The organism is Stappia sp. TSB10P1A, assembly GCF_900185725.1.
Lineage (GTDB): Bacteria > Pseudomonadota > Alphaproteobacteria > Rhizobiales > Stappiaceae > Stappia.
The window spans coordinates 1-111,525 of sequence record NZ_FYAU01000005.1; the positions used below are offsets into that span (position 1 = coordinate 1).

A 111,525-nucleotide genomic window follows, 5' to 3' on the forward strand; every position below is an offset into this window, starting at 1 on the left:
TCTCGGCAAGGTCGGTCAGTTTCCGCTCGCCGAGGGTGAAGTGGTTGCCCGGCTCGTCGCGCACGGTGACCGGCTCCAGCGCGGCGGTGACCGTGTCGCCGGTCATCGCCAGCCGGTCCGGCGTGTAGTGGAAGAGCGCGTGGCCGCGCGCCTGCGCCTCCAGCATCATCGCGAAGGCGCTGTCGCCGGCGATGTTGATCGAGGAAATGTGGTCCATCTGGACCGCGACCTGGAGCGTCATGACCGCCTCCCGCGCGCGGATACGAGACCGGGTCGCGTGGCCGTGGCCGCGGCGCGCGCAGGCGTCGGATCGCCGGTGAAGACGAGGCCGAGAAACCGGTCGAACCAGTCGACAAAGGGCGGATCGTGGACGAAGCGGCCCGCGATATGCGCCCGGCCCGGCTGGGCGTCGGGCAGATCGAACCAGCGCGCGCCCTTGACCGCCCAGCGATGCATCATCGCCAGCGTCAGTTCCGGGTGGAATTGCAGGCCCCAGGCGTTCTCCCCATGCCGGAAGGCCTGGTTCGGGTAGACCTCGCCTTCGGCCAGGCGAAGCGATCCGCTCGGCAGGTCGCATCCCTCGCGGTGGAAATGATAGACGTGTCGCGGCCAGTCCGGCAGCAGGGCCTCGCCCTCCTGGGTGGGGGCGATCGGATACCAGCCGATCTCGACCCGGCCGTCCTCGCGGCCCGCGACCGTGCCGCCGAGCTGCTTCACCAGCAATTGCGCACCGAGGCAGATGCCGAGATAGGGCCGGTTCTCGGCCAGCGGCACCGCGAGCCAGTCGATCTCCCGGCGCACGAAGGGGTCGGTGTCGTTGGCGCTCATCGGACCGCCGAACACGATCGCTCCGGCATGCCGGTCGAGCGTATCGGGCAGCGGATCCCCGAGCGGCGGCCGGCGGATGTCGAGGCGAAAGCCCCGCGCCTCAAGAAGGTGGCCGGCGCGCCCGGCGGTCGAGCGCTCCTGGTGCAGGACGACAAGCACCGGCCTGTCGTCAGTGGGGGCGCCGGCGGCGGCCGCCCGGGGGCGACGCGGCCGCGTGTCGGATGTCTGCCTCATGTTCGATCCTGTCCGCTTGCGGGGTCGGGTCGCCGTCTCGATGCCGGCCGGGGCACCGGGCCGGCCCTACTGCTCCAGCCGCCCGTAGGCGCGCACCAGGCTCGAATAGGGCGGGACGAACACGATCCGCGTGGCGTCGCCGATCCGCACCGTGTCCTTCACATCGAAATGCAGATGGACCGGGAGCCAAGTCAGCCAGTCGTTCGAGACCTTGCCGATGCGGTCGCCCGCCTTGACCGTGTCGAGCTCGGCCACCGCCAGTTCGTCCATCGCCAGATGGACATAGCGGAACAGCGTCCCGTCCCGGCTCTGAAGCGTGATGCTGAAGCGGCCGACATGCGCGATCACGCCATCGGCCGCCGCAACCGCCCAATGAGTGTTGTCCTCGCAGGTCTTCGGACGCAGGTCCTGGCCGAAATGGCCTCCCGAGACGCACAGGGCGATATCGGAGCGGCGGAGCTCGCAGAAATTGTCGCGCCAGGGATAGGAATAGTTGACGGCGTCGCATTCCTCGCCGCCGCCGCCGCGCGCCCCGCCGGGGCCGAAGGTCGGGGAGTTGGCATAGGCGGGGCCTTCCTCCAGCGGGAAGCGCAGGTCCGGGTAGAGGATCGCGGTGACCGCAATGCCCTCGCCCGAGCCCGGCAGCAGATCGCCCGGCGGCAGGAAACGGTCGTCGGCACGCGCGGCGCCGGCCGCGAGCAGGAGGCCAAGGATCAGCAGCGGGATGGGACGGGACATCATTTCTCGGAGCCTCCGGCAGAAACGAGCGCCGCGGCGGCCCCGGACAGGAAGGCCGGCTCGATGCAGCGCGGATCGGTGAGCGGTTCGTCGCAGGTCAGGCGCAGCACATAGGACGCCCCGTGGCGGACGAGACTGTAGTCGGCGCCGTCGCCGATGGACTCGTAGCCCTGCACGTCATGGTGAAGGGTGAGCGCCCCGCTCGCCTCGATGGCCGAGCGCCAGCCCAGCACGCTGAGCTGCGCGCCCTCGAGCCGGTACGCCGCCGCATAGGCCTGTGTCTGGTGGACGAAGCGCGGCATGCCCCATTCCTCCACCGGCAGCAGCAGGACGGGAAGGCGGATGCCGTTCGCTCCCGCTGCCTGGGCGAACGCGTCGGCGGTGGCGCGGGCCTGCGGCGCGGCGGCGGCCGCTTCCGCCTGCGCAGAGGGCCAGTCGATGGCGACCTCGGTCCGCGACAGGACCTCGTTCGCCGCGGCGGGCAAGGGAAGGGCGGGGCCGGCAAGCGCCAGCAGCGCGGCGAGCAGTCGGTGCGGGGTCATTTCGGTCTCCTGGAGAGGATGCGGGCGGGGACGGGCGCCCGCTGGCGTCAGTCGCCGGCGGCGGCGAGGGGGGGCGGTGCGGCGCGCAGCAGAGGGGGAACCGCGGTGCGGGCGGCGGGCACTTCGGCGCGCCGGTGCAGCCGGGTCATCTGGTTCACGATGTTGCGGCGATGCATCTCGTCGGTGCCGCCGACGCTGCAAAAGGCGAGGGCGTCGCGCAGGAAGTCGGACACCTCGCCCGCCTGATATCCCTTGCTGCCATAGAGCCGCAGCAGGTGGAGCGCGCCGGCGACAGCGCTGTCGGCGCCGAGGATCTTGGCGACCGAGCACAGCATCACCGCCTCGTCCTCCCCGCGCAGCAGCCGGTCGAGCGCGGCATAGGACGTCCAGCGCGCGGCCTCCATGCCGATGCGGATGTCGACAAGGCGGCGCTGCACGTGTTGGTGATCGAGGATCGGCACGCCGAAGGTCTCGCGGTCCGTGGCATAGTCGACGGCGCGCGCGAGCATCGGCTCCAGGCACCACGCGGCAACGAGGCCGTAATAGATCCGCCCGAGCGAGACGATGTCGATCAGGTTGCGCAGCCCCCGGCCGGCCTCGCCGAGGAGGTGGCCGTAGTCGAGCCGGACATCGTCGAAGGTCATCCAACTCGTCGGCAGATCGTGATTGCCGAGCTTGGCGTCCGGCGCCCCGACGCGGATGCCGGGCAGGTCCGCATCGATCAGAACGAGGCTGATGCCCTCTCGCCCCTCGCCGGCCAGCTTGCACACCACCAGCATGAACCCGCATTCCGGCGCATGGGCGATGTTGTACTTGGCGCCATCGAGGCGGAAGGTCTCGTTCGCCTGCGCGGTGAGGAGGGTCGACGTCGAGCGGACATCGGTTCCCGTGTCCGGGTCGGCGATGCCGGTCGCGCCCAACTCACCGGCAAGCAGGCGCGGGAAGAACCGCGCCCGCTGGGCGCTGGTGCCGTGGCGCTCCAGCGCGCGGACGAGCCCGGCCTGGGCGATGACCGACAGCAGCAGTCCGGGCGCCCGGCCGCTGGCGGCGAGCCCTTCCAGGGCCGCCGTGAAAGCCCACCAGCCGGCGCCGTCGCCGCCATGTTCCTTCGGCACGATCAGGCGCCACAGGCCGGCCTCGCCCAACAGGTGCCAGGTCTCGGTGTCGAACGCGCCGGGTCGCGGCCGGTCGAGGGTGCTGCGGGCGCCGATATCGTGAAACAGCGCCCGCGTGGCGCGCTGCTCCGGGGTCCATTGCAGGTGCATGGCGGTCTCCGCTCGGGCTTAGACGGTCTTCTGGAAGTCGAGCACGCCGCGCCGGAAGTCTTCCGGGATCGGGTAGGTCTGCTGGCGCTCGTAGTCGAACATCACGTGGACCGACTCCCCGCGCGCGACCACCTCGGCATCCGCGTCGTTGAGATGCATGACATGCTCCATCTCGAAGCTCTTGGTGCCGAACTTCTTGATGTGACTGAGCACGATCAGCCGGTCGCCATATCTTGCCTGCGAGACGTAGTCGCAGGAGGTCTTGACCATGATATGCGGAAGCTTCTTGTCCTTGGGGATGCCCAGCAAGCTGTGCATGTATTCCAGATAGGCGGACTGGATGTATTCGTAATAGACGGGACTGCTGACATGGCCCATGGAATCGGTATCGCGATAGCGGATCGCCATCTCTGTCTGGAAGTACTGCTTCGTCATCTTCACCTCCGTTACAGGGGATGGATCGCGGCGGGTGCGGTCGCAACGTCCGACGCCGCCGCGGCAAAGGACGCGAACGGACGGACGCTGCGCGGTCCGTGGATCGTGAAAGCCATCGGGATGCAGCCGTAGTTGTGCAGGACCGAGAGGCCGTGGACGCGGGCGGCGCAGAGCGTCGTCACGCAGCCGTCGGCCTGTCCGCTGACGCAGTCCTGCGCGGCCAGGACATTGCTCGCCACATAGCGGCGCTCGATGCTTGGGGGCAGCAGGTGCTCGGGCGCGGGATGGGTGGCGCAGACCTTGGGCAAGGCGCCGCTGGAGGAGGCCAGCACCATCTCGTCGGTGTCCATGATGAAGGCTTCGAGGATCTGCAGCCGCTCGATCCGGCTGTAGATCAGTGTGTGAAGCTGCGGATAGGCCGCCACACCGACGAGAACGGCGTCATTCCGGCCGAGCACGGCGTCGGCGGCCGCCTCCAGCGTCGGATGCAGCTCGACCCAGGCATTCGGGCAGCGGTTGGTGCGCCACAGAAGGGCCGCGCGCTCGCAATTGGTTCCAGCCGGTCCGAGCGTGTGCAGGGACCGCACCCAGGCACAGTCCGATGTGGTGCGCGCCGGGGTCTCGAAGGCGGGGTCGGTTGGCCGTTCCGGCCTGTACAAGGGATCGCCCATGGTCACTCCGTCGTGGCGGGAACCCCTTCCCAGGGCATCGCCCCGGCGCCTATGTCGACCCCGTTGGGGATCGGGCGCGGGGAACGGGGTTCTCTACCTTGGTGATATGCGTGCAAAAAAATCCCTCTAAGGTTGCGAAAAAAGTAAACATCAGGGTGCGTTCGGCGATCAAATCGTTATTCGTGAAGTCTGCCCTCGGGTCCGGCGAGATCGCGATAAATCATGATGGAAATCACGACGGTGGAGGACCTCGGCCTTTTCGAGGGCAGACCACGGAACGAACGAATGGATTGGCTGACGTGCTTTCAGGCAAGTGTCGAGATCGGGCGAGGTCGGCCCGGCCGGAGGCGCGCTGCATGGGGAACGTCGAAGGAGCAGGATCAACCGGACGGGCGCTGGAGCTTGCGCGCCGGCTCGGAGGGACCGGTGCGACCCGTCGCGTGGGGGCCTGTCTCGCATCCGCCGGCCTCGTCGGCGTAGCCCTGTTCGCCCTGCTGCCGGCGCCGATGGCGCTCGTAGCGTGCCTCGCCGTTGCGGCCATGGCGGCGTGGGCGACCAATCTCGTGCCGCCGCACTGGCCGGCGCTTGCCGTGTTCACGCTGGCCGCCACGCTGATTCCGGGCGCGGCGCCGGTGGTCTTTTCCGGCTTCCAGTCCTCGACCTACTGGCTGCTGTTTGCCGGCTTCGTGCTCGGCAGCGCGATCCGCCATGTCGGGCTTGGCGCACGCATCGCGCAGCCGCTTGCACGATGCCTTGCCGGCAGCTATCGGCGATCGGCCTACGGGATTGCCGGGGCCTGTCTCCTGCTCGGCTTCGTCATGCCCTCGGGCATGGGGCGGATCGTATTGATGCTGCCGATCGTCATGGCCGTCGCGGAGGATCTCGGTTATCCGCAAGGATCGGACGGCTGGATCGGACTGGTCGCGATCGCCGCCTTCTCCTGCTTCCTGCCGGCCTTTGCCATTCTGCCGTCGAATGCGCCGAACATGATCCTCGCCGGGCTCGCCGAGACCGTCTATGGCCATCGGATCGGCTACTTCCGGTACCTCTGGATGCATTTTCCGGTGCTTGGTCTCCTCAAGACCGTCGTGCTGGTCGAACTGTCGCTGCGTCTCTTCCCGTCTGCGGCGCCGGCGCCGGCCTCGGCGCGCCGGAGCGCCGACACCCTGGTGGGCCCCTGGACCCTCGCGCAGACCGCGCTGGCACTGCTGCTGGCCCTGTGCCTCGTCCTGTGGATGACCGACGCGCTGCACGGCATCGCCGCCGGCTGGGTCGGGCTTGCCGCCGCGCTCGTCTGCCTGTTTCCGCCCGCCCGCCTGACCCCGGCGGACTGTGTCGCGCGCGAGGTTCAGCACGGGACGCTGCTGTTCGTCGCCGGGGTCATGGGCCTCGGTGCCCTCATTTCCGCAAGCGGATTGGGGGCGACGCTGGTCGATGGGCTTGCCGGTGCAACGGGCCTCGCTGCGCCGCCCGACGCCGGCGACGGGTGGCAGCCCGGCCCGGTCGGCACGCTGGCAATCCTTGCCATGATGTCCACGGCCGCCGCCGTTCTCGCCAATCTGGCCGGAGTGCCGGCGATCCTCACGCCGCTTGCAGGCGAAACCGCCCGGCTCACGGGTCTGGAGCTCGACCTGGTGTTGATGACCCAGGTGCCCGGCTTCTCGAATGTCCTGCTGCCCTACCAGGCGCCGCCGCTGATCTATGCGATCCAGGTGGCCGGCCTGCCGTTCGGCCGGATGACGCGCATGTGCCTGCTGCTGTTCGCGGCAAGCCTCGTCTTCCTGCTGCCGCTCGAGCTGCTTTGGTGGCGACTGATCGGCGCTGTCTGAGCGGTCCGCATGTGGCTTGTGCGATGCACAATATTTCAGTGTGCGCTTGCGAGTAATGCAATCTCTGGTATAGTCACCCCGTCGGACAGGTCCGACTGACCGGCGTCCCCACCAAGACGTGCCCTCTCCGTGGTTGGACCACGGCTGAGGTGCCCCAGGCCGGAACGCCGCCCGCAAGCGCTGTTGGCGGTCCCGTCCGCGACGGGGCCGTGCGAGTTTCCCAGCCAGTGGGCGCCAAGCGCCTGAGCAAGACTGTGCCGCGCCGACGGCGCCCTCTCCTGTGTTCAATAGGGGCGTGAAGCACGTTATGGAGTTCCATCAACTGAAGACATTCGTCGCCGTGGCCCGGGAAGGCAGCATTACCCGTGCCTCCGAGCGGCTCCATCTCAGCCAGCCGGCGGTCAGCGCCCATATCAAGTCGATCGAAGACCGCTACGACCTCTCGCTGTTCGAGCGGACGTCGCGAGGAATGACGCTGACCGGCGACGGCCTGCGCCTTCTCGCCAAGGCGGAAAGGGCGCTGGAGGCGCATGGCGAGGTCCTGTCCGAGGCGAGCCGGCTTCGCGGCACGTTGACCGGCCGCATCCGCATCGGTGTCGGCAGCAACGCCTGCAATCCGTTGCTTGAGACCCTGCTGATCCGCCTTGCCGACAGCTATCCGGATGTGGAGATCCGCACCCAGCATGCCTCCGGTCGCGAGACGGTTGCCGCCTTGCGCGGCGGCGCGATCGACGCCTGCTTCTTCAACAGCATCGACGATCCGGAACCGGACATCTCGGCTATCGACGTCGACCAGTTCAGCATCTTCCTCGCCGCCGCGCCCGGAACCGTACCCTGCACGCAGCCGCTCGACTGGGCGCGTGTCGCCGACCTGCCCTGGATCTATCCCCGATGCAGCAGTTGCTGCGGCCGGGCGACGGACACCCTGTTCCTGCGCCATCGGTTCCGCCCCAAGCGGGTGATCAGCGTCGACCGGGAAGGGATCACGCGCTCCCTCATCGTCGGCGGCATCGGCATCGGCCTGCTGCATGCGGAAACGGCACGCGAGGCGGAAGCCCGTGGCGAGGTCGAATTGCTGCATGAACTGTCGCAGCCCGTGCGGGTGTTCTTCGCCCATCTGGCGAGCCGCGACAACGACCCGATCCTCGCCCTGTTGCGGGGTTTGCTCTAGCGTCCTCCCGCTTCGGGCGGAGGGCGGAGGGCGGAGGGCGGAGGGCGGACGCCGGCCGGACCCTTGTCCGCCCGGTGCCCGTCGCAGTCTGTCGCAGTTCATCGCAGGGCGGGCCGTCGCACCGCCGCCGCCGGCTCCCTCACTGCCTGGCGAGGCAGCCGCTCGCGGAAAGGTCGGTGACCGGTGCCGCCTCGGCGCGCGGGGCGAGGGCCGCGACCACCTTCGCCGCCACCTGGGCGCCAAGCGCGCTGCCCGCCACGTTCGACCAGCGGAAATGAGCCCCGCCATAGATGCGCGACTGCGCCTCTTCCTCGGCAAAGGCCCGCAGGCTCGTATAGTCGCCTGCCAGCCCGCGGTCGCCGGCAAAGGTGAAGTGCACCGGTCCGGTTCCGAACACCGCCTCCAGCGCCCCTTGCGCCGCCGAGCCGTTCGCGCAGTGCTGGCAGGGATACTCCGGGTGGCGCGGCGTCTCCAGCACCGGTGCCCAACTCGTGTCCGGGGCGATGTCGGGCCGGCTGAATCCGGCGCCGCCCTCGTGGATGACGGTGATCGGCCGCCAGAAGTTGTAGCGGTACTTGGCCGTCATGCCGGATATCAGCGTGTCCGACATGGCCAGGGTGAGCAGCGCGAGCGCACGGGCCTCCTCGACCACGGGCAGATCGCAGCGGGAGAGCAGACCCTCGCCGATCTGGATCCATGCGGCGGCGCCGGAGCCGGCGTGAAGTCGGGCGATCATCACCTTTTCCGGATCGGTCTGGCTTTCGAGGCCGCCACTCTCACGGACTTCCGCGAGGTCGCGCTGGAACTGGGCGCTGTCGAGCGACGGCGGCGACGGCGGGAGCAGGGCGTCCGGTGCGGCGAGCACATAGGGACGCATGGCGGAGATGTTGGGCAGCACCATCGGCTTGTCGGAGGTCCGCCGATAGACGCCCGGAGCCTGCGGCGGCTCGGTATAGTCGCCGCCGAAGTCGGCGCCGTCCGCCGCGCGGGCCGCCAGCACCGCCTCCGCCGCGCGCTCGCCGAGTGCAAGGCTCGCCGACAAATCGCCGGAGCCCGCATGGCGGGCCAGCAGATCGTCGCGCCGGGCGGCCAGGGCCTGCACCTGGTCGGGCAGGAAGACGCTCAGGACGCGGAACGCCGCCTCGGACGCGGCCGCCGCCTCCGAACCGCCGGCAAGCGGCTCGCCGGTCAGCGCATAGGCGGAAAAGCGGCCGGCCACGCCATTGGCCGCATCGAACAGGGCTATGTTGAGGATGGTCAGTCCGCGCAACTGTTCGTGGGGCGACCAGTTGCTCTCGCGCATCGCCGTGCGGGCGATGTCCTGCCAGTCGAGCGCCACGCCGGCATCCGCCGGATCGGTGGTTGCGAGGGCCGCCGCGAAAGCGGCGGGCAGAAGGCCAGTCAGGATTGCCGTGGATCGCATCAAGGGTCCTCCGATGGGAATTCCGCAACCTTAGGAGGAAGTTCATCCTTGATGTAGAGCCCTGGATGTGATGGCGATCCTCAGGTTCGCCGAGGGCCGGCCGCCGCCGCGGGCGCCCGCGTCGCGGCCACGAGCGCCATGGCGGCGAGGCTCGCGGCGAGCGCAAAGGTCGCCTGCATCGCGCTGGCGATCTGGTCCGGGCCGGCGGCCTGGAGCGTGTCGACGCCGGTCGCCAGCGCAAAGATCGTCCCCATCACCGAGGCCCCGGTGACGAGGCCGAGATTGCGCGACAGGTTGAGCATCGCCGAGGTGACGCCGAGCGTGTCGGCCGGCGCGTCTTGCAGCACGGCGGTGTTGTTCGCCGCCTGGAACAGCGCGTAGCCCGAGGTCATCACGGCAAGCGGCAGCACATAGGCGGCAATGCCGAGGCTCGCCGGCAGCAGGGACAGCAGGAGCGCGCCGGCGCAGAGCGCGATGAGGCCGGCGACGCTCGTCGTTTGCGCCCCGACCCGATCAACGAGGCGTCCCGAGGGAACTCCGGCAATCGCGGCCACCGCCGGGCCGACGGACATCGCCAGGCCGATCGCGGTCGGGCCGAGCCCGAGCCCCCCGGCCAGATAGAACGGGCCGACAACGAGGGTGGCCATCATGATCGTCGAGACCAGCACGTTCATCACCAGCCCGCTTGCAAGTCGCCCCCTCGCAAGGAGGCCGATGCGGATGAGCGGGGCGGCAACCCGGCTCTCGACGGCGAGGAAGACGGCCGCGCCGGCAAGGGCTATGCCGAACAGGGCGGGCGAGACTGCTCCGCGGGTGCTCGTCATCGACAGCGCATAGGCGGCAAGGGTTGCGCCGAGCAGAAACGTGCCGGCAAGATCGAAGCGCGGCCGGCCGGCCGCAGCGTCCCGGGGCGGATCGGCGGGCAGCGCGACGGCGGTGAGCGCGACCGCACCAAGCCCGAGCGGTACCATGACCAGGAACACCGCGGGCCAGCCGGCCGCCTCGATCAGTGCCCCTCCGAACGAGGGGCCGAGCGCCGTGCCGACGGCCGACAGGCTGCCGAGCAGGCCCATCGCACCGCCCGTCCGCTCGCGAGGCACGACCTGTCCGACCATGGCCATGGCGAGCGCCATCATGGCGGCGGAGCCGGCGCCCTGTAGCGCCCGGGCGGCGATCAGGACCGGCAGCGACGGGGCCAGCGCGCAGAGCAGCGAGGCCGCCGAAAACAGTGTCAACCCGGCAAGAAGCAACCGGCGGCGCCCGAACAGGTCGCCGAGCCGGCCGATGCTGACGATCAGCGTGGTAACGGCCAGCAGATAGGCGATCACCACCCATTGCACCTGCGCGAAAGGAGCATCGAAGGCCTCCGCCAGCATCGGCAGGGCCACGTTGGCGATGCTGACGCCGATGGCGGAGAGCAGGGCCGACAGGCCAAGTGCCGCAACGGCAAAGCGCGGCGCGCCGATAGAACCTGTTTCGGAGAGGGTGGTACGGCCTTCGCTCACGATATCGGCCTCCTGCAGGTCACGCCCGCTGCGGGGGAAACAGTCGGTTGACGGCCCGCCGCGCCAGCGGGGCAACCACCAGCACGACCGGGAAGGCGACAACCCACGACGACAGCCAGCCGCCAAGCCAGATCGGCACGAAACCGTCGTCAAGGCCGATGGCACGGGCTGTGGCGATGCCGGAGACGATGAGCGACATCATCCCGGACAAGAGAAAACCGAAGGCAATCGGTGCAAGGCGGTGCTGGGTCATGAGGCTCGATCTTCGTGTGTTGAGGGGGATGCCGGAGTGATGGGAGCGGTCGCGGCGGCCAGGCCCCAATGGCTGCGGGCCTGGCAGACGAGCCAGCCGGCGGCGAACAGGCCGACGCCGAAAACGGCGTGTCCGGACAGGCTGCGCATGCGGCCGGCCAAGGGATCGGGCGTCAGGCTCGCGGCAATGCCCGAGCCCATGGCCGGCTGCATCAGCAGGAACGGCGCGACGACGGACGCCACGCCGAAGGCGAGGGCCGGCAGCAGGGTCGGCCGTGCCAGCCATCCCCGCCCGACGAGGGCCACGAACAGAACCCCGAAGACAGCGCCGACCAGGTAGTGGGCGCTCCAGCCGATCACCACCTCGCCGGCGACGGGCGCGCTGGTGCGGATCGAGTCATGGAGGAACTGCCCCTCGCTCATATGGCCGATCCAGCGACCGACCGGCGCCATGCTCGCCGGCCGCATGCCGAACAGGGTCGATCCGATCAGCGTCCACAGATCAAGGACGGCGGTCGCGGCAAGGCCGAGTCCGGCCGCGGCGGCGACATCCCGGGCATTCATGCCGCCGCCTCCGCGCTCGTGGCGCGCCTTGCGCGCACCACGCAATCGATCGCGGTGCCCCCGTGCGCGTGACGCTCGACCGTTCCGGCGGCCTCGATCAGGAGCCCGCCGTCCAGTGCGGCCGTGACATCATCGGCGGAGTAGAGCACGGCCGGGTCACGCGGGCCGCCGGAGCCATGCGTCAAGTTGCTCGTGTCGTGGCCGACGAGCAGCAGCGTACCGCCGGGCGCGGTGGCTGTGGCCGCCCGTTGCAGGATCGGGCCGAGCTCGAATTGCGGGATCTGCAGATAGGCGATCAGGACGAGATCATAGGCACCCGAGTGCGGCTCGAACTGGCGCAGGTCCGCGCTCTCGAACCGCACGTGCTCGCCGACGCCGTGGTGGGCTGCGGCCGCTTCGGCCTTGGCCAGTGCGACGTCCGAGAAGTCGACCGCGTGTACTTTCCAGCCGCGCCCGGCGAGCCAGAGGGCATTGCGCCCTTCGCCGGCGGCGAGATCGAGCGCACGACCTGGAAGAAGCCCGGCAGCCTCGCCCGCGACCCAGGCGTTCGGCTCCAGCGTCCAGATGAACTCGCTCGTGTCATAGCGTCTGTTCCAGTCCTCGCGTTCCATGCCGCGCGCCTCCGTGGTCTTGCTCAGCGGCGCCAGCCGCTATGGCTCGCCGGATCGGGGCTGGCCTTCGCGGCCGGCTTCCGTCATCAATAGAGCGCAGCGATGACTGGCGGAACGCGCAAGGATCTCAGGTCATCATTGCATCTGACGCCATGTTCTCGCAGAGCTCGCGGAGCGACGCCGTGTTCCGTCCGGACCTGAACCTGCTTGTTACGCTTGATGTCCTCCTGTCGGAGGGCAGCGTCGCGGCCGCGGCGAAGCGGCTGCGGCTCAGCCCCTCGGCGATGAGCCGGCAGCTCGCACGGCTGCGCGAGGTCACAGGGGATCCGCTTCTGGTGCGCGCTGGGCGCGGCCTGGTTCCGACACCGCGGGCGATCGAGCTCGCACCTCTTGCGGCCACTCTGGTGCGCGATGCCGAGGAGATGCTGCGCCCCGCGCAGCGCCTCGACCTCGCCGGGCTGGTGCGGCGGTTCACCTTGCGCGTGACGGATGGGTTCCTGGAGAATTTCGGGCCGGCCCTGATCGCGCGCGTCGAGGCGCAGGCGCCCGGCGTCCGGTTGCGCTTCGTGCAGAAGACGGACCGGGACAGCGCCCCTTTGCGCGACGGCTCCGTGGATCTGGAGACCGGCGTCGTCGGGCGTCACCATGGCCCCGAACTCATGACCCAGGCGCTGTTTCGTGACCGCTTCGTCGCGGTGGTGCGCCCGGGCCATCCTCTCGCGGACGGTATTGTGACACCGGAGTGCTATGCTGCGGCCCGTCATGTTCTGGTCTCGCGCAAGGGCGTGGAGCGCACCCATGTGGACGAGGTGCTCGCGACACTCGGCCTGACGCGGGCGATCGCGACGGTGGTGGGGAGCTTCTCGGCGGCGCTCGCCCTTGCTGGCGCGACCGACCTTGTCGCCACCGTGCCGGAGCGCCACACCGGCTCCCTGCGCGATCGGCTGATCACTTTCGCTGTTCCCGTTGCTCTGCCGGAGATCACCGTTTCGCTGCTTTGGCATCCGCGTCACGATGCCGATCTCGCCCACCGCTGGCTGCGTGGCTGCGTGCGGGAAATATGCTCCAGCGGTGCGGTCCCGGAGGCAGACCCCGCCCCCGAGGCGCCGGTTGGGGTATCCCCGGCGTAGACCGCCTCTCGCCAGAATTATCAGGCCACGACCTGGCTCTCTTGCCGGCAGGAGGCCTTCAGGAAGGTCAGGAATGCCTTCTGGACCGGCCCCGGCTGCCAATCGGCTCTCGTGGTCACACCGATCGACCGGCTGGTCTCGGGCAGCGGGAACGGAACCACCTTCAGCAGGTTCAAGCGCTCGTCGATCACGATCTGGCGCAGCGACAGCAATGTCAGCCGGTCGCTCTCGGCAAGGATGCCGCGCGTGGCCACCAGCGAGCTGGTTTCGATATTCGCGCGGGGACGGCAAGGTGTGTCGGCAAACAGCATGTCGAAGGCGCGCCGTACGGGCGTCCCCGCGCGGGGGATCACCCAGTCGTACTGCGAGAGCATCTCCCGGGTGACGTGCGGCGCGTTCAGCAATGGATGGCCGGCACGGGCGATGATCGCATAAGGGTCGGAAAAGAGGGGTTCTTCGACGACGTCCGTCGCCGGTGGCGGCTGGCGGAGGGCACCGAGAAGGAAATCCACGGTGCCATGACGAAGGTCGTTGAGGACGGTCTCATAGGGGCCGTCGATGACTTCCACCTTCGCTTCCGGGTGCTGTTTCAACAGGCTGTTGATCGCCCGCGGGAGAATGAGCGTGCGCGACAGCGGCAGGGATGCGACGGCAACGCGCCCGGCAACCTGTCCCTTGAGCGCATCGATCTCCTCCGCAGCGAGGTCCAGTTCACGCAACGCGACACGAAGCCGGCGCGCGAGTTCCTGTCCGACGCGGTTTGCGCTCACGCCCCATGACGAGCGCACGAAGAGCCGCCTGCCGACAATCTTCTCCAGATCGCGCGCCGACCGATTGAGGGACGGTTCGGCGATCTGCAGCCGGCGCGCGGCGACGCTGAACGATCCGGCTTCGGCAACTGCAATGAACGCCCGCATCTGGGGATAAGTGAGACGGTTCAGGACCGCGGCGGCAACCTCCGGGTTGCGCCCTCCGGCAGCGCCCATGCCCTGCGAGATTGCCGTCACGCTTTGCCGGAAGAAGCGGGTCACCCGGGCTTCGAGCGCTGTCCCCGCATCCGTTGCATAGGTCCCGTTCGCCCGCCTCGTCAGCAGCGACGCGTCGAAGTGCTTCTCCAACTGCTTCATCGCCTGGGTGACGGCAGGCTGGGTGAGGCTGACCGCCTGGGCGGCGAGATTGATGCTGTTGTGCCTGAACACGGCCTCGAAGGCGCGCAGGTGGCGCAAATTCGGGATCACCCTCGTTCTCCAGCGTTTTCTCGCAACCGCACTTCGCAATTTCTTATATCCCTTACCACGCCTTTGATTAGCGAGGCTCCCTTTTTCCTGTCAGGTCATGTGCAGATGACAGCAAGGGAAAATCGCGGTCTGATGAGCAAGAAAACGGCTTTGGTGGTGAGTGCCCATTCCGCAGACTTCGTGTGGCGCGCAGGCGGTGCGATCGCGCTTCATGCCCGAAAGGGTTATGAGGTGACGGTGGTCTGCCTGTCCTTCGGCGAGCGCGGTGAATCGGCCAAGCTCTGGAAGGTGCCGGGTTTCACGGTCGAGGCGGTGAAGGAGAACCGCAAGCGGGAGGCGGAGAGAGCCGCCGACGCGCTCGGCGTTGCGGATATTCAGTTCTACGATCTCGGCGACTATCCGCTGACCATTCCCGACGAAGCGTTCCACAGGCTCGTCGATCTCTACCGCGCCATCAGGCCGGAATTCGTCCTGACGCATTCGCGCAAGGACCCTTATAACTTCGACCATCCGCTGACGACGGAGTTTGCCCAGCATGCGCGCGTCATTGCCCAGGCGCATGGCCATAAGCCGGGTGAAAAGGTCCTGGGCGCGCCGCCGGTCTATCTCTTCGAGCCGCACCAGCCCGAGCAATGCGACTGGAAGCCCAACTTCCTGCTCGACATCACGCAGGTCTGGGACAGGAAGCGGGCCGCCATCGAATGTATGGAAGGCCAGGAACACTTGTGGGAATATTATACCCGCGTCGCGCTTCAGCGGGGTGTCCAGGCCTCCCGCAATTCCGACTACAAGATCGCATACGGGGAAGGCTACGAAGCGGTCTTCCCGCATGTGACGGGCGAACTCGGTCACGGGGCGGTGGCATGAGCGTCGTCGTCACCTCCGTGGAGCGCCCACCCCTTGCGGTGGTGGACGCGCTTGCCGAGCCAGGCGTTGCCACCGTGCACGAGGCGCAGGGACGCATCGGCCTCCTGCAGTCTCACATGCGCCCGATCTATCGCGGCGCGCGCGTGGCGGGAACCGCCGTCACGGTCTCGATCCCACCCGCCGACAACTGGATGCTGCATGTGGCGGTGGAGCAATGCAGCGAAGGCGACATTCTCGTGGTGTCGCCGACATCGCCCTGCGATGCCGGCTATTTCGGCGAACTGCTCGCCTGCTCGCTCAAGGTGCGCGGCGTGCGCGGGCTGATCATCGAGGCGGGCGTGCGGGACGTGCGCGAGCTCGAGGAGGCCGGGTTCCCCGTCTGGTCTAAGGCGATCTCCGCCCAGGGAACGGTCAAGGAAACGCTCGGGTCGATCAACATACCGATCGTGTGTGCCGGTCAGACGATCGAGCCGGGCGACGTGATCGTGGCCGACGATGACGGTGTCGTCGTCGTCCGTCGGCTCGACGCCGAGGACGTGCTGCGGAAGAGCAAGGCGCGCCTGGAGAAGGAAGCCGAAACCCGCAAGCGGCTGCTGGCCGGCGAGTTGGGGCTCGATATCTACGGCATGCGCCAACGGCTGAAGGAAAAGGGGCTGCAGTATCGCTGACGCTGGTGTGGTGGATTTGACAGACGCCTCGTTCCGGTGGCGACCGCCCGAACGTCTTTCAGATTCGAAAACCACATTGGAAACATAAACTTGCCAGTCATCTCCTGAATCTGAGTTCGTACAGGGCATGCCGCCAGGTGTGACGAACTTCAGCTTCGGGTGACTGGGTCGGCGCCTGCGGCCGGGAGGACAGACTGTCGTGACCATCATCGCGTTCATCGGTTTCGGCGAGGCCGCTCAAGCCATCGCCGCGGATCTCAACAAGGCTGACGGCGTCTCCCGCCTGCTCGCCTATGACCTTCGTTTCGCGAACGCAGCGGGGGATCTGCAAGAGGCAGCCCTGGCTCGCGGTGTCGAGCCGCTGGCGGATATCGCCGGCATCGGGGAGGCCGAGATCGTGCTGTCGCTCGTGGTCGGCGCGGCCGCGATACCCGTTGCCCGCAGCGCGGCTCCCCACCTGCGGGAGGGGCAGGTCTATGTCGATCTCAACTCGATCGGCCCGCAGGCCAAGGCGCAGGTCGGTGAGGCGCTGGCCAAGGCGGGAGGGGGCGCCTTCGTCGAGGGCGCGGTGATGGCGCGCGTCCCGCCCTTTGGCAGCCGCGTTCCGATCCTGACTGCGGGACGCTGCGCGGCGGATGTCGCGGAACGGCTCAATGCGATCGGCATGTGCTGCGAGGCCGTGGGCGAGCGGATCGGTCAGGCTTCGGCCGTCAAGATGATCCGCTCCGTCATGATCAAGGGGGTGGAGGCACTCCTGATCGAGAGCCTGACGGCCGCCGAGCGGGCCGGGGTCACCGAGCGCATCCTGGAGTCGATCACCGAGACCTTTCCGGGCATCGATTGGCGCGAGACCGCCACCTATTATATCGGCCGCACGCACCAGCATGGCGCCCGCCGCGTCACGGAAATGAACGAATCCGCCGAGACCCTGCGGGGCCTGGGTGTGGAGCCGGTCCTGTCGAACGCCATCGCAGCCACCATTGCGAACGCCCATGCGCGGCTTGCTTCGGCTGTGCTGCCGCCGAACACCCACTACGAGGCTTTGCTGCACGTTCTTGCGCAGGACAGCGTGGCGGCAATGGTCTCGGACGGGGGACGGTGACATGGGCGGCATGATCGAGGCCCTGGGCACCATCTTCAGTATGTGGGGGCTTGCCTGCCTCCTCGCGGGGACCGCGATCGGCATCGTCGTCGGCGCCCTGCCGGGGCTGGGTCCCTCCATCGGCATCAGCCTGCTGATCCCTTTCACATATACGCTCTCCCCGGAACTCAGCATGCTGCTGCTCGTTTCGCTCTACATGGGCGCCGAGTATGGCGGTTCGGTCAGTGCGATCCTTCTCTCCACCCCTGGGACCGCGGCCGCGGCATCGACCGCGCTCGACGGCTATGCGATGACGCGACAGGGGCGGGCGAACGAGGCCCTGGCGATTTCGCTCGGCTCGTCCGCCGTTGGCGGCGTGATCGGCGGACTTGCTTTGCTGGTCCTTGCCGGGCCGCTTGCCTCGCTGGCATTGAAGTTCGGTCCCGCGGGCTATTTCGCTGTCGGCCTCTTCGGCCTGACGTCGGTTGCCGCACTCTCCGGCGGCTCGCTGGTAAAAGGCCTTCTTGGCGCGGCATTCGGCCTTGCCATTGCCACGGTCGGCATCGATCCGATCGCCGGCGTCCCGCGCTTCACCTTCGGTTTCATCGAGCTTTATGAAGGTGTGCCTTTCCTCACCGCGCTGATCGGCTTGTTTGCCGTATCGGAAGCGCTCGTCCTTGCCGAAAATGGCATCCGGTCCTCGGCAGACGGTCAGGGTCCGGTGCGCAGTGTGCTGCTGCGCGCCAGGCAGTGGCGGGACCTGTTCCCGACGATGCTGTCCGGCTCCGTCATCGGCACGCTGCTCGGCATCCTGCCGGGCGTCGGCGGCAACATCGCCTGCTGGATCGCACGCGATTTCGCGCGCCGACGCGACAAGGATCCCGACAGCTTCGGGCACGGCGCGGAAAAGGGCGTCGCCGCTCCCGAAGCCGCGAACAATGCAACCGTCGGCGGCGCGCTGATCCCGCTCCTGTCGCTGGGTGTCCCGGGTTCGCCCACGACGGCCGTACTTGTCGGGGCGCTGATCCTGCATGGCCTGCGGCCGGGTCCGCAGCTCTTCTCGGAGGCGCCCGCGCTCGTCTATTCGATCCTGATCGGGGTGATCGTCAGCGCGCTTGCCATGTTCGCCGTCGGAACGCTGTGCCTGCCGATCTGGGCGAGGGCCATCAGACTGCCGCGTTCGGTCATCGCCACCGGCATCATGGCTTTTGCGGTTCTCGGCGCCTTCGCCCTGCGCAACCTCGTCTTCGACGTCTCGATGATGCTTCTGTTCGGTCTGCTGGGATATGTGCTGAAGAAGCTCCGCTTCTCCGTCGCGCCCATCGTGCTGGCGATGGTTCTTGGGTATCTCGTGGAATCCAATTACCGCACGGCGCTCGTCACATCGCAGGGCAGCTATTCCATCTTCGTGACGGACCCGATCAGCGTCACGTTCCTGATCCTGAGCGCAGTCAGCCTCATACTGCCGATCCTGCGCAGCCTTCGCAGCCGACGGAGATCGGCGCTCTAATCCTGACAACTGGGAGGAAAAACGATGTTCAGACTGATGCGACATGCGAAAAAGGTCGTGGCGACGATCGCCCTTGGCGCGGCCTTCGCCATTCCTGCGGCGCAAGCTGCGGACTTTCCCGAAAAGCCGGTGACGCTCGTGGTGTGGTCGGGTGCGGGCGGCGCGCTCGACGTCTATGGCCGCAAGCTTGCCGAACTCCTGGAGAAGGAGGCGGGATGGACCGTCAAGGTGGAGAACAGGCCGGGCGGAACCGGCGCCGTCGGCATGTCCGCCGTGCTCACGCAGCCGGCGGACGGCTACAACATCCTCGTCCACACCGGCGCGCTGACCTTCGGCATCGCGCAGGGCCTGATCCCCTTCAAGCTGGAGGATCTTCGCTTCCTGCGGGCGATGCAGTCCGAGCCGTCATCGCTTGCGGTGAGAGCCGATAGCCCGTTCCAGAGCGCGGAGGAGTTCATCGCCCACATGAAGGCCAACCCCAATGGGTTGAGAATAGGTGGCCACGCGCCGGGCGGCTTCCACCAGTACATGCTCTACCAGCTGATGCAGCAGGGCGAATTCGAGAGCGGCTGGATACCGCATGATGCGTCGGGCAAGGTGGCCCTGGCGCTGATGGGCGGTCATATCGATGCGGCGATGATGACCCCGTCCAGCGGACTGGCACAGGTCGAGGCCGGTCAGATCAGGCTCCTTGGCATCTCCACCGACGAGCGCTCGGACTATTTCCCCGATACGCCCACGTTCAAGGAACAGGGCTATGACCTCGTGGACGAGATCTGGCGCGGGATCGCCGTGAAGGCAGGCACGCCGGACGAGGCGGTGAACGCCATCCAGAAGGCCATCGACAAGGTCACCGCGTCTCCCGAATGGCAGACGTTCCAGGCGGACCAGAAACAGGAAAGCCCGGATTGGCAGGAGGACGAGTTCACCGCCAATGTCGGCAGGCAGCTTGACAGCCAGGCGGCATTCCTGAAGGCCGCAGGTATCACCCAGTAACGGATGCGGGCGGCGGCGTCCGCGCCGTCGCCCGTCATTCGACCCCGACCACGGAGAACGGTCATGACGCGCTGGTTTCATTTCCTTGCCGCCGTGGGCTTCCTCGGCTGGAACGGGTTCTTTCTCGTCAGCGCACTGTCGCTGCCGGCCAGCGCTTCGCGCGGGGATGTCGGGCCGGCGGAACTGCCCGTCGGCATCGCCGCAGTCGGCATGGCGCTTGCCGTTACCTATGCCGCCGCGGCGCTTCTCGGCCGCGAGGGCGGCATCGACGGCGCGCTGTCCATCAGGCCGCTGATCTTCGCCCTGCTGTTCGCCGGCGTGATCCTGGCCGCGCCCCATACAGGCCTTGCGGTGGCTCTGGCGGCGGCTGTCGCGCTGGGTGTCGTGCTCATCGATGGAACCGCCGCAATTCTGCGGGCGGGGGCCGCCGGTCTCGGGGCCTGGGCTCTTGCCGCTTTGGGTTTCGGCGGACTGCTCGGCCTGCCTCTGCCCTGACGCCTGTATGGAGATGAGTGATGGATGACGGTATTGCCTGTATGATGATGCGCGGCGGCACGTCGAAAGGCGCCTATTTTCTCGCCCGGGATCTGCCGGAGGATGGCGAGGAGCGTGACCGACTGCTCCTGTCGATCATGGGCTCGCCGGATGCGCGCCAGATCGACGGCATCGGCGGGGCGGACCCGCTCACCAGCAAGGTGGCCGTGATCCAGCCGTCCAAACGGCCGGGTATCGATGTCGACTACCTGTTCCTGCAGGTCTTCGTCGACCAGCCACTGGTCAGTTCCGGCCAGAATTGCGGCAACATCCTTGCCGGCGTGGCTGCCTTCGCCGTGGAGCGGGGGCTGGTCCGGGGCGCGGACGGGGAGACGACCGTCACCGTCTTCATGGAGAACACCGGTCAGACGGCGCGCGCCACCATCCCCACCCCTGGCGGGAGACCGACCTATCGGGGCGCGGCGGCGATCGACGGAGTTCCCGGCGGGGCCGCCCCGGTGCTCCTGAGCTTCGCCGATGCGGCCGGCTCCACCTGCGGCGCACTCCTGCCCACCGGCCGCGCCTGCGACGAGATCGAGGGCGTAGCCTGCACCTTGATCGACAACGGCATGCCCGTTGTCGTCCTCAGGGCCGAGCATCTGGGCATCAGCGGCTACGAGACGCGCGAAGAGCTGGAGGCGAACGCGGATCTGCGCGCCCGTCTGGAGCGTATCCGCCTTGCCGCCGGCCCGCTGATGAACCTCGGCGACGTTGCCGAGAAAAGCGTGCCGAAGATGACGATGGTCGCCCGGCCGAGCAACGGCGGTACGATCATGACGCGGACCTTCATCCCCCACCGCTGCCATGCCTCGATCGGCGTGTTCGGCGCGCTCAGCGTGGCGACCGCCTGCCTCCTGCCGGGTTCGCCGGCACACGCCCTGGCCTCGATCCCCGAAGGAGACCGCAAGGCATTGCGCGTGGAGCACCCGACCGGACAGTTGGAGATCGTCGCCGCCATGGACGAGACCAGCGGTGAGATCCGCGAGGCGGCCTTCGTGCGCACCGCGCGCAAGCTGTTCGACGGCCGGGTCTTTCCACGCTGACCTACTGGAGAGGGAGAGGACGGACGCGGCGGTGCTTTCCGTCTTCTCCCGCTTTTTGCCTCCTCGCGGGTCTTGCAGCCGTCAGGACCAGTACAGCCGCGTCGGATTGTCCACCAGAAGCGCCTGAAGCTGCGCGGGTTTTGGCGCGATGATCTGCAGAAGATCGACCAGCGCGCCGTCGTCCGGCATGTCCTTCTTGATGTTGGGATGCGGCCAGTCCGTGCCCCAGAGAACGCGGGCGGGAAAGCTCTCCACCAGAAGCTTCCCGTATCGTGCCGCGTCGTGAAAGGGCGGTCCGGTGCGCGAAACGCGCTCGGAGCCGCAAACCTTCACCCAGAAACGTTCGTCTTCCATCAGGTCAAGGAGAAGCCGGAAGGCAGGCTGGTCGACACCCGCGCTGGCGTCGATCCGTCCCATGTGATCCACCACCATCGGCAGGTCGAGCGTCTTCAGGAAAGGCGCCAGTTCTTCCAGCCTGTGCGCGTCGAAATGGACGACAGCATGCCAGCCGAGCGGGATGACCTTGGCGACGATCGCCCGGATCGCGGCAAGATCGGCGGGAGCGCCGAGATGAGCCACGAAGTTGAAGCGAACGCCCCTCACGCCGCCCTCGTGCAGCGCCTGCAGGTCTTCCTCCGTAACGTCACGCTCGACCATCGCGACGCCGCGATAGCGGCCGCCGGCCGCGGCGATGGCGTCCAGCATCGCGCGGTTGTCGGTGCCGTGGCAACTCGCTTGTACCAGCACAGAACGCTCGATCCCGAGATGCCGATGGAGGGCGAAAAGCGTCTCCTTCGGCGCGTCGATGGGGGTGTAGGTCCGCGACGGGGCAAACGGGAAGCGGGCCGCCGGGCCGAACACGTGGCAATGGGCGTCGCAGCTCCCGGCGGGCAGCACGATTTCGGGCTTCTTCGGATTTTGGTGAAACGGCAAAGCAGTCATTTATGGTCTCTGGTTGCGGGGAATCCGAGGGTCGGGCCTGGCCGCGGTGTTTGCGCTCCTGAAGACAGCGCCGACCAGCACCGCAAGCCCGACCGCGCGAGCGGCCAGGGTAAGCGCGTCGGTGGCGTCGACTGCCGTCGGCCATGCGACCAGAAGGGCACCTGCGGCGAAAGCGATCCTTTCGAGCCCGCTCAGGGGCCGCACGAGCCAGCCCGCGAACGCCACCGAGAGGCCGGCGATTGCGAGGGTGGCGAGCACGATCGAAATGGCGATCTGCATGCCGGTGCCGGTCATCAGGAGGCCGGGCATGGTCACGAAAGCAAAGGGCACCAGCAGCTTCACGAAGCCGAGGCGCATGGATTCGACCGCTGTGGCATTCGCGTCGGCGCCGGCGATGCTTGCCGCGGCGTAGGCCGCGAGCGCCACCGGCGGCGTGATCGCCGAGACCAGCCCGAAATAGAAGATGAACATATGTGCCACGATCGGCGACAGTCCGAGCCGCGTGAGCGCGGGTGCCACGAGGACAGCCAGAAGCAGATAGGCCGCCGATGTGGGCAGGCCCATGCCGAGCACGAAGGAGGCGAGTGCTGTCAGCAGCAGGATCGCCCACAGATTCGCCCCGCCCAACTCGACGATGAGGCTTGAAAGCATCAGGCCCATTCCGGTCAGGTTGAGCACCCCGATGACCACGCCTGCGGCGGCGACCGCCGCAACGATGGGGAGGGTTGCGGTCAGCGTGTTGCGGCAGACCAGGGCGAGGTCCAGCGGCCCCATCCGTGTCTCCTTGCGCCACGGGCTGATCAGAAGGGCGAAGGCAAGGCAGTGGACGGCCGCCTGGGTGGGCGTCATGCCGCGCATGAGCAACACGACGAGAGCGATCAGCGGCAGGAGGAGATATCCGCGCCGCGCCAGCGTCTCCCACAGAAACCGCCACCCGCCGGACGTGTCGCGCTCCAACCCCAGCCGGCCGGCTTCCAGCCGGACCGCGATCAGGAGAGCGAGAACGTAGAGCAGGCCCGGCACCAGCGCTGCAAGGGCGATCTGCTGGTAGGGCACGCCGATCATTTCGGCCATGAGGAAGGCCGCCGCTCCCATGATCGGCGGCAGGATCTGTCCCGCCGATGAGGCGGCCGCCTCGATGGCGCCGGCGAGCGTCGGCGAATAGCCGACGCGCTTCATGAGCGGGATGGTGAAGGTACCGGTGGTGACCACATTGGCCACCGCGCTGCCGTTGATGGTGCCGAGCATCGCGCTTGAGAGTGCGGCAGACAGACCGGGGCCGCCCTGCACGCGCCCGGTCAGGCCACGCGCAATGTCGACGAACACCTCGCCGGTGCCCATCTTCATCAACAGCGTGCCGAGCAGTGCGAACAGGAAGATGTATTCCACCGCCACACCCATGGGCACACCGAAGACGCCTTCGGTGGACAGGAACAGCGTGGAGGCGAGGCGCGAGATGTCATAGCCGCCATGGCCGTATTTGCCGGGAATGAGATACCCGAAATAGGCATAGGCAAGGGAGACGGCGGACAGCACCACCAGTGCCCGACCGAGGGTGAGGCGCACGAGGACGATCACGACGAGAAGCAGCGTGAGAAAGATGATCTCGTCCGTGCGGGTCGCGATCGCCCCGCGCATGATGACGTCCAGATAGGAATGCCAGAGATAAGGGCCCGGCACGAGGGCCCCGGCCGCCAGCAGATAGCAGGCGGCGCGGCGATAGCCGGGGCGCATGCGCAGCGCCGCCCCGGCAAGTCCCGCCGCCGCCACACCCGAAAAGAACAGGGAACGCAGGAGCAGTGCCGTTATGCCGCCGAAATAGGCGCCATAGACGACAAGGCCGGTGACCGCCAGCGCAAGCAGCGTGTAGACGATCGAGACCATTCCCGCTTCCCGCTTGCCGGTCAGATACCACGGCAGCCGGAGCTTGCTCATCATGTCGGCCATCGCAGGATAAAACCGGCCGGGACTAGCGGCGTTCATCGAAGTAGCGCTGCGCGCCCGGGTGAAGCGGGATCGGCGTGTTCGGCGCCGTTTCAAGCGCGATGGCGGCCGCCTGCGGGTGCACCTGCGCCAGGGTGTCGAGATGATCGAAGACCGCCTTCGTGATGCTGTAGATCGTCTCGTCCGGCGCGCTCTCGCTGGTGAAGAGGGTCGCGGGGTCGTTGATGGCGATCACCGGCGCGTCCTGGCCGCTATAGGTGCCGGCGGGGATCTCATAGGGCTGGTAGAAAGGGTAGCGGGCGACAAGATCTGCCAGCCGCTCGGTTTCCACGGGGATCAGCCGCATGTCCCGCTGGGCGGCGAGATCGATGAGAGCCGCGGTCGGGGCTCCGGCGAGCACCACCGTGGCATCGAGCGTGCCGTTCAGGAGGGCGCTGGTGCCTTCGGTGTAGGAAAGGAACTGTGCGGTGCCGGCGTCGAAGACGCCGTAGGCTTCCAGGATGCGCTGGGCGAGAACGGCGGCATTTGATCCGGGAGGCCCGAGATTGATCCGCTTGCCGGCAAGGCCTTCGATCGTTGCGATGCCGGACCCTGCGGTGGTCGCGATCTGCAGAACCGCCGGATAGAGATAAGCCATCGCAGAGACCGGCAGCGCCTGCTCGAAGGGACCTTCGCCGACGGAGGCTTCGTAGAGCGTGGAGGACGAAGAGAAGCCGAACGTCATCTGGCCGGCGGCGACCCGGCGGATGTTTTCCACCGATGCGCCGGTAACCTCGGCGCGCGCGGTGGTGCCTGCCATGTTCTGGTTGAGCAGATCCGCCACGCCGGCTCCGATCACGTAGAAGAGCCCGCCGGTGCCTCCGGTGCCGATGGAGATGCGCTCCTGCGCCACCGCCGGACCGGCAATTGCAGCGGCAAGTCCCGCCGCAAGCATTGTCTTGAGAAAATCCATGAAACCCTCCCTTGCTGTGTGATGTTCTTATTCGGTCGCCTGACGCGTCTCCTCCGCCAGGCCCCGGAAGCTCGCATAGCTTGCGCCGACGAGTTGATTGATCGCCGCCTCGTGGTCGCTGCCGTCGACCTCTCCGCCGGAAAGCCGCGTCACGCGCTCCGGATTGATGAGGGCGTAGTAGAGGCCGCCGAGCAGGAACTGGCTGCGCCAGACGAGCCCCTCGTGCGACGCACCCGGCACGCATTCGCCGATCGCCTCGAGAAAGGTCCGGCTCATCGCATCGAAGGCGTTGGCGATGATTGCGCGCGCATCCTCATTGCCTTCGGCGGACAGGACGGCGCGCATGCGGGTGAACTCGGCTCCTCCGCCGTCGTGATCGGAGGACGAGGAATAGGCCGGCACGATGTAGGCCCTGAGGATCGCCATCAGGCGTTCGTCCGGATTCTGGACGCGCCTTGCTTCTCCGAGCAGTTCCAGGCGGCGGCGGTTCATCGGCGCGGTGTGGCGATCGTAAATCTCGCGCAGGAGATTCGCCTTGGAGCCGAAATGATAGGTGAGGCTTCCCACGTTCACGCCGGCGGCCTTGGCAATCTCCCGCATGGAAACGGCGTTGTAGCCATTGCGGGAGAACAGCTTCACCGCAGCTTCCAGCAGCGCCTCTCGGATGTTTCCCTGTCGCATCTTCAATCTGACTGCTTGACCAAATTTCTTATACAAATGTACAAATAAGATGTTCGAGTCAACAGCCATTCCGATGGCGCATGGCTCCTGCTGACACAAACCCAATCCGCACGGGGCCTTTGCTCATGACCGAGACCGCTGCCACAGCCGCCATAGCCCGCGAAATCGCGCCAAAAGGTCGCCTGCGCGTCGCGCTCAACCATGGCAATGTCGTCCTGGTGCAGCGCGGCGGTGCGGATGGGGAGGCGCGCGGGATTACGGTTGACCTTGCGCGCGCATTGGCCGGTCGGCTCGGCCTCGACGTCGAATTCGTCCATTTTCCGCGCGCGGGCGACGTGACGGACAACGCTGGTGTCGATATCTGGGACGTGTGCTTTCTGGCCGTCGATCCCCAGCGGGCGGAGCAAATCGCCTTCAGCGCACCTTATGTCGTGATCGAAGGGTGCTACCTCGTTCCAGACGGGTCGACCGCGGCAACTGCGGCGGACGTGGACCGGCTGGGATTACGGATCGGCGCGGTGCGGGGCAGTGCCTATGCGCTGCACCTGGCGCGCACCGCCGAGGGCGCGCAGATCATAGCATTCCAGCACTTCACCGAGGCTGCCGAGGCGCTGGCGGATGGTTCGGTCGACGGCTTGGCCGGCGTGAGACAGGCCATGGAGCAGCACGCCTCGTCCACCCCCGGGTACCGGCTCCTCGAGCCCCCCTTCATGGAGATCAGGCAGGCGATGGGCGTTGTGGCGGGGCGCCCGAACGCGGCGGAATTCGTTCGCCAGTTCATTGACGAGATGCGCGCGAGCGGCCGCGTCGCCGAGGCGGCGAAGCGGCACGGCATCGAGGGCGTGACGTTGCCATGAGCCTGTGGCTTCAGCTTTTGCTCCGCGCGCCTGGAGCAGGCGCAGTCGCCGCGGGACCTTCACGACCAAGGGCTTGCGATGTGCGGCCGCGACCGACCGCCAAGGCACGACAGAGGGTCAGCCGTTCGACCCTTTTCCACTGACGAGAGCGAGCACGCGCAGCGGGCTGCCCGACCCGTTGAGGATCTTGAGTGGCGCGGTGATCAGGGTCGCGCCGGTTGCCGGCAACTGATCGAGGTTGCGCAGGCATTGCAAGCCGTATCGACCGGCACCGTGCAGGAAGTGGTGCGCCGGATGGGGCGGATTGAAATGCGCGGCCTGGCCGGCATCGGTGCCGATGGTCTCGGTGCCGAAGCCAAGGATGCCGCGCTCCTCCACCAGCCATTGCATGACCTGCGGATCGGGCCCTGGCGTATGCGCACCATCCGCTCTCAGGTTGGCATAATCTTTCGCGCTGCGCTTGGACCAGTCGGTGCGTAGCAGCACCCAGCTTCCGCTGGCGACCTGGCCGTGAACCCGCTCCCAGGCCTCCACGGCTGCTCGCGTCAGCAGGAAGTCCGGGTCGGCCGCCGCCTCGCGCGAGCAGTCGATGACGCAGGCCGGCGCGATCATGTGCTCCACGGGAAGCGTGTCGACGGCATTGTTTGGCAGGGTCCTGCCCGTGTGCCAGTGGATCGGCGCGTCGAAATGGGTCCCGGTGTGCTCGCTCAAGGTGATGTTGTTCCAGTACCATCCCGGCCCGTCCGCGTCGTAGCGGGATATCTGCTGGATGCGCAGGGGAGAGGCCTGTCCGAACTCGGGCGGCAGCACGATCACCGGAAACTCCGGCGACAGCGTGAAGGTGAGATCGACGAGGCGCAGCGATCCCGCTGCGATGGCGGCCGCAATGTCGTGTGGCGTGAAATCGGTCATTGTCCTGCCTGTCCGTTGCCCTGACGCGCCAGCTCGTGTTCCAGTGCCTTGGGGTTGGCCTGCAACCTGCGCCGGACATCCTCCGCAACGTCCCCGACGAACACATCCTCGATGCCCCTGTCCAGGGCCGACACGATCGCCTTGGCGAGGGTCTGCGGTGCGACCTTGGGCGGCGGCACGGTCTGGAACCATTCGGTGTCGAGCGGCCCCGTGAAGAAGTTGATGACGCGGATTCCGCCGGGTCGCATCTCCGCGCGCAGGCAGTGCGACAACGACAGGCAGGCGGCTTCCACCGCGCTGAAGGTGCCGTAGGCGGGCCAGTTGGCGAGAGCGTAGACGGAGAACAGGTTTACCCATGCGGCGGCACTGTCGATACCGTCCGCGCCCCTGCCGCGCATCGCCGGACCGAAGGTCTGCGCCAGATGCACGAGGCCCAGATAGTTGTGCTCGATCTCGCTGCGGATCGTTCCGGTGCCGCGCCGGTCGAGAAGACCGCCGGGGCGGGCATACTCGGCGGTGTTGACAAGGATGTCGACCTTGCCGCCGATATCGGCGGCGAGATCCCGCACGGATCGTTCGTCGGTCACGTCAAGCGGGACGATCTCGCAGGATTGCGGCAACGCCTCGCCGTCGAAGGGCTTCCATGGCTCCGCGATGCCGACATGCACCGTCGCTCCCGCGGCCGCCAGAGCCGCCGCGGTCGCCCGGCCAACCGCGGTGCGTCCGTCCGTCACCAGCGCGCGGCGAAATTTCGGGGAAGCCGTCATCTCCCGCCATTGCGGGTCGTCCGCCGCGTCGGGGGGGATGTTGGCCGGCCGTGCGAATGCGGCGGCAAGGCCCGCCTTGTCCAGTTGCAGGGACATCGTCACCCGGTCTCCTTCCCCGCAACCGGCATGAAGATGCGCCAACACGACGGGGCCGCAATCGAGCTTGACCAGGGCGACGCGCCAGGGCGCGCGTTCCTTGAAATAGACATCGGCGGGGACGCGCACCGTCGTCTCGGAGACGACGAGACCGCCTGTCGGGGCGTCCTCCAGCGCAAGCTCGACCGACAGGCAGACGGGACAGGCATCGTGGGCGGGGTAACAGAACGTGCCACAGTCCCGGCAGCGCTGCAGGGCGAAGCGTCCTTCGGCAGCCGCCTTGGTCAGCAGCATCCCGGACCGGCTGCGGATGACCGGGGGGAGTGCCTGGCGTCTCGTGCGCTGCAAAGGGGTCCTGCGCGCGGGTTTCTGCAACGGTTCCACCATCACGACTCTCCCGCAAGGATCACCGCCCCGGAGGAGAGGCCGCGATCGTAGTTTATCATGCCAAAACCGGATGCGAGGCCAACCCGCGCACCCGGCACCTGTGTCGGTCCGGCGGTGCCGAGCACCTGGCGCACCGCTTCGGTGACCCCGAGATAGGCGCCGGCCGCGCCGGCTTGCCCGGCCGAGAGCTGGCCGCCGGAGGTGTTGTGCGGAAACGTGCCGTCGATGGTCAGATCGTGTTGCTGCACGAAGGCGGCGCCCTCCCCCTTCCTGCAGAATCCGAGGTCTTCCAGTTGCATCATCACGATGACCGGATAGTCGTCATATGTCTGCACGAAATCCATGCGATCCGGCCCGACGCCGGCCATCGCATAGAGGTCGTCGATGTCGGCGACCCAGCCGCCATGGTTCTGCACCACGTCGTCGAGGCGGGCATTGTGCCGTTCGATGGAGCCGAGGATGCGCGCGCCCTTTATGCCGGCGGATGCTGCGGTTTCCTCGCGCATGACCAGAAAGGCTTCCGCGCCGGCACAGGGCATGACGCAGTCGTAGAGATGGATCGGATCGGCAATGGGCCGGGCCGCCATGTACTGCTCCAGGGTCAGCGGCGTCTTCATCAGGGCGTTCGGGTTGCGCAGGGCATTGGCGCGCTGCGCGACCGCGATGCGCCCGAGATCCTCGCGGCGGACACCGAAGCGGTTCATGTAATGGCGGGCGATCAGCGCGAAGCTCGCATTGGCCCCGCCGGCGCCATAGGGATAGACGGCGTCCTGCGAGAAGCGAGAGAAATTCTCCAGGGTGCGACGGAACGAGTCCACGTGGTTGGTATCGCCGCCGACACAGGCGACCACATCGCAGTCGCGCGCCTGCACCGCGCGGGCCGCTCGGCGCAGCGCCGCGATGGCGCTCGCCCCGCCAAGCGGTATGTGGTCGAGCCAGCGCACGCTGAGACCGAGATGCTGGGTCAGGCCGATGGCGGTGTCCGGGCCGACGGTGAAGCTCGACAGGCAGAAGCCGTCGAAGTCGCGCGCGGAAATGCCGGAGGTTTCAGCCAGGGCACGCAGGGCGCGGGCTATCCACCAATGCGCGCTTTCGATCGAATAGCGCTCATAGGGGATCGTCACCGGCGCGGCGATCACCACTCCGTCATAGGGCGTTCTGGGGGAAGCGGGTTTGGGCATTGCAGCAGGTTACCCGTTGGCGATCGTCAGGACGACGTCGATGTTTCCGCGCGTTGCTTTCGAGAAGGGGCAGCGCTCATGCGCGCCGGCCACCAGCCTTGCCGCGGTGTCATGGCCAACACCCGGCATCGCGACCACGAGTTCGACAGCGAACATGTAGCCGCCATCGACGGCGCCGACCCCCACCTTTGCCGTTACGGCCGCATCGGCCGGGACCGCGACCTTGTCGAGCCGTCCGACGAGCTTGATCGCGCTGAGGAAGCAGGCGGCATAGCCGGCGGCAAAGAGCTGTTCCGGATTGGTGCCGCCGCCGCCTGGTCCGCCGAACTCTACGGGTATGGAGAGGGAGACATCCAGACGCCCGTCGCTGCTGGCGGCACGACCATCGCGCCCTCCGCTGGCCGTGGCCTCGGTGGCATAAACGATCTTCTCGGGCGTCATTTCAGGAAATCCTCTCGAAGGGAACGGGCAGGCGTACCTTGCGCGACAAGTTGGCGGAAGTCGTGCCTGGCGCGGTCGCCGGCAAGGCGGAAGCTCGGTCCCCGGCTCGGCTCGATGCCGCTGAGCGCCCGGAGCTGCCCCCACATCTCCGCCGATTTGAGGGCCACCGCCGCGCAGTTGAGAACGGGTGCGTGGCCGATCTTGAAATTGTGTTCTCCCCCGATCAGCAGGCCAGGCAGCACTCCGGCGGGCACGATCACATCGGCGCCGCGCTCCACCATCGTCCGGGCGCAGGCGGAGAACTGCGCCAGCAGCCGCTCCCTGGCAAGGTCGTCGCCGGCGAAGCAACGGTCGAAATCCTCCGGTCGGCACCCGAGGCCCGCAACGTGCTGGACCCGGCCCGCAAGGCCGTATCGTTCCGCCTGTTCGAGATGCCAAACCTCGAATGCCGGATCCAGCGTCACCAGCCCCAGGCGCCGGCCGAGCTGCGAGGCGGCCAGGAGCGTGGCTTCGCCGACCCCGACCACCGGGATCCTCAGGGCCGACCGGAGCTCGTAGAGGCCGGGGTCCTGGAAATGTCCCATGACATAGGCATCGAAGCCGTCGGCTTCCGCGCCGAGGCCGGCGTCCACGGCCTGTATGGCGCAACGAAACTCCGCCAGCCGGCCGAAATCTCGGTCGGAAGGGGACATGCCGAAGACGTCGACCCGCGTGCCGGGCGCCGCGATGTCGTTGAGAAAGGTTCGAAGCGTGTCCAGGTAGGACGCACCGACCGCCTCGTCGACGAAGCTCTGCCAGAAAATGCGCATCTAGCCTCCGCTCGCCAGCGAGGCGCGCCTTTGCGGCCGTTCGCCGCTCGCGAGCCGGGGTGACGTCCCGTGCCGACCTCCCTCCAAACCGTGGTGCACGCCTACCCTCCCGCTGCGATCAGTAGCTATAAAATTATGCATCAACATAGATTGACATATAAATCATATTACGCCTTACTGTCAATGCGCGGCAAGGGAAAACAGATAGATGCCCGGCCGCGAAGCTCGAGGAACGAGGGGAGCTAGGTGATGAGGAACAGTCGGTTTTCCTGCATGCTGCTGGGAGTGACAGCACTTGCCGGTGTCTTTGGATCGGGGGCGCTGACAAGCGCGATGGCCGCCGACAAGATCCGGGCCATCGTCGCTCTTCCGCTACCGATTTCAGACAATGTCGATTTCTTCGAGTACATCAAGCTCATCAACGAGCGCGGCAAGGGCATCGTCGAGATCGAGGTCGTCGGCGGTCCCGAGGTCATCCCGCAGGACCAGCAGGCGGATGCTGTCCGAAGGGGCATCGTCGACATGCGATATGGCCCGGCCACCCACAATCTGGGGGCCATGCCCGAAGCCGATGCTTTCGTCGGCTCGACGATTACGGCGGCGGAGGCTCGCGACAATGGCGGCTTCGACGTCATGCGGGATGCGTTCAGGAAGCGACTCGGCGTGGAGTTCCTCGCGCTCCTGAAGAGCGGGGTCGAGTTCCGCATCTATGTCACCCAGGAGCCGGCGCGAACCGAGGACGGCGGTGTCGACCTTGCCGGCTATCGCCTCCGCTCGATGCCGGTTTACCGCGCCTTCTTCGAGTCCCTCGGCGCGGTCCCGATCTCCGTGCCGATCGCCGATGTCTATACCGGACTGGAGCGCAACACGTTCGAGGGGCTGGGCGCTGCGGCCACCGCCGTTCTCGATTTCTCCTGGGAAAACTACCTCAAGTACCAGATCGAGCCCGGTTTTCTGCAGACCGACCTCGTCGTTCTGATGAACCCCGACAAGTGGGAGAAGCTGTCTCCGGAAGCCCGGCAGATCATCGAGGAAACGTCGATCGAATACGAAAAGACGTCGAACGAGAACGTGGCGGCGGCCATCACCGACGTCGATCGGCGGGCGGCTGAACTCGGCATCCGGAAGGTGACCCTCGAGGGCGAGGCGCGGCAGAAGTTCCTGGATGCCGCATATGGCGCCACATGGGACCGTCTGAAGGCGTCGGGCTCGGAATTCCACGATGCGCTGCGGGCCACGTATTTCCGGCCAGAGAAGCTCCAATAGCCAGACCGGGTGACGCCCGCCACAGGCGGGCCGGCCATAGGGGGCGGCGGCCATAGGGCCGGCCGCATCACTCAGGTGCAAGCAGGAGGAACTCGAATGAAGACGTGTCTTGAAGCCATTCTCTCCCATCTCGGCTCAGGGTTCGGCAAGGCGCTTGCCGTCGTGCCTGCCACGATGATGGTCCTTTCCGGCGTGAATGCCCATGCCGAGCAGCAATTGCGAGCGATCGCGGTATTCCCGCCCTCGGAAAACACGACCGAGGCCTACCGGGAGTTCATCGATCTGGTGAACGAACGGGGCAAGGGCATCGTCCAGATCGAATTCGTCGGAGGTCCGGAAGTCATTCCGGCAATGCAGCAGTTCGATGCCGTACGCCGCGGCGCGGTCGACATGACCTATGCCCCTGCGAGCTACAGCATGGGCACCGTCCCGGAAGCCGGAGCGCTGGTCGGCGCCACGGTGTCGCCGCAGACCGCCCGTGACAACGGCGGCTTCGAGCTCCTGCAGGGCATCTTCCAGGAGCGGCTGGGCGTGGAGCTCCTCGGCAGGCTGGCCCCGGCAGCCAACTTCCACCTGTTCCTTGTCGATGAGCCGAAGCGCACCGACGACGGCGGCGTCGACTTGACCGGACTGCGGATCCGCTCCGGGCCGCTCTTCAACGCCTTCTTCGAGGATCGGGGCGCGGTCCCGATCGTCGTTCCCGTGCCGGACATCTACACCGGTCTGGAGCGCCGCACATTCGATGCTCTGGGATACTCGATGCCGGCCGTGAAAGGCTTCTCCTGGGAGCGGTTCCTCAAATACCGGATCGATCCCGGCTTCTTCCAGACCGATCTCGTGATCGTCATGAATCCGACCAAGTGGGCAGGTCTCAGCGAGGAGGCGCGGCAACTCCTCAGCGAGGTCGCTCTCGAATACGAGCAGAAGTCCCATCGCGATGTCCAGGCCCTTTCCGACCGGATCAAGCACGAGTTGGAAACCGCAGACGGGGTCAAGACCATCACCCTGGAAGGCGAGGGGGCGCGGCGGTATCTCGACTCGGCCTACGGCTCGATTTGGGCGCAGTTGGAAGCCTCGGGAAGCAAATATTACGAAGCGCTCCGCGCCAAGTTGTACGACCGCTGATGAGCCGGCGCGGCCGGGGGACGCGCCCCGGCCAGCGCCCGTGTCACCCTAGCTTCCATATCCTTTCCGGGTTTCTCAACGAGGACCAGATGCATATCCGTCACGTCTATGATTGGCTGATCGTCGGGCTGGCGACACTCGCCGGCATCACCCTGGTCTTCGTCACCGGCTCCATCATTGTCGACGTGATGCTGCGCAACCTCGGTTTCTCGCCGATGCGCTGGACCAGCGCGGTCGTGGAATATGCGCTGCTGTTCGTGACCATGGCCGGGGCCCCCTGGCTGGTGCGAACGAATGGCCATGTCGCAATCACGTCTTTCGTGGCGTTGCTGCCCGAGCGCCCGCGCCGGATCGTTGCCAGGGCAGGGCTGCTGTTGTCGATCGCCGTGCTGTCCATCCTGTCCTGGAGAGCGAGCCTGCTGACCATGGAGACGTTCGCCTCCGGGACGGTGGATGTCAGGTCGATCAATATTCCGAGCTGGGTCCTCTACGCGATGTTGGCCGGCGGCTTCTGCCTGATGGCACTGGAGTTTCTCCGTCTGCTGCTGCGCGGAGAGACGTTCACCGGCGCATCGGGGGCTCATTGACATGATGCCCTGGTACGAAGCTGCTTTTCTCCTGATGGGCGGGCTGGTCGCGCTGATGCTCTTGGGCGTGCCGGTGGCCGTGGCCTTCCTTGCGATCAACGTCGTCGGCGTCGTCGTCTTCATGGGCGGGCTGGTCGGAATCGACCAACTGATCGCCAACTCGACATCCGCCGTCACGAATTTCACCCTGGTTCCGGTGCCTCTGTTCGTGTTGATGGGCGAGTTGCTGTTCCATACCGGGCTGGCCCTGCGCGTCTTCGACGCTTTCGACAAGTGCTTCGGCGGCATCCGCGGGCGGCTGTGCTACCTCTCGGTGGGCGGCGGCACGGTTTTCGCCACCCTTTCCGGATCGTCTATGGCCAACGCGGCGATGCTCGGCACCTCGCTGATGCCGGAGATGATCAAGCGCGGCTACAAGCGGTACATCATCATCGGACCGATCATGGCCGTCGGCGGGCTGGCGATGATCATCCCTCCCTCCTCGCTGGCCGTCCTGCTGGGGTCCCTCGCCCGCATCGATGTCGGCGCGCTGCTCATCGCCGGCCTGATCCCGGGGTTGCTGCTGGCCATCATGATCGTCGCCATGATCCGGTTCCTGATCGCCATCGATCCGGAGGCGGCGCCGGGCTATGTCGCGGAACGTGCACCTGTCGGCGAAATCCTCAAGGCGCTGCTGCGCGACGTGGCGCCGATGGGGCTGGTCGTCTTCGCGGTGATCGGCATGATCCTGCTCGGGTGGGCCACCCCGACGGAGTCGGCCGCGTTCGGCACCTTGTCCGTTGTCGTGCTGGCGGCGCTCTACCGTCAACTGGCCTGGGACTCGGTCCTCAAGTCGTTGCGGGGCACGATAGCGGTCTCCGTCATGATGCTGGTGATCATTGTCGGCTCGACGACCTTCTCGCAGGTGCTGGCCTTCTCAGGCGCTTCGGCGGGGCTGATTGCCAATGCCACCAGCATGGATCTCGCCCCCTATGTGATGCTGGCGGCAATGTTCCTGGTTCTGATCGTGCTGGGGATGTTCATGGATCCGCTCTCGATCATGATGCTGACGCTGCCGATCTACATGCCGCTGGTGACGCTTTACGGCTTCGATCCGGTCTGGTTTGGGGTCGTGCTGCTCCTTGGCCTCGAACTCGGGTTGATCACGCCGCCCTTCGGTCTCCTTCTCTTCGTGATGGTCGGCGTCAGCCCTCCAGGCACCACCGTGGCGCAGGTATCTCTGGCGGCACTTCCCTTCATCGCATGCATCCTGCTGCTGGTTCTCCTGCTCATGTTCTTCCCGGAACTGGCGCTTTGGCTGCCAAACCTCATGCGGTCCTAGGGGAGAGACACGCGCCCGGCTCGCTTGGCGGACCGCAGCGCAGGCTTTGAAATCTGGAAACGGGAACCGACATGGACGAGACCCAAACGCCCTCCCGCGCCGCCAGTGCCGGGGACAGATACGCCCGGATCGCGGCGGCCTTCGCGCCGGCGGACCGGACGCTGCCGACAATCCTGCAACGTCAGGCCGAACGCTATGCGGACCGGGTCCTGTTCAAGTCGGGTTCGACGCAGTGGACCTATGCCGAGACGGCGGCGATGGCTGCGCGCTGGGCGCAGAGGCTTGCGAACGCCGGCGTCACCGCCGGCGACCGGGTGGCGATCATCTGCGGCAATCGGCCGGAGTTTCTGCAGATCTATCTGGGATGCGGATGGCTTGGTGCGGTGGCGACGCCGATCAACACGGCCTTTCGCGGCGCGCAGCTCGCGCATGTGCTCGGCAATGCCCTGCCGAAGCTTCTCGTGGTCGAGGCCGGGCACCGCCCCATTCTGGAGACGGTGTCCGACGAGGTGATCCCGGCGATGGTCTGGGACATCGGCGCCGAGGGTGTGCGGGACCAGGACGGCACTGTGCTGGTGGACGATCCCGGCGACCCGACGCTGCCTGCACCAGCCCTCGGTCCGGGCGACACCGTGGCGATCCTCTACACATCCGGCACCACCGGACCGTCGAAAGGGGTGTGCTGTCCGCAGGCCCAGATGTTCTGGTGGGGCATCTATTCGGCGCGCGCGCTCGGCATCCAGGAAGGGGACGTCCTGTTGACGACGCTTCCCATCTTTCACACCAACGCCCTCAATGCCTTCTACCAGGCCCTGCTCAACGGCTGCACCTATGTCCTGGAGCCGAAATTCTCCGCGTCCGGATTCTGGAGCAGCCTTCGCGACAACCAGGCGACGGTGACCTATCTGCTCGGTGCGATGGCAGCGATCCTGCTGTCCCGGCCCGAAGCGCCCGAGGATCGGCAGCACCAGGTCCGGGTCGCGCTGGGGGGTGGGGTTCCCGAGCGTTTCCACGCAACCTTTCTGGAGCGCTTCGGCGTGCCGCTGGTGGATGGCTACGGGTCGACGGAAACCAATTTCGTCTTTGCCAGCCCTGTTCCGTCCGATCATCCCGGCAGCATGGGCTATCTGATGGACGGGGCCGAGGCCCGTATCGTCGATGGCAACGACGCGCCTTTGCCTGACGGGGAGGCCGGCGAACTGCTGCTGCGCCCGGTCGAGCCCTTCTCCTTCGCGACCGGCTATTTCAACATGCCGGACAAGACCGTGGAGGCGTGGCGCAATTTCTGGTTCCACACCGGAGACCGGGTGGTGCGCGAGCCGGATGGCCCCTATCGCTTCATCGACAGGGTCAAGGACGCCATCCGCCGGCGCGGTGAGAATGTCTCCTCATGGGAGGTGGAACAGGTCCTGTCGGGTCACCCCCTGGTGGCGGCGAGTGCGGTTTTTGCGGTGCCGTCGGAGTTTGGGGAAGACGAGGTGGCGGCCGCGCTGCAGCCGAAACAGGGCGCTGTCATCGATCCGGTCGAGATCATGCGCTTTTGCGAAGACAGGCTGGCCTATTTCGCGGTGCCGCGCTTCCTGAGGTTCCTGTCCGAGATGCCGCTGACCGAAAACGGCAAGATCAGAAAGGTCGCCCTGCGGGAGCAGGGCGTAACCCCCGATATGTGGGACCGCGAGAAGGCGGGCTACCGGTTGCGGCGATAGCCCGGCCGGGCCTGAACGCACGCCAGCCCGCCAGCACGGAGCCAGCGATGCCTTCAGATCGCGGAGCGCCCCGTTGACAAAAAATTGTAAATGACTAAACATATGCTAACTCATATTTGCAGGGAGGCAAATGGCTACCATGAGCGCGCAGGGGCACGGCAGCGTCGAGGATCTGCATTCCGAACTGGCATGGGATGCGTCGGTCTTCTCGCGTTTCCAGGCGACCGCGCTTGCCAAGGGTGAGGCCGCCTTCCTGAAGGTTCTGGATGAGCCGGCGGGCGGGGATCGCGTCGCGGCGGGCGTCGTCAGCTATGCGGTCATGCTGCAACGGGTGGAAGCGTGGAAAGCCGCCTTCCGCCAGCAAGGCTACGGACGCGGGCACCGGGTGGGGCTGCTGCTGAAGAACCGGCCGGATTTTCTGGAAGCCTGGTTCGCGCTCAACGCGCTCGGCGTCTCGGTGGTGCCCATCAACTCCTATCTTCGCGGGAGCGAACTTGAGTATATCGTCGCCCATTCCGAGATGACGGCCGCGCTTGTCCTTCCGGAGCGCTCGGCGGAGGTCGTGTCTGCCTCGGTGGCAAGCGGGCGGCCGATCCCGGTGTTTTCGCCCGGTGAACAGGTCCCCGCCCCCTTCGACGGTCCGCGCGACCAGGGTGAGGGCGATGCCGCGAGCGAGTGCGCCCTGCTCTATACCTCCGGCACCACCGGTCGCCCCAAGGGCTGCGTGCTGACCAACGAGTACTTTCTCTATTCCGGAGACTGGTACCGCGATATCGGCGGGACGATGGCCCTGCGGGAGGGCGACCGCATGCTTACCCCGCTCCCCGTATACCACATGAACGCCATGGCGGTTTCGGTGATGGCCATGGTGACTGTCGGTGGCTGTCTGATCCTGCTCGATCGCTTTCGGCCCACCACCTGGTGGGATCATGTCCGCGAGACCCGGGCGACATGTCTGCATTATCTGGGGGTGATGCCGTCGATGCTGATGGGGGCGCCGGCCTCGCCGCGCGACCGGGATCACTGCGTTCGCTTCGGTTTCGGAGCCGGGGTCGACAAGCAGCTTCACGGTCCGTTCGAAGAACGGTTCGGCTTTCCGCTGGTCGAGGCCTGGGCCATGACCGAAACCGGAAGCGGCGGCGCCATCTGCGCCAATCGCGAGCCGCGCAAGATCGGAACGAGTTGCTTCGGCCGCCCCTCGCCTGACGTGGAGGTGCGCATCGTCGATGAGGCCGGAAACGACGTCGAATGCGATCTGCCCGGCGAACTGCTCGTGCGGCGGGCTGGCCCGAACCCCCGCTTCGGCTTTTTCCGCGACTACCTCAAGGACCCGCAGGCGACCGACGAGGCATGGGCAGGCGGATGGTTCCACACCGGAGATGTGGTGTCGCGCGACCGCGATGGCGACCTGCACTTCGTCGACCGCAAGAAGAACGTCATCCGCCGGTCGGGCGAGAACATCGCAGCGGTGGAAGTGGAGACCGTCCTCAATGAGCACCCGCTGATCCGCCAATCCGGAGTGACGGCGACGCCCGATCCGGTGCGCGGCGATGAGGTGGCGGCGCTGATCGTCCTGGAGCGGCCAGGCCTGGAGTCCGAGGACCTCGTCCGCTGGGGGCTGGAGCGGATGGCCTACTACAAGGTGCCCGGCTGGATCGCGTTCGTCGATGCGCTGCCGCTGACGGCAACCGAGAAGATCCAGCGCGCCGGATTGAAAGCCCAGGTCGAGGAACTGATGGCCAAGGGTGCCCTGCAGGACATGCGGCATCTCAAGAAGCAGCAGCTTTGACGCACAGGATGGCGACGAGCCGGGTCAGGCCGGCGGCCAGCATGCCACCTCGACGCGGAACGCGAAATTCAGGAGGAGATCCGATGAACAAACCCCTCGCAAAGGACAGGGCGCGACCCGTTGTCCTCTCGGAGGTTCTGGGTGAAATTCGTGCCCGGCGCGACGAGTTCGAGAGGCTGACCTATGTCCCGCGCGACATGGTCGAAAAGCTCCAGAAGCTTGGCGTCTACCGGGCCTTCGTTCCCAAGCAGCTTGGCGGCGACGAGCTGGATCCGGCGTCCTTCTGCCGGCTTATCGAGACGATCTCGGCCGCGGATGCCTCGGTCGGATGGGTTGCAAGCTTCGGCGTGTCGGCGGTCTATCTGGGAGCCTTGCCGCCTGCGACCTACGAGGCGATCTACGGCAAGGACCCCGACACCGTGTTCGCCGGCTCGATCTTTCCGCCGCAGGCGGCAGAAGAAGTCGAAGGCGGATTCGAGGTGCAGGGGCGCTGGCCCTACTGCTCCGGCTGCATGGGCGCATCGCTGATCGGCGCGGGCATTCGCGTCGAGGGAAGCAGTTCGTCAGGCCTCCCGCGTATGGCGGTCATGCCGCGCGAGAAGGTCTCGATCAAGCACACCTGGGACTCCATTGGCCTGACTGCGACCGGCAGCCACGACATCGTGGCGGACTGCGTGGTGGTGCCGGAGGAGTGGACCTTCGTCCGCGGCGGCAAGGCGCAGCGCGACGAGCCGATCTTCCGATATCCGTCGATGGCGCTGGCAGCGCAGGTGCTCGCGGTCGTCGGGCTTGGAACCGCGCGTGAAGCGCTCGACTGGATCCATCGCGAGGCAACCGAGAAGCCGGCGATCACGGGGGCGCCCCCGATCGGCGCCCGGCCCTATATCCAGAACGATCTCGGCAAGGCCGAGGCAAGGCTGGGTAGCGCGCGCAGCTTCTTCTACGACGCGATCGAAGAGGCGTGGGAAGACGTCGTCGCCGGTCGGGAGCTCGATCGCGGCACCCATGTCCGCCTGCGTCTGAGCGCCACCGAGGCGGCGCATGCGGGCGCGGAAGCGACCCGAATGGCGTTCGTGATGGCGGGAACCGAGGCCCTTCGCAAGGGACATCTCGTATCGCGTTGCATGATCGACGCGGCTGCCGTGGCGCAGCATGCCTTCCTCGGTGCCGGCACCTGGACCTCCGCCGGCGCGGCGTTGCTCAGCCAGTCGACACCCCCAGGCTATCCTTAAGGAGACCAATCAGGATGACCGACCAGAAACCCATCCGCGTGCTGTTCTGCATTGCCGTCCAGCAGACCTTTTTCGAGTTGCCGTTCTCCGAGATCGGTCCTGTCTGGAAGGCGTTCGGCTCGATGATGAAGGGGATCTCCGAACTGCCCGGGGTCACGATCCTCGGCATGCTCGACGATGACGAAACCATGGTCGGCACGTCGCCGGCCGGCTTCCCCTGGACCGCCTATATCATGGCCGACGTGCCGGACCGGGAGACCGTGCGACAGGCCTGCAACCTGTTCCGCACGACCCCGGTCGGCGACACCGACTATCGGCTCTGGAAATATTGTCGTGTCGAGGCCCGGATGGGCCGGGCCCTCGAAGTGCCCGCCAATCTGTGACCGGACGGCGCTGGAACCACGATCCACATCTTGCAGGGAGCGTCGCGGGGCGACGGGGTATCGCTATGGCAATGTCTTTTCCTGATCGGCCGCAGGTTGCCATCGTTACCGGAGCCGCTTCCGGGTTCGGAGCCGTGGTCGCGCGCACGTTCCATGCTGCGGGCAATCGCGTCGTAATCAGCGATGTCGATGCGGATGCCGCGTTTCGGCTGGCGAGCGAACTGGATCCTGACGGTGAAACCGCCGTTGCCATGCGGCTGGACATCCGCCGGCCGCAGGAGTTCCAGCAGGTGCTGGACGAGACGGTCGCGCGCTGGGGCACCGTCGAGGTTCTGGTCAACAATGCGGCCGTGACCAAAGCCCGGCCACTGCTGGAGATCGACCCGGCCGAGTTCAACGAGGTGATGGCGATCAATGCCGGCGGCGTCTTTGCCGGCAGCCAGGTTTTCGGTCGCTATTTCAAGTCGAGGGGCTACGGCCGCATCGTCAATCTGGCCTCGCTGGCGGGGCAGAATGGCGGCACGGCGACCGGTGCGCATTACGCCGCCTCCAAGGGCGCGATCCTGACATTGACCAAGGTCTTCGCGCGGGATCTCGCGCCCTTCGGTGTCACCGTCAATGCCGTCGCGCCGGGGCCGATGGATACACCGCTGGTGCATGCCCTCGTTCCGGACGAGAAGATGCCGAGCCTGCTTGCCGGCATTCCGGTCGGCCGGCTGGGCGATCCGGAGTTCGTCGCGCTGATGATACTGCTGCTCGCGTCCCCTCAGGCGGCCTCCGTGACCGGTGCCTGCTGGGACGTCAATGGCGGCCTTTTCATGCGGTGACATCAGGCAGGCGCACAGCCTCACCGAAAGGAAGAGACCATGGAAGCGGATGCCGATACCTTCCGACAGGGCATGAGCTGCCTCGGGGCGGCCGTCAACCTGATCACCTCCGATGGGCCCGAAGGGCGCCATGGCATGACGGCATCGGCTGTCTGTTCGATCACGGACAGCCCTCCGACGCTGCTCGTCTGCGTCAACCAGAAGAACCGCTCGCACGACGTTTTCAACGGCAACGGCAACTTGTGTGTGAACGTGCTCGCCAGCCGCCACATCGAACTGTCGAATGCCTTTGCCGGACGTACCGATCAGGACCGGTTCGCAACAGGAGCGTGGTCCACGCTGGCAACCGGCGCGCCGGTGCTGGAAGATGCCGTGGTCGCCTTCGACTGCAGGATCGTCGAACGGCGGGCCATCGGCAGCCATTCGGTGTTCTACGCCAGGGTGGTGGGAATGCTGATCTCGTCGGCGCCGGCCGAGACACTGATCTGGTTCGACCGCAAGTATCATTCCCTGACTGCGGAAGAGCCGGCTGCGCGGAAACCCGTGTAGGCGCCTCGCAGGCCGGCAAAGCCGACGCTCTCGGGCGTTGGTTGACACTGGAAGTGTATTCATAAGACTATGTATTGCCATGGAAACCATCGGGATCTGCCTTGGGGGCGGATCCGGTCCTGCACGGGCCGACCGATGATGGGGTGTCATCTGGCACTGTGGAGGACCGATCGCATGAGCGCAGCTTCGGGTGAGATTTTGCTGTCCCTCGTCGGGGCGATCGCCGGCGGGTCGATCAAGGTGGTGGACCTGACGAACACGCTCAGTCCGGACTTCCCCGTCATCGCGCTGCCACCGGAATTCGGCCAGTGCCAGCCGTTCCGTATGGAAACCGTGTCGCGCTATGACGAGAATGGGCCGGCCTGGTACTGGAACAATTTCTCGATGAACGAGCACACGGGCACCCACTTCGATGCGCCGGCGCATTGGATCTCGGGGAAGGGCGTGGCGAACGGTACCGTCGATACGGTCGCGCCGGAAAACTTCGTCGCCCCCGCGGTCGTCATCGACATTTCCCGTCAGGCGGCGGCCGATGCCGATTTCGTGCTGACGCGCGCCTTCCTGGAGGATTGGGAGCGCACACATGGTCCCATTCCCGCTCGCCACTGGATCCTGCTGCGCACGGATTGGCACAAGCGGGTGGGGACGCCCGACTATCTGAATCTCAAGGACGACGGCGCGCATTCTCCCGGGCCGGACGCGGAGGCGGTGACGTTTCTGGTGAAGGAGCGCGACTGCATCGGTCTCGGCGTCGAAACCGTGGGAACGGATGCCGGCCAGGGGTTCGGGTTCGAACCGCCCCTGCCGGCGCATACGATCCTGCACGGCAACGGCCGTTTCGGCCTGCAATGCCTGCGCAATCTCGACCAGCTCCCGACATTCGGGGCGGTGATCGTCGCCGCCCCGCTCAAGATCGAAGGAGGGTCGGGGAGTCCGCTCAGGGTGATCGCGCTGACCACCGGGCGGTGAGCCCGGTGGTGAAACCACGCGGCTTCGCCTCGCTGGCGACCGCGAACCGGCTCAGGACGCGGCTTCGCCGAGATTGCGGATCATCGTCTTCAGCGTGTTGACGCAGGTTTTCAGGTCTTTCTCCGGAATCCCGGCGATCAGGCGTTGATGGTTGCAAACCATGAGCGGCCAAAGCGTGTGGAGAAGGCTCCGCCCCTTGTCGGTCAGGACAATTTCGCGGCGGCGAAGGTCCTTCTCCGAAATCTGCCGCTGAACCAGCCCGTCCGCGACCATCAAATCGATTGTCCTGCTGGCATTCGACTGCTCGATAACGGCATAGGCGGCAATCTCGTTGACGGTCAGTGTCGGGTGCATGTTGAGAACGGAAAGGGTCCGCAGCACGGTACTGTTAATCCCGTGCTCGTTGAGATCCCGGTTCTGATCGAGATTCCAACGGTTCGTCACCAGGTTCAGCAAGTACGGAATGTAATTGCGCAACTCCTCTACAGTGCTGAAAGGCTCCGATGTGCTCGCGCCCGATATGTCTTTTCTGGCGCGTCCGGCCTTAGTCATTTCGGCGTCCCTGTATGCCTGAAGACAGCAATCTGAGTGTCGTAAGCGCCTTTTCCAACTCTGGCAACGGCACCTCGGCGAAACAGCGCGCCAGCGTCTCGGCGTGAAGGGCATTGGCCCTGTCGAAAAGCTCTTTGCCTTTCGGGGTGAAGTGCACGATGAAGGACCGTCGGTCTTCCTGCGACATGGTCTTGGTGATGAGCCCGTCCGCAAGCAGGCGCCGGACCAGCCCGGACACGTTGCCGCTCGTGACCTTGAGATTGGCTGAGATCTGCCCGAGGCTGATGCCGGCAGGATAGCGCTCGATCTGCGCCAGAAACTCGAATTTGGCGACGGAAATGCCGAATTGAGCGCTCAAGGCGCCATTCAATTTCGAGAAAATCTCGCTTTCCAGCGAAAGCACCGACAACCAGATCCGTGTTTCAACTCTGCTCCTGTCCAGCCCCTTGCCCTCGCTGATAGTCTTGCCCACTGCGACCCTCGCATCTGTCGGGAGGTTCCGGTTCAATGCCGCCCGAATTCGGCTCCGGCATCACGTGCGATTCCGGTCCCTTACTTCATGATTTTGCATAAATAAGCAAGGCGGCACGCAGGTCTTCCGGGATCGCGGTCGGGCGATGGTTGTCAAGGCTCGTCGTGACAACCGTAAAACGTCCTCTCAGGGCCTCTTTCTCTCCGTTGAAAGCATGAAGCAACAGGTTGAAAGAGGATGTCCCCACCCGCTCGACGTCGAGGGCCACGTCGAGCGTCGTGCCCATCCGGCAGGGCGCGAAGAAATCCGCATGCGCATTCACATATCCAAGACCGACGCGCCGCGCACCGATGATTTCGTAATAGTCGATGCCGAGCGCATGCTCATACCACTTCTCGATGACGACATTGAAGATGTCGAAGAAATTCGGCGTGTAGACGATGCCTGCCGGGTCGCAGTGTCCGAACCGGATTTTCGTTGCGGTCGACCAAAGTCCGTTTTTGAGATCTTTGAGAAGAAGCGGGATCGGCCGGGAGGCGACCGGAGTTTCGAGGGGCTTGTTCATAGGAATGACTTTATGGTTGCTATCGTGCCGTCCAGTTGCTTCTGGGACGCGTCCCGGATCGCGGCTTCTCGCAGGCGTCGCGCCCAGTCTGCAGCGTCCGCGCGTCCCTCCAGGAGGGCGATCGTGGCCACGACCTTGTCGAATTTCGACAGGCCGCGGGTATGGGTGTCGGAGTAGCCCTTGACGAGGCGCCGGCATTGGAGAACTTCCACGCCGAGCTGGTAATTGTTCGCCAGTGCGCGGGTGGCGGCTGCGAGCCAGGCATCCCGGTGCGCCGTCTCGACCTCATGGCGCAACGACCGGCGCCGGAGCCAGCGCAGGCTGCTCACGAGGTAGAGCATCAGGAACCAGCGCAAGGTGTAGGTCCTGACCCGTCGCCCCTTGCTGATCCGCCGGTCGAGCCAGGCGAAGAGGCGCGGTCGCGCTTCGATCCAGCGACCGAGCCGGGCGGGCAGGAGGCCGTTCACTTCCTCCATGCGCGGATGCATGAACTCGGTCGTCTGGAGCACCTGGCCCTCCCGCAGGCCCATCTCCCGTTCGATGCGCGCTCGCCGTTGCGCGCGTGTCTTCAGGTCCGCCACGCGAATGACGTCGTCATAGGCCATGGCATTTGCCAGATACTTGGCCGCGGTCACCGTGAAGAGATGTCCCTTGCCGGCCCCCCCCGCCTCCGCGTCGGCGGCGTGCAGCCGATCGAGCAGGTCGAGATACTCGCGCCCATAGTCGAGGTCCTGATAGTCGACGACCTTGCGCAGGCCAGCTTCGGCCATCGCATGCGCGGCGTCCGGCAGGGTCTCGCGCAGGCGGGTCAGCAAGGGGAGGAAACGCGGGTCGACGGTGGCGGCCTCCGCAGGCGGCCTCTCGGGTTGCTCACCCGTCTGCGCAGGCGCCGCGCCCGAGTTGGCGCGGGTATATGCTGCCTCGAAGGTGCGGATGCTCGCTTCCACGCCTCGGCCGCCTTCGCGGATGACGGTCAGGTAATCGTCCTGGCCGAAGGGCAGGATATCGGCACCGGCAAGCGCACCGAACATCGCCGCCGAGATGACGCTGCCGTTCCTGACGGCCAGGGCGTCCATGTCGAACACGATCTCGCGCCGTGCCGTCACGCCGATCGCTTGCGAGACAGCGGACTTGTCGGCAATCCCCTCGCCGGGGGCCATTTTCTCGGTGATGGCCAGCGAGCGATGGTTGGAGGCGATCAGCGTGGTCCGGTCGGGCGTGACGATTCCTCGCAGGATCGACCGGCCCGCTTCCATGAACTCCGACGCGAGCACCACATCGACATCCCCGGGCGTCGGCATCTGGGCAAGGATGGGCCTGCGTCCGTCGAGCGGCGGCATCATCTCGACATAGTAGATCGTGGCCCCGGTCCGCTGCGCCACACCCGGTACGGATGTCGACTGGGCAACCCAGCCCTGGTTCTCGGCCAGTTTCACAATCCAGTCTGTGAGCACGCCGCCGCCCTGCCCGCCCATCGCCACGATGGCGATGGAGATCGGACGCTCCGTCGCCGGGCCGGCCGCCGGAAGCGTCAGCTTGACTGTGTCGTCTTTCATGTGCTGGCCGCGCTGAACTGGATACGGCGCATGGCGCGCCTCCTTTGCAGGGCCCCGATGACTGCCATGGTCAGGCTCGCCTTGAACTTGTCCCAGCGGGTCGGGTTGTGGATCACGTCGGCGCGGAAGAAGGAGGGACAGAGCACGGCAGCCTCCGCCACCTCCCCGCAATTGCCACAGGCGACGCAGGAATTGTCGATCGAGGCGACGGGGTCGTCGCGCAGCGGGTCGTCCAACTGTTTGACCGACAGCGATGGGCAGCCCGAGAGCCGTATGCAAGCATGGTCTCCCGTGCACACATCCTCATCGACACCGAAACGCTCCTTGACCACGCGCTGGCCGCCCTTGATGGCCTTGGCGATCTGCGGCTTCACCCGGCGCTGCTTGTTGAGCATGCATTCCGACGAGGCGACGATGATCTTCGGACCTTCCTCCTTGGTGGTGAGCGCCTCCTTCAGCGTGTCGCGCATCTTGGTGACGTCATAGGTCCGGTCGATCTGGCGCACCCATTTGGCGCCGATGCCGTGCAGCGCCTCGACAATGGAGTTGTTGGTGCTCCGATTTGCGTTTTGGGCGCGCGAGGAGAGAATGTCCTGGCCGCCGGTCGCGGAGGAATAGTAGTTGTCGACGATGACGAAAACGCCGTCGTGCTTGTTGAAGACGGCGTTGCCGATGCCGCTGGTCAGCCCGTTATGCCAGAAGCCGCCGTCGCCCATTATCGCGATCGAGCGCTTGTCGGCCTTGACGTTGAAGGCCGAGGTCGAGGCCGGGCCAAGGCCGAATCCCATCGTGGTCGCGCCGAGGTCGAAGGGTGGCAGGATCGAGAACAGATGGCAGCCGATGTCGGCCGAGACATGGTGCGTTCCCAGTTCCTCTTCCACCAGCTTCATGGAGGCGAAGATCGGTCGCTCGGGACAGCCGGTGCACAAGCCGGGCGGGCGCGGTGGTACGACCGTCTGCAGGCGCTGCACTTCCGGCAGGGCCAGCACGGGCTTCGGGTCGGGCAGGGGCGGGCGGTTGCCGAGAAGATGCGGATCGTTGGTTGCCAAGAACGTCTCGATCCCCTGCATCAGCACCTGGGCGGTGTAGTCGCCGCCCATCGGCAGGACATCCTTGCCGGAAACCCGCGTGTTGATGTCGCGTCGGCGCAAAACGGTGTTGATGGCCTGCTCTAGGTATTCGGGCTGGCCTTCCTCGATCATCAGCACCGCATCTTTATCGCGGCAGAAATCGGCAACCTCCGTGTCGATGACCGGATAGGTGACGTTCATGACGTAGAGCGGAACCTTGGTGTTTCCATAGGCGTCCGAAAGTCCGAGATACTGAAGTGCGCGGATGACGCTGTTGTACATCCCGCCCTGTATCAGGATGCCGATCTTCCCTTCGCTCGGGCCCATCCACTCGTTCAGCTTGTTGTCGCGCACGAAGTCGATGGCGGCGGGCAGGCGCTTGTGGATCTTCTCCTGCTCGTGCTCGTAGGCCGCCGGCGGCAGAACGATGCGGCTGAGATCCCGCTTGGGATTGTTGAGGGCGTCTTTCAGCGTGAAGACCGGCTTGACGTTGTCCTTGGCGACGAAACTGCCATGCATGTGGCAGGTTCGCACCCGCACCTCCAGCATCACCGGCGTGTTGGAGGCTTCCGAGAGCTGGAAGCCCTTCTCGATCAGGTCGACGATACAGGTATGGTCGGGACGCGGGTCGAGCAGCCACATCTGCGACTTCATGGCGAAGGCGTGCGTACGCTCCTGCATGATCGACGATCCCTCGCCGTAGTCCTCGCCGATGATGATCATCGCGCCGCCGGTGACCCCGCCGGACGACAGATTGGCCAGCGCGTCGGAGGCGACATTGGTGCCGACGGTCGACTTCCATGCCACGGCGCCCCGCAAGGGATACATCACCGAGGCGGACAGCATCGCGGCGGCCGTCGCCTCGTTGGCGGAACTCTGGAAGATGACGTCGAGCTCGTCGAGCACGTCCTTGGCATCGGCCAGCACGTCCATCAGGTGCGAAATGGGCGAGCCCTGGTAGCCGCCGACATAGGACACGCCGGACTGCAGCAGGGCCTTGGTGATGGCAAGGATTCCTTCGCCGCTGAATATTTCCCCACCCGACAGGCGCAGATCCTCAACCTCGCGAGCAAATGAGCGTTCAGCCATAGCTGGAGTCTCCCTATAATAGTATGCAGCAGCATAGATTTATCAGTTAAGTATGTCAACGCGCCACACCGCCTGACCATCCGCCGCGGGACCGATGCTGCTGCCGGTGTCTCCGTCAATCGCCCTCTCGGGGCACCGTAGCTGAGCCCCGCTTGCAATCCAACTATAATATGATGTAGCATAATCTTATAAGTGAAATAAAAATCGCGGCGCTGAGGGGCGCCAATCATGGAGGGAGTGCGACATGCGCATCGCGCAGCCAGACAAGCCGGTTGAGGAAATTTCGCCCGCGGTTCGCTCGTTCATCGAGTCCGACATCCGCATGGTCATCGGCAGGCATCACGAGCGTGCGGCCTCGGGTGAGAGCATCACGGTCTACGAGCCGGCGACCGGACGCGAGCTTGCCTGCGTGCCCCGCGGCGGGGCCGAGGATGTCGACCGTGCGGTGCGGGCCGCGCGCGCCGCGCTTGAGGGGGAATGGTCGACCATGCTCGCCGCCCAACGCCAGCGCCTGATGCTGAAGCTCGCCGATCTGATCGAGGAAAACGGCGAGGAACTGGCGCAGCTCGAGACGCTCAACAACGGCAAGTCGGTGATGCTGTCGCGCCTCATAGAGGTGGGCGCGTCGGCGGAATATGTGCGCTACATGGCCGGCTGGGCCACCAAGATCACGGGCTCGACCATCGATGTGTCGATCGCCGTACCGCCCGGCGCGCGATACCAGGCGTATACCCGCAAGGAGCCGGTCGGTGTGGTCGCCGCGATCACCCCGTGGAATTTCCCGCTCAACATGGCCTGCTGGAAGATCGCACCGGCACTCGCCTGCGGCTGCACGGTGGTGCTGAAGCCGGCCGAGGAAACGCCGCTGACCGCCATTCGTCTTGCCGAACTGTGCCTTGAGGCCGGCTTTCCGGAAGGTGTCGTCAATGTGGTGACTGGCACGGGAGAGGAAGCGGGGGCTGCGCTCGTCGCCCATCCCGGTGTCAACAAGATCGCTTTCACCGGGTCCACCGAGACCGGCAAGCTGATCGGCGCCCGCGCCATGCAGGATGTGAAGCGCGTCACGCTCGAACTCGGCGGCAAGGCGCCGATGATCATGTTCGACGACATGGATCTCGATCAGCTTGGCATTGCGGCCGGGATCGGCGCCTTTTTCAATGTCGGGCAGACCTGCTGCGCCGGGTCTCGCATCTATGCGCAGAAAGGCATCTATGATCGGGTCGTGGAGACCTTCGCCGGCATTGCTGCCTCGCTGCCGATGGGCTCGGGTCTTGATCCGGCAAACCAGATCAACCCGCTGGTGTCGGCCCGGCACCGCGCGCATGTCAGCGCCTGCATCTCGCGTGCCCTCGAGCAAGGTGCAAGGCCCGTGGTCGCGGCCGAAGCGTATGACGGCGACGGCTATTTCGTCCGGCCCGAGATTTTCACGAATGTCGACCAGTCCATGGCGATCATGCAGGACGAAGTGTTCGGCCCCGTCGTCACCGTGACGCCGTTCGAGGAGCCGGAGGAGGCGATCCGTCTTGCCAACGACACCCGCTATGGGCTCGGCGCCTCGATCTGGACCACCAACCTCAACAAGGTTCTGCGCCACGTACCGAAGATCCAGGCCGGCACGGTCTGGGTGAACACCCATAATCTTCCCGACCAGAACATGCCGTTCGGCGGCGTCAAGCAGTCGGGCCTCGGCCGGGAGCACGGGAGTGCCGCGCTCGATGCCTATCTCGAAACCAAATCCGTCTGCATCGCAGTCGGCTGAAGCAGGAAGCCGGGCCGAGCCGGCGTTGAAGGAGGGCAACACCATGCTGGACAGGCGCGACAATTTCCTTCGTGAGCACAACACGAAGCACCAACTGCACCCGATGATCCACCCGCTGCTTTCGCGCGAGCACCCACCCCAGATCATCACCGATGGCGACGGGGTCCATGTCACCGATATCGATGGCAAGACCTATGTGGACGGCATTGGCGGTCTGTGGAACGTCAATGTCGGTCACAATCGCAAGGAGGTGAAGGACGCGATCATCGCCCAGATGGACCGCATCAGCTACTACTCCTCCTTCGCCGGTACCACGACCGGACCCTCGATCGAGCTGTCTGCGAAGATCATTGGGATGGGAGCCGAGGAGGAGGCAGACAAGGTTCTGTTCTCGGCGAACGGGTCTGACGCGGTCGAGACGGCGCTGAAACTGGCGCGGCAGTACTGGCGGCTTGTCGGTGAGCCGCTGCGCAGCAAGTTCATTTCGCTCAAGCAGGGGTATCACGGGGTCCATTTCGGCGGCGTTTCCGTCAACGGCAGCACCTATTACCGCTCGTCCTACGAACCGCTGCTGCCGGGGTGCTTCCAGATCGATACCCCCTGGCCCTACCGAAATGCCTGGACAGAGGATCCGGAGGAGCTTGCCGGCATCGTTGCCACGCTTCTCGAGCGCGAAATCCTGCATCAGGGACCGCACACGGTCGCCGCCTTCATTGCCGAGCCGGTGCAGGGTGCCGGTGGTGTCATTGTTCCGCCGGCGAGCTTCTGGCCGAAGGTGCGCGAGGTGCTCGACCGCTACGGCGTTCTGTTGATTTCCGACGAGGTGGTCACGGGGTTCGGGCGCAGCGGATCGATGTTCGGCGCGCGGGGCTGGGGTGTGAAGCCGGATATCATGTGCCTGGCCAAGGGTCTGTCCGCCGGCTACATCCCGCTCGGTGCCACCGTGCTCAACAAGCGCGTGGCCTCCGCTTGGTATCAGGGCGTCACGCCCGAAGGCTTCATCATGCACGGCTATACCGCGACGGGGCATCCGCTCGCCTGCGCCGCCGGCATCGCCGCGCTGGAGATCGTGGAGCGTGAGGACCTGCCGGCGAACGCGGCGGTGCAGGGCAAGCGCCTGCTCGACGGGCTCCAGCACCTGCCCGGTCTGTCATCGATCGTCGGCGAGGTGCGCGGCAAGGGCCTGATGGTCGGCATCGACCTTGTCGCCGACAAGAAGACCCGTCAGCCCCTGGATCCGGGAACGGGCTTCGGCGAGGCGGTGGCTGCCTTCGCGCGCGAGGAGGGCGTGATCGTGCGGCCTGCCGGCGCCACGATCATCATGTCGCCACCGCTCGTCATTGCTGCCGAGCACGTCGACAAGATCGTCGATGCGCTCACCACGGCCTTCACACGGTTTGAAAAGCTGAAATAGCCGGCGGTCGGGAGCGCCGGGGCGGGAACCCGGCCGGTCCATCGACGGTCCATCGGTATCGGCGCGGCCCAGGATTGGTGCCGGCACCTCGCCGTGCAGCGGGCGTGTGTCTTGCGGTCAGGGCGCCTGACTCACCACAGATCTCGAAAATCCAGGGAGGAATGTTGTCTATGCGGATTGCAGTACTGGGAGGCGGCAACGGGTCGCTCGCCGCCGCGGCGGATTTCGCGCTGGCCGGACACGATGTCGTCCTGTGGCGGCGCAATGCGGAGGACGTGGCGCGCCACCTTTCTCTAAACAACATTATCGCCTTGCGGGACGGCAAGGGACGGCGGGAGGCGGTCCTTGCCGAGGTGACCGACCGGATGGGCGACGCGCTCGCCGGGGCGGAACTGATCTTCTGTCCGGTCCCCGCCACGGCGCACGAAGCGCTCGCGCCTGTACTGGCTCCGCATCTGCGGCCGGGCCAGGTCGTCTACATGCCTCCCGGCACGCTCGGTTCGCTGATCTTCGCCGGTGCGGCGCAGGCGGCCGGCACGGCGGACGGGGTTGCCTTCGCCGAGTCGGGCACTTTGCCCTGGCTGGTGCGCAAGCATGGCTTTGCGGAGATCGTCGTCAGCGCGCGCGGCACGCGGCTCCCGACCGGTGTGTTTCCACGCTCCGGGATGGATCGGGCGCTGAGCGTGATCGGGCAGGCCTTTCCCGGTGCGATAGAGCCCTGCGGCGACGTTCTGTCGGCGGCACTGATGAATGCCGGCCCCGTCATCCACCCACCGGTGATCACCATGAATGCCGGACCGCTCGAACATTTCGACGCATGGGACATCCACAACGAGGGTACACAGCCCTCGATCCGCCGGGTGACGGACGCGCTCGACGCGGAGCGGATCGCGGTACGGGAGGCGCTCGGCTACCGGGCTCCGCATTTCCCGCTCGCCGACCACTACAGCGACGAGGGCGAGGAGTGGATGTATGGGCGGGAGTCTCATCACGAACTGAAGGAGTCGGGCGACTGGCGGGAGAAGATCGTGCTCACCGAGCATCGCTACATGATGGAGGATGTTCGCCTCGGTCTCTCTCTCCTGGTGTCGATCGCTGATCTGGCCGGTGTCGCCGTGCCGATCGCGGCAGGCCTGCTGGCGATCGGCTCGGCGGTGTGCGGCGAGGATTTCGCCCGCAACGGGCGTCCGCTCTCCAGCGTGGGGCTCGGCGGATACTCGCGCGAGGACATCGCGGCGTTTCTTGAGCGGGGGTTTTCGGCATGAGCGGCAATGTCACCGGCGCGAGCCCGCGCGAGAAGGTCGTCGCCCTTGGCGCCGGCCGCATGGGTAGGGGAATTGCCATCGTCTTCGCCTATGCGGGCCATCCGGTCACGCTGATCGACTTCAAGGAGCGGCCGGCGGAGGAATTCGCGGCTCTCGCCGAGGAGGCGCGCGGAGAAATTCTCGAGACGCTCCTGTTGCTGAAGGACCTCGGCCTGTTCGAAGGGAGCGGAGCGGCCGAGCGCATCGCCGGCCGCGTCACCGTGTTGCCGAAGTCGGCGGCGGGGGATGCGCTGGGCGAGGCGGACCTCGTCTTCGAAGGGTTTCCCGAAGTCCTGGAGCTCAAGCGGGAGGCGCTTCGCGAGGCCTCGCGCCTGTGTTCGCCCGAGACGATCATCGCCTCCACGACCTCGACCATCCTGGTCGACGATCTGTCGCCGGCGGTCGAGGGGCCGGCGCGTTTTCTCAACGCGCACTGGCTCAACCCCGCCTTCATCGTGCCCCTGGTCGAGCTGTCGCCCGGCAAGGCGACATCGGATGCGGTCACACAGCGCCTCGTGGCTCTGCTCGAACAGATCGGAAAGGTACCGGTGCTGTGTGCGCCGACCCCCGGCTATATCGTGCCGCGCATCCAGGGTATCGCGATGAACGAGGCGGCGCGCCTGGTGGAGCAGGGTGTTGCCTCTGTCGAGGATGTCGAGAAGGCGGTGAAATATGGCTTCGGGTTCCGCTTCTCGGTGCTGGGGCTGCTGGAGTTCATCGATTGGGGCGGCGGCGACATCCTTTATCACACCAGCCGCTACCTGTCGGGGGCGCTCAACGATGAGCGCTATGCGTCGCCTCCGATCATCGAACGCAACATGGCGACGGGCCGGATCGGTCTGAAGACCGAGGCAGGCTTCCTCGACTACCGGGCCATGGACGTTGCGAAGTACCGGGAGGAGCGCCTGGCCGCGTTCATCGATCGCCTCCGCCACCTGGAACTGGCCAAGCCGCCGGTGCTCTGAAAAGCCTGTGTGGCCGCGAGGATGCGCGCCGTTGGGGAGCGCATCCGGTCGCATCGTCACGGCGGGCTCAACGTCTCCGCGATCGGCAGCAACTGAACCTATGCTCGGTACGTCGGAACCGATCACACGGTATAAAGTTTGACAAATAAGAATATGTAAGATCATGTAATATAGTTGACAGAGGAGGGGAACCCATGACGTCCAAAACTGCTGCAGGTCAGGCAGAGGTGTTGGCCAGAAACTCGCTCGGACTGGCGCATATCGTCTTCTTCGTCGTTGCCGCCGCTGCACCGCTCACCGCGGTTGTGGGGGCGACTCCGGTGGCTTTCGCATTCGGCAACGGGCCCGGCGTCGCCGGCGCCTTCCTTCTTGCTGGTGTGATGTATCTGCTGTTCAGCGTTGGCTTCACGGCGATGAGCCGCCATGTGCGGGGGGCGGGAGCGTTCTACACCTACATCGTCCAAGGGTTGGGAAGGCCCGTCGGCGTCGGCGCGGCGATGATCATCCTGTTGGCCTATAACGCGGTACAGCTCGGCATCTATGCGCTTTTCGGCGTCTTTGTCGCGGCTGCGCTGGAGCCGCTCGGCATCGATCTGCCCTGGTGGGTCTACTCGATCGCCGGCATCGCCATCGTGACGGCTCTGGGACGGCGCAACATCGCCTTCAGCGGCCGCGTGCTGGGATTGTGCCTGGTTGCCGAGGTTCTGATCCTGCTGCTCCTGGGCGTGGGCATCCTGTTGCGTGGCGGCGGTCCGGAGGGGCTGAGCCTTGATGTCTTCGCGCCGTCGACGGTGTTCACGGCCGGGCTGGGAGCAACGCTCGTCTTCGTCATTGGCTCCTATATCGGCTTCGAGGCCACGGCGATCTTCGCGGAAGAGGCGAAGGAGCCGCGCCGCACGATCCCGCGCGCAACCTATGCGGCGGTCGGGCTGATCACGGTCTTCTATGCGTTCTCGACCTGGGCCATCGCGCAATATTACGGGCCTTCCCAAGTGGCGGCGGCGGCCCAGTCCGGCCTCGAGGAGTTCTATTTCACCGCCTCCGCCGACATTCTCGGGCCCTGGTCGGTGCCGACCATGAGCATCCTGCTGATCGTCAGCCTCTTTGCCTGCGTGCTGTCGTTCCACAACACGATCAGCCGTTATTTCTTTGCCCTCGGCAGGGAGGGAGTGCTCGCCTCGGCGCTGTCGCGGGTGCATCCCCTCCACCGGTCTCCTCATGTCGCGGGCCTTGCGCAGAGCGGTCTTGTCGGGTCGGTTCTGCTGATCATGGCGTTGGCGGGGCTCGACCCCTATGGGGTCATCTTCTCATGGATGTCGGTGATCACCGTGCTCGGGGTCCTGACCGTGCAGGCCCTTGTCAGCCTGGCGGTGATCCAGTTCTTCCGCACTCTGCCGGCGGGCGAGCGTCCGGGGGCGTTCGCCGCGCTCTTCGCCCCCGCCCTCAGCGTCCTGTGCCTGGGTGGCGCGGTGGGTCTGGTGATCAGCAACATCGAGTTCCTGTCGGGCACGGAAAGCCCCATCGTGCAGACGTTCCCCGTTCTCATAGCCGTGGTCGGCATCGGTGGCGCCCTCTTTGCCAACTGGCTCAGGAGCAACCGTCCCGTGCTCTATGCGAGATTGGGCAGGGCGCTCGAGCAGTAGTCCGGCAGGATCCTCCGCGTTCCCGCGGAGCGGCGCGGTCCACGGCCCTTCTCCCCTAGCCGGGCGTGGGCCTCCTCCCTGACGGCAGCCCGGCGTGACCCCTCACGCCGGGCTGTTCTTTTTGCCAATGGCGCTTGGCCGAAACGGCATAGTTCACGGTCGAAACCGAAATGGACCCGCCGTTGGGCGATGACCTAGTCTTCCTCGATAACAGGAAGGGGAACGAAGAGTGTCTGTGATTGCCTTGCCGGATGCGGCAGCCCTCGCCGAATGTCCGCCGATCCTGCGCGTTTCGCCGTGCGGCGACCTGTCCGGGAGCGCTGCTCGATGACTGCCGCCGCGCGCGCCGAGGGGCTCTTGGCGAAGATCCCTTGCGGGAAACTGTTCATCGGCGGACAGTGGCGCGAAGCCGGCGACCGGACACAGCTCCCCGTCATCGATCCGGCCAGCGAACGTGTCATCGCCCATATTCCGGCGGCCACCGCGCAGGACGTCGATGAGGCCGTCGAGGCCGCCCATGCCGTCTTCACCGATCGCAGATGGCGGCACATGCGACCGCTCGACAGAGGACGGCTGCTCGAGCGCCTTGCCATGCTGATCGAACGAGAGGCCGACGAACTCGCTGCCCTGGAGACGCTCGACAATGGCAAGCCGCTCTGGATCTCGCGCAACATTGACATGCGCTTTGCCGTCGACGCGCTTCGCTACTATGCGGGCTGGGCGTCGAAGATCACCGGCGAGGTCATCACGCCGTCGCCGTTGGTCGACGACGGCGGCATCTATCGCACCTATACCGAGCGCGTGCCGGTCGGCGTGGTGGCCGGGATCACGCCCTGGAACTTTCCGCTCGGCCAGGCCATCCAGAAGCTGGCCCCCGCGATCGCCTTCGGCTGCACGGTGGTGCTCAAGCCTTCGGAAATGACCTCGCTGACAAGCCTCCGCCTCGCACAGCTTATCGAGGAGGCGGAGTTTCCGGCCGGCTCGGTGAGCATCGTCACGGGCTTCGGTCACGAAGCGGGCGCCGCCCTGGTGCGTCATCCGAGGGTCCGCAAGATCGCCTTCACGGGGTCGACCACAACTGGTCAGGCCATTCTTCTGGAGGCGACACGCAGCCTCAAGCGGGTCACCCTGGAGCTTGGTGGCAAGTCGCCGACGATCGTCCTCGCCGACGCCGACCTTGAGGGCGCGATCGAGGGCGCGGCGAATGCGATCTTCGCCAATTCCGGCCAGGTCTGTACGGCCGGGTCCCGGCTGCTGATTGCGGCACCGGTGTTCGAAGAGGTGGTGAAAGGGGTGGCGGAGCGCGCCGGGCGGCTCCGGCTCGGCAGCGGGTTCGATGCCTCGACGGACCTCGGGCCGCTCGTCTCGGCAGCCCAATGCGAGAAGGTCTCGGCCATCGTTTCAGCCGCGATCGACGGCGGTGCCGAGGTCAGGGCCGGCGGTCACTGCCCTGCGGGCGCCGGCTATTTCTTTCGCCCGACCGTCCTGACCCGGCCGGATCCGGCTTGTGCAGCGGCGACCGAGGAGATTTTCGGGCCGGTCGTCGTCGCCATGCCGTTCTCCGACCGCGGCGAGGCCGTTGCTCTTGCCAATGCCACGCCATTCGGCCTCGGAGCATCGATCTGGACGCGCGACCTCGACGCCGCGCATCTGCTGGCCGAGGATATCGAAGCCGGCACGGTCTGGCTCAACACGCATAACGTGCTGGATGTCGCGGTTCCTTTTGGCGGCATGAAGATGTCGGGCCTCGGCCGGGAGTTCGGCAGCGAAGTCGTGCACGCCTACACCGAAGTCAAATCCGTATCGATGCGATTGCGGCCCTGACCGCCGGACACTGCCAGCCAGAGGAGAGCGACAATGAAGGACATCGACAGACGCTTGTTCATGAAACTGGCCGGGGTTGCCGGCGGCGCGTTGCTCGTGCGACCGGATTTCGCGCTTGCCGGCGACATCGATACGGTCTCCATCGCCTGGATGACCGATCCGGTGACCTGGGACCCGAACCAGCGGCTGGCGCCAGATCCGCAGACCGTTCTCAAGATGCTGTTCGACCAGCCGCTGAACCAGACGGCCGACCTTGAACTGGTACCCAACGTGGTCACGCAGTGGAAGCTTGCGGACGATGCGCGCAGCCTTCATGTCGTGCTTCGGGACGACGTCACCTTCTCGGACGGGACCCCGCTGACGGCCGAGGACTTCCGCTTCACCTTCTTCGAGCGCCTTCAGCGCGGCGACGGGATCGACCTTATTGTCGGCTTCGGTGTCGTGTCGGACATCGAAGTGGTCTCGCCGGTGGAGGCCATCATGCGGTTCAAGGATCCGTTTCCGACGGCGCCGCAATGGCTCGGTTTCAGCGCGAGCTACATCGTCTCCAAGGCATATGCCGAAAAGGTGGGGGTCGAGGGCATGCAGACGGCACCGATGGGATCGGGGCCCTATGTGCTCAAGGAATATCGGCGCGACAGCCGCATCGTGTTTGTCCGTCGGGATGATTACTGGGGAGACCTGCCCTCGGTCCGGCAGATCACCTTCGAGATCATCCCCGATCCCACCGCGCGCCTGGCGGCGCTGGAGTCCGGGACGGTCGACATGGCGCTGGAACTGTCGATCCGCGATGTGAAGCGGCTGCAGCAGGGCACCGCGTTCAACGCCATCGCGAACCCGATCGCGCGGATCATCTATGTCACCGTGCGGGCGGACGGCGCCTTCGCCGACCACAATGTCCGTCTGGCGGCGCATAAGGCGATCGACAAGGCGACGCTCAGCCGGGCCTTCTTCGGCGGCGACGCCGTGACCATCGACGTTCCGACGATCCCCGGCATGCCGGGCAACCCACAGGACTTCGCCTTCGCCTACGATCCGGAAGGGGCGGTGGAACTGCTGGCGACCTCCGGTCATGGCCCCGACAAGCCGGTCAAGCTCGGGTTTGCGACGACGAACGGCCAGTTTCCGGGCGACTACGATCTGGCTCGCGCCATCGTGACGATGTGGAGGAAGGTCGGTATCGAGGCCAGCCTGACCGTGATCACCGAGGCGCAATGGTACGAGCTCAACGCCACCGGCAAACTGCCCGACGCCTCGCTGTTCGTCTGGGAAAACGGGACCGGTGATCCGGAGCTGTTCGCCGGCCATATGTTCAATCAGGATCTGCCCTTCTCCACCTATCGGACCGAGGAGGTGACGGCCCGGGTCCAACCCCTGTTCTCGGAGCCGGACTACGAGACGCGCATCCGGGGCTATGAGGACCTGAACGCGTATCTGGTCGAGGAAGGAGCCATCATCCCGCTTCTTCAGGCCATTCAGACCATCGGCTTCCGGAAGGGCCTCAACTTCAAGCCATGGTCGAACGGCCTGGTGTTGCCGGGGGCCATCACGCCGGCCTAGGTCGCCATGCGTTTATCAAGACGCACAAAAGGCCATCCGGCTGTTTGACTCTCCGTATCGTGCTTTCCGAAAACCGAGTTCGGTTTTCGGGCCGATGCTGTGGCAGCTTCAGAGGGATCCGCGCAGGGAACGGTCCCGCGCATCACGCCGGAGGGGGGCGTCGAGGTGTTCAGGGCACTGCTATGGGTGGTCGCAAGGCGGTTGGCGGCGATCATGCCGGTATTCGCCGTCGTTTCGATGCTCGTCTTCCTGGCGCTCAGGGTGCTGCCGGTGGATCCGGCGCAGATGTCGCTGCCGCCATCGGCGACGATCGAACAGGTCGAGGCCAAGCGGATCGAGATGGGTCTGACCAAACCGGTCTGGGAGCAATACGCGGTCTGGCTCGGCAGCGCGGTACGCGGCGATTTCGGCGAGTCCGCCCAATATCGCATGCCGACCTCGACGCTCGTTCTCCAGCGCCTTCCGGCCACCATCGAGCTTGCGACATGTGCTCTGGCCTTCGCCATCGTCTTCGGCGTTGCCATGGGGCTGCTGATCTTCGCCGCGCGCGGGACGGTTCTTGCATCGGCCGGCATGGTCGTCACCTCGGTGATCATGGCCCTGCCGGACTTCCTGCTGGCACTGTTGTTCATCCTGTTGCTGGGCGTGTTGATGCCGCTGTTCCCGGTGAACGGCAGGCTCGCTCCGGGACTGTCGGTTCCCGACCTCACCGGCTTCCTGCTCGTCGACACTCTGGCCGCGGGGGAGCCGCGGCTGTTCCTCAACGCCCTGTCCCACATGGCGCTCCCCGTGCTGGCGCTGGGGCTGGCCTTTTCGCCGGCCATCATCCGCGTCCTGCATTCCAGCCTCGTCGCCACCTATCAGCAGAGCTACATCCGGCAGGCGCGGCTACGCGGACTCAGCGACCGCAGCATCCTGTTCGGGCAGGCGCTGAAGAATGCCATCCTGCCGGTCGTCGTGCTGGTCGGCACGCAGTTCGGCGGCCTGTTTGGCGGCACGTTGCTGGTCGAACTGATCTTCTCCTATCCCGGCCTCGGCAACCTGATGCTGAGAGCCATGCAGACGGTCGACCTCAACGTCATCATGGCGGTTGCCCTCATCTATTGCGCGACCACCCTGATCTTCAATTCGCTTGCCGATGCCGGCGTCTATCTCCTCAATCCCAGGCTGAGAAGCTGAGCGATGCATGGTTTCGCCCGATATGCGGACATCCGGCTGATCCTGAGCGGAGGGGCGGTCTCGGCCATCCTTCTGATGGCGCTGCTTGCGCCATGGATCGCACCCCATGAGCCGAACGACCAGGATCTGCTGAGCATCCTGATGCCGCCGGTTTTCGCCGGCGGGTCGGCGGAGCATCTGCTGGGGACCGACAGCCTCGGCCGCGATATCCTGTCGCGACTGATCCATGGCGCGCGCACCGCCATGACCGTCGCGATCTTCGCGTCCTGCGGCGCCATGCTCCTTGGCAGTGTCCTTGCCTGCATCGCAGGCTATTTCGGCGGCAGGATCGACTGGGCAATCTCGCGGATGGTCGAGATCTGGTTGTCCTTCCCGCCGGTCGTTCTGTCGATGCTGCTGATCGTCGGGCTCGGCATCGGCACGGACAAGGTCATCCTCGCGATCATCCTCGTCGACTGGACCCGCTTCTGCCGGGTCCTGCGCACCGAAGTTCAGGTGACGCGGCGACAGGACTATGTCGCCTATGCGCGCCTTGCCGGCTTCTCCCACGGACGCATCATCCTCCGGGAAGTGCTGCCCGGCGTGCTGCCGATGATCGTCACGCTGTTCAGCCTGCAGATGGGGATCTCGGTCGTCGTGGAAGCGATCCTGTCCTTCGTCAGCATGGGCGTTCCCGCCGACGTGCCCGCCTGGGGTCAGATGATCGCGGATGCACGCATCGATATCTACTCGGCGCCCTGGGGGCTCGCTTTGCCGATCCTGATGATCTTCGTCACGGTCCTGAGCTTCAACGCGCTGGGCGACAGCCTCAATCGTGTCCTTGATCCCCGCTCCTCAGCCAGACGGCCGGTTTAAGTGATGAAACAGCAGAATGTGCTTGAGATCAGCGGGCTCGACGTCTCGCTTCCCACCGGCGATCGGATCCTGAGCGGGGTCGACCTGGCGATCGGCGGGGGCAGGATCCTTGGTGTTATCGGCGAGTCCGGAGCGGGCAAGTCGATGATCGGCGCCTGCATTGCCGACACGCTGCCGGACGCACTCGCTGTGTCCGCCGGATCGATCGAGTTCGACGGCCTTCCGCTGGGCAGCATGACGCGGGCGACGCGGCGCGACCTGCTGGGACGCGACATCGGGTTCATTCCCCAGGAGCCCATGACGGCGCTCAATCCCGCTCTGACGATCGGGCAGCAGTTCGGCAGTCATCTTGCCCGGATCGGCTTCAGATGGCCGAAGGAGCGCAAGGAGCGGACCATCCAGCTTCTGGAGGACGTACATCTTCCCCGGTCGAGGGAGTTGCTTTCGCACTACCCGCACCAGCTCTCCGGCGGCATGCTGCAACGTGTCCTCATCGCCATGGCATTCGCGTCCAATCCGAAGCTGGTCGTGGCCGACGAGCCGACGACCGCGCTCGATGTCACGATCCAGGCGCGGGTGGCCGAGCTCATCGCGAGAATGGTCGAGACCCATGGGGCCTCGGTTCTCTTCATAACCCACGATCTGTGTTTGGCGGCCGATCTTTGCGACGAGGTCGCGGTGCTTTACGCCGGCCGTATCGTGGAAAGCGGTGCGGCGGAAACCATCATCGGCAGTCCTGCGCACCCCTATTCGCGCTGCCTCAGTCTCGCAACCCCCACCCTCTCGGGGCCGCCGAGGCCGTTGCTGACCCTGCCGGGAACCATGCCGAGCGCGTTGGAGCGAAGCGTCATGGCGGGCTGCGAACTCGCCCCGCGCTGCCCGGTCGCCGAGATGAGATGCCACACGGACAAGCCGTTGCTTGCCAGCACCACCACCGGCCATCGCAGCGCCTGTCACTTTCCCGAGCGCGTCTCCGCCATCCAGGCTCCGGCCGAAGAGCCTCAGGCCGCGGCACGGGAGCCCGGGCCCGACGTCGTACTGCGTGCCGAAGGATTGGCGAAAACCTATATTGCGCGCGACTGGATTGGGCGCATGCGCCGGGTCGAGGCGCTTCGGGGCCTCGACTTCGAGGTGCGCGAAGGCGAGTTCGTCGGCGTGGTCGGGGAGAGTGGATCGGGCAAGAGCACGCTGACCAAGCTGATCCTCGGTCTCGAGGACGTGACGACCGGGCGGCTCGATGCGGCCGGGTTTGCAGGATCGGACCGCTCTGCCGCCACCTTGCGGGCGCTGCGCGCCCAGGTGCAGCTCGTGTTCCAGGACCCGCAGTCGGCGCTCAATCCGCGGCGCAGCATCGGCAGCCTTGTCACGCAAAGCCTCGAGGTGCGCGCGGAGCGGCCGTCGCGGGCGGCCCGCAGCGCCATCGCCAGGGACCTGCTCGCCAAGGTGCTGTTGCCGCCGGACGTCATCGATCGCTTTCCCGACCAGCTTTCCGGTGGCCAGAAGCAGCGGGTCAATATCGCCCGAGCGCTGTGTTCCAACCCGCGGCTGCTGGTCGCCGACGAGATCGTGTCCGGCCTCGATGTGTCGGTTCAGGCGCAGATCCTCGAACTGCTGAAGGCGCTTCGCGAAGAGGCCGCGATTTCGTTGCTGCTGATTTCCCACGACCTTGCGGTCGTTCGGCACATCTGTGACCGGACGGTGGTGATGTTCAGGGGAGAGATCGTCGAGCAGGGGCCGGTCGAGGAGGTGTTCGGCAACCCAAGGCACGACTATACCCGTGCGCTTGTCGCCGCCGCGCAAGGGGGGACCTCCCTGCGCAAGACCATGTCCCAAAGCCAGTGAAGGCTGGTCGCGAGTGGCTTTCCGCGGCTCCGGCCCGATCCGCGCTCAGAACCGGTCGAACCGATAGGGGTCTGGGTCGACGATCGGCGATGCGCCGGTGACGAGGTCGGCGGCAAGCTGGCCGGCTGCCGGAGATGTGCCGAAGCCGTGGCCGGAGAAGCCGGAGGCTATGGTCAGGCCGGGAAGGGCGGCGACCGGCGAGATCACCGGCAGCGAGTCCGGAGTGACATCGATCATGCCGGCCCAGGCTTGGCGGATGACGACATCCTTGAAGACCGGCCAGGCCAGCGCAAGGTTGCGCAGCGCCTCGGCATTGAGCGCGTCGTTCACGGGCGGATCGAGTGTTCGCACCAACTCGAAGGGCGAGGCCCGGTCGCCACTCCAGCGGCGGGCGAGCGACAGATCGCGCAGCAGGTCTCGGCCGAACGATATCCGCACATTCTTCCATTGCGCTCGCAAGGTCGACAGGTAGCGATGGCCGATCAGCAGGTGGTCGAGCATCAGCGGGGCGACCAGCGCGCCGCGCTGGGTGATCGTGTAGCCGCCGTCATGGCGCTTGCGGAACGAGAAGTCCGGGGCGCCGACGGCGATCTCCGTCGGCCCGTCCATGGGGGCTGTGCGCGCGACCGAGGCGACCAGCGGCAGAGCCGGCAGCGACAGGCCGAGGTTGCCGAGAAAACGGCGCGACCACACCCCGCCCGCCAGCAGCACCTGGTCGCAGCCGATCTCTCCCCGTTCCGTGATGACGCCGCATACCCGCCCGGCCGCTGTGGAAAGCGTGCGCACGGCGCAGTCTTCGACGATGACGGCGCCCTTTGTCAGGGCCGCGCGGGCGACCGCGCTGGAGGCGAGCGTGGGTTCGGCGCGCCCGTCGGAGGGGGTATGAATGCCGCTGACCCAGCGACCCGCGCCACCGGGGACAAGCCGATCGATCTCCGCCGGGGCGAGCAGGCGGGAATCGAGGTCGAGGTCCCGGACTGACGCCAGCCAGTTGCGGTGCCCCGCCATTTCGGCTTCGGTTCGGGCGAGATACATGATGCCAGCCCGCCGGTAGCCGATATCGGCGCCGAGCCGCTCGGGCATCGTCGCCCAAAGCCGGTCCGATTCGAGAGAGAGCGGGATGTCGGCCCTGTCGCGGCCCATCTTCCGGATCCAGCCGAGGTTTCGCGAGGATTGCTCCCCGGCGATGCGGCCCTTTTCCAGCACCGTCACCGGCACCCCGCGCTCGGCGAGCGTCAAGGCGGCGGTCAGGCCGACAATGCCGCCGCCGATGATGGCGACGGTCGTTGCGGCAGGGAGTTCGGCAGAGGTGTGGACGGGGAGGATGACGGGAGCCACGGCTCTTTTCCTTGGTTTCGGGGCGCCGGGTCAGCGCGGGCAGGACGCGGTGCGGCAGCGGTCGGCAAGCCGGCTCACAGCGAGATCTTCATCATCCTGGCGTTGGCGGTGGCTGCGCCGCGATAGGCCGTTACCTCGATCTCGACCCGATATTCGGGCGCGCCGAGTGCCGGGCAGGTCATGGTGAGGGTCGGATCGATCCCGCGCATCTTCTCGCCATAGGCGGTCATGACGGTTTCGACATCCTGTGGAAACTGGACGAAGACGCGCGCCGCCACGACGTCGGCAAGGCTTGCGTCGACCGCCGCAAGGGCCGTCTCGATATTGGCCAGAACCTGGAGCGTCTGCGCGGTGAGGTCCTCCGGGATCGTCTTGGTGCGGGGATTGCGGCCGGCAGTGTTGGAAACGAAGATCAGATTGTCGACGGCAACGAGGCGCGAATAGCTGCCGTGTTCCTCGAACTTCGAGCCGGTTTTGACTTTGACGATGTCTGGCATGACGGGATCCCGGTGAGGGTGACGATGACGGCCAGTCCACGGGCCGGCGGGGAAGGGAGGCGGTGAAAGGGCAGCGCCGCGGGTTGCGACGGCGAGGGGTCAGCGCAGGGCCGGCTCGTCCCACAGGGTAAGCCGGGTGCCGATGCCCAGTTCCAGCGCCTTGCGGTAGACGACGGTGCCCCAGGCGACGTCCTCGACCGGCATGCCGCCGACCGACATGATGATGATCTCGTCGTCATCGCGCCGGCCGGGCGCCTCGCCGGCGACGATCTCGCCGAGGTCCTCGAGCTGGTCGCGGTCGATCCTGCCTTCGGCGGCAAGGTCGAGGAAGCGGATGCCGACCGCCGGGACCGAGGCATGGACGGGTTTCGGGTTTTCCTCGTACCAGGCGTCGTATAGGCCGGTATTGTCGAGGACCTTGCGGATCTCCGGGGCTTCCATGCCGGCATCGATGTTGCACAGTGCCGGCATGGACAGGAACGTGCCGGGGCGCACCCATTCGCGCCGCACCGTCGGATAGGTGGAGGGGTCGCCGGTGGCCCCCGAGCCGCAGAAGGTGACGATGTCGCAGTCCCGCACGACGTCTTCGATCTCGTCCACCACCTCGACATTGGCGATCTGGGGATAGGTTTTGTCCAGCCAGGCGAGGAAGGCCTCGAGATTGGCGCGGCCGCGGCCCTTGATCTTGACGGTGTCGATGCCGGGACAGACCGCCATGAAGGCCGACAAAGAAGTCTTTCCCATGACGCCGGGGCCGAGGAGCCCGACCACCCGGGACTCGGGGCGGGCCAGATGGCGGGCGCCGACGCCGGGAACGGCGCCGGTCCGATAGGCCGACAGAAGATTGGCGGACATGAAGGCGAGCGGCGCCCCCGTGTCCGGATCATTGAGCACGAAGGTCAGGATCGAGCGCGGCAATCCCCTCGCCCTGTTCTCGATGTTCGAGCCGTACCACTTCATGCCGGTGGTCCGGAACCGTCCGCCCAGATAGGCGGGCATGGCCATGAACCGGCGGTCGGCGGTCGCCTTGGGCATGTCCGGAAAGGGAGATGTCTCGGGAAACAGCACGATCGCGCCATGCGAGTTGTTGTTCGCGCCCGCCATGCGATAGTCGCCATGGTGAAGCAGGCGGAACATCTCCTCCATCGTGTCGACGCAGGCGGCCATGTCGGTGACGCCGGCGCGGATCATGTCGGGCTCGGACAGGTAAATGAAGTCAATCCTGGGGGAGGCGGTCATTTTGCTCGGCATCTTTCGTGACGGGTGAGCGAAAGGTGCCGCTGGTCCCGTCCAAGGTAAATTGCCGGGACGGTTGAAGCCTTTGCAAAACCGGCCAAGGCCGGGATCCGGGCCGGCCCTTGCGCCGTGCCGTCCGATCGGCGCTGAAGGGGCGATCGTTATTTTACAAAAACAGTCGAGTTTGCTAAAAAGAAAGACAATCCAGATCCGGGACTATCCCTATGGTTGACGTTTCTCCTCATCGCCCCACTTCGGCCAAGGATGAGAATGCGACGATCCGTTCTCTGTTTCTGGCAGCGCTGTTCAACGCCCTGCCCGACAGGACGGACGAACTCGGCCCTTTGCTCGACGCACATGGCGTCTTCGGATCGCAGGTCACTCACCCCTACCAGCAACTGCCGCTGCATCGTTATGTGTCGCTGCTCGAAAGCGCGGCGGCGACGTTCTCGCAGCCCTTTCTGGGGCTGGAGATGGGGGCTCGCTTCGGCCTGACGGAGTTGGGGCCGTTTCACGCCCTGCTCAGTGCCTCGCGGGATCTGCGTGATGCGCTGGCCACCTTTGCCCGGTTCCAGAGCCGCTGGCAGACACAGACGCTGCTGTCGGTGGACCGGTGGGCGGATGCGACGAGTTACGGCTACCGCATCGACAATCCGGCCATCTGGCCGCGCCGTCAGGACGCCGAGTTCACCATCGCGGGTCTGATGACGCTGGTGAAGCAACTCACGACGGCGACCTGGTCGCCGGTGGAAGTGCATTTCGAACATTCAGTGGCGAGCCGGGAGAAGCAGCTTCAAGCCTTCTTCCGGGCGCCGGTTCTGGGCAACCAGCCGTCCAATGGGCTCGTCATCCTCGACGAGGATCTGGACCGGCCGTTTCCCCGATCTGCGCGTTCTGCCGATGACGGGCTGAAGAGCATTCTGGAAACCCATCTGCTCGACCTGATCCGCCCAGAGGCAGCCGCGAGCAAGAGCGTCGCCCAGCGGGCGAAGGAGATCATCGCGCGGCGTCTTGGGCAGGCCTCGGTCGACTGCGACGTGATCGCCGCCGATCTCAACATGTCGGTGCGCTCCCTGCGCCGCCGGCTGGTGGAGGAGGGCACGTCGTTCCGGCGCGTGTTGCAGGAAACGCGGCAGGCGAGGGCCGAGGCGCTGCTGGAGGACAGCGGGATGCCGCTCGCTGCCGCGGCGCAGGTGCTCGGTTATGCGGACACGGCGACGTTCTCGCGAGCCTTCAAGCAGTGGACGGGGGCGGCGCCGCGGCGCTACGGCAAGAAGGCGCCGTGAGGCGGGCGTGCCGTCCAGGGTTCCGGACCGGGCCTTCGCTTCCGGCACCTGGAATACGCCCGCACCCCGCTCCCGTCCCCGCGCTCAGGCCCGTCCGGTTCTGGCGCCATGCCGTGCGACCATCGCGATTGCAATGGAAACGGCAAACATCAGCGCCATTGCGGCTCCCATTACGGCAAGGAAGGCGCTGTCGAAAGCCGCATGCGCCCGGCTGACGAGCAGGGTGGCGAGACCTTCCGGCAGCGCTTGCGCCGCGAGCAGCGCCCCGTCGATACCGTTCTGTGCCAGATCCGGAACGGCAACGCTGGCCGGCAGGCGGAACGAGGCCGCATAGACCGCCGACATCAGGCTGCCGAGAATGGCAATGCCGAAGGCGCCGCCAAGTTCGTAGGACACTTCCTCGACCGAGGCGACCATGCCCGCCCTGTCGGGGGGCGCGCTGAGCAGCATGGCGCTGGAGGCGGCGGTCATCGCTGCGCCGATGCCCAGGCCGATCATGATGAAGGCACCGATCCGGATCGAGAGCCCGGACTGGTAGCCGACGAGATAGGCGAGAACGCCGGCCGCCGCGAGGGCGAGGGACGACCACAGAACGCGTTCGGTGCCCACGCGCGGCAGCACCAGCCCGGCCAGCGGCCCGGCGACGAAGGCTGCGAGCGGGATCGGCAGGATGGCAAGTCCCGCCTGCAGGGGCGACAGGCCGACCACCAGTTGCAGCCGCTGGCTGACGACCAGCTCCGTCCCCATGAGCGCCGCCGAGGCGACGAAGGCGGCGGCGACGGCCGAGGCAAAGGTGCGGTTGCGAAACAGGGCAAAGTCGAGCATCGGCGTGCTGGAGGAGCCCTGACGGCGCACGAAGGCGACCGCGAACACCAGCCCGACAGCCACGGCGAGGATGGCCGTCGCAGGGGACGGCTCCGCCTTGCCGGCCTCCTTGATGGCGAGGGTCAACCCAACCAGGGCGATCATGATCTGGGCCGAGGCCAGAAGGTCGAACGGACGGTTCGGATTGCCGCGACTTGCCGGAAGCGCAACAAGGGCGAGTCCCAGCGCAAGCAGGACGATCGGCACGTTGATGAGAAACACCGAGCCCCACCAGAAATATTCCAGCAGCAGTCCGCCGACCACCGGCCCCAGGGCCGCGCCGCCCGAGGCAATGGCGGCCCAGACGCCGATGGCGACGGACCGCTCTTGCGGATCCTCGAAGGTGTGGCGGATGATGGCGAGCGTTGCCGGCATCATCATGGCGGCGCCGATGGCGAGGGCGACGCGCGCCGCGATCAGCATCGTCGGGGTGGAGGAAAACGCGGCGGCCAGGGAGGCGCTGCCGAACACGACGAGGCCCGTGACGAACAGTCTCTTGTAGCCGAACCGATCCCCCAGCGCGCCCATGCCGGGCAGCAGCCCCGCGACGGTCAGCGCGTAGGCGTTGACGATCCACAGCTTCTCGCTCGGCGATGCGTGCAGATCGTGGGTGAGGCTCGGCAGGGCGAGATAGAGCACCGTCATGTCGATGACGATGAGCAGAAGGGCACTGGACAGCACGCCAAGGACCAGCCAGCGGAGATGCGATTGCATGGAATTCACCATCGGGGTTTGCGCCCGGTCTTTCCAAGCGGCTGGACCGGGATCAGACGTCCTTATATAAATACATACGTATTGAATGAAAAGGGGTGACATGGGCCGAAAGAAGACAATCGACCGCGAGGCGCTGCTGGATGTGGCGGAGGAGATCGTGACGACGAAGGGCGCCGCGGCTTTGACCATTGATGCCGTCGCCAAGGCAGCCGGCATTACCAAGGGCGGTGTCCAGTACAGTTTCGGCACGAAGGACGCCCTGATCGACGCGATGCTGGACCGCTGGGCGAAGAGCTACGCCGAGGAGTTCGCCAGGATCGCCGGCTCAGATCCCGACGCGCTGACGGCGATGCGCGCCCATGTCGAGGCGACGCGGCGCTCCGATGCGGCGTCCAATGCCAAGGCGGCCAGCCTTCTGGCGGCGTTGCAGCAGACGCCGGAGCACCTTGCCTCGACCCGCCGCTGGTATCGCGAGCGGCTCGCCATGCTCGATCCCGCGACCGGTGAGGGCCGGCGCGCCAGGCTGGCCTTCCTCGCCACGGAAGGGGCGTTCGCATTGCGGTTCTTCGGCCTGATGGACATGGACGAGGGCGAGTGGGAGGACGTCATGAAGGACATTGCGGAAAGCCTCGGCCCCCAAGGCGAGCGGTCATAGGCCCGCAGTCGCCCGTTGCGCTTGCGCAGCTCATCTGAAGGCGGAGGTCAGGACAGGCGCCAGGATGGTGCACAGCGTGACGAAGAATGCGATCCCGAGAAAGGGCAGGATTTCACGTACCAGGGCACCGAGCTTCACATTCGCCGCGGCTGAGGCGATGAACAGTCCGGCCCCGACGGGAGGGGTCAACAGGCCGATCGACAAGGTGAGACACACCATGACGCCGAACTGGATCGGGTCGATGCCATAGACGGTGACCGCGATGGGCAACAGGATGGGCACCAGGACGATCAGCGCCGCCACACCGTCGAGGAAGAAGCCGATGATCGTCAGGAACAGGAACGTCAGCAACAGGAAGGCGATCGGATCCGAGGTGATCCCCTGAAGCAGCAGCGCGATGGTCTGCGGCACCATGTTGAAGGTCAGGACCCATCCAAACACCTTGGCGGCGGCGACCAGGAACAGCACCATGGCGGTGTTCCCGGCCGTTCGCACCAGGGCTTGCCGGAGGCTCGCGAAGGTCAGCTTGCGAAAGTAGAGCGAGCCGACCAGCAGCGTGAAGACCACCGCGATGGCGGCGGATTCCGTCGGCGTGAACACGCCGAAGGCGATGCCCCCGACGATGATGCCGGGAATCGAGAGGGTAACGAGCAGATCGAGGACGACGCGCCCGCGAGCGGGCTCCCCGGCTTGGTTCCCGATGGCCGTATCCGGCCTGGCCGGACTGCCACCGTCCCGGCGCGGCACGCGGATCGAGATCCACAGGCACAGCAGGAAGAACATCAGCAGGCCTGGCAGGATTCCGGCCATGAACATGTCGGCGACGGAAACCTGGGCCACCACGCCATAGATGATGAAGATCATCGAGGGGGGAATGAGAGGGGCGATCAGACCGGCCGAGGCCGTCAAGGCGGCGGCGAAACCGCGCTTGTATCCGTCATCCTCCATCGCCGGCACCATCACGCGGCTCATCACCGCGATCTGCGCCGTCGCCGAGCCCATGATCGAAGCGAGCATCAGGTTGGCGATGAGCGAGACATAGGCCAGGGAGTTGGGCAGTCGCCGCAGCGATGTCCGGGCGGCGGAAATCAGGCGCTGCGTCAGCCCGCCCTCGTTCATCACCTCTCCCAGCAGGATGAACAGCGGAATGGCGAGCAGGTCGAAGATCTCCAGCGAGGAGAACAGCACCTGGGGCAGGGCGTTCAGCAACCGCCAATTGCCTTCGGCGGCCATGAAGATGAACGCCGAGCCGATCAGCACGAAGGCGATCGGCAGTCCGATCAGCAGGAACAGGGCAAAGGAAATCGCGGTCATCTGGCGGTGCCCCTGGCGGTGTCGAGGACGAGAATCTCGACGATGTGGGACAGGGTGTGCAGCAGCGAGAGCCCGCAGAACAGCGGGATGATGGCGAGGAACGGCCGTTTCGGCATGTTCAGCGTCAGGGCCTGCTCGAAGGCGACAGCCGGTCCGTTGAACCATTTCCAGGCCGCGTAGAGCATCCCGGCCAGCATGGCGAAGACCAGGATCTCCACGACGAGGCGGATCGCGCGGACAAGTCGCGGCGGCAGCGCGTCGACCAGCGACACCCGGACCAGGTCGCCCCGGCCGATCGACGCCGCAGCCGCCAGAAAAGCCATCCAGATGAGGATGTAGACCGCCAGTTCCTCGGCGAAGAACAGCGGCGCGTTCAGGACATACCGTCCGAACACGTTGACCGACAGGATGAGCGTGAACGCCACGATCAGGACGCAGGCCGCGAAGGTTTCCACGGACTGCAGCAAAAGGCTTGTTCTTCGGAGCGTGATGGCGAAGCGATGCATCTTGCTGGCGCGGTCCTGCTCTTGGATCGGTAGGGGCTGGCCCGGCTCGGACCGCTCGATGGGCGCCTGTCTCGCGTCAGGCGCCCATGAGGCGCACGGTTACTGCGCCCGCAATCCCCGCACCTGCTCCTGGAACCGCTTGACCACGTCGATGTCGCCGAACTCCTTCTGGAAGGCGGCGTTGGCCTCGGAGAAGGTCTCTTCCAGGCCCTCCGGCTCCGACACGTCGATGGCGGCAAGCAGACGCTCGCGGTTCTGCACCTCGCGGGCGACCTGCTCCTGCTTGGCCCATTCGAGGACCTCGTCGAGGACGCGCGAAAAGGCTGCCTGGTGCTCCGCCGACAGATCTTCCCAGGCTTCCTGGCCCATCAGCACAGCCAGCGGCCACGCCATATGGTTGGTCAGGGTGAGCTGCTTGCCCACGTCCTGCAGGCTGAAGCCGGTGAGCGCGTCGAGATCGATGTCAACCCCGTCGAGAAGCCCGGACTGGAGCGACTGATAGACGTCGGTGAGGCTGACAGGGGTGGGGATCGCCCCGAGCGCCTGATACCAGATCTGCGTCGCCCGGAACGGCGTGATGCGGATCTTCTGGTTGCGCAGGTCGGAGACGGCGGTGATGGGCTGGCTGCGCATCAGGATATGCCGCTGGCCGGCAAAGACATAGCCCTTGCCGAGGATCCCCAGTTCGCCGAGGCTCTCCAACATCTCCTTCGCGGCCTCGGTGTCCGCCGCCTGTACGGCCATCTCCACGTTATCGATGAGGAACGGGGTGAACCAGGCGTTGAACGTTGGCTGCCGGGCGGTGACGGCCGCGACCGACGGCCAGGTCATGTCGAGCAGCCCGCTCTGCATCTGCTGCAGCATGTCCGCCTCGGAGCCGAGCTGGCCGCTGGGGAACACGCTGACCGTGAGCTGGCCGCCGGTTTCCTCGGCGATCTTCTCGGCAAAGCGATTGGCGGCCAGGGTCACCACGTGGCTCGGCGGCGTGATCAGCCCGAGACGCAGGTCCCGCGCTTCGGCGGCGCCATTGGAAAACGAGGCTACGGCAAGGGCGATGCCCGCCAGTGCCGACGACAAGACGCGACAGTTCATGATGCTTCCCCTCTGTGTGTGGACGCGGGCCTGCCGGATCTGGCTGCAGACGGCCGCGACGCCTTTCTTTCGAAAAAGAGAGCACCTTTACAATTATCGGTCAAGACGGAAGATGATGGACTGTGATCGAAATTTTTACAATCTTACGATCTGAATTTGCCGGGCGCGGCCCCGCGAAAAGGACGCAATTCGAGGCGCGTCGCGCCGTCAACGGTTTCGGCGTGGCGGGGGTCTCAATCCGGGAGAGAGGCGTCGGCCAGGGCGCCCCCGATGGTTCTCGAGCATCGGGGGCGTGCCTGCGTCTGCTGCCGGCCGGTCGGATGGTCAGGCGACGGCGGCGCCACTGCGGGACATGGACGCTTCGATCAGTTCCGATGTCTTGCGATAGTGCGCGGCCAGCAATCCGGCGGCCTCGTCGGCGCGCCGCGCCAGCGAGGCATCCATGATCTCACGATGTTCCCTGGGAATGTTGCGGCTGGTGGCTGGATTCTTGCCACTCAAGGCCGGAAGCCGGTAGCGCTGGGTTTCCGTGTAGAGCTGGTCGGCAAGGGCAATCAGCCGACGCGAGCGGCAGGAGGCGATGAGCGCGCGGTGGAAATCCTTGTGGCGGCTTTCCAGGGCAGAGATATCGTCGTCGCCGCCGTCTCCGGCGCGTTGCTCCATCCTGCGCACCTGAAGGTCGAGCGCGTGAAAGGTGGACACGACCGTGGCTTCCCAGTCGTCGTCGCCGTGCTGGATCGAGCGCCTGAGAGCCTCGCACTCGATCAGGATGCGCGTTTCGGTGGCGTCCCACATCTCCTCGACCGAAACCGGGGCAACGGAAAAGCCGCGCAGTGCTGCGGTGACGACAAGGCGCTCGGTCTGGAGGCGGTTGAGCGCCTCACGCAAGGGCGAGAAACTCAGGCCGTAGCGCTGCTTGAGCAGTTCCAGGCGCAAGGGCTGGCCCGGCGAAAAGACATTTTGCACGATGTCGTCCCGCAGCCGACGATAGGCCACCTCGGCGAGCGTCTCCGCTCCGCCCTGGGCCGCCGCGGCTGCACCGCTCTTCGCTTTGGTCACATCTTCCGTGCGCACCTTGGCTGTCTCCTCATGATTTGTCCTTCTGATTTACATCAGTTCGCCGGAAATCGCAAAGGCCTATTGATTTCGAAAATCCGGCATGTCATGTAATATCCAGCACAACAGGAGGCCTTTATGACCAAGGCAAGGGAGAACTATCGCGAGGATGTTGCCGGGCGCGCCAATGTGGAGGACACGCCCGAACTCCTGGCCTATTACAACGATCTGGAGCGTCTCGATGCCGGCGCCCTGTGGACCGTTGCCAACAAGATCGAGCCCTGGCAGCCGAAATCCGCGTCGGTTCCCGTCCTGTGGCGCTACCGCGACCTGCGCGACCACGTGCTGCGCTCCGTCGACCTGGTCACGCCCGAGAAGGCCGGCCGCCGGGTGATCTATCTGAACAATCCGGGCCGCCAGGATGTCGCCGCCGCCGTCGGCTGGCTCTATTCCGGCCTGCAGGTCATGCATCCGGGCGAGACTGCCTCGGCGCATGCGCATTCCGCCTCCGCGCTGCGTTTCATCATGGAAGGGGCGGGCGCCTACACGATCGTCGACGGTCACAAGATGACGCTTGGCGCCAACGACTTCGTGCTCACCCCCAACGGCACCTGGCACGAGCATGGCGTTGCCGAGGACGGTGCCCCCTGCATCTGGCAGGACGGGCTCGACATCCCGCTCGTCAATGCGCTGGAAGCGAATTTCTACGCCGTTCATGAGGATCTGCGGCAGGTCGTCGGCTATCCGGTCAACGATTCCACGGCGATCTGGGCCAATCCCGGCCTCCAGCCGGTCGGCACCGACTGGGGCAAGCCCTATTCGCCGCTGTTGAAGTTCGAGTGGGGCCCGACCTACGAGGCGCTGCAGCGCTATTCCAGGGTGACGGACGGATCGCCCTATGACGGCGTCCTGATGAACTATGTCAATCCGCTGACCGGCGGTCCGGTGATGCAGACCATCGGCGCCTCGATGCAGTTGCTGCGGCCGGGCGAGCGCACGAAGGCGCACCGCCACACCGGCAGCTTCATCTACCAGGTCGCCAAGGGGAAGGGCTATTCGATCATCGATGGGAAGCGTTTCGACTGGCAGGAGCGGGATATCTTCTGCGTTCCGTCCTGGGCCTGGCATGAGCATGGCAACGCTTCGGAGAGCGAGGACGCCTGCCTCTTCACCTTCAACGACCTGCCGGTGATGCAGTCGCTCGGCCTCTATCGCGAAGAGGCCTTTGGCGACAATGACGGCCAGCAGCCGCTTGTAGCCTGAGGAGCGCCGATCCCATGCGTCTTGTCACGTATCGCAGCAGCATCGAGGCGGAGGCCCGCCTCGGTGTCCTTGACGGAGATCTGGTGATCGATGTCGAGAGGATCGGCCTGCGGGCCGGTTTGCCTCTGCCGTCGAAAATGCTCGACTTCATCGACCTTGGCCCGGTGGCGGTTTCGGACCTGCGGTCAATCATCGAGGACAGCCGGACAGGGTTCCGAACCGGCGTCACGCTGCCGCTGGGCAATGTCAGGCTGCTGGCGCCGATCCCGCGACCCCGCAAGAACGTCTTCGGAATCGGGCTCAACTATGTCGAGCATGTCGCCGAATCGGCGCGCACGCTCGACACCTCGAAGGACCTGCCGAAGCAGCCGATCCTCTTCTCCAAGCCGCCGACGACGGTTATCGGGCCCGGTGAGGCGGTGCAGCACGACGCCAGGATCACCCAGCAACTGGACTGGGAGGTGGAACTGGCGGTGGTGATGGGGCGGACGGCCAGCCGTGTGTCCGAGGCCGAGGCGCTCGCCCATGTCTTCGGCTACAGCGTGATGATCGACATCAGCGCTCGCGACAATCGCCGGGCAGGCCAATGGATCTACTCCAAGGGCCAGGACACATATGCCCCCTTCGGCCCGTGCATCGTCACGGCCGACGAGATCGGCGATCCCCATGCGCTGGATCTGTGGCTGACGGTTAACGGCGAGACGAAGCAGAAGTCCAACACGCGCCACATGCTGTTCAAGGTGCCGGCATTGATCGCCGACATCAGCGCGGCGATTGCGCTGGAACCCGGCGACATCATCGCGTCGGGAACGCCGGATGGCGTGGGCGCCGGCCGGGACCCGCAGGAATGGCTATGGCCCGGCGATGTCATCGAGGCCGGCGTCGAGGGTATCGGCACGCTGCGCCACCCGGTCGTCGCGATCTGATCCGAACAGGACGGGCAAGTCGTCAAAACGGTACGGCTTGCCGCCGCGGGCCGCGCTTCCATGGTCCGTGACACGTCAATGCCGGCGGGGTGTCGTCGACGACGGCGTCCTGCCGGCGGCAAGTGCGCGCGGCCCCGCTAGACCCGTCGCGGCCTGACGCGACCCCATCTCACCCGGAGGGAGTGGCATGCTCGATCTGCCCAAATTCAAGGCTGCCGCAGTCCAGGCGGCTCCCGTCTTCCTCGATACCGAAGCGACCGTGGCGAAGGTCTGCGGCCTGATCCGGGAGGCGGCCGAGGCCGGCGCCCGGCTCGTCGCCTTCCCCGAGGTCTTCATCGCCGGCTATCCCTACTGGAACTGGATTATGAACCCGGTGGAGGGAAGCCCCTGGTTCGAGCGGCTGGTACGCTCGGCCATCGAGATCCCGGGGCCGGAAATCGCCGAGATCGCGCAGGCGGCCGCCCGCCACCGGATCAATGTGGTGGTCGGCGCGAACGAGCGCAGCCGGCACGGCATCGGTACGATCTACAATACCGTCATTACCATTTCGGACGAAGGCCTTGTGCTCGGGCGCCATCGCAAGCTGGTGCCGACATGGGCCGAGAAGCTGACATGGGCTCCGGGCGATGCATCGGCCCTGCGCGTGCATGACACCAGCGTCGGTCCGCTCGGTTGCCTTGCCTGCGGCGAGAACACCAACACGCTGGCGCGCTTCGCGCTGCTTGCCCAGGGCGAGCTGGTGCATGTCGCCAATTACATCTCCCTGCCGGTTGCGCCTCCCGACTACGACATGGCCGAGGCGATCAAGGTGCGCGCGGCCGCGCACAGCTTCGAGGGCAAGGTGTTCACCGTTGTCTCGTGCTCGACCGTCTCGCAGGAGATCATCGATGCGATGGCGGCCTCGCATCCGCAGGCGCGCGACCTGCTTGCGCGGAAGAACAGCGCCTTTTCCGGTGTTCTGGGGCCGGATGGCCGGGTGGTCGGCGAGCCGCTGATCGACGAGGAAGGCATCGTCTATGCCGAGATCGACCTGTCCCGCTGCATCCAGCCCCGGCAGATGCACGACATCACCGGTCACTACAACCGGTTCGACATTTTCGACCTGCGGGTGAATCGGCGGCCGCTCCAGCCGGCGCGCTTCGACGACTTTGCAGCGGCGGCGGCCGAGGCATCCCTCGCGGATCCCGCCACAGATACAGGACCGGAGACCGAGAAATGAGTGCCAACCGGATCGTGCGTGTGGGGCAGATCGTCCCCTCCTCGAACACGACGATGGAAACCGAAATCCCGGCGATCTTGCGCGCCCGCGAGGCAAGCCATCCCGAGCGGTTCACCTTTCATTCGAGCCGCATGCGCATGAAGAAGGTGACCAAGGAAGAGCTTGCGGCGATGGACGGCGACAGCGAACGCTGTGCGCTGGAGCTGTCGGACGCGCGCGTCGACGTCCTTGGCTATGCCTGTCTTGTCGCCATCATGAGCATGGGGTTGGGCTATCACCGGGTCTCGGAGGAGCGGCTGCACCGCCGGACCGAGGAGAACGGCGCGCCGGCGCCCGTCGTCACCAGCGCCGGTGCCCTGGTCGACGGGCTGCATGCCATCGGCGCGAAGAAGGTCTCGATCCTGGCGCCCTATATGAAGCCTCTGACCAAGCTGGTCATCGACTATATCGAGAATGAGGGGATCGAGGTCGTCGACAGCATCTCGCTGGAGATCCCGGACAATCTCGAGGTCGGGCGGCAGGACCCGCTGGCGCCGGTGGAGATCACCAAGCGACTGAAAACCGACAGCGTCGATGCCGTCATTGCGTCGGCCTGCGTGCAGATGCCGTCGCTGGCTGCGATCCAGATCATCGAGGATCGCGTCGGCATGCCGGTCATCTCCTCGTCGGTGGCGACCACCTACATGATGCTGAAGCGGCTCGGCCTGAGCACCCGGGTCCCCGGTTATGGCGCGCTGCTGTCGGGGGCCTACTGAGTGACACGTCTGACACAACTGTCCCTCCCAACGAGAGGGCGGGAAAGTCGGCAGCTCGCAAAACGGCTCGGATGCAATGCCGCGCGTTTCTGCGTTCAGGAGAAACCCTCAGCGAAGGCGTCGGTCGGTCCGCGTCACGGCGATGGCTTGGCAGCCTTGCGATCGACCGCTTCAAGCAGGGCATCGGCGCCGTTGCGTAGCAGAGCCTCCTCAAGGGTCTTCTCATAGTCCGCCCGAGCGGCCTTGAGACGATCGGCGCCTGGCTTGGTGAGGACTGCGTAGACGCCTCGCTTGTCGTCCGGACACAGATCCCGCACAGCCAAGTCAGCACGGCTCAAGCGTTCGAGCATGCGAGAAACCGAGCTTTGATTGAGGCCCAAATGCGCGGCCAATTCCTGCATCCGGAGCTCGCTGTTCGCGGCTTTCGACAGAGCATCCAGTGCTCGGAACTCCGACAATCCGAGACTGTGCTTTGCCTGCAGGACTCTGCTCAGGTCTGCCTCGACGCTGTCCACGATATCGAGCAACTTGTGCCAGGAGATGGATTTCGAATGGGGCATCGCTGCATCTGCATCCTTGGACGGCGAACAGGCGGGCACCTACATGTATGGCCATGCAGATGCCCGCGCAAGGCTCACCTATCTGCCGGCCGCTCGGCGGGAGCCGCGCTGATAGGCCTCGAACGGCGCCAGCCTGTCAGGTACCGCCAGTTCGCGGGCACGAGGTGACGCCCACGTTCGAGGATCGGTTTCCAGCAGACGGTATGATCCACGGTAGTCAAACCCATGGTCAGCCGCCGCGTGTCTGTCGACAGCGTAGTAAATATGCGAGATCCCGGCATAGAGGGCACTGAGATAGCACATAGCGCATGGTTCTCCGGAAGCCAAAAGCGTGGCGCCCTGCAGATGCGGCGTTCTTCCAGATCGGCAGGCATTGCGGATAGCCTCGACTTCAGCGTGGGCTGTTGGATCGTGACACTCGATGACGCGATTGACGCCACGACCGAGTATCTCGCCAGTCTCGCCGACAATCAGGGCGGTGAACGGGATGCCGCCGCTGGCTACGTGCTTGAGGGAGAAAGCCACTGTTTCGGCCATCAGCGGAAGCATGCGAGCGGAGGGGGGCTGGACCATATCGATGTTCTCCTGCCGTTCACGAGCCTGGAGCTTGAAGTTTGGGACTGTCGGCCAGCTTCAACCAAACGACCCCTGCGATGATGACCGCGAGCCAGAGGCCCTGAAACCAGGTGAGAGTCTGGTCGAACACGACGCTGCCGAAAAGGACGGCTCCAATCGAGCCGATCCCTGCCCAGACGGCATAGCCAATGCCCACATCGATCTCTCGCAGGGCCGCACTCAAAAAATACAGGGTAAGAAGAAAGAACACGATGGCGGCCGCGGACCAGCCCAGCCTCGTGAAAGCTGTACTGCCTCCGACGCTTATCGCATAGCCGACCTCGAACAGGCTGGCCAGGAGCAGCATCACCCAGGCGCTTGTGGATTTGCGGGCTTCTTGGACGATTGTCATAGCGTTTGGTTTCCTTTGTGAAGCAAGCCGGTTTCGTTGTTTCAGGTGCAGCGCCTACGCTGCGCCGCTCAAGCGCAGGCCAACAACCCCGCCGATGACCAGCGCGATGCCGAGAGCTTTTTTCCAGCTCAGGGTTTGGCCGAAGAACAACGCGCCCAGAACGACGATCCCGACGCCCGAGATTGAGGTCCACATGGCGTAGCCCACGCCGACGTCGAATGTCAGAAGCGCAAGACTGAGAAAGAGGGTCGCCAAAGCACCGCTCGCAAGCGTAGCTGCGGTCCAGCCGGGGTGGGTGAAGCCTTTCGCGTTTCCGGCCGAAATTGCGACAGCGATCTCGAAAATGACGGCGATCCCGAGATACAACCAGGGCATGCTTACTCTCCAATGCTGATGAGGGGATGGGACTGTTTGGGGCCGGCGGCGGCTTCGAACTGATCGAGCGCCGCCTCAAGTTGCGCCATGGGCGGAGTCCCTCGGAAGATCTGATCGCCGACGACAATGGTGGGAACCGAGCGGATCCCCATGTCTTCCTTGGCATGGCGCAGCGCTTCGCGGTGACGTGCTCTGTACGTACCGTCCTTCAGCGCAAGACGAGCCGCTTCCGCGTCGATTCCGACGTCCGCAGCCAGCCCCACCAGGACTTGCGGATCACCGATATTGCGGTCTTCCTGGAAAAAGGCCTGCAGAACACGCAAGGAATAGGCGTGATCACGCCCTTGATCCTGCGCCATCGCCAGCAACTCGAATGCCTTGGCTGTCCTCGGCTGCGGGGAGATCGAGGGCAGCTTGATTGGCACCCCAAGCTGCTCAGCGAGCGGATATACCGACCGGGCCCAGATTGAAGGCAGGTAAGGGTCTTCTGGCTTCAGGGTTGGCACTGGCGCCGGCCTCAGTTCGAAGGCGTGCCAGCTCAGGCCAATGTTGCGGCCCGCTGTTGCCCGTGACACGACTTTCTCGGCCAGCAGGCAGAACGGGCACACATAGTCCGAATAGACGACAACGGATTTCATATGCACCTCACTTATCTTGCATGCACATGCATGTAGATTGGAGTGAGGCGCTCGTCAAGGTGCATGTGCATGCATGTAGATGTGTAAAGGCCGTGATTTGCTCGATTACGCCGGCGCCGTCGGGGTATCGCCCAGCGATGAGTCGCGTTCGAAACGAGGCGCGCAGATGGAAGGGTGACTCCGCCGCGGCTAGATCACGTTGGAAAAGCGGGCAGCGTGAAGCGCCCGCGCTCCGGGGGCAGGGGCGCCGAGATTCTGGTCACCCGGGTCTGAAGTTAGTCACCTTTGGCGGCCTGCTCTATGCGACCTCCAGATTTAAAAGGAAAACGACTAAGTCAATGGTTCTATTGTTATTTTGGACTTTGAAAGACGCTCTGACGGTCGCTGCCAAAGCGAGGCATGATTCAAATTCGCCACACCAGAGGTTGGGCTGTGCGAAAGCGCGCGAAGCGGCGACGGCATCTCCGGCTCCGCACCCTGGGTCGTCACGCCCGGACCTGTGGCGATCTGGGGGTGATCTGGGGTCGATCTGGGTCCGACCGGTCTCGCCTCCGATCAGGCGAGCCAGCGCGGACCTCGCCCCCGGTCAAGGGCAGAGCAGCATCACGGGCAAGGGCATGCCGGGGTGGACGGCGTCGACGTCGGGCGGGATCACGGCGATCCCCATCGCCCGGGCCATGGGCGACAAGGCGGCTGACGCGCCCGGGCCCAACCGATCGAGGATCGGGCGTCCCATCGGGTCGCGCTCGGTCCAGACGACCGGCACATATTCCCGTCGCCCTGTCGAGCGGCGATACCGGAACCCTGCGATGGCCGGCAGCCAGTTGTCCGGCTCCTCCAGCAGTCCGGCGACCCGGCGCAGGGCCGGTTGGGCGATCTGGCTGAAGGTGATCGCGGCCGCATAGGGGTTGCCGGGAAGCCCGACATACAGCGCCGCGCCCAGCCGGCCCACGGTCAGCGGCTTGCCGGGGCGGATGGCAACCTTGAGCACGTCCAGTTCCGCCGCTTCGGCGCGCAGCGCGTCGAGGATGTGATCCTCCTCGCCGGCCGACACGCCGCCGGAGGAGATCACGACGTCATGCCCCTGCGCGGCGTCGCGGATCGCGGCGCGGATACAGGCGGGATCGTCCGGCAGAATGCCGAGATCGGACAGCGCGACCCAGGATAGCCCGGCCAGGGTGGCGCGCAGAAGCACGCGGTTGGAATTGTAGATCTGTCCCGGCCCAAGCGCCCGGCCCGGCTCGGCCAGTTCGTTGCCGGTCGACAGAATGGCCACGCGCACCTTGGGCCGAACAGCGACCTCCGCCACGCCGCTGCCTGCCAGAAGGGCAAGGCGGGGCGGGCTCAGGGCTAATCCTGCGTCAAGCGCGGGCGCCCCATGTGCCATATCCTCGCCCTGGCGGCGGATGTTCTGCCCGGCCCGGGGACGCTGCGTCAGCGTCACGCTGTCGCCCACGCGCGAGACCTGTTCCTGGATCACGACGGCATCGGCTTCCAGCGGGATCGGCGCACCGGTGAAGATGCGTGCCGCCGAACCTTGCGGCAGGATCAGCCGGCGGCCGTCGCCGGCGGCAATGCGCGCGGAGACCGGCAGGTGCCAGGGACCATCGCCCGTCAGGTCGGAAAGGCGGATGGCATAGCCGTCCATGGCCGAGTTGTCGAAGGGCGGCAAGGCCGAGACGGCCAGGACCGGCGCCGCCAGCACGCGGCCTGCGGCCTGGTCGAGGTGAAGCGTTTCGGCGCCCGCCACAGGCGTTGCGACCGCAACGGCACGCAGCCGCGCAGCATCGACCGAGAGCGCCGACCCGGGCCTGCCGGCCGAACAGGAAGCTGCCGTTCCCATCTGCACCTCCTGCGCAGGGACCCGCCCCGGCGGCGGGGCGGGTCCGTTGGCTTGAATCAAAGCATGATCTCGTGAGACTTGAACGAGATGTTGCGGGTCTGCGCCGTGGCGTCCGCGATCTTGCGGATCGTGCCCCAACAGTGCTTGTAGTCCGGCAACACCAGTTCGTTGACCCCCGGATTGACCACGTTGCCCTGGCTTCCCGCCGGCGAGCCGAAGACCATCGCCACCGTGTTCCGCTTGAGCGTCGGCATCGGATAGGCCATGCCCTGCGTCACCCCGTTGTCGTTGACGATTTCCAGAAGATCGCCGGGATTAAGGCCCAAGTCCACCATGTCTTCGGGATGCATCTCGACGAAAGGATGTGGGTAGCGGTCCTGGACGAAGTCGTTCTCCTGATCGAGGAACTGGTTCTGCCAGAAGATGTTGGCGCGAACGTTGTTGATCCAGAAGCGATGCGCGGCCTGTTCGCGCGCCTTGCCGGGCGCCTGCCAGCCGCGCCAGCCGGCGGCGCAGAACAGCGCCTTTCCGTCCTCGCGCCCGTGACGGGTGAAACGGCCATCGGTGTATAGGCGCGTGGTGCCGATCAGTTGGCCATCTTCATAGCCTATGACCGGCTCCTGCACGCCGTTGTTGCCCATGGCCCGCAGGCGCTCATAGGTCACCTCCGGATTGCCCTGGTGGTAGCCGTCCATGAAGGCGTCTTCTTCGGTTGCCCAGTCGAAACCCTTGAACTGGTCGGCATAGGCCGCGTGTCCCATCTCGCGCAGCACCCGTTCCATGGCTTGCGCGATGCCGGCGGCGATCAGGCAGTCGGGTCTCGAATTGCCGTAGGGGTCCATATATTTCTCGGACAGCCGCAGGCGCCGCTCGCCGTTCATCGAGGTGAGGTTCATCTCGTTGGCTTCGCAGGCCGGCAGGATCACATGAGCATTCTGGCCGATCTGGCTGTGGATGATGTCCACGTCCACCACGAAGAGCCCGCCGGCGTTCAGCGCCGAGACGATCGCGTCGACCACCTGTTCGCGCGTGCCTCCGGCGGCGGCGTCGATGGCATCCTTCACCATGTCGGATCGGCGCTTGTGCACCCGCTTGAATTCCGAAGCGTTCAGCGTGGTCTTGTAATGGTCGCAGGCCCAGATGTGGTGCACTTTGCCGAGGCCGCGGATGAGGAACTGGTCGACATACTCGGCCGGGCGGCCCACATGTGCGTCGCCGGGACGGTAATAGCCTTCCTGGTGACCGCCCAGACGGCAGACACCGCCGCCCTCGCGGCCGACATTGCCGGTTGCGAGCGCGATGTTCACCAGCGCACCGATGGTGCGATAGTTGTCGTTGCCCCAGATGATGCCCTTCTCGTAGGCCGTCACGCAATTGCGGCGGCTGCCGTCGTCATGCGGCTTGGCGATCCACTCGGCGGCCTTGGCGATGTCGGCGGCCGGAACGCCGCAGATCTCGGCGGCCTGATCGAGCGAGGTGCGACAGGTCAGCATCGCCGTTTCGAGGCTGCCGAGCGCGGCGGGGTGCGCCGGATCCTCGGGCACCGCCACCCCGTCCTGGAAGGTCGAATTGGCGATGAACTCCTTGTCGGTCCAGCCGTTGTCGACGATATGGGTCAGGATGGCGTTGAACAGCGCCATGTCCGTGCCTTCCCTGATCGCCAGGTGCAGCACGTTCTCGGGGCCTGCGAACTGCTCGGACGAGGCAATCGTCAGAGTGCGGCGCGGATCGACGACGACCATCTTCGCACCGTTCTGCAGACCCTTGACCATGTGGTTGAGGTAGAGGTTGGTCTGCGTTTCCATCGAGTTGGCACCGACGATGAAGATCGTGTCGGTCACCTGATAGTCCTCGTAGGCGTAGTTCAGCTCGTCCACGCCCATGTCGCGGCTGGAATGGACCTCGGAATTGTAGGCCGGCCGGTTGTGGATGCGACAGTTCTTCACCTTCATGCTCTGGAAGTAGAGCTTTCCGGTGCCCCAGGTGTTCTCGTAGCCGCCGGCACTGCCGCCGTGGTCGAACATCGAGACGACCAGATCGTCCTCGGACCCTTGCGCCACCACCCGCGCCGTGACCCGTGCCACCAGGTCGAGCGCATCGTTCCAGCTTGTCGGCTGCCAGGTGCCGTTGCGCCAGACCATCGGGTCGGACAGGCGCTGCTGCTGTGTGCCCATGACCTTCGACGGCCGGTTCTCCGCCATCCGTGCGCCGCGGATCGACCCCAGGCCCGAATTGACCACACAGCCGCTGTCGGGCTTGACCACCAGATGCACGTCGCGACCGTTCTGGCGCACCACGTTGTACATCGACGGCGCGAACCAGGCCTCGGTTTCCATGTGCTGCTGTTCGCTCAGGTCGACGCCGAACTTGTTTTCGCCAGGCGCCGTTCCGCCCTGACGGTTCATCGGCCAGGTGTAGGCCTTGTAGCCGCAGCCGACGATGCAGTAGTGGCAGGTGACGTTGAATTCCTGCGCATCTGCGGGGATGATCGGCAGGCGGTCGATCTGTCTCTTGTAAGCCATCGTTTTCCCTCCCCCTACAGCACGTTCGACAGGCGGCCGTAGATCAGGTCGTCCACGCCGTCGGCATAGATGTCTCCCTTGTCGTCGACGCGCAGCAGGAATTGCGGCAGGTTCTGCGTGGCATGACCCCAGATCTGCTGTCCGCCCGCCTCGCAGTCGAAGCGCGAGTGATGGCCGGGGCAGTTGAGCGTCTTGTCCGTGGCCGAATAGCTCAGCAGCCAGCCCTTGTGCGGACACAGCACCGAGAAGGCCACGATGTCGCCATCCGGTCCGACGCCGCCGTCCACGGCCTGGCCCAGCTTGAGCAGAACGCCAGGGCTGTCCGGATCGGGATAGGCGACATCCAGCGGCGTGTTCACCGCCAGATCGGCGATATTGGCGAGACGGTTTGCCGGGTAATCGACGCGGGCAAGGGCGCGTGCCCTGGCCTGTTCCGGCGTTGCTACCACCGCGGCCACCGCGCCCGCCGTCGCTAGCGCGCCCCCTTTCAGAAACTGTCGACGCCCAACGTCGACCAATCGGTTGCACTTCATTGGCTGGCTCCTCCCAAGCTCTCCAAAGTCGAAATACGGCAACATGCTATTTCGCGGGTCCAGGGCGGACAACGGCGCGCAAGGTCCTGCTGCAGTGCAGCTAAGGACTGAATTTCAAAGAGAAAATTTCGTGTTCGGAAATCCGGACATGCCGCAGTGGGATCACAGGCCGGACAGGCCCAACCTCTGCATCTTTTCCCACAAGGTTGTGCGGGAGATGCGCAACAGCCGCGCCGCCTCGCCGATCTGACCGCCGGTACGGTCGAGGGCGGTGATGATCTGCACCCGCTCGGCAGCCTCGCGCGCCTGCGCAAGCGACAGGAACTCCCCCGGCCCGGCCTGATGCTCCGGGAACAGGTCGGAGGGCTGCAGCAGCGACCCTGTCGCCATGGCCAGCCCTCGCAGCAATCTGGTGCGAAGCTCGCGCCCGCCCCCCGGCCAATCGTGGGTCCGCACGGCCTCTTCGCACAGGGTGCTGATTCCTTCGACCTGGGGTGCCTGGCGAGGGCCGAGCTTGCGGAACAACTGATGCAGAAGCCAGATCGCATCCTGCGGCCGTGTGCCGAGGGGCGGTATCGGAATTTCGTTCTGCGCCAGCCGCAGGAACAGCTCGGCACTGAAGCGACCGTCCTGAATAAGAGCCTCCAGATCGGTGCCGCAGGCCGCGATCAGCCGCGCCTCGCCTCCCTGGTCGAGCCGGTCGAGCAGCCGGGACTGGACCTCGGCGCCCATCCTGCCGACGGCCTGCAGGAACAATGTGCCGTCTCGTACGGTGCCGAAGCCGCTCGCCGATCCGAACAGCGCCGCATCCGCATCGGCCTCGCGGACGAGATCGACGGTGACGAACGGCGTGACGCGGCGGTCCGACAGGTCGTGAATGCGCCGCGCGACAAGGTCCTTACCCGTTCCCGGACCGCCGCGGATCAGGACGGGCTGGCCGTTCGCCGCGGCTTTGTCGATCAAAGCCTCGATCTGCCGCGCCGCCGAAGACACCCCCAGCAAGGGTGGGAAGTCGTCGGTCGGCGACGGGCTCTTCCGATTGCCGACAAGCAGCCCAAGCCGCTCGAGGAACACCGACATGTCGAACGGTTTGGTCACGTAGTCCGCGGCACCCGCCTTCATCAGACGAACCGCCTGGCTGATGCCGCCCTGGCCGGTGATGAAGAGAAACGGCGGCGGCGTGCTGGTGCGGGCCAGCGTGGCGAACAGTTCCTCGCCCGACCCGTCCGGCAGGGCGATGTCGCAGATCACCGCGTCGATCGGCGCGTTAGGGGTCCGGATGGCTCCCAGCGCCCGCACCATCTGCTTGAGCCAGAGCACTCTTGCGCCTTCGAGCTCCAGACGCTGCACCAAAGAGCCACCCATGATGGAATCGTCCTCGACGAGAACGATCCGTCTATTCCGCAGCATCGCCAGCCTCCGTCGCGAAGGGCAGTGCGACCGTGATGCAGGTGACGCCCTCGACCCGCGCAAGATCGATCCTGCCGTTCAGTTGCCTGGTGAGGTCGCGCAAGAGGCGCAGGCCCACGCCGCCACCTTGAGGCACCGGGCCGTCGGCAAGCAGCCGCTCGCGCGCGGCCTGGGACAGTTCGGGCCCGGTGTTGGTGATCTGCAGGACGAGCTCCCGGTCGACTGGCAACACGGCCAGCCCGACGCGTCCCGCGGTTCCTGCGGCCGTGCAGGCGTTCAGCAGCAGGTTGAGCACGATCTGCCGAACCGGCACCGCGCAAAGGCCGTGCGCCGTGGGCGCGGGCATGTCCACGGACCAGTCGAGCGTAAGCCCCATGCGTGACACTTCGGGCTGGATCAGGAGCTTGAGATCCTCGAAGTCCTCGCGGGTCAACGGCAGGTCCTGACGATTGAGGCGGTTCTGGTCGAGCGTCGCGCGCGTCACATCGCGCAGATGGCGCAGGCCTCGGTCCAGCAGGTCGGCAGCCTTGCGGACCACCTCGGGCCGGTCGGGATAGTTGCGGATCGTATCGGTGGCGTTCAGCAGGCCGCCGAGCGGGTTGTTGATCTCATGCGCAAGCGAAGAGGACAGGCGACCAAGGGCCACGAACCGCTCCCGCTCGGCAAGCCGCCGTTCGGTTTCGGCCTTGGCGGCGACGGCGGCCACCATGGCATTGTAGGTGCGGGCCAGCCGCGCCGTTTCGCCGTCGCCACGTGGGATCTGCGAGACCGGAATGGGGTGGGGCTCGCCCGGCGTCTCGGTCATCTGATAGGCGAGTGTCGTCACCGGGCGCAGCATCCGTCGCAGGACGACAAAGCCTGCCAGCGTCAGCAGGCTGACGATAAGAGCGTTGCCGAGGATCAGGAAGACGAGCGCCTGCCGCCGTTCCGCCTGAAGGTCGGAGACGTCCAGCTCGGTTGCGATCTGGCCGACCATGCGCCCTTGGTAGACCAGCGGTGCCAGCAGGTTGAGAACGGGGGCGGTATCGTCTATCGACAGATGGTCGAGGGCCACCGCATTTCGGACCAGATCTGCGATATCGCTGTCGATGGGCACGCGCCGAGGGTCGGTCGCCGCCAGAACGCGGCCGCGCTCGTCCGCCACGGCGGTCAGAATCATCCTGCGTCCCTCGGCCCCCTTCGAGGCCCGGTCCAGCGTGTCATAGACCTCCCGGACATCCTTCCGCAGAACATGCGACCCCAACGCCACCGTCAGCCCCTCGACATGCATCTGCGCCAGTTCCTGGATCCGTGCGTCCTGCACCCGGGCCAGCGACCGCAGGACCACTTGCGAGGCCAGTGTCCCGGCAAGGATCATCATCGCCGCCGCCAGCAGCGGCAGCTTTATCGACATCGGCAGGGAGGCGAGCTGCTTCATTCGTCACGGTCCCAGATCGCGCATGCGATCGGCAATTCCGTCATAGAGATCGTCGGTCGCCCGCTGAAAACCGTCGAGATGCAGCGCGGCGAGCGCCTGACGGCCGTCGGCCCGCTCGACCAGGCCCAGCAAGGCATCTTGCAGTGCGCGAACCGGCTCGGAGGCCAGATTGTCGCGCCTCGCGCAGACCGGAGGGAAGCCCAGCCATTCCGACCGCGCAACCACCCGCGTTCGTTCGGTCAGCGCCGGTTCGATGACGGCCAGAGCCTCCCAGACATAGCCATCGACGCTCCCCGACCTGACAAGTCCGTCCGCCACGGCCCGCACCACGTTGCGATGACCGAACGTGAAGACCGACCTGCTGAAGAAGGTCTCCACCCGGTCCCCGAGGCGCCGCAGATCGGTTGCGGTGACGAGATAGCCCGAGTTTGAATCCGGATCGGAGAAGGCGTGCAAGCCGCCGCGCAGCTCGCTCAGGCCCGTCGCCGGATCGTCGGCCCCGACGATCAGGTAGGATTGGTATCTCGGGCCGCCGCGCCACGCCGGCACGGCGACAAGTTCCAGCGCATCGGCATGTTGCAGATAGGGATAGCCGCAAAGCCAGGCCGCATCGATCGTCCGGTCCAGAAGCAGGCCGGTGACTTCCTGGTAGGTGCGCCGCTGAAACAGTTCGATCTCGCGGTTCATGCCGCTTGCAAGGGCGCGGCGCAGGCCCTCAATCACGACTGCATCGTTATCCAGAAAGACCGGCGTCAATCCCAGACGCAAAACCGGCTGTGCCCGTGCCGGCCTCGCAATCAAGGCAGCCGTTCCTGCGCCGATCAGGAAGCGGCGTGTCATTGGATGGGTCATGATCCCGGCCCCTCCCTTTGGCCAAGATACATAGCGCGCGACCGGATCGGGTACCTCTACGCTTGTATCGTATTCTTTTTCGCTGTTCCAAAGGCAAAGCAGCGGGAAGCCGTGCCGTGGTTCGCGTGTCCCCCAAAGCGGTCCGCCGAAATGGTGTGCCGAGGACGCCGGCGGTAGGGACGTCTCCTCCCGCGCCAGAGAGGCACGAACTGCCGAAAGCCATGCGACATCCGGATGGATCGGAAAGCGCCTCGCCGACATGAGGTTGATCGGGGTCAAGCCATCCGGTCTTGCATCTGCTATCGTTGGTCGAACGGGAGGCGGGGATGCGCAGAAGGGGCTTTCTTGTCGGGGCGGGTGCGGCGCTTCTCCTTGGTGGCCTGGGGGCCTATGGGTGGCGGTCGGCCGTCGGTTCGCTCTCAGACTATGCCCGTCATGTCGGCGGCCTGCGTGCGCCGCTGCCGGCCGATCCGACCGACAGGGATCTCGTCCGCTACGCGGCGCTTGCCGCCAATGGCCACAACACGCAGCCTTGGCGGTTCCGTCTTGCGGAGGGCGCCATGGATATCCTGCCGGATTTTTCGCGCACCACCCACATCGTCGATCCCGACGACCATCATCTTTTCGTCAGTCTCGGCTGCGCGACCGAAAACCTCGCCATCGCGGCGGCGGCGGCGGGGCGGCCGGGCGAGGCGCGGATTGATCCCGAAGGTTTCGTCCACTTTGCCTATTCGGCGGGTCCGTCGCGATCCGACCCCTTGTTTGCCGCCATCCCTCGGCGGCAGTCGACCCGCAGCGAATATGACGGCCGCGCCATTGCCGCCGCCGATCTCGAGACGCTGCGCAAGGCTGCCGAGGAGCCTGGAGTCCGCCTCGTGCTGCTGACCGAGCGGGCCCGGATTGACCAGGTGCGGGACCTCGTCATCGCCGGCAACACGGCCCAGATGCAGGATCCGGCGTTCATGGCGGAGTTGAAACAGTGGCTGCGCTTCAATCCCCGGAGCGCAATCGAAGCGGGCGACGGTCTGTTTGCGGCCGCGAGCGGCAATCCCGTGCTGCCCGACAGCCTCGGGCGACTTGCCTTCGACACGGTCTTCACCGCAGCGGGTGAGGGCGACAAATATGCCCGGCAGATCGACAGTTCGGCCGGCATCGCCGTCTTCCTTGGCGAGCGCGAGGACAAGGCGCACTGGATCGCCGTCGGGCGCGCCTGCCAGCGGTTCGCCCTGGCGGCAACGGCGCTGGGCCTCAAGCACGCTTTCGTCAATCAGCCGGTCGAAGTGGCGCCGCTGCGCTCCGACCTCGCGGCATTGGTGGGGGAGCCGGGGGTGAGGCCCGACATCGTGATGCGGTTCGGCTACGGACGGGACCTGCCGTTCTCGCCCCGCCGTCCGGTGGATGATGTCCTGGTTGCGGCGTCCGACGCCCAGGCTCCCGACGGGACTGCTCCTCGGCGAACCGCGTAGATCCGACCGAAAGCGTCGCCGCTCGCGGCCGATGAGGCACCGCGCTGTCCGGCCCGTTTTCCCGCAAATCGCCCTGCCCTCCCGCAACCCGTTGCCGGCCGAGCGCTTTCCGCTCGGGATCGGTCAAGTGACTTGGTACCAAGATATCAATGTACCTCAATACAACTTTAAGGTATCCTTCCCTGGGTCCCGGCAACCCGGCCGCGACCGGATTTCAAGGAGGAAAAGGAGACCATTATGTCTGCCAAGGTTTCGTCGGCTACCCATGACAAGCTCAAGGCGCATGTCGGCCCGATCCATGACGAGATCGGCAAGCTGACGCTTGAGATCGACCGCATCCGCAGCGAGCGTGCGATCCTTCAGGCCATGGCCGTCACCGAACTGGACGGCATGGGCCTGTCCAGGGACGCGGTCGGCAGCCTCGCCGCCGCCTGCTGGTAAGCTCCGGCGCAGGGCAGCCGCTGCCCTGCGCCCCCGCTGCCCTGCGCCCCCGACAGCGAGCCTTCTCGATGACCAGACATTTCTCAGAAGCGGGTCAGCGTCATATCGTCATTGTCGACCCGGTCGCCCACTTCTTCAACTACATCCCCGCCGCGCGCGACCTGGGCTACGGCGCCATCGTTCTCAGTTCCAATCCTGATGTCTGCCGGGCCGAGGAGGCGGGTCACCGCCGCATGGACGACGCCTATGCCGCGAACAGCGCCCTCACGGCCTTTGTCCCTTACACCGCCGACGATCTCGACTCGGCCCTGTCCGCGCTGGCTCCCTGGCGCGGCGCCATCGCCGGTGTCATCGCCGGCGACGAGGTCACCGTGCCCGCCGCCGCCGCGCTGGGGCGTAGGCTCGGCTTCGACTATGCCCCTGCCGAGGATGCCGCCTGCCAGCAGATCAAGTCTCGCATGAAGCAGCGTCTCGTCGCCCGCGGGGTGCCCACGCCCCGCTTCGTCGTGGTCGAAACGCGCGAGGACGCCATCGCCGCCTGGCACGCCTTCGGCGGCGACTGCATGATGAAGATGGTCGACTACGCCATGAGTTACGGCATTTCCCGGGTCCGCTCGCCGGATGAGCTGAGCGAGGCCTGGGACCGCATCGCCGCCCGCCGCGCGGCGCTCGATCATGACTTCGCCACGCAGAGCAGCGTGGTGATGGAGGAATTCGTCTCCGGCCGCGAATTCTCGGTCGAGGGCTACGAGCAGGATGGCCGTATCGAGGTGCTGAACTTCTGCGAGAAGCTCTCGCATGAGAATTTCATGGTGATCGGCCATTACGTCCCGGCCCGCACCAGCGCCGGCGAGGCCGAGGCGCTGCGCCGCATCGCCGCCGACTGCGTCCGCGCTCTCGGCATCCGCAACAGCGTCTTTCATGCCGAGGTGCACATGCGGGGCGATCAGCCCTTCCTGATCGAATGCGCTGCCCGGCCGCCGGGGCAATATTCGGTCGGGGTGATGAAACGGGTCTACGGATTCGAACTGATGCGCATCGCCCTGCAATTGGCCTGCGGTGAAAAGGTCACCGTGCGCGCCTGCCCGCCGCGCAAATGGAGCGCGATCATGGCGCTTTACTCCGACGAGACCGGCATCGTGCGCAGCACCCGGTCGCTGGACGAGTTGCGCGCGCGTCCCGAATGCTACGCGCTGAAATGCAGCGTCAAGGCAGGCGACGCCGTTCTCCGGCTGGAAACCTTCCGCGATGTGCTGGGCCTGGCGCTGCTGGAAGCGCCCGACCCCCAGGCGATCCGGGAGGTCTATGACTGGGCCCGCGCCTCGGTGCGCTTTCCGGTCTGATGGGGGAGGGACCATGGACGCACTGACCCTGCTGCCCTGTCCGGATGGGCCTCGTTTCGCTGCCGCGGTGCGCGCCGCCGCGCTCGCCGGCGATCTGCACAGCATCCCGATCTCGGGCACGGCCCGCGACGCCCGGGCGCTGGCTGCGCTCTATCCCGACCTGCCGATCCGCATCGCGCCCGCCCCCCCGCCGTCCGCCCCTCCATTCGACAGCGCGTCTGGTCTGGCGGTCGATCTGCTGAGCGACCTCTGGCAGATGGGCACGGCCGGAACCCTGGCGGTCGCCGATCCGGGGCCGGACAGCCTGCCCGCGCTGGCCTATGCGGTGCTGACCGGCCGCCGGGTCGTCGCCCTGCCCGCGCCGCTGGACCCCTTCGCCGCCCTTTGCGGGTCGGGCACGGCCTTGATCGCAACCCCGGCCGAGGCACTGGACAAGGCCTTCATCGCCCGCCTGCTCGACTGGCAAACCACCGACCCCGAGGCTCCCGACCGCCTTGGCCTGCTGACCGGACGCGACGCAGCGCAAACCGCACGGATCGTCGCCCGTCTTCTGATCCTGCGCGCCTGCCACGCCGTCGGTCACGTGCTGCCCGCTCCCGCCGACAAGGGACCGTCCGAGTTCCTGCTGATCGGCGCGCATGGCAACGAGATGCATCTCGGCTACGGCGAGGAGGACGTGCTGTGCGGGCGCCGGCACGCCCTGCCGCCGCAGCCGGAGGGGCGTTTCGATTGCGGCCGCGCCTGCCAGATCGAGAACCGCCGCGCCGCGCAGTCGCTCGACGCCAACACCGTCCTGCTCATGAGCTGCGACGGCTTCACCCCCAGCCAGGGGCTTGCCCCGCGGGATTTCTCGGTCCTTTTCGGCCTGCTCGACGGGCGTCCGGCGGCGGTGCTGGCGCCGTTCAAGCACGTGCAGGCCAATGCGCCGCTGCTCACCCTCATCGAGGCGCTGGCGCGCAGCGCCGCGCCGCTGGGCGAAATCGCCCACACGCTCAACCGCATCGGCAACACGGGCATGCTGCCTGATCCGGCCTTCCTGGTGCTGGGCGATCCCGACCTGTGCACCGTGCCGCCGCTGGCGCGGGACACACAAGGGGCCGAGACCACCTCCACCCCGCGCGGCACCGTCCTGCGGATCACCCCCGCGCCGCAGGCGCATGCGGTGACGCTCCCGCTGCCCCGGCCTGCGGGCGACACGCCGCTGGCCGTGCTGCCGATGACCCCGGCCCTGCGCGCGTCCGGCCATTTCTTCGCCCTTGCGCCCACCCCCGGCGAGGGGATCGAGGTGACGGTCTTTCGCGACGGCGCGCTCGACCCCGGTCCGCTGGAGGTCGCCCTGGTGCCGGCCGCGCCGCTCGACAGCCGGGTGCTGGAAACCGGGCGCGGCGCCCTCTCGCGCCTGCGCCTCATTGCCCATGTCTTCGGGTCGTCCCCGGCGATGGACACGGCCGGCAAGGACATCGCCGACCTGATGCACCGGATCGCCGCCTTTCCCCGCCCGATCGAGCAGTTGGACGCACTGCCCCTGGCGCTGGCCGCGCCGGCGCTGATGCAGGCCCGCCTCGACGCGCTGCGCCGCGCCGCGGCGCTGCGGATTGCCGACCATCTGGGCGAGGCACGGGTGTGGATGTCGCAGGACCATGCCGCGCTCTACCCGGATCTGCGCCGGGCCGGGCCCGAGGGCGACGGCCCCTGCCCGCATTGCGGCACGCAGGCCTTTGCCTGGCGCTACCGCGACCTGGTGGCCGAGCATCCCGCGCGTGACGTGACGATCTGCCATCGCTGCGGCATCACCGCGGACCTGCCGCTCGCCGCCGCCTTGCGCGTCTCCATGTCGACCCTGCCGGAAGTACGCGGGTCCGCTCTGGAGGTCTCCGTTCGCATCGACAACACCGGCCCGGAGGCCGCGGCGCTCTCGCTGTTCCTGCAGCTCAACGAATGGCGCAAACTGGGCGTCGGCGGCCTGACGGAGCCGGTCGAACTGTCGGTTTTGCCGGGCGAAACGCTGCAGCATGGCGTTGCGCTGACCCTGCCGCCGCAGATGCAGGACGATATCGTCTCATTGCAACTGTTCATGGTGGACGCAGGTCTCGGACTGCATTTCCTCAGTCAGAAGACCCTGCTGAACCTGACCGCGCAGCCTGCCCGTCGCCGCGCGGTGGAAGCTGCGGAATGAGGGGTAGGGCCTCATTCCTCCATGGTGTGGGCGTCGTCGGCATTCAGATCCAGATGGTAGACCTCGCGCATGGTGCGGATGAACTGCAAGGTCTCCTCGTTGAAGGCGGGCCGGTTCTCCAGGCTGTGCAGGATCATTCCCTCCAGCAGGTCGCTCAGACTGATCTCCTTGTGATAGGCAAGGGATTTCAGGACCTTGAGGATCCGCTTCTCGATGCGAACGCCCGTCTGAACTCTTTCCACGTGTTTACCCGACCTGGCCGCCATCTCGCACCTCTCTTCCGACAGCATGGTTCTACTGGGTAAAAGAGCACCGGGGCAACGTCAAATCGGGAAAGGCGCAGGCGGGACAACCGCTTGATGGAGGGGGAGCTTCCGGCGTGTACGCCGCCGTGTCCCATGATGGGTCCTGGATGATCCGAGAGGCATGGCGACCGTCCATACGCACGGGCTGGCGTCGCCTGTCATCGTCCGCGACGATCTCATCTGAGGAGCAGGGAGCCGTCGGGTGATCTCCCTGAAGGTCGGCAGCGGTCCTCAGCCGGGAGCCAGTGTCAGGAAGCGTCGGAACAGGCTGGCGACACGGTCGGGAAACTCCTCATGCGGCAGGTGGCCCGCCTCGGGCAGGATCACCGACCAGCAGTCGCCGAGCCGCGCCTGGATGCCCAGGGACTTGTTCACCGGCAGCACCTTGTCGCCGGCGCCCCAGACCGACAGCACCGGCTTGCGCAACTCCGGCAGCCGTGCCTGCAGATCCTTCTCGTGGAACTGTTTCAGCGTCTGCAGAAACGCATCTGCCGCCCCGGGCTCCAGCAATTGGCGATAATAGAAGTCCACCATCGCCTCATCGGGCATATGTGCCGTGTAGGAGGCGCGCATCTTCGACCGGAAGATGCGCGGCCCGATGCCCTCGCGCAGGATGGCGCTGCGCATGGCATGCCGCACCAGGCCGATCCGCGCCGCCCGTTCCACCGAATGGGTGCCCCCGGCGATGCCGACGCTGTTGATCAGCAGCAGCCGGTCCACCAGTTCAGGCGCGTTCAGCGCCAGCACCGTCGCCACCGCCGCGCCAAAGGAACTGCCCGCCACATGCAGCCGCGCCAGACCCAGGGCGGCGCAGAGCTCTGCCACCCTGGCGCTGGTCGCATCCAGGCTGTAGTCGCCGAACGCCTTGCCCGAGTGCCCGAACCCCGGCATGTCGATCGCCAGCACCCGGTGATCCCGCGCCAGGTCAAAGAACAGGTCCTGCCAGGTGGTCATCGATAGCGGAATGCCGTGCAGGAACAGGATCGTCTGCGGTCCATCGCCCGCCAGCGCATAGCGGATCGGCCCGCCCGCCACCGTCTGCAGGCGGGCAAGGGGGCTCATGCGGTCTTCGAAGTCCAGCATGGTGAGGGGAACGGGCCGCGGCTCGTGGCCGGCAAGGGCGCGCGGTTTCATGGTCGTGGTCATGCGCCCGCCCCCGCCAGCGCCGTCCGGGCGAAGACCGCCAGCAAGGCATTGTAGTCGTCTGCCCGCTCCCAGGTCAGGAAATGCCCGGCCTCGGGCAGAATGACCGGAGTGACGCCGCCGAGGGCCGCTGCCAGCGCCCGCGCGTGCTCCGGTCCGACCAGCCGGTCCTCGCCGCCATGGATGATCTGCACCGGGCAGGCGATCCCCGCCGGGTCGGCCAGCGGGACGAAGCGGTTCGCCACCAGCGTCTGGCGGCAGAATGCATCCGCATGCTGCTCGTTCACCCGGTAGAAGGTCTTCAGCTTGTACAGTTCGTCGGCGTTGCGGCTGCGATAGCCCGCGCCGAACAGCCAGTCGATGCTGTCGTCGAACACCGCCGCCATGCCCGACTGCCGCGCCAGCCGCCGCCAGCCCTCGGTCGTGTCGAGAATGACCTCGTCCGCCGCCAGATAGGCGGAACACAGGCTGATGCCGGCCACCCGCTCCGGCGCCATCAGCGCTGCCTGCAGGGCGATCAGCCCGCCCAGGGCGCAGCCCGCCAGCACCACGCGGTCGAGGTCCAGATGCGCCACCAGTTCCAGCACATCGGCGGCCATCGTCGCGCAGTCAGCACTCTCCGGCAGCGGGGAACTGCGCCCGATGCCGCGATTGTCCAGCGTGATCACCCGGAACTCTTCCGCCAGACGCGACGCCTGCCGGGCCCAGAAGCTGGTGTCGCCCCCCACCGGCCCGATCAGCAGCACGGGTGGCCCCTTGCCCTGGCTGCGGTAGCAGAGCGTGCCGCCGTCGCGCAGTTCCAGCGTCGCGGCGCGCACCTTGCGATAGAAATGGTCGAAGATGTTCACCACCAGCGAACTTTTGTCGTCGATTCCCTCGATCACGTCGGTCGGGTCATAGGCGGGCATGCCGCCATCGAGATAGACCGCTTCGTGCCGCCAGGTGCAGGGGTCGTATTGCAGCGTGTGAGGAATGACGCGCGGCTTGTGCCGCCCCAGTAGGATCAGCACGATCTCGCTCGCCACCAGCGAGGCCGCGAGCACGCAGGCCGAGGCCAGCGACGGTCCCGATCCTTGCATGAAATCCGTGTTCGAGTTCTGCTTCGAGACGTCGTAGTAGCTGATATGCGCCAGCTTCGGCACGAGGCCGCAGGCATAGCGCAACTGCTTCTCCATCGGCGGCTGCGCGTCGGAAATGCCGCAATAGGCCTCCATCGTCATGCCCGCCGGATCGAAGATCTGCAGGCAGGCGCTGAACCCCACGGGCGAGCCCATCAGGACGTAGAGCCCGCGCGCGCGGGCCGCACGGTGAAAGGTCAGGTGATCGTCGATCCGGTAGAAGTCGATGGCATCGATACAGATATCCACCCCGGCGAACGCCGCCTCGGCGATCTCCTCGGTGAAATAGTCGCGGAACAGCGTGACCCGCGCGTCCGGGTTGATGTCGAGGATCGCCTCGCGCAGCACTTCCACCTTGTCGCGTCCGTCGTTCGAGACGGTGGCGCCGAACTGCCGGTTGATATTGGCAAGCTCGAACCTGTCGGGATCGACGATGTGGAACCCGCCCACGCCCATCCGTGCCAGCGTCGACAGGCAGTTGGAGCCGATCCCGCCCGCGCCGACCACCAGCACCGTCGCCCGCGCCAGCGCCGCCTGTTCCGCCTCCGTCAGGATGCCGATGTTGCGCTTGAAGGAGTCGGCATAGACCGATCCGGCGCCCTGAAGTGGATTGCCGTCATGCATTGGCCGCCTCCTTGAGCAGGTGCGAAAACCGCTTGCGGTATCTGCCGACCCGCCCCAGCGCCCCGGCCACCGTCGTGCCCGCCACGTTGACGAAGACATCGCCGGCCGGAACATTGAGGATCGTGTCGAACAGCGTGTTGATGCGCGCGTCGGCCACATAGGGCAGGCTGCGATAGAAGAAGTCGCACTCGCCGCGCAGCGTCAGCGTTCTCGCCTCGAGCGGCAGGTGCGGGTCGTATTTTGCCACCACCTGCCGGGCGATCCGCACCACCTCCTCGGGCGGTTGGCCGACGCCGTCCGGATGCACCGGAGCGAGGTGCGACATCAGGCTGTAGACCAGCGGGCTTTGCGAGATCGAGGTGAAATAGACCGCGTCCCGCGCCGGCCGTCCCACCAGCGCGTGATCCGCCAGAAGCACGAGGAGCAGCGCCATCAGCCCGGAATTGCGCAGTTCCGGCATGACGTTGACGCTGCACAGGTGCAGCACGTGCACGCCCGCCCGCCCCGATGGCACGGTCGTATCCACCCCGGCGGTGCCGATCAGCATGCCGTTTCGGAAGATCAGCACCATGGCGGAGGCGTTGTAGAACGGCTCGATCTTGAAATGCCGCCGCATGTGGTCGAGGTGGGTCTCGTCCCAGCCCCGCGCGAAGGTTGCCAGCCTGAGCAGGTCCGGCTCCAGTGCCGCCAGTTCCCCCCGATGGCGGTCGGTGCGGTCGAGGATGACCAGCTCATGCTCGAGAAACGTCATGCGGCGTGCGGTCTCAAACATCGGCGTCGGCCCTTGTGGTGAGGAAATGCAGCGCCCGCGCGATCAAGGTCCCGGCCTCGCGCACATAGGTGCCGCGCCACGCAGCGTCCTGCGGACAGAAGGCGCGCAGCATCTGCGCCCGCGCCCTTGCGACGCAACGCGCATCATCCGGGAAGTGCACCAGCGCACTGTTGGCCGCGCGCAGCGCCAGCAGCGTCCGCGCCGCCGGGCCGGTGCCCAGTTCGAAGGTGACGCCGCAGGCGCCTTCCAGCCCGAAGGCCGTCTTCAGCCCCCGGATCACATCGCCGCGCGCCGGATAGACCGCCTGCTCGCCGGCATGTCCGTCGCTGACCGGCATGCCGAAGATCTCCCGCATGGGCAGCAGCGACGGACCGTTGGCGAGCAGGCTCGGCACCTTGTAGCCGCCGATGCCCGAATGCAGGTCGAACAGGATCGTCCGGTCGGGCCGTGCGCCCTCCAGAAGCGGTCCCAACGCCGCGTTCAGCGCCTGCAGTTCCGGCGCCAGCGCCGCCCCGCCATAGAACACCGCCTGCGGGTCGAAGTACTGCCCGCCCGCCAGCGTCTCCTTGACCTGGCGCATTCCGCCTCGCGCGATCACGCTGGCGACAAAGACCGCGAACCACGCCGCATCGGGCAGGCGCGACAGGGCGCGGCTGCTGAACAGCCGCCCGATGGCGCGGGCCTGCGGCCCGACATCGGCCAGTGCGGCATGGTCCGAAAGGTAATTGCGGTTCAGATCGACATTGTCGGCATTGGTGCGCCGAAACGCGCGGATGCCGCCGGGGTTGATGCCATGCACCAGGATCACCCGCACCGGCCCGTCATGGTCCGCCAGCCGCCGGACCAGCGCCACCTGCGCGGCGCTGCCGCAATGCCCCTCGATCCCGTGCAGCCCGCTCAGCACCACCAGCGTGCAGGCCGCGTCCCCGGGGCCGCACAGCGCCACCCGCAGGCTGTCGCCGCTATCGCCGATCAGGTGATCATGGAGCTCCAGCCCACAGGCGCTGCAGGCCGCGTCGAACATCGCCCGCGCGCCCTCGACATCTCCGGCATAGAGCCGCGACGCCTCGCCGTCATCGATGTCGGCGGCCATGTCAGTAGGAGGCCTCGGCACGGTTTGCATCGTCGATCTTGGGCTCGGGGTTGCGAAGGGCAGGGCGGCGCTGCACGGTGCGCACCGGCCGCACGCCGTCCGCCGCCAGGGCCTGCTCGTCGACCACCAGCGTCTGCCCCTGGAATTTCAGCGGCGCGCCGATCCAGCGCGTTTCCGCCTCCAGATGCTGCCAGTCGCGGGTCATGATGGTTTCCAGCCCGGCGATGCTCTTCACGTCGCCTTTCCACTCCTGCGAGGTGTTGTAGAAGGCGTCGTCATGGCAGGCCTTCACGCAGGCAAGACACTCGATGCACTGGTCGGGGCGCACCGACACCGCCGGCCCTTTCGCCAGCCGCGCCAGCACGCCCTTCGGACAGACATAGATGCAGTCGTAGCAGGAGGTGCATTTCACCGGATCGATGATCGGCTCGAAATGGCTGCGATAGTCGCCCTTCTTCAGCCAGCGCTTCGGCGTGGTCTTGTAGATCGTCGAACTGCCGCAGCCGTCGAGCGAGATCAGCAGCACGATGGCCGTGAGCGTCGCGGCCCACAGTCCGACCTCTTCCGCCGGCATCCGCGTGTACCATGCCACGCCCGCCAGCCCGGCCAGCGACACACCCAGATGCGTCAGCGTCTTCGCCCAGCGGCGCTCTTCGGGGAGAATGTCCCAGAAGGCGAACCAGGTCAGGTGCAGCAGGAAGATCAACCCCATCGAGATCAGCGCATACTGCGGATAGAAGAAGGCCACCGGGAACAGCGTCATGCAGTAGACCAGCGCCGTCGACAGCGCCTGTTCCATCCGGTCGAGAAAGCCGAACTGCGCCAGCGTCATCGGCTCGGAGCGGCGGTAGTTGGCGCGGATATAGGCGGGAAGGTCGTCGAGATGCGTCGGCCCCCAGGCCAGCTTGAACCCCGTCTGCCGCGTCACTTCCTCCGCGTCGATGCCGGGCGCGGCATAGGGCGGCGCGATGATCCGCCGCCCGGCCACCACGTCCTTCAGCCCGGTGACGTTGATCGCGTCGATCACGTCATATTCGTTGTATTCGTTCATTCCGGCGGCGCACCAGACGTTCGAGCCCTTGGAATTCGCCACCAGCAGGTAGCAGTCGAAGGGGGCGAGCACCTTCATCAGCCGGTGCACCGTCAGCGTGTAGTTGCCGCTCAGGAACACCGGGCTGTTGGCATCGGGATTGCCGATGCGGCGCAGTCCCAGCGCGCAGGGAAAGTTGAAATGCCGGAAGAAGACGTGGAACGTCTCGTAGAGCTTGGTCGTGATCCACTCAAACATGGCGCTTCACACCTTCTATCAACTGGAAGGTGGACATGGGCCAGGTCTTCTTCTCGGTGATCTCGAAGCCCGCCGCCTCGATGACGCCCTTGAGGTCCTTCACCGGAAAGAACGCCCGCCGCAGGATGGCGAATTGCGGTACCCACATCAGCGTCATGACCACCCGGAACAGCACCCGCGAGACCCTGCCCTCGGGCCAGACCTCGTCGGCGATCAGCATCTTGCCGCCCGGTTTCAGGATCTCGTGGCATTCGCGGAAGATGTGTTCGAGGTAGGGCTTCGACAGTTCCCCCACCACCATGGTGGAGACGATCACATCCAGGCTGCTCGGCGCGAAATGCTTCTTCAGGTTGGTGACGCTGTCCTTGATGATGGTGAAGCGGTCCTCGCGCCCTGCCTTGGCGATGTTGCGGCGGCACTCCTTCAGCATGCTTTCGGAAATGTCCATGCCGGTCACGGTCGCGCCGTGCTCGATACATTTCAGCCCCAGCGAGCCGGTGCCGCAGCCGATGTCCAGCACCTGGTCGCCCTGCTTCATGCGGCTGGCGATGGTGTTCTTGATCCGGTCGATCTTGCCGCCGGTCAGCAGCTTGACCGAGACGTCGTAGCGCTCCGGTGCGTATTCGACCCACACCATCCAACTGTACATCAGCATCGTGACCTCCTTCCGTCGCGTGCCGGAACGTCGGCCCGCCGCCTGTGCAGGCGATGGGCCAGGGGTCGGGATCAGGCGCGCGCCATCGCGTCCGTGCGCTCCTCGCGATAGCCCGCGATCTCGCGTTCCAGGTTCTCGGATGTCGGGAAATGCGCCCGGTCCAGCACCGGGTAGAAGTGCAGGACGGCCCCTTTCGGCAGCGTCACCCGCACGCCGGTCTCCTCGTCGGTCTGCCGCGAGGCGATGATCCGCCGCAGCACGCCGCCGGTGGCAAAGCTCTGCACCGGCACCGCGTCCGTGCCGATCCGCTCCAGTTGCAGCGCGCAGACGGTCTGCGCGTCATGCGTCACCTCGATATGGACGGAGTTCGCCTCCGCGTTCCACAGGAAGTCCCTGCTGTAATGCGTGTCGGGCGAGGTGGGCAGCGCGATCTCCGCAGCGCGCCCCTTGAGCGCCTGCCGCACGTCGTTCGGCGTGCCGCACTGGGTGCAGCATCCGGCCTCGTCCAGCGCCACCGCTTCGGCTTTCAGCCCGTAGCGGCGCACGGTGCGCGTGCCGCAGCCCGGACAATGGGTGTCCGACACGCCATCGCGGAACATGTTGCCGCAATAGACGTAGCGAATGCCCGCCTCCATCGCCATCTCCCGCGCCTTCAGCACGATCGCCTCCGGCGTGCGTGTCACGCTGGTGTAGAGATAGGCCGGGTGGAAGGCGACGTAGTGCAACGGCACCCGGTCGCCCACATGTTCCAGCACCCAGGTATTGGTCTTGGCGATCTCCTCCTCGGTGTCGTTGCGCCCGGTGATCAGCAACTGGCTCAGTTCCAGATGCCGCCCCGAGCGATGCACCTTGCGGATCATGTCGAGCACCGGCTGCAGATGCGTGCCGCCGGTGAACTTGCGATAGAACTTCTCATCCATCGACTTCAGCGAGATGCTGAAGATGTCGATACAGTCGATCAGCTCGTCCACCGCGCCGGATTCGATGTAGAACGCCGACTTGTAGAGGGTGACGATCCCCGCCGACTGGGCAAGCCGCGACGTTTCCACCACGAATTCGTGCCAGACCACCGGATCGTTGTAGGTCCAGGAAATGACCTCGATCCCCAGCATCTCGCAGGTGGCGACGATCTGTTCGGGCGTGTAGCGGCGCACATCCGCCTGATCGAGGTGGCGCACCTGGGATGTTCGCCAGTTCTGGCAGAAATCGCAGGACATCATGCAGCCGATATTCCCGAGCGACAGGATCTTCGCTCCGGGGCGGAAGTGGTTCACCGCCTCGGTCTCGATGTATTCCATCGTCGCCTCGACCGACTTGCCGTAGTTGAAGGTGTACAGCTCGCCGCCGATATTGCCGCGCACGCCGCAGCGCCCCATCTGCCCGTCCGCGATCTTGCAGTGGCGCGGGCTGAGGTTGCACACCACCATCGAACTGCCGTTGCCGGCCTTCTCCCAATGGGTGGCGGGATAGGCGTCCCGCATCCAGGACACGTCTTGATCGATTTTCATGGCGGCCTCCGAAGCGAAGCGATGGAAAAGCGAAAGGATCAGTCGAGGATCAGTTCCGACAGGCCGAACTTGACCTCTCCCGGCTTGGCGGGGGCGAGGTCCTCCTCGACATAGAAGCGTTCCCAGACAGCGTTCGAATACAGTTGCCCCTTGCGGGTCAGCCGCACCTCCTCGCCGTCGTCGGTCAGGTAGCCCTCGGCCTGGAGCGCCCGCAGCACGTCGCCATAGACCAGGTCCATGGGCACGCCGAACCGCGCCTGGAAATCGGTCTTGAAGACGTTGCCCACCTTCAGCCCGCGGATCATCACCCGGCGCATCTCCTGCTCCTTGCTCAGATGCGTCGAGAAGTCGAGGATCGGCTCTCCGGCGTTGATCCGGTCGATATACTGTCGGATGTTGGTGATGTTTGTGTACATGAACTGATGGATTGCCGATTTCGACGATACGCCGAAGCCGATCATCGGCCATGTTCGCCAGTAATAATCAAGGAAGCGGCAGTAATGATCCGCCCGCGCCGGGTGGTAATAGCCCGAGGTGCTGCCGGTGACGTAGCCCGCCTGCTCCAGCAGGTCGAAGGCCCGCACCGCCATTGCCTTCTCTTCCTCGATCAGCGGCAGCTTCTGCCCCTTCTTGAGGATCCAGTTGTGGTAGGCGGTGTTCTCCCAGACCTCCAGCGGATAAACCGTGATGCAGGACATCTCCAGGTCGATGGCGCGGGTGACGGAGTCTTCCCAGATCTCGGGCGTCAGTCCGATCAGGGGATAGATCAGGTCGACATTGACATGGGTGAAGCCCGACTTGCGGATCGCCGTCACCGCGCGGTCGATATCGTGCAGGTCGTGCGGCCGGTTGGTCTGCCGCAGGATGCCCTCGTCGAAGCTCTGGATCCCGATCGAGAACCGGTTGAAGCCAGCATCGAACAGCGCGTCGATCTTGTCCTGGTCGACGCTGCGCGGATCGAATTCCACCGCGACCTCGGCGCCGGCGGCCACCTCGAACGTGTCGCGACAGGCCTGAAGGATGCGGATCAACTGGTCCGCCGTCAGCAGTCCCGGCGTGCCGCCGCCGAAATAGATCGCCTCGATGCGGAACCTCGGGAACACCGGGTTGGCCGGAAACGCCTCGATCTCCTTGATCAGCGCCTCGACATAGGCCTCGCGCAGATCGTCCTTCGAGTTCACCATCACGGTGTAGTCGCAGAAGTGGCATTTCGTCGAACAGAACGGGATATGGATGTAGATCGACGCGTCCTGCTTGCGAAAGAAATTGCCGAAATCCGTGTAGGTGTAGTTGAACGGATAGGTGTGGATGTTGCGGCGGATGTATTTGTCCTGCTGGATGTTCATGTGAATTTTCCTGTCAGGCTGTTCCGGGTCTGGATGAGCGGGGCGTGCCAGGTCGGCGGCGTCAGGTCAGCGGTGTCAGGCACTGCAGGCCGGGGGGCGCGGGTCGATGCGCCGCGCGTCCGGTCTTCAGCGTCGGGCGTCCGCAGGAAACGAAAAGGTCGCTGAGCACGGACCTGTCTCGCCCGCGCAACTCCGGCCCGGCGCGCCCGATGGTCTCGATGGCGGCGTCGACCAGGCGGAACTGGAAGCGGCAACTGCGCGGATCCGGGCGGTTCATGTCGCCGCTGCGGACGAAATTCTCCTGCTTGCAGCCGCCGCTGCACAGGTAGCGGATCGCGCAGTCCGCACACACCGGCGTGTCGTTGATCGAGGTCCGCCACCGCTCGGTCGTCGCCGCGTCGACGCCTTCGGAGAAGCTGCCGCTGCGAAAATCGACCTCGCCCACCAGCCGGTGACAGGGCATCACGGACTGGTCCGGCGAAAAGGTGAAATACTTGCGTCCGCCGGAGCAATGTCCGTTCGCCACCTCTCCCAGCAGGATCATGCGGATGATCGTCTCGATCTCCAGCACGCCCTTGAAGCGGTTGTCGTCCGAGAACAGCGTCAGATAGGCCTGCGCGAGGTCGCGGTATTCCGCGTCGATCTTGTCGTCGCACAGCGCGTCGATCTCGTCCCGGCCGCGGCCGGCGAACGTGTCCGCGAACACCGGCTTGAGAAAGCTGTCGCCGACCACGGCGGGCAGGATCTGGAACCAGTCGAAGACGTTCTCGCCGTGCAGTTCCCGTACATCCGCGACGAGCGAGGAACCGGGGAACGGCACATAGGTCATGCGTGCCACCAGCGTGATGGCCTCGGACCGCTGGCGCACGCGGCGACAGTTGGCGATGATCTGCTCGAAGGAGCCACGCCCGGCCAGGTTCGGACGGTTGCGGTCATGCGTCGCCGCGCCGCCGTCGATGGACACCGACACGGTGAAGCCGAAGCGCTCGAACAGGCTCAGTTCCCGCTCGCTCAGCCGTGTCGTCAGATTGGTCGAGATGCGGTAGTGAAAGCGGATGCCGCTGTCTGCGGCCAGCGCGAGTGAGCGCTCGCACAGCGTCTCGATGGCGTCGAAGTTCATCATCGGCTCGCCGCCGAAGAACTCCAGCCGCACCGCGTCCCCGGCGCCGGCATTCTCCGCGATGAAGCTCAGGATCGCATCCAGATCCGTGTCGGTATTCAGCTTTCCCTTGATCCGCCCGTAGTCGCCCCCTTCCGCGAAGCAGTATGTGCACCCCAGATTGCAGACCGACGTCAGGTTGATGTTCAGAGCCAGGTTCGCGCCATCCAGCGGCGAGGCGCGCTCCAACCGATCCCGGTTGAGCGACGTCAGATGGCCCGCCGTCCGCAACTGCTCCAGATCCCTGGCGACCCGCTCCGCCAGCCCGGGGGAAAGCACCTCGGGGTCCCTGCGGTCTTCCGGGGGCGTCCCTTTTATTTCATAGAGTTGGTGCGTTTCCGCATGCAGGATCCAGGCTTTTGCCGCCGCCTGGACGATGTGGAAATCCGGTGTGTCTGGGCGTTGGTCACGCATCCGTTTCTCGCTCCGCGTCGAACTACGGTTAACACCTCTTAATATCGGTACTTTGGTACCAAGCTCAGTGCAAGCACAATCTTTGGGCGAGTTAACCTATGGTAAAACAATCTTAGCGAGTTTTTACGAGGCGGCGGGAGGGCCTGCCCCGACTGGGAATTTCGGCTGCTGACGGCAAGTGCAGGGCCGGCCACGCCAAATCGCGAAACCCGGCACAGCGTCGACGCGTGGCGACATGCAATTCGGCTTGAAGTTTGAATATCTCGGAGTTAGGTACCAATATACCAAACTACCAAAAGCCGAAAGAAGCTCCGTGTCGATCCGCGCTCTCTCCTCCTCCGGCGTCTCCTGGGCGCTGCTTGCCGCCCTGCTCTACACTCTTGCCGCCGCTGCGGCGAAGGTGCTGGTGGGTGACTTCCACGTTCTCGAGATCCTGTTCTTCCGGCAGATCGTCGTGCTGCTGTCGACCCTGCCCGAGATGCGGCGCAGCTTTCCGCAAGCGCTTTACACCAGTCGTCCCGGCCTGCATGCCATCCGCCTGGTCGGCGCCTTTCTCGCGCTGTCCTGCGGCATCTGGGCCGTGGCCGTGCTGCCGCTCGCCACGGCGACGACCCTCGGCTTCTCGCAGGTCTTCTTCGTCGCGCTGCTGGCCCGGTTTTTTCTCGGCGAAACTGTCGGGCCGAAAACGTTTGCCGCCATCGCGCTGGGCTTTGCCGGCGTGCTGGTCGTCATGCGTCCCGGCGGGGAGGGCCTGTCGCTGCTCCATGCCGCGATCCCGCTCCTCGGCGGCGTCGGCGGTGCCATGGCGGTGATCAGCGTGCGCCGGCTGGCGCAGACCGAGAGCACCGCCACACTGCTGCTCTACCAGTCGCTGTTTGTCGGGCTGCTCAGCGGCCTGCCGCTGGTCGTCCTCTGGGTGACGCCCGACCTGCCGCAACTGCTTCTGCTGTTCGGCATCGGCATTCTCGCGACGCTTGGCCAGTGGTGCGGCGTTCAGGCGCTGCGTCTCGCCGAGGCCAGCGTCGTCGGCACCCTGGACTATATCAAGCTCGTCTATGCCGAACTGCTGGGCATGCTGGCCTTCGACGAGCGCTCCGATCGGCAGACGGTCTTCGGCGCGGCGCTGATCGTGCTCGCGGCCTATGCCACGGTGCGCCTGCGCCCGCGCCCGCGCGGTCGCTGAGGGCAGGCCCGGATCACGGTGACCTCGCGGGTGCTTAGGCGGAGCCCGGCGGCGGAGGCGCGTTTGCGGCAGTCGGCCGCCGCCTCTGCGTGACGAGGCGAACGAGATCGTCGACCAGTTCGTAAAGCACGGGGATCACCAGCAGGCTCAGGAAGGTCGAGGTGATCAGGCCGCCGATCACGACGATGGCCATGGGGGTGCGGAAGCTGGGATCGGCGCCGAAGCCCAGCGCGATGGGCATCATCCCGGCGCCCATCATGGGCGTCAGCATCCGCGCCACGGCCAGCGAGAAGAACACGGCGACCGATGAGGTCCAGCCGAACTGGACGAAGAACTTTCCCGCAAGTCCCGGCATGAAGGCCGTCGACAGGAAGACCGCGATGAGGGTGAAGGTGGTGGCGATGACGGGCAGGCCGATCTCGTCGGCTGCCTCGCGCGCGGCGACCAGCGGCTCCTTGCCCTGTGCCATATGGCGCACGATGTTCTCGATCTCGACGATGGCGTCGTCCACCAGGACGCCCACGACCAGCGACAGCGACAACAGGGTGACGATGTTCAGCGTGAAGCCCATCCACTGCATGAACAGGAAGGTGGGCAGGATCGACAGCGGCAGCGCCACCGCGCTGATAAGGGTGGCGCGCAGGTCGCGCAGGAACAACCCCAGCACCACGACCGCCAGCACGGCGCCCTCGACCAGCAGTTGCGACAGGCGCAGCCCGCCGATCTCCGCCCCGATGACGACCTCCTGCCAGGCGGCGATGCTGCCGACAGCGGGCAGGGTCTGGGGCTACCGTTCGCGCGCGGCGGAGGTCAAGCTGACCGATAGGGCCGAGGGGGCGGCGGGAGGAGGCTCGGAAGAGGTCGCGCCGCGCACGAGCGATGGCCATGGCGGCCCGATGGTCAACAGGACGGCCACCAGGACGGCCAACAGGGCGGTCAGCCCGATGGCCGGCCCGAGGAGCAGTGTCAGGGAAGACCGGCGACGGCTCATGCGCACCTCTTTCGGCTGAGCCCCGTCCGGCCGCAGCCGAAGCGAAGGGGCGAGGCGGTGAGGTTTCCCTCCTCCCGGCGGCCGGTCACGGGGTGAAGACGATGCGGGTGTTGCCCGGATCGGGGCGCGACCAGGTTCGTTCGACCTGGTTGAGCGGGACGGCCCGCGCGTCCACGCGGAAGGTGCCGCGGGCGATCTCCCTCGCCAGCCTTGGCAGCTCGCGCAGGATGGCGCGGCCCGACACGGCCCCGTGTCCGCTGCCGAGGATGCGAAGATCCGCCCGGCGCAGGAGGGTGCCCGGGATCGGCGCGATCTCGCCGGCCATCGAGCCGACGTGAATCCAGGTCAGCGGCAGGCTGTGGCTTTCCCGTTGCGCCAGCATGGACTCCATGCAGCGCACGGCGCTCTCGCCCCAGATGAAGTCCAGCACCACATCCGTCTCGCAGGCGGCGGCACCCAGCCGCTCGTCGCCCAGCAGGATGGTTCCGGTGGCGCCCAGCGCCGGCAACTCCGCCAGCCTGGCCGCGTTGCGGCCTACGGCGAAAACCTGCGAGGCGCCCAGATGCCGGGCGATCTGCACCGCCAGCCGCCCCGAGCTTCCAGTCGCGCCCAGGATCAGCACCCGCCTGCCGCGTTGGAACGGCAGGCGCCAGCGAAAGCCCGGCGCCCGGCAGCGCAGCGCGATCCACGACGCCATGGCCGGGTTCATCGCCGCCGCGATGGCGACCGGATCGCAGCCATCCGGCAGTTCGATGCTGTGGCTGCGCTCGATCACGGTCCGCTCGGCCATCGTTCCGGTTCGGCCGGGCTCTTGCACGAAATAGCGCAGCTTGCCGTCGGGACCGCGCCCGACCCCATCGATGCCGGGGACCTGAGGCAGTTCGGCGGTGCTGGAGTAATGCAGTCCGGCGGCGCGGCCCCGCGTCACATGGTGCAGGCCGGCCGCCAGCACGTCGATCGGCATGTCTGTCGGCGCGCGGGCCTCCGGATCGGCGAAGTCGCCATATCGCGGCGGTTGATCGAAAGCGGTGATGACGGCAGCTTTCACGGGGTCCTTCCTTTCGGGCGCAAACGTGATTAAATTCGCATTACGAATTAATATGGTTCGCAATGCGAACAATGTCAAGATGGAGCTGCGATGCAGACGCAAGACGAGACGCCCCCCGCATCCGGCGACGGGCTGGCTGATGCCCTGATGACGACCGCCTTCGTGATAATGGCCGTCGTCAACCGGATCGCCGCCGAGCACGACCTTTCTCAGTCGCTGCTTCGGGTTCTGGGCATCCTGCGGGACCGCCGTCCGCGGATGGCCGAGCTCGCCGACTATCTCGGGCTGGAGAAACAGACGATGTCGGGCCTGGTCTCTCGGGCGGAGAAGCGCGGACTGGTCGCCCGCGCGCCGAATGCCGAGGACGGACGGGCGACCGATGTCTTCCTGACGCGCGAGGGGGCTGAACTGGTCGACCGACTGCATGACGAGGGGCAAGCCGCCCTGGCCCCGATCCTCGACAGGCTCGAGGCGCCCGATCGGCAGCACCTCGAGGAGCTTCTCCGCCGTCTGGTCGGCGGCCGGCAAGGCTGACGGGTTGCGGCGCGGTCAGGAGAGGCCCGTCGGCGGCGCGCCGTCCGGGGTCTCCCATGCCAGCCGGTCGAGGACGCCCTTCAGCCGAGGCGCCGCGAAATCGAGAAACGCCCGGATCTTGGGAGCAACGAGCCGCACATGCGGATAGACCAGGTGAACCGGTTGCGGCGGCAAGGTGAAAGCCTGCAGTATCGGGACCAGCGTGCCGTCGCGGATCTGCTCGCACACCATGTAGGACAGGGCTATCGTGATGCCATGCCCCATCGCGGCGGCCTGTATCGCCGGGGTCGCGTCGTTGATTTCGAACGTCGGTTGCACAGACACGCTCCCGGTTTTCTGCCCATTCCGGAAGCGCCATTCGCGGTTCGGCATCAGGCCCGTGAAGGCGATCACCGAGTGGTGCCGCAGGTCCGCCGGCGATGCGGGGACCCCGCGCCTTGCAAGATAATCCGGGCTCGCGACCAGGATCCGATGGACCGAACCGATCCGCTTGGCGATCAGGGTCGAGTCCGGCAGGTGTCCGATCCGCACCGCGATGTCGACCCCTTCCTCGACGAGGTTCACGACACGATCGAGCAGGAGAACGGACGCCGTCACCCGCGGGTACTGTCCGAGGAAGCCGCAGACGACCGGCGCCAAGGCGGATCGGCCGAAGGTCACCGACGCCGTGATGTTGAGGTGACCCCGCGGCAGGGCGGTTTCGCCCACCGCCTCCTTCTCGGCAGTGTCGAGATCGGCGAGGACGCGCCGTGCGCTCTCGAGGAAGCGCTGGCCGACGTCGGTGATGGTCAGGCTGCGCGTGGTGCGGTTGAAGACGCGCGCGCCGAGCCGCTCTTCCAGCGCGGAGATGGCGCGCGTCACCGCCGGCGGCGACAGGCGCAGCCGCGCTCCGGCCTTGACGAAGCTGCCCGCGTCGGCCACCGCGATGAACACCTCGAGCTCATGCAGCCGGTCCACTTATTATTCCTCCTTGAGGAATAAAATATTTCATAAGGCGAGCATTCTTTCAATCGATGCCATGAACCAGATTGGGCGGACGCAGTGCCCGGAGCACCGCATCCTCAACCGCACAAGGACTGACTTCATGGCTCGTGTTGCCGTTATCGATCCCCAAACCGCCACCGGCGAGGCCAAGCAGCTTCTGGACGCCGTCCAGTCCGGTCTTGGCATGGTTCCGAACTTCATCCGCGTGCTGGCGAACTCGCCGGTCGCTCTCAACGCCTTCCTGGGTCTCCATGGAATCGCCGGCGCCGGCGTGCTCGACGAACGGACGCGCGAACGCATCGCGCTGGCTGTCGCCGAGCAGAATGCCTGCCAGTACTGCGTTTCGGCGCATACCGCGATCGGCCGCAAGGTCGGCCTCGACAATGACGAGATGCTCGCCAACCGGAGGGGCCGGTCCTTGGATGCCAAGGCGGAGGCCGCGCTGATCTTCGCGCACGCCCTTGTCGAGCACACCGGTCAGGTCAGCAAAGCCGAGTTCGAGGCCGTGCGCGCGGCGGGTCATTCCGACGCCGAGATCATCGAGATCATCACGCATGTGGCGATGAACATCTTCACCAACCTGCTCGGCAAGGCGACTGAGGTCGAAATCGACTTTCCGAAGGTCGAACTGAACACGGCCGCCTAACGGCGCGAAGGCATCCGGGCGCAGCTTCGGCTGCGCCTCTTCCCTCTGAACCGAAGGAGACACCCCATGACCGAGACGACGCAACCGGGCGTCCGCCCCCCGCTGCCGCCCTTCACGCGCGAGACCGCAATCCGCAAAGTGCGGATGGCCGAGGACGCCTGGAACACCCGCGACCCGGAGCGGGTGTCGCTCGCCTACACGCAGGACAGCCGCTGGCGCAACCGTGCCGAGTTCCCGGCCGGCCGCGCCGAGATCGTCGCCTTCCTGCAGCGCAAATGGGCGCGGGAACTGGACTATCGCCTGATCAAGGAGCTCTGGGCCTTCGCCGAGAACCGGATCGCGGTGCGGTTCGCCTACGAATGGCGGGACGATGCCGGAAACTGGTTTCGCAGCCACGGCAACGAGAACTGGGAGTTCGACGAGCACGGCCTGATGCGGCTGCGCTTCGCCAGCATCAACGATCAGCCGATCCGCGACGCCGACCGCAAGTTCCACTGGCCGCAGGGGCCTCGCCCCGCGGATCATCCGGGCCTTTCGGACCTCGGCCTGTGACGCCGGCGCGAGACCGCAGGAGGACATTATGCCCCATCATTTCGCGGAGATTGCCTTCACGCCGACGGTGAAGAAGGTGCAGGAGGCGTTGGGAAGCCGGTCCTCCTATGCCCGCATGGAAAGCGCGCCGGAGGCCGTCAACCAGCGGCTCACCCCGGCGGAGGCCGGCTTCATCGCGGCGCGCGATTCGCTCTACATGGCCACCGTCGGCGAGACGGGCTGGCCCTATATCCAGCATCGCGGCGGGCCGACCGGCTTCGTCCGCGTGCTCGACGAACGCACGATCGGCTTCGCGGATTTCCGCGGCAACCGCCAGTATGTCAGCGTCGGCAACCTGACGGGCGACGACCGGGTGTCGCTGTTTTTCATGGACTACCCGAACAGGACGCGA

105 protein-coding genes and 4 pseudogenes (1 of these 109 only partly in view) are annotated in these 111,525 nt (G+C 66.1%); 49 read left to right on the forward strand and 60 right to left on the reverse strand.

Annotation, left to right across the window (positions count from 1 at the left end; all coding sequences use genetic code 11):
* The 7 genes and pseudogenes from TSB10P1A_RS00740 to TSB10P1A_RS00770 form a co-directional block, all read right to left on the reverse strand.
* Positions 1-241, reverse strand: a pseudogene (locus TSB10P1A_RS00740) (glutathione synthase); the annotation flags it as partial.
* Positions 238-1,062, reverse strand: coding sequence for a glutamine amidotransferase (locus TSB10P1A_RS00745; protein ID WP_186385992.1), 825 nt, complete (start codon positions 1,060-1,062; stop codon positions 238-240). The gene TSB10P1A_RS00745 and the pseudogene TSB10P1A_RS00740, both read right to left, overlap by 4 nt.
* Before the next feature lie 66 nt (positions 1,063-1,128).
* On the reverse strand, positions 1,129-1,803 hold the full coding sequence (locus TSB10P1A_RS00750) for a M23 family metallopeptidase (protein WP_208984656.1): 675 nt from the start codon (positions 1,801-1,803) through the stop codon (positions 1,129-1,131).
* The gene (locus TSB10P1A_RS00755; protein ID WP_186385993.1) at positions 1,800-2,342 is read right to left on the reverse strand and encodes a hypothetical protein; all 543 of its coding nucleotides are present in this window, start codon (positions 2,340-2,342) and stop codon (positions 1,800-1,802) included. The genes TSB10P1A_RS00750 and TSB10P1A_RS00755 overlap by 4 nt, the downstream gene beginning before the upstream one ends.
* Before the next feature lie 47 nt (positions 2,343-2,389).
* The gene (locus TSB10P1A_RS00760; RefSeq protein ID WP_186385994.1) at positions 2,390-3,607 is read right to left on the reverse strand and encodes an acyl-CoA dehydrogenase family protein; all 1,218 of its coding nucleotides are present in this window, start codon (positions 3,605-3,607) and stop codon (positions 2,390-2,392) included.
* A gap of 18 nt (positions 3,608-3,625) precedes the next feature.
* Complete coding sequence (locus TSB10P1A_RS00765; protein WP_186385995.1) at positions 3,626-4,042, reverse strand: thioesterase family protein; 417 nt, start codon at positions 4,040-4,042, stop codon at positions 3,626-3,628.
* 11 nt (positions 4,043-4,053) lie between these two features.
* Complete coding sequence (locus TSB10P1A_RS00770) at positions 4,054-4,713, reverse strand: prephenate dehydratase (RefSeq protein ID WP_186385996.1); 660 nt, start codon at positions 4,711-4,713, stop codon at positions 4,054-4,056.
* A gap of 440 nt (positions 4,714-5,153) precedes the next feature.
* On the opposite strand from TSB10P1A_RS00770, the gene TSB10P1A_RS00775 reads away from it, so the two are divergent.
* Positions 5,154-6,542, forward strand: coding sequence for an SLC13 family permease (locus tag TSB10P1A_RS00775; RefSeq protein WP_244292889.1), 1,389 nt, complete (start codon positions 5,154-5,156; stop codon positions 6,540-6,542).
* A 307-nt stretch (positions 6,543-6,849) separates the two neighbouring features.
* Entirely contained in the window at positions 6,850-7,713 is an 864-nt protein-coding gene (locus TSB10P1A_RS00780; protein ID WP_186385998.1) for a LysR family transcriptional regulator, read from the forward strand.
* Between the two features lie 139 nt (positions 7,714-7,852).
* Here the strand turns inward: TSB10P1A_RS00780 and TSB10P1A_RS00785 are convergent, their stop codons facing one another.
* From TSB10P1A_RS00785 to TSB10P1A_RS00805, 5 genes are all read right to left on the reverse strand, one after another.
* Entirely contained in the window at positions 7,853-9,136 is a 1,284-nt protein-coding gene (locus TSB10P1A_RS00785; protein ID WP_186385999.1) for a vanadium-dependent haloperoxidase, read from the reverse strand.
* Between the two features lie 80 nt (positions 9,137-9,216).
* Entirely contained in the window at positions 9,217-10,641 is a 1,425-nt protein-coding gene (locus TSB10P1A_RS00790) for an MFS transporter (RefSeq protein WP_186386000.1), read from the reverse strand.
* 19 nt (positions 10,642-10,660) lie between these two features.
* A complete protein-coding gene (locus TSB10P1A_RS00795; protein ID WP_186386001.1) occupies positions 10,661-10,894 on the reverse strand; it encodes a DUF2798 domain-containing protein in 234 nt (77 codons plus the stop codon).
* Positions 10,891-11,457, reverse strand: coding sequence for a DUF2938 domain-containing protein (locus tag TSB10P1A_RS00800; protein ID WP_186386002.1), 567 nt, complete (start codon positions 11,455-11,457; stop codon positions 10,891-10,893). Before TSB10P1A_RS00800 ends, TSB10P1A_RS00795 begins: the two co-directional genes overlap by 4 nt.
* The gene (locus tag TSB10P1A_RS00805; RefSeq protein ID WP_186386003.1) at positions 11,454-12,068 is read right to left on the reverse strand and encodes a bifunctional 2-polyprenyl-6-hydroxyphenol methylase/3-demethylubiquinol 3-O-methyltransferase UbiG; all 615 of its coding nucleotides are present in this window, start codon (positions 12,066-12,068) and stop codon (positions 11,454-11,456) included. Before TSB10P1A_RS00805 ends, TSB10P1A_RS00800 begins: the two co-directional genes overlap by 4 nt.
* A 182-nt stretch (positions 12,069-12,250) precedes the next feature.
* Here TSB10P1A_RS00805 and TSB10P1A_RS00810 point away from each other — a divergent pair, with 182 nt between their 5' ends.
* Positions 12,251-13,198, forward strand: a complete 948-nt coding sequence (locus tag TSB10P1A_RS00810; RefSeq protein WP_186386091.1) for a LysR family transcriptional regulator — start codon at positions 12,251-12,253, stop codon at positions 13,196-13,198.
* A 20-nt stretch (positions 13,199-13,218) separates the two neighbouring features.
* Here the strand turns inward: TSB10P1A_RS00810 and TSB10P1A_RS00815 are convergent, their stop codons facing one another.
* Positions 13,219-14,436 (reverse strand): LysR substrate-binding domain-containing protein, encoded by a 1,218-nt coding sequence (locus tag TSB10P1A_RS00815; protein WP_186386004.1) that lies wholly within the window; start codon positions 14,434-14,436, stop codon positions 13,219-13,221.
* Positions 14,437-14,568: 132 nt separating this feature from the next.
* On the opposite strand from TSB10P1A_RS00815, the gene TSB10P1A_RS00820 reads away from it, so the two are divergent.
* The 7 genes from TSB10P1A_RS00820 to TSB10P1A_RS00850 all read left to right on the forward strand — a co-directional run bounded on the left by TSB10P1A_RS00820 (position 14,569) and on the right by TSB10P1A_RS00850 (position 21,135).
* On the forward strand, positions 14,569-15,303 hold the full coding sequence (locus tag TSB10P1A_RS00820) for a PIG-L deacetylase family protein (RefSeq protein ID WP_186386092.1): 735 nt from the start codon (positions 14,569-14,571) through the stop codon (positions 15,301-15,303).
* A complete protein-coding gene (locus TSB10P1A_RS00825; protein ID WP_186386005.1) occupies positions 15,300-15,971 on the forward strand; it encodes a 4-carboxy-4-hydroxy-2-oxoadipate aldolase/oxaloacetate decarboxylase in 672 nt (223 codons plus the stop codon). The genes TSB10P1A_RS00820 and TSB10P1A_RS00825 overlap by 4 nt, the downstream gene beginning before the upstream one ends.
* 199 nt (positions 15,972-16,170) lie before the next feature.
* Positions 16,171-17,073 (forward strand): NAD(P)-dependent oxidoreductase, encoded by a 903-nt coding sequence (locus TSB10P1A_RS00830; protein ID WP_186386006.1) that lies wholly within the window; start codon positions 16,171-16,173, stop codon positions 17,071-17,073.
* A gap of 1 nt (position 17,074) precedes the next feature.
* Positions 17,075-18,562: a tripartite tricarboxylate transporter permease gene (locus TSB10P1A_RS00835; RefSeq protein WP_186386093.1), complete on the forward strand. Its 1,488-nt coding sequence runs from the start codon at positions 17,075-17,077 to the stop codon at positions 18,560-18,562.
* Between the two features lie 36 nt (positions 18,563-18,598).
* Positions 18,599-19,558, forward strand: coding sequence for a tripartite tricarboxylate transporter substrate binding protein (locus tag TSB10P1A_RS00840; RefSeq protein WP_371515063.1), 960 nt, complete (start codon positions 18,599-18,601; stop codon positions 19,556-19,558).
* Positions 19,559-19,621: 63 nt separating this feature from the next.
* Entirely contained in the window at positions 19,622-20,053 is a 432-nt protein-coding gene (locus TSB10P1A_RS00845) for a tripartite tricarboxylate transporter TctB family protein (RefSeq protein WP_186386008.1), read from the forward strand.
* A gap of 17 nt (positions 20,054-20,070) precedes the next feature.
* Positions 20,071-21,135, forward strand: coding sequence for a 4-oxalomesaconate tautomerase (locus TSB10P1A_RS00850; RefSeq protein WP_186386009.1), 1,065 nt, complete (start codon positions 20,071-20,073; stop codon positions 21,133-21,135).
* Between the two features lie 81 nt (positions 21,136-21,216).
* Here the strand turns inward: TSB10P1A_RS00850 and TSB10P1A_RS00855 are convergent, their stop codons facing one another.
* From TSB10P1A_RS00855 to TSB10P1A_RS00870, 4 genes are read right to left on the reverse strand one after another with little or no spacing between them, the layout of a single operon-like run.
* The gene (locus tag TSB10P1A_RS00855) at positions 21,217-22,077 is read right to left on the reverse strand and encodes an amidohydrolase (RefSeq protein ID WP_186386010.1); all 861 of its coding nucleotides are present in this window, start codon (positions 22,075-22,077) and stop codon (positions 21,217-21,219) included.
* The gene (locus TSB10P1A_RS00860; protein ID WP_208986983.1) at positions 22,078-24,015 is read right to left on the reverse strand and encodes a TRAP transporter fused permease subunit; all 1,938 of its coding nucleotides are present in this window, start codon (positions 24,013-24,015) and stop codon (positions 22,078-22,080) included.
* A gap of 31 nt (positions 24,016-24,046) precedes the next feature.
* On the reverse strand, positions 24,047-24,973 hold the full coding sequence (locus tag TSB10P1A_RS00865) for a TAXI family TRAP transporter solute-binding subunit (RefSeq protein WP_186386012.1): 927 nt from the start codon (positions 24,971-24,973) through the stop codon (positions 24,047-24,049).
* Between the two features lie 27 nt (positions 24,974-25,000).
* The gene (locus tag TSB10P1A_RS00870; protein ID WP_186386094.1) at positions 25,001-25,654 is read right to left on the reverse strand and encodes a TetR/AcrR family transcriptional regulator; all 654 of its coding nucleotides are present in this window, start codon (positions 25,652-25,654) and stop codon (positions 25,001-25,003) included.
* A gap of 125 nt (positions 25,655-25,779) precedes the next feature.
* Between TSB10P1A_RS00870 and TSB10P1A_RS00875 the strand changes: the two genes are divergently transcribed.
* Positions 25,780-26,511, forward strand: a complete 732-nt coding sequence (locus TSB10P1A_RS00875) for a transporter substrate-binding domain-containing protein (RefSeq protein ID WP_186386013.1) — start codon at positions 25,780-25,782, stop codon at positions 26,509-26,511.
* Between the two features lie 117 nt (positions 26,512-26,628).
* On the opposite strand, the gene TSB10P1A_RS00880 is transcribed toward TSB10P1A_RS00875, so the two are convergent.
* The 3 genes and pseudogenes from TSB10P1A_RS00880 to TSB10P1A_RS23950 form a co-directional block, all read right to left on the reverse strand.
* Positions 26,629-27,423: a cyclase family protein gene (locus TSB10P1A_RS00880; RefSeq protein ID WP_186386014.1), complete on the reverse strand. Its 795-nt coding sequence runs from the start codon at positions 27,421-27,423 to the stop codon at positions 26,629-26,631.
* Entirely contained in the window at positions 27,420-28,286 is an 867-nt protein-coding gene (locus tag TSB10P1A_RS00885; protein WP_371515064.1) for an SDR family NAD(P)-dependent oxidoreductase, read from the reverse strand. The genes TSB10P1A_RS00880 and TSB10P1A_RS00885 overlap by 4 nt, the downstream gene beginning before the upstream one ends.
* Before the next feature lie 6 nt (positions 28,287-28,292).
* A pseudogene (locus TSB10P1A_RS23950) lies at positions 28,293-28,556 on the reverse strand (Zn-ribbon domain-containing OB-fold protein); the annotation flags it as partial.
* Between TSB10P1A_RS23950 and TSB10P1A_RS23955 the strand changes: the two are divergent.
* Positions 28,550-28,600, forward strand: a pseudogene (locus TSB10P1A_RS23955) (hypothetical protein); the annotation flags it as partial. The pseudogenes TSB10P1A_RS23950 and TSB10P1A_RS23955 sit on opposite strands and share 7 nt — an antisense overlap.
* A gap of 72 nt (positions 28,601-28,672) precedes the next feature.
* Here TSB10P1A_RS23955 and TSB10P1A_RS00890 read toward each other — a convergent pair.
* From TSB10P1A_RS00890 to TSB10P1A_RS00900, 3 genes are read right to left on the reverse strand one after another with little or no spacing between them, the layout of a single operon-like run.
* Complete coding sequence (locus tag TSB10P1A_RS00890; RefSeq protein ID WP_186386016.1) at positions 28,673-29,854, reverse strand: thiolase family protein; 1,182 nt, start codon at positions 29,852-29,854, stop codon at positions 28,673-28,675.
* A gap of 9 nt (positions 29,855-29,863) precedes the next feature.
* Positions 29,864-30,295, reverse strand: coding sequence for an organic hydroperoxide resistance protein (locus TSB10P1A_RS00895; protein WP_186386017.1), 432 nt, complete (start codon positions 30,293-30,295; stop codon positions 29,864-29,866).
* A complete protein-coding gene (locus TSB10P1A_RS00900) occupies positions 30,292-31,104 on the reverse strand; it encodes an aspartate/glutamate racemase family protein (RefSeq protein WP_186386018.1) in 813 nt (270 codons plus the stop codon). Before TSB10P1A_RS00900 ends, TSB10P1A_RS00895 begins: the two co-directional genes overlap by 4 nt.
* 273 nt (positions 31,105-31,377) lie before the next feature.
* On the opposite strand from TSB10P1A_RS00900, the gene dctP reads away from it, so the two are divergent.
* The 11 genes from dctP to TSB10P1A_RS00955 all read left to right on the forward strand — a co-directional run bounded on the left by dctP (position 31,378) and on the right by TSB10P1A_RS00955 (position 42,858).
* Positions 31,378-32,370 (forward strand): TRAP transporter substrate-binding protein DctP, encoded by a 993-nt coding sequence (dctP, locus tag TSB10P1A_RS00905; protein WP_244292893.1) that lies wholly within the window; start codon positions 31,378-31,380, stop codon positions 32,368-32,370.
* Positions 32,371-32,379: 9 nt separating this feature from the next.
* Positions 32,380-33,495: a C4-dicarboxylate ABC transporter substrate-binding protein gene (locus TSB10P1A_RS00910; RefSeq protein WP_186386020.1), complete on the forward strand. Its 1,116-nt coding sequence runs from the start codon at positions 32,380-32,382 to the stop codon at positions 33,493-33,495.
* Positions 33,496-33,584: 89 nt separating this feature from the next.
* Complete coding sequence (locus tag TSB10P1A_RS00915; RefSeq protein WP_186386021.1) at positions 33,585-34,082, forward strand: TRAP transporter small permease; 498 nt, start codon at positions 33,585-33,587, stop codon at positions 34,080-34,082.
* 4 nt (positions 34,083-34,086) lie between these two features.
* Positions 34,087-35,403, forward strand: a complete 1,317-nt coding sequence (locus TSB10P1A_RS00920) for a TRAP transporter large permease (RefSeq protein ID WP_186386095.1) — start codon at positions 34,087-34,089, stop codon at positions 35,401-35,403.
* 71 nt (positions 35,404-35,474) lie between these two features.
* The gene (locus tag TSB10P1A_RS00925; RefSeq protein WP_186386022.1) at positions 35,475-37,109 is read left to right on the forward strand and encodes an ATP-dependent acyl-CoA ligase; all 1,635 of its coding nucleotides are present in this window, start codon (positions 35,475-35,477) and stop codon (positions 37,107-37,109) included.
* A 139-nt stretch (positions 37,110-37,248) separates the two neighbouring features.
* Positions 37,249-38,898, forward strand: a complete 1,650-nt coding sequence (locus TSB10P1A_RS00930) for an AMP-binding protein (RefSeq protein WP_186386096.1) — start codon at positions 37,249-37,251, stop codon at positions 38,896-38,898.
* A gap of 83 nt (positions 38,899-38,981) precedes the next feature.
* Positions 38,982-40,130, forward strand: coding sequence for an acyl-CoA dehydrogenase family protein (locus tag TSB10P1A_RS00935; protein ID WP_186386097.1), 1,149 nt, complete (start codon positions 38,982-38,984; stop codon positions 40,128-40,130).
* Between the two features lie 14 nt (positions 40,131-40,144).
* Positions 40,145-40,513: a hypothetical protein gene (locus tag TSB10P1A_RS00940; protein ID WP_186386023.1), complete on the forward strand. Its 369-nt coding sequence runs from the start codon at positions 40,145-40,147 to the stop codon at positions 40,511-40,513.
* Positions 40,514-40,584: 71 nt separating this feature from the next.
* Positions 40,585-41,340, forward strand: coding sequence for an SDR family NAD(P)-dependent oxidoreductase (locus tag TSB10P1A_RS00945; RefSeq protein ID WP_244292897.1), 756 nt, complete (start codon positions 40,585-40,587; stop codon positions 41,338-41,340).
* 39 nt (positions 41,341-41,379) lie between these two features.
* Positions 41,380-41,889 carry a flavin reductase gene (locus TSB10P1A_RS00950; RefSeq protein WP_186386025.1) on the forward strand — a complete coding sequence of 170 codons (510 nt, stop codon included), beginning with the start codon at positions 41,380-41,382 and terminating at the stop codon, positions 41,887-41,889.
* Between the two features lie 174 nt (positions 41,890-42,063).
* Positions 42,064-42,858, forward strand: a complete 795-nt coding sequence (locus TSB10P1A_RS00955; RefSeq protein WP_186386026.1) for a cyclase family protein — start codon at positions 42,064-42,066, stop codon at positions 42,856-42,858.
* 51 nt (positions 42,859-42,909) lie between these two features.
* On the opposite strand, the gene TSB10P1A_RS00960 is transcribed toward TSB10P1A_RS00955, so the two are convergent.
* The 5 genes from TSB10P1A_RS00960 to TSB10P1A_RS00980 all read right to left on the reverse strand — a co-directional run bounded on the left by TSB10P1A_RS00960 (position 42,910) and on the right by TSB10P1A_RS00980 (position 48,162).
* Positions 42,910-43,410, reverse strand: a complete 501-nt coding sequence (locus tag TSB10P1A_RS00960) for a MarR family winged helix-turn-helix transcriptional regulator (protein WP_186386027.1) — start codon at positions 43,408-43,410, stop codon at positions 42,910-42,912.
* Positions 43,403-43,882, reverse strand: coding sequence for a MarR family winged helix-turn-helix transcriptional regulator (locus TSB10P1A_RS00965; protein ID WP_186386028.1), 480 nt, complete (start codon positions 43,880-43,882; stop codon positions 43,403-43,405). Before TSB10P1A_RS00965 ends, TSB10P1A_RS00960 begins: the two co-directional genes overlap by 8 nt.
* A gap of 85 nt (positions 43,883-43,967) precedes the next feature.
* The gene (locus TSB10P1A_RS00970; protein WP_186386029.1) at positions 43,968-44,447 is read right to left on the reverse strand and encodes a thioesterase family protein; all 480 of its coding nucleotides are present in this window, start codon (positions 44,445-44,447) and stop codon (positions 43,968-43,970) included.
* Positions 44,444-46,003 carry an indolepyruvate oxidoreductase subunit beta family protein gene (locus tag TSB10P1A_RS00975; protein ID WP_186386030.1) on the reverse strand — a complete coding sequence of 520 codons (1,560 nt, stop codon included), beginning with the start codon at positions 46,001-46,003 and terminating at the stop codon, positions 44,444-44,446. The genes TSB10P1A_RS00970 and TSB10P1A_RS00975 overlap by 4 nt, the downstream gene beginning before the upstream one ends.
* On the reverse strand, positions 46,000-48,162 hold the full coding sequence (locus TSB10P1A_RS00980) for an indolepyruvate ferredoxin oxidoreductase subunit alpha (RefSeq protein WP_186386031.1): 2,163 nt from the start codon (positions 48,160-48,162) through the stop codon (positions 46,000-46,002). Before TSB10P1A_RS00980 ends, TSB10P1A_RS00975 begins: the two co-directional genes overlap by 4 nt.
* Positions 48,163-48,406: 244 nt before the next feature.
* Between TSB10P1A_RS00980 and TSB10P1A_RS00985 the strand changes: the two genes are divergently transcribed.
* The 10 genes from TSB10P1A_RS00985 (at position 48,407) to TSB10P1A_RS01030 (ending at position 62,507) form a co-directional block, all read left to right on the forward strand.
* Entirely contained in the window at positions 48,407-49,921 is a 1,515-nt protein-coding gene (locus TSB10P1A_RS00985; RefSeq protein ID WP_186386032.1) for an aldehyde dehydrogenase, read from the forward strand.
* Positions 49,922-49,964: 43 nt separating this feature from the next.
* Positions 49,965-51,335 (forward strand): aminotransferase class III-fold pyridoxal phosphate-dependent enzyme, encoded by a 1,371-nt coding sequence (locus tag TSB10P1A_RS00990; protein ID WP_186386033.1) that lies wholly within the window; start codon positions 49,965-49,967, stop codon positions 51,333-51,335.
* Between the two features lie 170 nt (positions 51,336-51,505).
* A complete protein-coding gene (locus TSB10P1A_RS00995; protein ID WP_186386034.1) occupies positions 51,506-52,600 on the forward strand; it encodes an NAD/NADP-dependent octopine/nopaline dehydrogenase family protein in 1,095 nt (364 codons plus the stop codon).
* Positions 52,601-52,659: 59 nt separating this feature from the next.
* The gene (locus tag TSB10P1A_RS01000) at positions 52,660-53,604 is read left to right on the forward strand and encodes a 3-hydroxybutyryl-CoA dehydrogenase (protein WP_244292907.1); all 945 of its coding nucleotides are present in this window, start codon (positions 52,660-52,662) and stop codon (positions 53,602-53,604) included.
* Positions 53,605-53,798: 194 nt separating this feature from the next.
* On the forward strand, positions 53,799-55,247 hold the full coding sequence (locus TSB10P1A_RS01005; protein ID WP_186386036.1) for an APC family permease: 1,449 nt from the start codon (positions 53,799-53,801) through the stop codon (positions 55,245-55,247).
* A gap of 327 nt (positions 55,248-55,574) precedes the next feature.
* Positions 55,575-57,071 carry an aldehyde dehydrogenase gene (locus tag TSB10P1A_RS01010; protein ID WP_186386037.1) on the forward strand — a complete coding sequence of 499 codons (1,497 nt, stop codon included), beginning with the start codon at positions 55,575-55,577 and terminating at the stop codon, positions 57,069-57,071.
* Positions 57,072-57,104: 33 nt separating this feature from the next.
* Positions 57,105-58,631 carry an ABC transporter substrate-binding protein gene (locus TSB10P1A_RS01015; RefSeq protein WP_186386038.1) on the forward strand — a complete coding sequence of 509 codons (1,527 nt, stop codon included), beginning with the start codon at positions 57,105-57,107 and terminating at the stop codon, positions 58,629-58,631.
* A 186-nt stretch (positions 58,632-58,817) separates the two neighbouring features.
* Positions 58,818-59,810 (forward strand): ABC transporter permease, encoded by a 993-nt coding sequence (locus TSB10P1A_RS01020; RefSeq protein ID WP_256376570.1) that lies wholly within the window; start codon positions 58,818-58,820, stop codon positions 59,808-59,810.
* Positions 59,811-59,813: 3 nt separating this feature from the next.
* Complete coding sequence (locus TSB10P1A_RS01025; protein ID WP_186386040.1) at positions 59,814-60,665, forward strand: ABC transporter permease; 852 nt, start codon at positions 59,814-59,816, stop codon at positions 60,663-60,665.
* Positions 60,666-60,668: 3 nt separating this feature from the next.
* The gene (locus tag TSB10P1A_RS01030; protein ID WP_186386041.1) at positions 60,669-62,507 is read left to right on the forward strand and encodes an ABC transporter ATP-binding protein; all 1,839 of its coding nucleotides are present in this window, start codon (positions 60,669-60,671) and stop codon (positions 62,505-62,507) included.
* Between the two features lie 45 nt (positions 62,508-62,552).
* Here TSB10P1A_RS01030 and TSB10P1A_RS01035 read toward each other — a convergent pair whose 3' ends face one another.
* From TSB10P1A_RS01035 to TSB10P1A_RS01045, 3 genes are all read right to left on the reverse strand, one after another.
* Positions 62,553-63,845, reverse strand: coding sequence for an FAD-binding oxidoreductase (locus TSB10P1A_RS01035; protein WP_186386042.1), 1,293 nt, complete (start codon positions 63,843-63,845; stop codon positions 62,553-62,555).
* A gap of 74 nt (positions 63,846-63,919) precedes the next feature.
* A complete protein-coding gene (locus tag TSB10P1A_RS01040) occupies positions 63,920-64,342 on the reverse strand; it encodes a RidA family protein (RefSeq protein WP_186386043.1) in 423 nt (140 codons plus the stop codon).
* A gap of 99 nt (positions 64,343-64,441) precedes the next feature.
* Positions 64,442-65,581 (reverse strand): tyramine oxidase subunit B, encoded by a 1,140-nt coding sequence (locus TSB10P1A_RS01045; RefSeq protein ID WP_186386044.1) that lies wholly within the window; start codon positions 65,579-65,581, stop codon positions 64,442-64,444.
* A 221-nt stretch (positions 65,582-65,802) separates the two neighbouring features.
* Here TSB10P1A_RS01045 and TSB10P1A_RS01050 point away from each other — a divergent pair, with 221 nt between their 5' ends.
* Positions 65,803-66,864 carry an AraC family transcriptional regulator gene (locus TSB10P1A_RS01050; protein WP_186386045.1) on the forward strand — a complete coding sequence of 354 codons (1,062 nt, stop codon included), beginning with the start codon at positions 65,803-65,805 and terminating at the stop codon, positions 66,862-66,864.
* An 84-nt stretch (positions 66,865-66,948) separates the two neighbouring features.
* Here the strand turns inward: TSB10P1A_RS01050 and TSB10P1A_RS01055 are convergent, their stop codons facing one another.
* Positions 66,949-68,442: an MFS transporter gene (locus TSB10P1A_RS01055; protein ID WP_186386046.1), complete on the reverse strand. Its 1,494-nt coding sequence runs from the start codon at positions 68,440-68,442 to the stop codon at positions 66,949-66,951.
* A 100-nt stretch (positions 68,443-68,542) separates the two neighbouring features.
* Between TSB10P1A_RS01055 and TSB10P1A_RS01060 the strand changes: the two genes are divergently transcribed.
* The gene (locus TSB10P1A_RS01060) at positions 68,543-69,097 is read left to right on the forward strand and encodes a TetR/AcrR family transcriptional regulator (RefSeq protein WP_186386047.1); all 555 of its coding nucleotides are present in this window, start codon (positions 68,543-68,545) and stop codon (positions 69,095-69,097) included.
* 30 nt (positions 69,098-69,127) lie between these two features.
* Here the strand turns inward: TSB10P1A_RS01060 and TSB10P1A_RS01065 are convergent, their stop codons facing one another.
* The 4 genes from TSB10P1A_RS01065 to TSB10P1A_RS01080 form a co-directional block, all read right to left on the reverse strand.
* Complete coding sequence (locus TSB10P1A_RS01065) at positions 69,128-70,411, reverse strand: TRAP transporter large permease (RefSeq protein ID WP_186386048.1); 1,284 nt, start codon at positions 70,409-70,411, stop codon at positions 69,128-69,130.
* A complete protein-coding gene (locus TSB10P1A_RS01070; RefSeq protein WP_186386049.1) occupies positions 70,408-70,878 on the reverse strand; it encodes a TRAP transporter small permease in 471 nt (156 codons plus the stop codon). Before TSB10P1A_RS01070 ends, TSB10P1A_RS01065 begins: the two co-directional genes overlap by 4 nt.
* Before the next feature lie 138 nt (positions 70,879-71,016).
* Complete coding sequence (locus TSB10P1A_RS01075) at positions 71,017-72,009, reverse strand: TRAP transporter substrate-binding protein (protein WP_186386050.1); 993 nt, start codon at positions 72,007-72,009, stop codon at positions 71,017-71,019.
* 324 nt (positions 72,010-72,333) lie between these two features.
* Positions 72,334-73,083 carry a GntR family transcriptional regulator gene (locus TSB10P1A_RS01080; RefSeq protein ID WP_244292899.1) on the reverse strand — a complete coding sequence of 250 codons (750 nt, stop codon included), beginning with the start codon at positions 73,081-73,083 and terminating at the stop codon, positions 72,334-72,336.
* A 120-nt stretch (positions 73,084-73,203) separates the two neighbouring features.
* On the opposite strand from TSB10P1A_RS01080, the gene TSB10P1A_RS01085 reads away from it, so the two are divergent.
* From TSB10P1A_RS01085 to TSB10P1A_RS01100, 4 genes are all read left to right on the forward strand, one after another.
* Positions 73,204-74,328 carry a cupin domain-containing protein gene (locus TSB10P1A_RS01085; RefSeq protein ID WP_186386051.1) on the forward strand — a complete coding sequence of 375 codons (1,125 nt, stop codon included), beginning with the start codon at positions 73,204-73,206 and terminating at the stop codon, positions 74,326-74,328.
* Positions 74,329-74,342: 14 nt separating this feature from the next.
* Positions 74,343-75,254: a fumarylacetoacetate hydrolase family protein gene (locus TSB10P1A_RS01090; RefSeq protein ID WP_186386052.1), complete on the forward strand. Its 912-nt coding sequence runs from the start codon at positions 74,343-74,345 to the stop codon at positions 75,252-75,254.
* Positions 75,255-75,441: 187 nt separating this feature from the next.
* Positions 75,442-76,473, forward strand: coding sequence for a carbon-nitrogen hydrolase family protein (locus tag TSB10P1A_RS01095; RefSeq protein WP_186386053.1), 1,032 nt, complete (start codon positions 75,442-75,444; stop codon positions 76,471-76,473).
* Positions 76,470-77,228, forward strand: coding sequence for an Asp/Glu racemase (locus TSB10P1A_RS01100; protein WP_305849889.1), 759 nt, complete (start codon positions 76,470-76,472; stop codon positions 77,226-77,228). Before TSB10P1A_RS01095 ends, TSB10P1A_RS01100 begins: the two co-directional genes overlap by 4 nt.
* A gap of 134 nt (positions 77,229-77,362) precedes the next feature.
* Here TSB10P1A_RS01100 and TSB10P1A_RS01105 read toward each other — a convergent pair whose 3' ends face one another.
* The 11 genes from TSB10P1A_RS01105 to TSB10P1A_RS01155 all read right to left on the reverse strand — a co-directional run bounded on the left by TSB10P1A_RS01105 (position 77,363) and on the right by TSB10P1A_RS01155 (position 88,345).
* The gene (locus TSB10P1A_RS01105; protein WP_186386054.1) at positions 77,363-77,788 is read right to left on the reverse strand and encodes a MarR family winged helix-turn-helix transcriptional regulator; all 426 of its coding nucleotides are present in this window, start codon (positions 77,786-77,788) and stop codon (positions 77,363-77,365) included.
* Positions 77,789-77,866: 78 nt separating this feature from the next.
* Complete coding sequence (locus TSB10P1A_RS01110) at positions 77,867-78,361, reverse strand: nucleoside deaminase (protein ID WP_208985265.1); 495 nt, start codon at positions 78,359-78,361, stop codon at positions 77,867-77,869.
* Positions 78,362-78,380: 19 nt separating this feature from the next.
* Complete coding sequence (locus tag TSB10P1A_RS01115) at positions 78,381-78,755, reverse strand: multidrug efflux SMR transporter (RefSeq protein ID WP_186386055.1); 375 nt, start codon at positions 78,753-78,755, stop codon at positions 78,381-78,383.
* Between the two features lie 54 nt (positions 78,756-78,809).
* The gene (locus TSB10P1A_RS01120) at positions 78,810-79,130 is read right to left on the reverse strand and encodes a multidrug efflux SMR transporter (protein WP_186386056.1); all 321 of its coding nucleotides are present in this window, start codon (positions 79,128-79,130) and stop codon (positions 78,810-78,812) included.
* Between the two features lie 2 nt (positions 79,131-79,132).
* The gene (locus tag TSB10P1A_RS01125; RefSeq protein WP_186386057.1) at positions 79,133-79,768 is read right to left on the reverse strand and encodes a DsbA family protein; all 636 of its coding nucleotides are present in this window, start codon (positions 79,766-79,768) and stop codon (positions 79,133-79,135) included.
* A gap of 586 nt (positions 79,769-80,354) precedes the next feature.
* On the reverse strand, positions 80,355-81,611 hold the full coding sequence (glp, locus tag TSB10P1A_RS01130; protein ID WP_186386058.1) for a gephyrin-like molybdotransferase Glp: 1,257 nt from the start codon (positions 81,609-81,611) through the stop codon (positions 80,355-80,357).
* Between the two features lie 56 nt (positions 81,612-81,667).
* On the reverse strand, positions 81,668-84,133 hold the full coding sequence (locus TSB10P1A_RS01135) for an arsenate reductase (azurin) large subunit (RefSeq protein WP_186386059.1): 2,466 nt from the start codon (positions 84,131-84,133) through the stop codon (positions 81,668-81,670).
* A 14-nt stretch (positions 84,134-84,147) separates the two neighbouring features.
* Positions 84,148-84,666, reverse strand: a complete 519-nt coding sequence (locus TSB10P1A_RS01140; protein WP_186386060.1) for an arsenate reductase (azurin) small subunit — start codon at positions 84,664-84,666, stop codon at positions 84,148-84,150.
* Between the two features lie 162 nt (positions 84,667-84,828).
* Positions 84,829-86,076, reverse strand: coding sequence for a sigma-54 dependent transcriptional regulator (locus TSB10P1A_RS01145; protein WP_186386101.1), 1,248 nt, complete (start codon positions 86,074-86,076; stop codon positions 84,829-84,831).
* The gene (locus TSB10P1A_RS01150) at positions 86,063-87,493 is read right to left on the reverse strand and encodes an ATP-binding protein (RefSeq protein ID WP_186386061.1); all 1,431 of its coding nucleotides are present in this window, start codon (positions 87,491-87,493) and stop codon (positions 86,063-86,065) included. The genes TSB10P1A_RS01145 and TSB10P1A_RS01150 overlap by 14 nt, the downstream gene beginning before the upstream one ends.
* A 3-nt stretch (positions 87,494-87,496) precedes the next feature.
* The gene (locus TSB10P1A_RS01155) at positions 87,497-88,345 is read right to left on the reverse strand and encodes a PhnD/SsuA/transferrin family substrate-binding protein (RefSeq protein ID WP_186386062.1); all 849 of its coding nucleotides are present in this window, start codon (positions 88,343-88,345) and stop codon (positions 87,497-87,499) included.
* A 326-nt stretch (positions 88,346-88,671) separates the two neighbouring features.
* Between TSB10P1A_RS01155 and TSB10P1A_RS01160 the strand changes: the two genes are divergently transcribed.
* From TSB10P1A_RS01160 to TSB10P1A_RS01175, 4 genes are all read left to right on the forward strand, one after another.
* Positions 88,672-89,811 (forward strand): nitroreductase family protein, encoded by a 1,140-nt coding sequence (locus TSB10P1A_RS01160; RefSeq protein WP_186386063.1) that lies wholly within the window; start codon positions 88,672-88,674, stop codon positions 89,809-89,811.
* A gap of 237 nt (positions 89,812-90,048) precedes the next feature.
* The gene (locus TSB10P1A_RS01165) at positions 90,049-90,252 is read left to right on the forward strand and encodes a hypothetical protein (protein ID WP_186386064.1); all 204 of its coding nucleotides are present in this window, start codon (positions 90,049-90,051) and stop codon (positions 90,250-90,252) included.
* Between the two features lie 68 nt (positions 90,253-90,320).
* Complete coding sequence (locus TSB10P1A_RS01170) at positions 90,321-91,595, forward strand: ATP-grasp domain-containing protein (protein WP_186386065.1); 1,275 nt, start codon at positions 90,321-90,323, stop codon at positions 91,593-91,595.
* Between the two features lie 13 nt (positions 91,596-91,608).
* Positions 91,609-93,771, forward strand: coding sequence for a hypothetical protein (locus tag TSB10P1A_RS01175; protein ID WP_186386066.1), 2,163 nt, complete (start codon positions 91,609-91,611; stop codon positions 93,769-93,771).
* A gap of 11 nt (positions 93,772-93,782) precedes the next feature.
* On the opposite strand, the gene TSB10P1A_RS01180 is transcribed toward TSB10P1A_RS01175, so the two are convergent.
* The 10 genes from TSB10P1A_RS01180 to TSB10P1A_RS01225 form a co-directional block, all read right to left on the reverse strand.
* Positions 93,783-94,013 (reverse strand): hypothetical protein, encoded by a 231-nt coding sequence (locus tag TSB10P1A_RS01180; protein WP_208984636.1) that lies wholly within the window; start codon positions 94,011-94,013, stop codon positions 93,783-93,785.
* Between the two features lie 294 nt (positions 94,014-94,307).
* Positions 94,308-95,222: an alpha/beta fold hydrolase gene (locus TSB10P1A_RS01185; protein WP_186386068.1), complete on the reverse strand. Its 915-nt coding sequence runs from the start codon at positions 95,220-95,222 to the stop codon at positions 94,308-94,310.
* A complete protein-coding gene (locus tag TSB10P1A_RS01190; protein ID WP_186386069.1) occupies positions 95,219-96,961 on the reverse strand; it encodes an alpha/beta fold hydrolase in 1,743 nt (580 codons plus the stop codon). Before TSB10P1A_RS01190 ends, TSB10P1A_RS01185 begins: the two co-directional genes overlap by 4 nt.
* A complete protein-coding gene (locus TSB10P1A_RS01195) occupies positions 96,954-97,712 on the reverse strand; it encodes a GNAT family N-acetyltransferase (RefSeq protein ID WP_186386070.1) in 759 nt (252 codons plus the stop codon). The genes TSB10P1A_RS01190 and TSB10P1A_RS01195 overlap by 8 nt, the downstream gene beginning before the upstream one ends.
* A gap of 13 nt (positions 97,713-97,725) precedes the next feature.
* A complete protein-coding gene (locus TSB10P1A_RS01200; protein ID WP_186386071.1) occupies positions 97,726-98,826 on the reverse strand; it encodes a M14 family metallopeptidase in 1,101 nt (366 codons plus the stop codon).
* Between the two features lies 1 nt (position 98,827).
* Positions 98,828-100,114: an HgcAB-like fusion protein gene (locus tag TSB10P1A_RS01205; RefSeq protein ID WP_186386072.1), complete on the reverse strand. Its 1,287-nt coding sequence runs from the start codon at positions 100,112-100,114 to the stop codon at positions 98,828-98,830.
* Positions 100,107-100,769, reverse strand: a complete 663-nt coding sequence (gene cpaM, locus TSB10P1A_RS01210) for a corrinoid protein-associated methyltransferase CpaM (protein ID WP_186386073.1) — start codon at positions 100,767-100,769, stop codon at positions 100,107-100,109. The genes TSB10P1A_RS01205 and cpaM overlap by 8 nt, the downstream gene beginning before the upstream one ends.
* A gap of 71 nt (positions 100,770-100,840) precedes the next feature.
* Entirely contained in the window at positions 100,841-102,277 is a 1,437-nt protein-coding gene (amrS, locus tag TSB10P1A_RS01215; protein ID WP_186386074.1) for an AmmeMemoRadiSam system radical SAM enzyme, read from the reverse strand.
* Between the two features lie 38 nt (positions 102,278-102,315).
* Entirely contained in the window at positions 102,316-103,623 is a 1,308-nt protein-coding gene (locus TSB10P1A_RS01220; RefSeq protein ID WP_186386075.1) for a coproporphyrinogen-III oxidase family protein, read from the reverse strand.
* Between the two features lie 61 nt (positions 103,624-103,684).
* Positions 103,685-105,061, reverse strand: coding sequence for a radical SAM/SPASM domain-containing protein (locus TSB10P1A_RS01225; RefSeq protein WP_186386076.1), 1,377 nt, complete (start codon positions 105,059-105,061; stop codon positions 103,685-103,687).
* A gap of 448 nt (positions 105,062-105,509) precedes the next feature.
* Here TSB10P1A_RS01225 and TSB10P1A_RS01230 point away from each other — a divergent pair, with 448 nt between their 5' ends.
* Positions 105,510-106,379 carry a DMT family transporter gene (locus tag TSB10P1A_RS01230; protein ID WP_208986986.1) on the forward strand — a complete coding sequence of 290 codons (870 nt, stop codon included), beginning with the start codon at positions 105,510-105,512 and terminating at the stop codon, positions 106,377-106,379.
* A 139-nt stretch (positions 106,380-106,518) separates the two neighbouring features.
* Here TSB10P1A_RS01230 and TSB10P1A_RS01235 read toward each other — a convergent pair.
* A pseudogene (locus tag TSB10P1A_RS01235) lies at positions 106,519-107,079 on the reverse strand (efflux RND transporter permease subunit); the annotation flags it as partial.
* Between the two features lie 34 nt (positions 107,080-107,113).
* Here TSB10P1A_RS01235 and TSB10P1A_RS01240 point away from each other — a divergent pair.
* Positions 107,114-107,389: a hypothetical protein gene (locus TSB10P1A_RS01240; protein WP_186386078.1), complete on the forward strand. Its 276-nt coding sequence runs from the start codon at positions 107,114-107,116 to the stop codon at positions 107,387-107,389.
* Positions 107,390-107,455: 66 nt separating this feature from the next.
* On the opposite strand, the gene TSB10P1A_RS01245 is transcribed toward TSB10P1A_RS01240, so the two are convergent.
* Positions 107,456-108,418 (reverse strand): zinc-binding alcohol dehydrogenase family protein, encoded by a 963-nt coding sequence (locus TSB10P1A_RS01245; protein WP_186386079.1) that lies wholly within the window; start codon positions 108,416-108,418, stop codon positions 107,456-107,458.
* 90 nt (positions 108,419-108,508) lie between these two features.
* Between TSB10P1A_RS01245 and TSB10P1A_RS01250 the strand changes: the two genes are divergently transcribed.
* Entirely contained in the window at positions 108,509-108,952 is a 444-nt protein-coding gene (locus TSB10P1A_RS01250) for a MarR family winged helix-turn-helix transcriptional regulator (protein ID WP_186386080.1), read from the forward strand.
* Between the two features lie 15 nt (positions 108,953-108,967).
* On the opposite strand, the gene TSB10P1A_RS01255 is transcribed toward TSB10P1A_RS01250, so the two are convergent.
* Positions 108,968-109,873 (reverse strand): LysR family transcriptional regulator, encoded by a 906-nt coding sequence (locus tag TSB10P1A_RS01255; RefSeq protein WP_244292901.1) that lies wholly within the window; start codon positions 109,871-109,873, stop codon positions 108,968-108,970.
* 4 nt (positions 109,874-109,877) lie between these two features.
* On the opposite strand from TSB10P1A_RS01255, the gene TSB10P1A_RS01260 reads away from it, so the two are divergent.
* The 3 genes from TSB10P1A_RS01260 to TSB10P1A_RS01270 all read left to right on the forward strand — a co-directional run.
* Positions 109,878-110,582 carry a carboxymuconolactone decarboxylase family protein gene (locus tag TSB10P1A_RS01260; RefSeq protein ID WP_371515062.1) on the forward strand — a complete coding sequence of 235 codons (705 nt, stop codon included), beginning with the start codon at positions 109,878-109,880 and terminating at the stop codon, positions 110,580-110,582.
* 66 nt (positions 110,583-110,648) lie between these two features.
* Positions 110,649-111,134, forward strand: coding sequence for a nuclear transport factor 2 family protein (locus TSB10P1A_RS01265; protein ID WP_186386083.1), 486 nt, complete (start codon positions 110,649-110,651; stop codon positions 111,132-111,134).
* A gap of 28 nt (positions 111,135-111,162) precedes the next feature.
* Positions 111,163-111,525 carry the 5' portion of a pyridoxamine 5'-phosphate oxidase family protein gene (locus TSB10P1A_RS01270; RefSeq protein ID WP_186386084.1) on the forward strand. Its footprint extends 282 nt past the window's final position, so only the first 363 of its 645 coding nucleotides appear in the window; the start codon lies at positions 111,163-111,165; its stop codon lies beyond the right edge, outside the window.

Excerpts from the sequence above, each read along its gene's own strand:
- TSB10P1A_RS00745 (WP_186385992.1), bottom strand. The coding sequence starts at position 1,062 with ATGAGGCAGACATCCGACACGCGGCCGCGTCGCCCCCGGGCGGCCGCC.
- TSB10P1A_RS00750 (WP_208984656.1), bottom strand. The coding sequence starts at position 1,803 with ATGATGTCCCGTCCCATCCCGCTGCTGATCCTTGGCCTCCTGCTCGCG.
- TSB10P1A_RS00755 (WP_186385993.1), bottom strand. The coding sequence starts at position 2,342 with ATGACCCCGCACCGACTGCTCGCCGCGCTGCTGGCGCTTGCCGGCCCC.
- TSB10P1A_RS00760 (WP_186385994.1), bottom strand. The coding sequence starts at position 3,607 with ATGCACCTGCAATGGACCCCGGAGCAGCGCGCCACGCGGGCGCTGTTT.
- TSB10P1A_RS00765 (WP_186385995.1), bottom strand. The coding sequence starts at position 4,042 with ATGACGAAGCAGTACTTCCAGACAGAGATGGCGATCCGCTATCGCGAT.
- TSB10P1A_RS00770 (WP_186385996.1), bottom strand. The coding sequence starts at position 4,713 with ATGGGCGATCCCTTGTACAGGCCGGAACGGCCAACCGACCCCGCCTTC.
- TSB10P1A_RS00780 (WP_186385998.1), top strand. The coding sequence starts at position 6,850 with ATGGAGTTCCATCAACTGAAGACATTCGTCGCCGTGGCCCGGGAAGGC.
- TSB10P1A_RS00785 (WP_186385999.1), bottom strand. The coding sequence starts at position 9,136 with ATGCGATCCACGGCAATCCTGACTGGCCTTCTGCCCGCCGCTTTCGCG.
- TSB10P1A_RS00795 (WP_186386001.1), bottom strand. The coding sequence starts at position 10,894 with ATGACCCAGCACCGCCTTGCACCGATTGCCTTCGGTTTTCTCTTGTCC.
- TSB10P1A_RS00800 (WP_186386002.1), bottom strand. The coding sequence starts at position 11,457 with ATGAATGCCCGGGATGTCGCCGCCGCGGCCGGACTCGGCCTTGCCGCG.
- TSB10P1A_RS00805 (WP_186386003.1), bottom strand. The coding sequence starts at position 12,068 with ATGGAACGCGAGGACTGGAACAGACGCTATGACACGAGCGAGTTCATC.
- TSB10P1A_RS00820 (WP_186386092.1), top strand. The coding sequence starts at position 14,569 with ATGAGCAAGAAAACGGCTTTGGTGGTGAGTGCCCATTCCGCAGACTTC.
- TSB10P1A_RS00825 (WP_186386005.1), top strand. The coding sequence starts at position 15,300 with ATGAGCGTCGTCGTCACCTCCGTGGAGCGCCCACCCCTTGCGGTGGTG.
- TSB10P1A_RS00835 (WP_186386093.1), top strand. The coding sequence starts at position 17,075 with ATGGGCGGCATGATCGAGGCCCTGGGCACCATCTTCAGTATGTGGGGG.
- TSB10P1A_RS00840 (WP_371515063.1), top strand. The coding sequence starts at position 18,599 with ATGCGACATGCGAAAAAGGTCGTGGCGACGATCGCCCTTGGCGCGGCC.
- TSB10P1A_RS00845 (WP_186386008.1), top strand. The coding sequence starts at position 19,622 with ATGACGCGCTGGTTTCATTTCCTTGCCGCCGTGGGCTTCCTCGGCTGG.
- TSB10P1A_RS00855 (WP_186386010.1), bottom strand. The coding sequence starts at position 22,077 with ATGACTGCTTTGCCGTTTCACCAAAATCCGAAGAAGCCCGAAATCGTG.
- TSB10P1A_RS00860 (WP_208986983.1), bottom strand. The coding sequence starts at position 24,015 with ATGATGAGCAAGCTCCGGCTGCCGTGGTATCTGACCGGCAAGCGGGAA.
- TSB10P1A_RS00865 (WP_186386012.1), bottom strand. The coding sequence starts at position 24,973 with ATGGATTTTCTCAAGACAATGCTTGCGGCGGGACTTGCCGCTGCAATT.
- TSB10P1A_RS00870 (WP_186386094.1), bottom strand. The coding sequence starts at position 25,654 with ATGCGACAGGGAAACATCCGAGAGGCGCTGCTGGAAGCTGCGGTGAAG.
- TSB10P1A_RS00875 (WP_186386013.1), top strand. The coding sequence starts at position 25,780 with ATGACCGAGACCGCTGCCACAGCCGCCATAGCCCGCGAAATCGCGCCA.
- TSB10P1A_RS00880 (WP_186386014.1), bottom strand. The coding sequence starts at position 27,423 with ATGACCGATTTCACGCCACACGACATTGCGGCCGCCATCGCAGCGGGA.
- TSB10P1A_RS00885 (WP_371515064.1), bottom strand. The coding sequence starts at position 28,286 with ATGTCCCTGCAACTGGACAAGGCGGGCCTTGCCGCCGCATTCGCACGG.
- TSB10P1A_RS00890 (WP_186386016.1), bottom strand. The coding sequence starts at position 29,854 with ATGCCCAAACCCGCTTCCCCCAGAACGCCCTATGACGGAGTGGTGATC.
- TSB10P1A_RS00895 (WP_186386017.1), bottom strand. The coding sequence starts at position 30,295 with ATGACGCCCGAGAAGATCGTTTATGCCACCGAGGCCACGGCCAGCGGA.
- TSB10P1A_RS00900 (WP_186386018.1), bottom strand. The coding sequence starts at position 31,104 with ATGCGCATTTTCTGGCAGAGCTTCGTCGACGAGGCGGTCGGTGCGTCC.
- dctP (WP_244292893.1), top strand. The coding sequence starts at position 31,378 with ATGCTGCTGGGAGTGACAGCACTTGCCGGTGTCTTTGGATCGGGGGCG.
- TSB10P1A_RS00915 (WP_186386021.1), top strand. The coding sequence starts at position 33,585 with ATGCATATCCGTCACGTCTATGATTGGCTGATCGTCGGGCTGGCGACA.
- TSB10P1A_RS00920 (WP_186386095.1), top strand. The coding sequence starts at position 34,087 with ATGCCCTGGTACGAAGCTGCTTTTCTCCTGATGGGCGGGCTGGTCGCG.
- TSB10P1A_RS00925 (WP_186386022.1), top strand. The coding sequence starts at position 35,475 with ATGGACGAGACCCAAACGCCCTCCCGCGCCGCCAGTGCCGGGGACAGA.
- TSB10P1A_RS00930 (WP_186386096.1), top strand. The coding sequence starts at position 37,249 with ATGAGCGCGCAGGGGCACGGCAGCGTCGAGGATCTGCATTCCGAACTG.
- TSB10P1A_RS00935 (WP_186386097.1), top strand. The coding sequence starts at position 38,982 with ATGAACAAACCCCTCGCAAAGGACAGGGCGCGACCCGTTGTCCTCTCG.
- TSB10P1A_RS00940 (WP_186386023.1), top strand. The coding sequence starts at position 40,145 with ATGACCGACCAGAAACCCATCCGCGTGCTGTTCTGCATTGCCGTCCAG.
- TSB10P1A_RS00945 (WP_244292897.1), top strand. The coding sequence starts at position 40,585 with ATGTCTTTTCCTGATCGGCCGCAGGTTGCCATCGTTACCGGAGCCGCT.
- TSB10P1A_RS00950 (WP_186386025.1), top strand. The coding sequence starts at position 41,380 with ATGGAAGCGGATGCCGATACCTTCCGACAGGGCATGAGCTGCCTCGGG.
- TSB10P1A_RS00955 (WP_186386026.1), top strand. The coding sequence starts at position 42,064 with ATGAGCGCAGCTTCGGGTGAGATTTTGCTGTCCCTCGTCGGGGCGATC.
- TSB10P1A_RS00960 (WP_186386027.1), bottom strand. The coding sequence starts at position 43,410 with ATGACTAAGGCCGGACGCGCCAGAAAAGACATATCGGGCGCGAGCACA.
- TSB10P1A_RS00970 (WP_186386029.1), bottom strand. The coding sequence starts at position 44,447 with ATGAACAAGCCCCTCGAAACTCCGGTCGCCTCCCGGCCGATCCCGCTT.
- TSB10P1A_RS00975 (WP_186386030.1), bottom strand. The coding sequence starts at position 46,003 with ATGAAAGACGACACAGTCAAGCTGACGCTTCCGGCGGCCGGCCCGGCG.
- TSB10P1A_RS00980 (WP_186386031.1), bottom strand. The coding sequence starts at position 48,162 with ATGGCTGAACGCTCATTTGCTCGCGAGGTTGAGGATCTGCGCCTGTCG.
- TSB10P1A_RS00985 (WP_186386032.1), top strand. The coding sequence starts at position 48,407 with ATGCGCATCGCGCAGCCAGACAAGCCGGTTGAGGAAATTTCGCCCGCG.
- TSB10P1A_RS00990 (WP_186386033.1), top strand. The coding sequence starts at position 49,965 with ATGCTGGACAGGCGCGACAATTTCCTTCGTGAGCACAACACGAAGCAC.
- TSB10P1A_RS00995 (WP_186386034.1), top strand. The coding sequence starts at position 51,506 with ATGCGGATTGCAGTACTGGGAGGCGGCAACGGGTCGCTCGCCGCCGCG.
- TSB10P1A_RS01000 (WP_244292907.1), top strand. The coding sequence starts at position 52,660 with ATGGGTAGGGGAATTGCCATCGTCTTCGCCTATGCGGGCCATCCGGTC.
- TSB10P1A_RS01005 (WP_186386036.1), top strand. The coding sequence starts at position 53,799 with ATGACGTCCAAAACTGCTGCAGGTCAGGCAGAGGTGTTGGCCAGAAAC.
- TSB10P1A_RS01010 (WP_186386037.1), top strand. The coding sequence starts at position 55,575 with ATGACTGCCGCCGCGCGCGCCGAGGGGCTCTTGGCGAAGATCCCTTGC.
- TSB10P1A_RS01015 (WP_186386038.1), top strand. The coding sequence starts at position 57,105 with ATGAAGGACATCGACAGACGCTTGTTCATGAAACTGGCCGGGGTTGCC.
- TSB10P1A_RS01025 (WP_186386040.1), top strand. The coding sequence starts at position 59,814 with ATGCATGGTTTCGCCCGATATGCGGACATCCGGCTGATCCTGAGCGGA.
- TSB10P1A_RS01030 (WP_186386041.1), top strand. The coding sequence starts at position 60,669 with ATGAAACAGCAGAATGTGCTTGAGATCAGCGGGCTCGACGTCTCGCTT.
- TSB10P1A_RS01040 (WP_186386043.1), bottom strand. The coding sequence starts at position 64,342 with ATGCCAGACATCGTCAAAGTCAAAACCGGCTCGAAGTTCGAGGAACAC.
- TSB10P1A_RS01045 (WP_186386044.1), bottom strand. The coding sequence starts at position 65,581 with ATGACCGCCTCCCCCAGGATTGACTTCATTTACCTGTCCGAGCCCGAC.
- TSB10P1A_RS01050 (WP_186386045.1), top strand. The coding sequence starts at position 65,803 with ATGGTTGACGTTTCTCCTCATCGCCCCACTTCGGCCAAGGATGAGAAT.
- TSB10P1A_RS01055 (WP_186386046.1), bottom strand. The coding sequence starts at position 68,442 with ATGCAATCGCATCTCCGCTGGCTGGTCCTTGGCGTGCTGTCCAGTGCC.
- TSB10P1A_RS01060 (WP_186386047.1), top strand. The coding sequence starts at position 68,543 with ATGGGCCGAAAGAAGACAATCGACCGCGAGGCGCTGCTGGATGTGGCG.
- TSB10P1A_RS01065 (WP_186386048.1), bottom strand. The coding sequence starts at position 70,411 with ATGACCGCGATTTCCTTTGCCCTGTTCCTGCTGATCGGACTGCCGATC.
- TSB10P1A_RS01075 (WP_186386050.1), bottom strand. The coding sequence starts at position 72,009 with ATGAACTGTCGCGTCTTGTCGTCGGCACTGGCGGGCATCGCCCTTGCC.
- TSB10P1A_RS01085 (WP_186386051.1), top strand. The coding sequence starts at position 73,204 with ATGACCAAGGCAAGGGAGAACTATCGCGAGGATGTTGCCGGGCGCGCC.
- TSB10P1A_RS01090 (WP_186386052.1), top strand. The coding sequence starts at position 74,343 with ATGCGTCTTGTCACGTATCGCAGCAGCATCGAGGCGGAGGCCCGCCTC.
- TSB10P1A_RS01095 (WP_186386053.1), top strand. The coding sequence starts at position 75,442 with ATGCTCGATCTGCCCAAATTCAAGGCTGCCGCAGTCCAGGCGGCTCCC.
- TSB10P1A_RS01100 (WP_305849889.1), top strand. The coding sequence starts at position 76,470 with ATGAGTGCCAACCGGATCGTGCGTGTGGGGCAGATCGTCCCCTCCTCG.
- TSB10P1A_RS01105 (WP_186386054.1), bottom strand. The coding sequence starts at position 77,788 with ATGCCCCATTCGAAATCCATCTCCTGGCACAAGTTGCTCGATATCGTG.
- TSB10P1A_RS01110 (WP_208985265.1), bottom strand. The coding sequence starts at position 78,361 with ATGGTCCAGCCCCCCTCCGCTCGCATGCTTCCGCTGATGGCCGAAACA.
- TSB10P1A_RS01115 (WP_186386055.1), bottom strand. The coding sequence starts at position 78,755 with ATGACAATCGTCCAAGAAGCCCGCAAATCCACAAGCGCCTGGGTGATG.
- TSB10P1A_RS01120 (WP_186386056.1), bottom strand. The coding sequence starts at position 79,130 with ATGCCCTGGTTGTATCTCGGGATCGCCGTCATTTTCGAGATCGCTGTC.
- TSB10P1A_RS01125 (WP_186386057.1), bottom strand. The coding sequence starts at position 79,768 with ATGAAATCCGTTGTCGTCTATTCGGACTATGTGTGCCCGTTCTGCCTG.
- glp (WP_186386058.1), bottom strand. The coding sequence starts at position 81,611 with ATGGGAACGGCAGCTTCCTGTTCGGCCGGCAGGCCCGGGTCGGCGCTC.
- TSB10P1A_RS01135 (WP_186386059.1), bottom strand. The coding sequence starts at position 84,133 with ATGGCTTACAAGAGACAGATCGACCGCCTGCCGATCATCCCCGCAGAT.
- TSB10P1A_RS01140 (WP_186386060.1), bottom strand. The coding sequence starts at position 84,666 with ATGAAGTGCAACCGATTGGTCGACGTTGGGCGTCGACAGTTTCTGAAA.
- TSB10P1A_RS01145 (WP_186386101.1), bottom strand. The coding sequence starts at position 86,076 with ATGCTGCGGAATAGACGGATCGTTCTCGTCGAGGACGATTCCATCATG.
- TSB10P1A_RS01150 (WP_186386061.1), bottom strand. The coding sequence starts at position 87,493 with ATGAAGCAGCTCGCCTCCCTGCCGATGTCGATAAAGCTGCCGCTGCTG.
- TSB10P1A_RS01155 (WP_186386062.1), bottom strand. The coding sequence starts at position 88,345 with ATGACCCATCCAATGACACGCCGCTTCCTGATCGGCGCAGGAACGGCT.
- TSB10P1A_RS01160 (WP_186386063.1), top strand. The coding sequence starts at position 88,672 with ATGCGCAGAAGGGGCTTTCTTGTCGGGGCGGGTGCGGCGCTTCTCCTT.
- TSB10P1A_RS01165 (WP_186386064.1), top strand. The coding sequence starts at position 90,049 with ATGTCTGCCAAGGTTTCGTCGGCTACCCATGACAAGCTCAAGGCGCAT.
- TSB10P1A_RS01170 (WP_186386065.1), top strand. The coding sequence starts at position 90,321 with ATGACCAGACATTTCTCAGAAGCGGGTCAGCGTCATATCGTCATTGTC.
- TSB10P1A_RS01175 (WP_186386066.1), top strand. The coding sequence starts at position 91,609 with ATGGACGCACTGACCCTGCTGCCCTGTCCGGATGGGCCTCGTTTCGCT.
- TSB10P1A_RS01185 (WP_186386068.1), bottom strand. The coding sequence starts at position 95,222 with ATGACCACGACCATGAAACCGCGCGCCCTTGCCGGCCACGAGCCGCGG.
- TSB10P1A_RS01190 (WP_186386069.1), bottom strand. The coding sequence starts at position 96,961 with ATGCATGACGGCAATCCACTTCAGGGCGCCGGATCGGTCTATGCCGAC.
- TSB10P1A_RS01195 (WP_186386070.1), bottom strand. The coding sequence starts at position 97,712 with ATGACGTTTCTCGAGCATGAGCTGGTCATCCTCGACCGCACCGACCGC.
- TSB10P1A_RS01200 (WP_186386071.1), bottom strand. The coding sequence starts at position 98,826 with ATGGCCGCCGACATCGATGACGGCGAGGCGTCGCGGCTCTATGCCGGA.
- TSB10P1A_RS01205 (WP_186386072.1), bottom strand. The coding sequence starts at position 100,114 with ATGTTTGAGTGGATCACGACCAAGCTCTACGAGACGTTCCACGTCTTC.
- cpaM (WP_186386073.1), bottom strand. The coding sequence starts at position 100,769 with ATGCTGATGTACAGTTGGATGGTGTGGGTCGAATACGCACCGGAGCGC.
- amrS (WP_186386074.1), bottom strand. The coding sequence starts at position 102,277 with ATGAAAATCGATCAAGACGTGTCCTGGATGCGGGACGCCTATCCCGCC.
- TSB10P1A_RS01220 (WP_186386075.1), bottom strand. The coding sequence starts at position 103,623 with ATGAACATCCAGCAGGACAAATACATCCGCCGCAACATCCACACCTAT.
- TSB10P1A_RS01240 (WP_186386078.1), top strand. The coding sequence starts at position 107,114 with ATGACGACCTCCTGCCAGGCGGCGATGCTGCCGACAGCGGGCAGGGTC.
- TSB10P1A_RS01250 (WP_186386080.1), top strand. The coding sequence starts at position 108,509 with ATGCAGACGCAAGACGAGACGCCCCCCGCATCCGGCGACGGGCTGGCT.
- TSB10P1A_RS01260 (WP_371515062.1), top strand. The coding sequence starts at position 109,878 with ATGAACACCTCGAGCTCATGCAGCCGGTCCACTTATTATTCCTCCTTG.
- TSB10P1A_RS01265 (WP_186386083.1), top strand. The coding sequence starts at position 110,649 with ATGACCGAGACGACGCAACCGGGCGTCCGCCCCCCGCTGCCGCCCTTC.